The sequence below is a fragment of the Pantoea sp. Lij88 genome, from assembly GCF_030062155.1.
Classification (GTDB): Bacteria; Pseudomonadota; Gammaproteobacteria; order Enterobacterales; family Enterobacteriaceae; genus Pantoea.
In genome coordinates, this window is the sequence record NZ_CP118269.1 from 977,248 (window position 1) to 1,092,590 (window position 115,343).

The following is a 115,343-nucleotide window of genomic DNA, read 5'->3' on the forward strand; positions in this document are numbered from 1 at the left end:
CACGGCTGTAAGGAACATATTGAACCGCGTCGTTACGCAGGGTTGGCGGGTCGTTGTCCATGCTCAGATAAACAGGGCAATCAGCAGCGCCCACAGCACAGCTTTTACTGAAAATAGTGCGAGACGGCCAGCCTTTAGTGCCAATGTAGGCCGCGCCGGTTTCATCCAGGCAGTAGGTTTCCTCCCAAGCATAATTTTTGTTCTGGCCCGGCATGGTGCGGGTGGTGATGAGGCAGGTCAGGGCTTTAACAGGCTTTCCGTCGTAGCGAATAAAGTTCTGTTCAAGCGGTGAGGCGGCATACAGCAAAGGAGATATATTTGCCGCCGCAGCCTTACTTTGTGCCTCAGCGTTGAAACCCGCTTTATTGTTGAGTTTGACGCTGACGGCCTCATTGTTCATATAACGCAGCATTTCACCGCCGTTTTCCGTCAGAAAGAAGGTGTACCGCTCAGGGTGAATATGCCCCTGAATGGTGATGGCGGAGCTGAGTGCCGGGAACAAAAGAGCCGGGAGTAAAACCAGGCGTGAGAGTAATGTCGACATAAAGACATCCTTATTCATTACTGTTAACGATACGGGTGAACTTGTAGTGGGGGAGGGGATTAATGGCTAATGCAGCCTTCCCAGGTCAGGTCCTGCAATGCGTCATGCAGCCCAGCGGCTTTAAAGGGGTGAGATAAAGGTTTGTTCATCCGGGTGACTTCAATTCGACCATCATCATTTGTATTTTTAAGCGCCATAAAGGCCGCCTCGCCAGGCTGGTAATGGACGGAGTTGATATTCAGTCTCACTGTTTCCTGCCCTCCGTTGGGCGTTTCCGAATGAGCTGTATCTGCCGTGCTGTAACCTACGACTAGTTGGTTGTCTCTGCAGGTCAAAGTCAGGCGTTCGCCTGCGCTGTTGTCGGTGTTAAGTTCAAACTCCATCACATTGATAGTGCCAAACCAGCTCCCCCATTGTTGCTCCCGGCCTATGGCGTGCGAAGCGGCGCTGAACAGCGTGGCACTCAAGAGCAGTGCAGAGGTTATCTTCAACATAAAAAATCTTTACTGAGTGTTTTATAAGATAAAAATGGCCCCTGAGCTCTGTCTGAGGCCATCCAATCGTATGCATTTGGCAGGGGATGGGACAATCGTTAATACAGATCGGTTTGCTGAAATTGATCGCTTTTATCTATCATAAAAACGATCAATAACATTAAATTGATAGTTTTTGGCTATTATGGTTTGGGTATCGATCGGTGTCGCAGATCAACAAGATGCAGTCCGGAAATAGAGAGCAGTCCCGGTTCGTTTGAGTGATGTAGGCATGAAATTTTTTGCGATATTTTTTTAACGATACATTATTAATAACTCGCTTTGATGCAGGTTGTTATTAGTTTCTTCAGATGATTTAACTTCGGACCAAATAAGGACTATATTATGTAAGTTAATTGACGTTTTTAGATGTTTCCTTCTTCTATTGTAAACTTAACATGCAGAAGAATATCTGTGGCTGATTGGTATTATAATAATAAAGAAGTACTGTATTCAGTATTATAATAATCTATATCACACTCCCATCGCAATAATTCTTAATATATATAACTGTAATGCATTACATATCCAGTTCATCATATTGAGATGATTAATGCCAGAGGTTAAAAGTGAAAACATTCATCAGTCCTTTTGGACTAAGCAATCAGCATCATATGGATCGTATTCGTGAAACACTTGATAAGTCTTTACAGGAATACCCAAGGACGTTTGTGTTAAGTATCATACTAAGATTGCCTGACGAGAATTATGAAAATTACAAGGCAGACCCTAAATTAATAACCCGGTTTATTGAATCTTTGAAATCTCAGATTGAGCATACACAGAAACGTAAAGCCGCAGAGGGGAAACGTATTCGCACCTGTAATGTTCGTTATGCTTGGTCGAGAGAGTTTGGTGAAGAAAAGGGCAAAAAGCATTATCATGTGGCATTGATGCTGAATAACGATGTGTACTGTAATGCGGGTACCTATTATCCCATACAAGGTCTGTATATCCATAATCTGGCATTAATGATTATGAAAGCCTGGGTGAGAACGCTGGGTCTCAATGTCACGCCTGATTATCAAAAGTATTACCCGCTAGTGCATTTTGTTAAGGAAGGGGATTTCAGGCTGGATAGGAAGGGTAAAAACTTTGAGTACTATTACAGTCAACTTGACCGCAGTTTGTCCTATTTAACGAAGCTCGCCACGAAAGACAGTTCTGATGGCATGCGTAATTTTGGTTGCAGTCAGTCCTGATTATTTCTGGCATGGATAGGCTGTGATTTGAAAAGGCGTGTAGCAGCGTTGCAGCGGTTTCTGAGGCGGTCTATTGCTCTGTGCCGCAGTGCTGTAGCAATAGACCGGCTTTAAGAGAAGTTGATTGATTAATGAGCTTGCCAGGGGGTATTATGCGTACTTGTGGGCGTTAAGCTCGCTACGCCCGCTACAGGTAGCAATTGTAGCGGGGTAAATGAGATGTCTGCGTTAGTTTTAGAGACCCCGGGTGCTGAGATGTTACACACCGACGAGCCGGGACCAGAGTTAAAAGCCGGCAGGCTTTATAGGCTGGTAAGGTGGCAGGATAACAAATCTACCCAATGGCTGCATATCAGGTGGCGGAACAATAATACCCATAGCGTTCATGGTTGAAATATAAATTGGGTTGTTGGGGTGACTTTGAACGCTATATATCTGTCCTTTGATGGATAAATAATTAAGCAGCGAATTCAGCTTATCACTCTTACGCAAACGGTTAGGGCCGTATTTTAATGCGTAATTCTTTCTAATCGGTCTGCCGTAATTCTGATGAATTCTTTCGATGATCCATAAGCGCAGTTCCTCTGCATCCTGTTCGAGTTGGTACTCGGGTGTGAGTTTATAAAAAAGAGTAGCAGCATGGTCGAGATACCACTCCATTATACAGGCCGCACGTTCCATCGATTCGAGTGTAATAGTCTGACTGCCAAGGTGACTGAAGTAATGGAGCGCCCCGGCAATACGCAGTGTGTTTGTGTTTGCCTTTTGGACCATATCAGAAATGCATGACCATGGCTGATGAGGTATTGCCTTAGCGACCCATTGCTCGCGTTTAATCGCCCAAAAATTACTGGCCTGAGCATCTGGCATCAATTGCACTTTATTCATGTTACCTGAATCGATTTGAGCTTTCTGAGCTGCCAGCAGGGATTTTATTCTGTCATGAAATTCAGGCAGAGCATTTTCATTCTGAAGTTGAGGTGTTGTATTAAAACGATATCCAAAAGGAACGGTGTGGTTGAGGGGAGGCACACTGGCAAACAAAATACGGGATAAAAAGCCACTGGCTTTGGCTGTATCACCCTGCTTCTTCAGGTAATCTAAACAAATCGCTGGCTGTACCATAAGCAGAATGGTGAGCAGTGGTTTGATGCCAAAGCTTTCACGATTACCACGGTTATAATTATAAATGCCGCCATCCCAGGCCGTGTTAAGAAACCCAAGATGGTTTTTGAGGTCACTGTTAAAAAAAGTGATGGCTTCATCAGTGATAAGAGCTGCGCTGGAATAGCGGCGCAACCCCTCAATGAGGGCCGCAGGTGAAACATCGTTGTAAAGGATGTCAGGATTCACCGGCGCTTGCGGCGCGTTTGAAGAATGCAGAATCAGTTCGGCCTGCTCATCCGCGCCGTTATCCCCTTTTTTAATGGCTGCACGAAAACGACTTTTTAATGCCTGCCGCGCTGTGTTCCAGACATCAAGCTCATCCTCGTAGGCTGCAAGCTTGCATTTGTAATCCTGTTTGATTGCCACGGCAAAATTGTAAAACGGAGCCATGACCTGATTCTTAATGGTCGTTTTACCCATGCCTGATTCGGCCATCGTCATGAAATAAAGTGCACACGGCTCTGCTTTACCGGTATAGGGATTGATTACTTCAATCAGTGACTGGCAGGCGAGAGAGATGGATGTCAGCAGGATGTTCGCGATGAGTTCAGACGGGACGTTATTCCCATTCTGAAGCTGACGAAAAACATTTTGTATGTCTGATGAAAGAGCATTAACAGGGAAGGCTGAAGCTAAGGCTGCGGCTTCGGCAAGTGTAGTGGCTGGTTTATGAACCATGATATTCATCCTTTGATCAAGTAGCGGCATAACTGAAGTGCCTTACCCCGGCGGGTAAGGGCACTCAGTGTTGTTGCTTTTGGTATTTGGGTTTTCTTGTGAGCGATGACTGAAAAGAAAAGGTAGAACGGGATCAGCCAGCTTTGCGCAACAGAACCCATTCATCCAGCTCGGACTCGAGCCAGCCAACAGATTGCTTACCGAGGGGGTAAGGCTTCGGGAACGCCGGATCGTGGCGTGGGGATTTGGCGTTAAGCCAGTCGTAGATGGTGGAACGCGCGATGCCGAGTTTGGCCGCAACTGCTCGCATACGCAGGATTTTTACCGTCTGGGTGTAGGTGGTCATCTTTCTACCTCATTGAACTGTATGGATGTAAGTTATTTGTTTAATAACGGCTCTCCGTTATTCAATACCTGAGCCGACTGGCTGGTATACGATGGATGGTAATGAAGTCGAATAGTGTCTAAAATTGGCAATTACCACTTACTTTTTTTGACACTAACTTATGCCAGCCACAACATCCGTACACAAAGCAGCGTTTGATGCTATCGACAGTCTTCACTTCAGTCAGGTGATGATGAGTCACATATGCGCAGACCCCGTTGCAGAAGAGTGCTATCGACGTATTTTTTGTAGAATCAACAGCATACTTCAGAGGGAAGGGATAACCGGAAAACAGGCTCAGATAGCCAAGCATTATTTGCTGGGGGCTCTTGAAATCTACTTGTCGATTGATAGCAACTATTTTGCGGGCACAGTTGAGCATAATAAAGGTGTTGATGGTGGTGCACCTTATAACAGAGAACTTCTCGAGCAATTTGTTGAACACAACCAAAATTACAGTATCGCTTTACTTTGCAATATTGCTGATTTTAATGGCGTCGACAGAGAGTTCTTTTTTCAGGCAACGGAAGAGTTATTTAATGATAAGATGTTATCTCCCATGCCGCGTTTTATCAGATATCGTCTTACCGAATGTTGCTATGCGCTTGAATATCCTGATGCTCCTCTCTTTTTTTATCGGGAGTTGGTGAGTCTGGGTATTGTTTTGTGTGGGAAATACTCACATAATCGTGACCAGTTTTTGAAGAAGTCTGATTCAGAATTATCACTTTTGTTCATTCGTGCAGGCTTACTTTTTGAGTTTAAGATGCTGCAAAGAGCAGTGCAGGTGATAACCTCCCTCAATAAAAATGGTACTCTTTTTTTACCCGCTGCAGATCTCCGAATGTCCTTTACAGAGCGCAAGAACATTGCTGATTACTATAAAAGACTTGTTGATGTGTGGTTGCTGGAAGATAAGCCTGGTTCCTTTGTGGTTTTTAAGTGTAAAAGCGATGTTTCAGATTTAGATGTTAAAATACTTCTTAAAAATATGAACAAATTTTATTTTCATAAACGAATGTTTGATGGTACACAGGGAAGTTGGCTGGGAACACTGGGAGCATTTGATATTGAGGTTAGCCGTTGGATAGAACCAGAGTTGGCGATTTATTACGAGGGTAATAATAGTCTTACAATTTCAGAAAAAATTAGATCTAAGTTTATGGGGTTTGGTTTTAGTGTATCAGCTAGAAATTTGTATTTGAGGCATAAAGCGGTAAGAAAAAATAGTTACCCTAAAATTCGATATTATTATACCCATTTATTGAATCAGCCATGCATATTCCCCTGGTATCTTAATGACAATAGTTGTTACGACATGGCTCTGGAGTTTGATGGTTATCAAGACTTTGCTGGATAAATAAAATTTAAGGCGAGTCCACTGTAAAAGATTCTCGTTCAGGCGATACACAGGCCTTCAGGCATCCCCGTCTTCGTCATTTTGCTCGGCGCACGCATCATGGCCAAAGCCTCTGCAGCCTTACCGTCGTAGTCATGCAACATCAGTGTTCCGTCGAACAACTGTTTTATGTGTCTGCTGGTACTTATCAGCGCCTTCTGGCGCTGGGGTAGGATCACTCTCAGGAAGGATTTATATTTGAACATAGTTCTTAAACAAGTGGGTTTACGTCATTACGCGAATCTACAGGCCATGCCGATTGCTAACCCGATGCCCAAAAACACTGTGACATGAATCAGTTAGAGTATATTTAAGGATTGGTATTTTTTAGCGAAGCGGTAATATGACTTGCCGTGTCAATTCTTTCTAATTGTGCCTCAACAGCATCAAGGTGGAAGGACTCGAGCTTACGGCGTGGCGCTAAGCTGCTACAGGTTGGCGCATCCCTATACGGATTGAGAGGAGCCACAATGTCAGCAGCAGACGCCACTACATCATTATCTGGACAGATATCCCTTCGGTTTGTTGAGCTTTGCCAGTTCCGCCGACTTGGTAAGGTCCAGCTTGAGATTGATCCTAAGACTACTATTCTCGTCGGTGCTAATAATAGCGGCAAAACATCAATTCTGGCAGCGCTGCGCCACTTCCTCGCAGATGGCTCGTCATTTGGTGCTTTCGACATCAGTGTTTCTCAATGGCCAAAATTGCGGGAACTTGGAAGAGTTTGGGACGCATTAGAAGAAGACCCGTCTACGTCTGGCGCATCCGAAGATGAATGGGAAGAGCAACTTGGAACCTTAATTTCGGCGATGCCAACGCTAGATCTATGGTTCGATGCTAAGGCCGGCATGTTCCACTATGTCTCCCCGTTCTTGTCAAAATTCAGTTGGAAGGGGGGCGGGGTAGGTGTCCGATTGCGTCTGGAACCTGCTACGAACATTGAGGATCTGAAGCAGTTGGCTTGGAAGTATCACCTGACGAGAATACCTGTGAAGGATATGGGAAAGGATTCGCTTGCGTGGCCGATTGATCTTCTTGATTTTTGGCTGCGAGAACCTTCTCAACTCGGCCAAGTTCGGGCCTACAAGTTAGATGCCGATAACAACCCTTTGGACGGGATAAAGACCTACGTTAGCCAGGTACTGGATGCTGACTCAAGCCCAATTGATCGTAAGCATCTTCAGAAACTTATAAAAGTAGACTTTGTGGCTGCACAGCGTGGCCTTGGTAGTGAGGAAGCTGATTCCCGGTCTGCTTCTGGCACCCATCGCATAGGTTTATTCTCCAATCAGCTTCTCAAATTTGCTCGACAGCATCTAAATGTGGCAGCAACAGGTCATGGGCACCGAGCTGACCTCATAAAAGCTGTTGCTGATGCCCAGCAGGAACTAGATAAAAAGATTCATGAGGCTATTGGACCATCGGTAGAAGAGGTTAAAGAGCTTGGGTACCCCGGCTTGCATGACCCCCAAGAGATTCGTTTCCGCACGCGCATACAGACAGCCGAATTACTCGACCATGGGACAGCTGTTCAATACAGCATGCAGAAGGATTCACTAGAAGAGCTTCTCCCGGAATATTCCATTGGTCTCGGTTATCAGAATTTACAGTCCCTTAGTTACCAACTAGTTTCTTTCAAAGCTGCTCGCCTAAATCCTGAAAAGGGCGCTCCCGCACCTGTTCATCTGGTTATGATTGAGGAGCCCGAGGCTCATTTGCACGTACAGGTACAACGTATTTTCTCGGGTAAGGCACATAAGCTCATCAGTCCTAACGGTAGCGATGAGTCAGGTCTTAAAAGCCAACTGATTATCAGTACTCATTCTAGCCATTTAGCTCATGCTGAGAATTTTGACCGGCTACGATATGTTCGCCGCGTTGCCAAGAGTGAAGAACAAAACATGCCTACCACTGAGGTGGTTAATCTTGGGCAAGTTTTTGGTGATGATAAAACAACCCGTCAATTCGCTGAACGTTATTTTCGCGTTCAACACACAGATCTTTTATTTGCCAATGCTGCAATCTTTGTCGAGGGGGTTGCTGAACGAATGCTGTTACCTCTTTTCATTGAAAGAGATTTTGCAACACTCAACAGTCGCTATCTGTCCTTCCTTGATATTGGTGGCAGCCATGCTCATCGGCTAAGAGCTCTCGTTGAAAGACTCCGTATTCCAACTGTAATTATTACTGATATCGATCCAGTTGAAGAAAGACCAGGTAAGCCAAAAAAAAATGGGGATCCGACTACAACCTTAGTTGCTGTGGCTAATACAGGACAACCCGGACTGCAATGTGGGAACCCGACTCTTCGCGGATGGCACCCTAAGTTGCAACAGCTTGAGGATTTCAAGAACCCGAAAAATGAGCATCTTGTCTGGAAAGAAATTGCCGAGTGTTCTGTACGTTTTGCATGGCAGTTGCCTGTAGTCGAAGCTGATGGTCAATGGCCAAGTACTTTTGAAGACTCTCTAATTCTGAGAAATATCCCTTGGTTTAAGCAACTTATTGATGAAAAAGTCGATGGCGATGGGAAGCAAATCAAACCGCCGAAGGGAGCACTGGGCTCAGTAGCAAGACAGGTCGCTGAAAATGATAATATTCCAGAACTGCTCGCAGCTCTGCATAAATTAATGCATGGATCTTTTAATAAAGGAGACTTTGCCGCAAGTATCTTTGAAATGGTTGCTGCGGATGAGCCGATAGTCTGTCCTAAATATATCGAGGATGCATTGGAATGGCTCCAGACACAGCTTGAGCCAAGCAAGGAGGTGATGCCATGACTAACTCATCAGCCCTTGACGACAATGATCGCGATGCAGGGGTAGTTGAAGAGATTTGCGGCTACCTTACAGACATACCACCCCGTAACTACTTCCTTTTTGCAGGGGCTGGTTCTGGTAAAACACGAACTTTGGTAGAAGTTTTGCGTCGCCTTACTGGTGTGACTGAGCATGAGAAGGGGGGACAATTAGCACGGTCCCTGAAGATGTATGGGCGTTCGATTAGAGTTGTGACCTACACCAAGAATGCTGTCTCTGTAATCAACAGACGTCTTGGGGACAATAATTTAGTCAGTGTGTCTACCATCCATTCGTTTTGCTGGGAGTTAATTAATGGGTTCAACGATGACATTCGGGAGTCCCTTATAGCAGTAAAAGAAGCTCAACTCGCTAAAGAGACTGCAGAGGCACAAGCGAAACCGAGGGGTATTACTGCAGCAAAACAGCATGACCTTGACGAAATCACGAATGAAATCGAGGTTCTTCGGACAACTGAAGTATTCAAATACCATCCCGATCGCAATACATATGGACCTGGTGCACTACCACACAATTACGTACTCGATGCGACAGCTTGGTTGCTTCAAAATAAGCCAACACTCCAATCCATTCTCAAAGATCGACATCCAATCATACTGATTGATGAGTCGCAGGACACGATGAAAGGTGTACTGGACTCCTTGATGGTGCTTGCCAAAAAAAGTGAGAGAGATTTGACTCTTGGTCTGCTGGGAGATCATCGACAACGAATTTATATGGATGGTCATGCCGATCTTCCAAGCATTGTTCCGGAAAGCTGGGCAACGCCTGAGTTACAAATGAATCATCGCAGTCAACGGCGGATAGTCACACTGATTAATAAAATCTGGGAAACTGAATTTGAAGGCAGGACACAACCTACAAAGGGTTCAGCACAACATCCCCGAACGGAAAAAGCTGGTGGAACGGTTCGGCTCTTCTTGGGGGATACATCACGAAGTCCAGAAGATAAAGTGCTTAGTGAACGCTGGTGCGCTGAGCGAATGTTTGAAATTAGTGGTTTAGCAGATTGGAATCAAGGGCAATATCAGTTGCTTGCGCTTGAGCATAAGCTTGTCGCCACTCGTGGCTCGTTTCTTGATGTCTATGAGGCAATGGTTCTGTTAGATCCCAACGCTGCAGCACCATCTGGCAGTGGGGACAATAAGGGGCCTTCAACAGTACAAATTTTGCTTAATGAGCTGGCGCATTTAGAAGCCTGCGTCAGTGATGAAGGAATCGTTAATGAGTTTAAGGCCACCGAGGTTTTTCGACGTTATGGCGGTTTAGGCAATATGCCTGAGGACTCAGAAGCAAGAGTTGAACGTACTGATGAAATGCTCGAGGCGATAGCGATATTTGCAATGGCTTGCGCCAACTCTGAGTCAACGATCGCTGAGGTGTTAGCGCCAGTCTTGAGTGCAAACTTATTCGAGGTTGATCATCGACTCCTAGAGGCTTATGTCGACAAGTCACCAGCCCCGCAAGCTCCTGGACGTGGTGAGGATGAGTCAAAGCAAACCAGAATGCGCCGCGGATGGTGTGCACTGTTTGCTTCTCCATGGAAACAACTTAAGTGCTATCGGAATTACCTTGCTGGGATTTCAGAGCTCGCAACACATCAGGTAGTTAAAGGCTCTGAGTTCAATCACGTCATGGTTGTAATGGATGATGCTCTTGCTGGTGGGACTCTCATCAAGTACGACAAAGTTTTTGGTGGTACGCAGTTAAGTCCAACAGATAAAAAGAATGCAGAGGCTGGTAAGGAGACAACAATTGACCGGACTTTACGTTTGCTGTACGTGACTTGTAGCAGGGCGCAAGAATCGCTCGCCTTAGTGCTTTGGTCGTCCGATCCAGCTGCAGCAATGGCTCGAATCAAGGAGAGTCAATGGTTTGCTGAAGATGAAATACAAATAATCACATAATGCTTCAGACATATTTGATATTAGTTGGAAGATATCGCACTGAATCGCCACAGATCACCTATGCACTTAAAGAAACGAAAATGTAGCATATGCAGGAATGCTCATATCGGCTATAACCCCTCTCTCTGGAGGGGGGCTGTTCTCATTTTGTTCTTGCGCTTGTTTACAAATTCTGGGATCTTTATCGTTAATAAATTAGGAGTAAACACAGTGGCTTATCAATAGCTTGTGTTGTTACTGGAACGCTGAGTTGTAAACCTTAGTGGCGCGAGATTCATTCTCTCGTTGCACTTATTTGAATGTAGATGACGGTAAGGACATCGAAATAAATCGGACGGGATTTAGGAAATGGCCAAAGCAAGGATCAAGTACCATGCTAACGAGCATAGCATTTTGTATGGGGAAACAGGGGGATGTTGCCCGCTCTGTAGACTATCTATGATGTTTAAAAAGGCAAACTCTAAACATCCAACTATCGGTTATGAGATTGCTCACATTTATCCTTTAAACCCGAACCCTGCACAAGCAAAAGCTTTGGAACGATATTCAGCTCCAGATGATATTAATGCTCTTGATAACGTGATTCTACTGTGTCCAACTTGTCACACAAAGTATGACAAAGATTTTAAGATTGAAGAATACTCTAGGCTCCGTGATATTAAAGATGGCTTTCTTAGCGAGACGCAGGCAAGGCTTACCGCATCCCAGTATGTCCTTCAGGATGAGGTTAAAGAGATATTGGATCTTATAGCTACTGGTGATGAAAGTTATGGGGACCTGTCTGAAACTAAACTCGATGTTAGTTCACTAAATGAAAAGCTTAAGACCGGTATCAGTCCTTTACAAAAGAGAGAGATTCGGAAAAACGTTATCGATTTTTTCGTACCAATCAGAAACCATATTCGTCTAATCGAGCAGCGGGATCAGGCGGCGATAAGAATATTGCAGAATCAAATAAATTCATATTATCTAGTTATGGAAAGGCTGCATCCCGAAAACAAAGATCTTATTTTTAACTATATCTCAACATGGATATGTTCAAGAACAGGAAAATCTCTTTTAGCATCTCAAATCCTTGCTTCTTTTTTTGTTCAAAATTGTGAGGTATTCGATGCTAATTCCAACTAAGTTTACAACGCTTGAAGAGTCCACTATTTTCAAAATGCATGTAATTTTAGAGAATGAAGAAAAAAGCGAGATATTATCTAATTTGTTAGTTAGAACTGCGGGAAGGTTCCAGGATGTTTCAGAGTGTCTACATGCTTTAGACATCCTTTATGTTTTAGGTTTGATTGATTTTGATATCTCGACTGGAACGATAAATTATGCTGACTAAAATAATCTGTTCATTATTAAATCGTGGTGAAATATCTTTTCATGCTGGGTTGAATGTTATTCTTGGTGATGATGATGCCAAAAATTCCATTGGAAAATCTTCTGCATTAATGATAATTGATTTTGCTATGGGAGGAACGTCACTGCTGGAGGATAAGGCTGGTATTATCAAGTCAATGGGGCATCATGCCTATATTTTTGGATTTGATTTTAATGGGGTGAAGTCTTTTTTCAGTCGTTCAACTAATGAACCGAGTATTATCCTGGTTTGTACTAAGGACTATCAAGTTACAGGTAAGATAAGTATTGAGGAATACACGGCTAAACTTAAAAAGTTATATGATTTAGAATATTTAAGAAATAGCTTCCGCTCGCTGGTGAGTCCTTTTAGTCGAATCTGGAATAAAGGTGCTTTGGACCCAGAACAACCATTTTTCAGTGATGCTAGAGAGGCCGCAGGAGTTGCTATTGGACGACTTATCGATCTTTTTGAACGTTCAGATGATATAGCTGAAGAGAAATCTATTCTGGATGCACATAATGAAAGAAAAAAAATCATTTCTAAGTCGATGAGTGAGGAAATAATACCTAAGATTAATAAAACTCAATACAAGGCCAATCAAAGTATTATTACTAGTAAGATGAATACTATTGAAGCTTTAAAGCAGGGGTTTACAGGAGCTCTTAGTGCTTATGAAGCACTTTTCGATGAGAGCCTACGTAAACTGCAACAGCAGCAAAATCAACTGGCTAACCAACGAAACGAAATACTGACAAAAAAAGACCGTATCGAACGAGATCTCTTAGGGATAACACCGAAATTGAGTGCTAATATTGCTCTTGTTCAGGAGTTTTTCCCCAATGTTGATGCTAAACGACTTGAACTGGTTGAGTCTTTTCACCAAAATATTAGTAAAACGGTCCAGAAAGAGCTTAGGAAGGATCTTGCTTCATATTCTGAGCATATATCAAATCTCAATGTTGAAATTAGCGATTTAGAGGACAATATACGTACCAGTTTAGCTTCCAAAGGAACACCGGATGACTTGTTTGCTCGAGTTTTTGAGCTAAAAGAGTTTGTGGACAAAGCCTCTGAAGAGAACAAGTTTTATGATAAAAAAGAAGCTATTAAGAGAGATGTATCTTTATCAAAAAAACGTCTGGAAGATATCTACGACAGTATTTTTCTTGATATTGAGACTTCATTGAATAAAAAACTGAAAGGCTTCAATCAAGTTGTTTATGGGCCGAAGCGAAATGCGTCGCAACTTAGAATAAAAAGTGCAAGTTCATTCAGTTTTATCTCTCCTGAAGACACAGGTACCGGGAAGGCTTACGCTGGTTTAGTTGGCTTTGATCTCGCTATGCTTTCACTCACTCATCTACCATTCATCATCCATGACTCGGTGCTCTACAAGAATATTGAGGTGCCAGCGACAAGAAACATCATTCGAATATTAGCATCAGTGAAGCGTAAGCAGATATTCCTTGCGTTTGATGAAGCACCAAAATTTGGGGCGATGGCAGAGGGAATATTGCGTACTCACACTGTGCTTAAATTGAGCGATAATGAATTGTTATACAATAAGGACTGGAGAGAGCAGCAATAACTTGCTGCGTTATTAGCATTGTGTAAATGCTCTAAAAAGTTTTTGATGAAAGTTTGGTTAACACTGGCACCTTAAATCTGAGCTAATACGTCCAAGCTAATAGTTTTCTGTTTATTAGCGCAGATGTTGAAAAAAGCCTGAAACTTCCCAGGCCTGTTCATGAATGAAAGCAGATACCCGAGGTTAAGCGCCTGAAGTCGCTTGAGGAAGAGAACGCCAGACTCAAGAAGCTGCTTGCCGATGCTGGATAATGAGGCACTTCAGGTGGCTCTGGGGCGAAAGTACTGATGACAGACCAGAAGCGGGAAGCCGTTGAGTTTATGTGTGATGCGACCGGTCTGTCGCAACGTCGTGCCTGCAGGCTTACAGGTTTGTCCCTGTCGACCTGCCGCTATGAGGCTCAGCGTCCGGCGGCTGATGTGCATTTATCAGAGCGCATCACTAAGCTGGCACTGGAGCGCAGGTGTTTTGGCTACCGCCGTATCTGGCAGTTACTGTGCCGTGAAGGCCTTCATGTTAATCACAAGCGCGTGTATCCGGCGACGATAAGAACGGACCAGGGGCCGGAGTTCACCTGCCGCGCACTGGATCAGTGGGCCTTTGAGCATGGTGTTGAGTTACGCTTAATCCAGCCGGGCAAGCCAACGCAGAGCGGATTTATTGAGAGCTTTAACGACGATTTCGCGATGAATGTCTGAATGAGCACTGGTTCAGCGATATCGTTCACGGCAGGAAAATCATTAATGACTGGCGGCAGGATTATAACGAGTGTCGTCCACATTCAGCCCTGAATTATCAAACGTCATCAGAGTTTGCAGCACGGTGGTGAAATGAAAAATGTGAAGGTAAACAAACCGACATTACTAACTGACGGTTGTATCTAATACTGGTGGCAGGTCAACAGCCATACTCAAATCCACGCCGTTCAGCATCACTGAATCGATACAAGTTTAAACTCATCGAGGCAGTAACTGTCTCTTTGTGTCAAGAGTTGACGTTCACGAACGACCGGTTCTTACTGGAGCTATGGAGACACATTTTTAAGCGTCAGCAGTATCGGAAATATGGACGAAAACTATGCTGTTGCGTAAATTCCAGATTTGCGAGGCTGCCAAACACTGACACATTTTACGTAGTAACGTAAATTGCAAATCGGCGCATGCATTCTCACATTGGGGGAATCTAAAGCGGACGCTTATGAGGGTATCGGCCAGTTAATCTTTACAGTCTTGACTTCTAATAATTACATGCACTAGCTACCATGCAGGTGAGTGGTTACTATCGTGAAGCCGCACTTCCACCTGTCGTACCCAGCTTATCAGCGTTTAGCTGGCTGGTCCTAACTCGAGAGAGAGAAAGCATATGCAGTCAGATCTTATTAAAAAAAGAATCATTGGTAACCTAATCGGCGAGGTCGTCGAGCTGGATGCTTCTTCTCTCGAAATCGTTGGACATAGTCTCATTGAATTGCTCGAGGAAAATCGCCTAATCCATCACGGGCTCAATAAAGAATATAGGCCTGTTGGATACACTGTCGACACCTTTTCGCAAGGTTTCACGGTCGCCGGTGAATACAGCGCAGAGAAAGAGTACTTCCATGGCAAGGTTAGCAAAGCGTCAGCCGGGCAAGATACAGAGGGCGACAATCCCGAAGCCCCCGTTACGACTTACGCTAAGATCGAGAAAGATGTTCAGCATGTCCTTGACCATGCAGCAGGTAAGTTGCCCCAAAAAATCTATCTGATATGTAGCCAGGAGGAGCCAGAATCTTTTCGCGCGAAATTCAATTGCACGGCGATCGCTCAGGAGCATGGAGAGCGTCTTAACATTCTTGATGCACGCGAGTTGGCAAGGCTAATCTTCGAGTTCTCCACGCAGAATCACACGGCTGCTGCTTTCTATACCGGTTTTTTCCCTGGTTTTTCCCAAGACCTCGACAACTATGCCTATTATGGCAAGGCTCCTGCATCATGTGAAAATCACGTCTCCGATGCTGCTGTGGTGGTTGCAATACGCGACCACTTCGCTCAGGGAAACCGTGTTTGTCTACTAACCGGCATCAGCGGCTCTGGTAAGACGCAGGCGACTATCGACTACCTGCATCAGGAAGGTTCGCGTTACGAAAACTACTTATGGATCTCTGGGGGGGACTGGAAGCCGGACTCCTCGCTAAGTTCAGTTCAACGCGCTAGAGGTGGCGTCGCTGTTAATGTGGCGGGCATCTTCAATAACTATAAGACGTTGCTTGTTATCGACAGCTTGGAGCGTGAGTTAGTCGAGAACTCACTTGATGATCTCTCGAAGGGGTTCGAGCGAGGTGGTCATGTAATAGTAACTTCACAGCTCAATCCAGCGAGCAAATCAGTGCTTCATATGCCTACAGCCTCGGTGGAGGTGGCTGCCGCCATTTTGGGCGAGGACAGTAATAGGCTAAGTGCAACAGCAGCAAAATTTATCGAGGCTTGTAGATTCTCCCCCCTTATTCTCGCAACTGTTCGTAAGCTGGTCGAAGCCGAAAACGTACCGCGCGAAGAAGTCTATGAAGAAATACTCGCCGAACCGCAGGTCATTTCAGATAGTAATGGCGCAGCAATTATGGGCAATATCTTGCAGAGATTGGACTCAAGATATCTCCTTGGTCTGGAAAAGATTGCAAACTCTGGATCATTCTCGAATGACGCCAAGTTTCTCGGGCATTTCCTAGGGCACGCCGTAAAGTTTCACCTTCAGCGTCTGTCGATACTAAAACCTGCAGTCGCGCCAGGGCTTCTGTCTGTGCACGACCTCATCTGCCAAGCCGTTCGTGACAAACCAGATGTCGAACTCATTGCCACCGCCGTTTCGCAGTATGTTGAAAAGCACTCGGGGGAGATGCTCCCTAGTGTAATTCGACAGATTCACTTATGCACATCTCAGCTTACGGAAAGCTATAAGCGACGTCAGACCCAGCAGCCAGATTGGCTGACTTACGCTTTGTTGCAACTGGATAGTGGCCGTAATCTTGTAAAAGATCAGGAACTTCATCGCCGAAGTATTCACTGCGGAGCGCCATTGCAAGAGCTGCTTTGTGTCATCGATGCGCAAGAGGCATTTGCCTATTCACTGGATCATGACGCTCGACTTCAGTACTTCGGTGCTTGTGCAGAAGAATATGGCAAGGCTCAGCAAGGAGATCCAGCATCTGAAGAGAATCTCGAGCTTTTGCACCATCAGGGCAAGGCATTGCGCCGCTGCGGTAGATTTGAAGAGGCTCTGAGCTGCTTTCAAAAGCTTCTAGAGATTCGTCCCGAGTGGCATGCAACTTATCTGCAGATTGCGCATATGGGGACACAGAACAAGGCCGACGAATCAATTAAAATGGCGGGAGCGCATGCAATGCAAACTCTCGTCGAGCGAGTTATCGCAGCTCCGTGGGATGTTCCATTACGAGTCTCATTAGCATCCGTCGCGCGACTTCGCTCCTATTGGAAGGTTGCCAACGAGGCGGTGAGCAATACTGAGCAGGTGCAGTCTCTTGCAGATGTGATTGCTCTGTCGGCTTTAGAAGGACTAGACCAATTTTATGAGGCCTACCTGTCTTTCACCTCCATTTTTGCCTATCAGCATCCGGAGATTTGCGTGGCGCTGGCTGAGGGATTCCCAGAGATTCTCTCCATGCCACCCGAATTGGTTGATAAGAGCCAATGGATTAGTGCGTGCGAGTCGCTTGGTAATACTGCAGTAGCAGCAGGCGAAGCAGGAAAGACTGATTTACGCGATAGAATCACGGCGGCCGGAGTTGTATTTGCCACGGCACTAGGGAGTAAACCTGGATTCAGGAGTTATGACGCACGCGCAATCGCCAAAATGTACCTTTTAGCCGGAATGTCGGATGAGGCGTTGGATACAATCTTGAAGATTCCGCCTGAAGTCCTCAACATGGACCATTGGCTATTGTATCGCAAGGCAGAGGCAGAATTAGGAGTTGGCAAACTTGGCGATGGATTGAAGACCGCTGAACGTGCTCTTGTGCTTGCCAAAGACGATAAAAAAGGGCTTGAGCGCATCGCTAGTTATCATGAGTTGCTTAGTAAATGCCATGAAGCCTTGGGTGCAACAGAGGCTGCAATCGAGCAAGCGGAGGCCGCGCTGGAGGCGTGCCAGGCAGGGAAGTATAAAAATGCGTTGGTGGGGAGATTGGAAGAGCTGAAGCGGCGAGAAAGCACCCATTTACCGGGGGCTTAGGATTTTCCTGGTCCATTCTTGATCGGATGCAATTGGTCGTTTACAGCCTGTCAAGACAAGCAGAAAACTGCCATGTGTTTGCTGTCGTAACACACAGCAGTCACTCCCTAGCATCCCTAAGTTGATCCTAATATGTGTTAGACAGTCGATTAGATTCTACTGTCGCTGTATTCAAAATTGCTGATAAGTTCAGCATGATAATTACACGGAAATTTGATGAACATCTTTGATTTCGACCAAGGCAATGCTGGTGAGAATTTGGCTGCAAGTGTGTTATCTCTAATTTTCAATGGAGAAGCTCTACGTGAGACCATGCGTGGAGAAGGAATAGGGGCCCTTGATCTTCAGTTGAAGTATCCAGTCAATTTTCCCAGCCCAACCCACGCACAAGTAGCAGTGCAAGTTAAAACCGGATCAAGCTTCGGGCGGTGGACGCCGACAAAAAATCGATGGCGCTTACAGAATATTGATAAAGATCACTTGAGAAAGTGGAAAGCTACCAATCAACCCGTAATTTTAATTTGGGTACGCCTTGATCCAGAAACAAAGATTTACTGGAAGCTCATCGACAAAAAAACGCCAATTGAGACCTTATCAGTTTCTGAAAATCACATTCTGACACCAGCCTCCAGATTTGAAATCGAGCGACTTATACATAAACAGCGCGAACCTATACGTGGAATGGGAAGGTTTACCGTTCCAGTATTCACCACTACTGCTCAAGTACGAGAATGGTCTCGTCCTAGATTTTCTAAAATCCGAGGAATTGTATCCAGCTGCCTTGGAACGATATCCATCAGCAATTATGCATGGCGACATCTAACAAGAATAACACGAGCCCAATCGCATATTCGAGATAGCTTGACAGTCTTGCCATTTGCCAAACAAATACTCGGAAAAACTCCGCACCAGATCCAAACTCTGCCTGGAACAACAGTGCAGAATGGAAACAAGATCTTCGTAAACAGAAAAGTGCTGGCGGTGTATAGAAACGTGCATTTCTCAGATAAAGGCAACTGCGTAGTATATTTAAGACTAGATGAGCAAATCATCTATGAAGACAACTGGAAGGAAAGAGCTTTGATTAGGCAGAAAGTCTTTCAAGAGCTTAGGCTGGAAAGCATTTATAGGAAAACAACGAAGAATTAGGGCGCGTCCCCCCTCTTCACAATCCTGTCCTACTCGCAGACATAAATGCCTTTGAGATCAAACACATACCTGAGAAGCGCGTGTAGGTATGATCGCGCGCGAGAGCCGGGGAGCGCGCGATCAAATTACAGGATACACCGATTTTGTCAAGAGAAGGCTCTGGCTATACTTGCAAAGCGAAGAGACCTTTTGAGTCAAAGCTGACCACCCTGATTCGATTGTAATCTACCTACTAAATCGGTCAGGGCTAATGCTATTTTTTACAGGGAAACTAGTCATTCAAACCAGTCCAACTAGAAACTTAGCCAACGAGTTTAAACACCCTCTTCCCGTTTTCAACACTACTTCCGCTGTCGGCCTTGCTTACCAAATCAGCCCACCATTGCATCATCGGTCGCCGTTGCTCAAGATAATCACTACGGTTATAAGCGCGACGTACCTCATTTTTGTCTACATGAGCTAGTGCTGCCTCAATAACATCAGGAGGAAATCCTTCTTCATTGAGTGCCGTACTGGCGATAGAACGCAAACCGTGAGATACGAGTACGCCTCCTAAACCAGCGCGCTTGAGTGCCGCATTCACAGTCTGGCTGTTCATCGGCTGGGTTGGTTTGATGCGACTGGGAAAGATAAACTCTCGGCCACCACTGAGTGACTTCATCATTTCCAGAATAGAGAGAGCCTCATCGGATAGTGGAACCGTATGGTCCCGGTTCATCTTCATTCGAGCAGCAGGAATTTTCCATTCGTTAGCATCAAAATCGATCTCATCCCATCGAGCCTCCGCGGCTTCGGCAGGACGGGTAATGGTGAGAAGCTGCCACATGAACAGACACCGCGTGGACACACTGATACTTGCAGTACGCATGGTCTGCATTAGCTGCGGAAGTTGGTCCGGGCGGATGCTTGGCATGTTCTTCTTTTGCGGTTTCTCGAATGCTTTCCCGATGTTCACGCTGGGAACCGCATCAATCAGGCCTGTGTTCTGCGCATAAATCATGACTTCGTTAATACGCTGACAAAGGCGGCGAACAGTCTCTAATGCACCTCTGGCCTGAACCGGCTGAACAGCTTTAACCAGAGTATGAGCCTTAATCTCAGTGACGCTGATATCACCGATTGCTGGGAAAACATCTCTCTCAAGCGAACGCCAGATATCGTCGGCATAGTCCTCTGTTACGCTGGCTTTTTTCACATTCCACCAACGCTCGGCAACTAACAAGAAGGTGTTGATTTTGGCCTCTTGTGAATTCCTCACCTGTTCTTTCTGGTGTTCCTGAGGATCAATATCTTTTGCCAATAAAACTCGAGATTCGGCTCTGAGTTTACGCGCATCAGAAAGTGAGACAGCAGGGTAGGCACCGAAGCTCTGCTTGGTTCGCTGCTTTGTCAGAGGTCGATAGTAACGGAACTGCCAGAGCTTACTACCGCTGGACTTGATTAACAGAGTAAGCCCGTCACCATCATACAGCTGGTAATCGGCATCTTTAGGTTTGGCGGCTTTGATTTCCGTATCGGTTAACGGCTTGGTTTTTCTTGCCATGGGAGTCTCCATGCGTTTAGGCCCAACGAAAACAATAGAGCTTTTCGTTGGGCCTATCAATGGGCCTAAAAGGTTCGGATTTAATTAGTTCTCTTCGGACTTCGCGGGACAAATTGAGGGCACAAAAAAGCCCGCAGGGCTTGCGCCGTGCGGGCTCTTAGGACTTCATCGGATGACTCTGGTAATCACCGATGGAGAATTTTGGTGGAGCTGGCGGGAGTTGAACCCGCGTCCGAAATTACTACACCGTCGGCACTACATGCTTAGTCAGTTTTTACATTCGCCGGTTAGCTGCGAACAGACACGCCACTAACAGACTATCCTGATTGGATTTAACGCTTCAACCCCAGGCAAGGCATCCACGCGATCTCTTTTGGGTTTGACTTCTCTTGATCCCCGTCTTAAGAGCGGAAGCTAGGGAGAGAAGGCTAAGAGCAGGTTATTAAGCTGCTAAAGCGTAGTTTTCGTCGTTTGCGACTATTTTTTTGCGGCTTTTTACGAGGCAAACCGCCCCTCGGCATGCTCCTAAGGCTTCACAATCCCGTCGAGTCCAGAATCAGCCCCAGAACTTCAAATACTAGCAACAAAACAAATGAAAATCCAGTGCTTAACGCTTTGAATTCTTCATAATACGTGCTTTGTCTAACTGCCATTCGCGGTCTTTAATGTCTTCGCGCTTGTCGTGCTCTTTCTTACCGCGTGCAACACCAATCTTCAGTTTGCACCAGGCATTCTTCCAGTACAGCGACAGTGCCACGATGGTGTAACCTTCGCGGTTAACGCGGCCATACAGGGAGTCGAGTTCACGTTGCTTCAGCAGCAGCTTACGGCTGCGCGTCGGGTCACAGACCACGTGGCTGGAGGCAACGGCTAAGGGTTGAAAGGTTGAACCGAACAGAAAGGCTTCGCCATCGCGGAGCAGAATATAGCTGTCGCTGATGTTGGCTTTACCGGCACGAAGTGACTTAACTTCCCATCCTTGTAACGACAATCCCGCTTCATACTCCTCTTCAATGAAGTACTCGTGGCGGGCGCGTTTGTTCATGGCAACAGTGGCAGAACCGGGTTTGTGTGCTTTTTTCTTTGTCATAGTGCGGCGTATTTTACATCACTTAGTCGGTTATCGCATCCCCAGTCCAGCGGGGCAGCAGGAAACGGGATATTCTAGCACACCCTCACACGGGGACATTTTTGTTTAATCGCTGAAAATGCTATTATTCAGCGGTTTCGTGATGAACAGGAACCATTATGGCTCAGATTAGTCGTTCGGCGCTGGTCCCGTTTAGTGCCGGGCAGATGTACAAACTTGTAAATGATGTGGATGCCTATCCACAATTCCTGCCGGGTTGCACCGGAAGCCGCGTGCTGGATGCGTCTGATAATCAGATGACGGCGTCGGTGGATGTGTCGAAAGCGGGCATCAGCAAAACATTTACCACCCGCAACACCCTCACGGATAACCAGAGCATTCATATGCAACTGGTTGATGGGCCGTTCCGCAAGCTGACCGGCGGCTGGACGTTCGTCTCGCTGGGTGATGACGCCTGCAAGGTTGAGTTAAGCCTGGAGTTCGAATTCACCAACATGCTGGTAGAGATGGCCTTTGGACGTATCTTCAAAGAGCTGGCCAACAGCATGGTGCAGGCCTTCACTCAGCGCGCCAAAGAGGTCTACCGTGCCTGATATCTCCGTCGAGGTGGTCTATGCCTTGCCTGAAAAGCAGTATCAGCTTTATGTGAAAGTGGAGCAGGGCAGCACGGTAGAACAGGCCATCCTGAAGTCAGGATTGCTGGAACTGCGTCGGGAGATTGACCTCGCCAGTAATAAGGTTGGCATCTACAGTCGGCCAGTGAAACTGGATGATGAGGTTCATGAGGGCGATCGAATCGAGATCTATCGTCCGCTGATTGCCGATCCGAAAGAGCTGCGTCGTCAGCGCGCAGAGCGGGCGGCAGAAAGCAAAAAATAAGGCGTTATCACGCCAGATTCAGCGGATAACAGGCATAAAAAAGGCGCTCAGTGCGCCTTTTTTGCTGTCTGGACTTTCAAACGGTCTTTCGTTCAATCAGTCGTTGTTCGGTGACAGATTCTGCTTGTTGTCGATGTTAGTCAGAACACCGTTGCCATCGAAGTTCAGCGTCAGCGTCTGCTGCTTCACGCGCTCATGACCGGGCTCCTGACGGAAAACGTAATACCAGACGTTGCTGCCAAACGGGTCTTTCATCATCGGCGTACCGAGGGTGTAAGCCACCTGCTGCTGTGTCATACCGGTATGGATCTTGGCCACATCGTTGGCAACCAGATAGTTACCCTGGTTGATATCAGGACGATAGACCACGCGCTCTAAGGTGGAACATCCGGCGGTCATCATCAACATTACTACTGCCGCGGCAGTCAGCGTTTTACAGCGCATCTATACATTCCTTTTCCGGGGCCAAACGCCTTTTACAGGCGGCTTTCTTGCCATCAAAATCTGAACTCTGCCTGCGGCAGGCTTTATTACTTTGGCGACATAAGTGCCGATGATAATAAACCTTTTCGCTGTTGGAAACCTCTACAGAGCAAGCATATGACCACGGTGGGTTAAAAAAGTGCGCTGCTATGCGGCTAAAAGTTCTTTTGCGTTGGCCAGGGTATTGCGTGTGACCTCGCTGCCGCCCAGCAGTCGGGCCAGTTCCTGCAGACGCGCCCGCTTGTCCAGCGGCTGCATATGGGTTTCGGTCATCGCGCCATCTGTCTCTTTGCTGACATAGAAGTGCTGGTGACCGCAACCGGCAACCTGCGGCAGGTGGGTGACGCACATCACCTGGGTCGACTCGCCCAGCTGACGCAGCAGTTTACCGACGACGGCGGCGGTCGGGCCGCTGATTCCGACATCCACTTCATCGAAAATCATCGCCGGCGTTTCCATTTTCTTCGCGGTGATCACCTGAATCGCCAGCGCGATACGTGACAGTTCACCGCCCGAAGCGACTTTGCCCAGCGGCTGCAGTGGCTGACCTGGGTTGGTTGTTACCTGGAAATCGACGCGGCTCGCGCCGTCTGCCGTCAGCTGATCTGGATTAAAGGTCAGCGCGATTTTAAACTGGCCGTGCGGCATTGAGAGCAGATGCATACTCTGGGTAATCAGCTGCTGCAGCTCATCGGCATAGTGGCTGCGCTGCTGATGCAGCTGCTCAGCGCTTTGCAGCGCGGCCTGATAGTGTTCACCCACCAGTGATTGCAGGCTCTCCTGATCGCTCTCATGCTGCGACAGCAGCTCCGCTTCTGCCAGCAGTTGCTGATGCAGTTCAGGCAGTGCTTCTGGCGTGACGTGATGCTTACGCGCAAGGGCGATCTGGCGTGAAATGCGCTGTTCCAGTTCATACAGGCGGTTAGGGTCCAGATCCAGGCTGTCACAGTAGTGGCGCAGCTCATCGCTGGCTTCGGTCAGCTGAATCGCTGCCTCTTCCAGCAGGTTGTGAACGCCGTTCAGCTTTTCATCCAGCGAGGTCAGTTCTGAAATCATCTCACGCGCAGTGTAGAGCAGGCTGTTGAGATTGTTATCATCGCTGTCTGCTAACAGCTGCAATGCCTGCTGACTGGTGGATAGCAGTTGTCCGCTATTGGCCAGACGCTTGTACTCTTCGTCGATCTGCTCATATTCGCCCTGCTGCGGCGCGAAGTCGTTCAGCTCTTTAAGCTGATACTGCAACAGTTCGCGACGGGATTCGCGCTCCTGCGCCTGCTGCTGATGCAGCGCCAGGGTACGACAGCTCTGATGCCAGGTCTGATAGCTGGCGCGCATTTGCTGCAGCAGGTCGTCGTGACCGGCATAGGCATCCAGAAGATGTTTCTGGTGGTCGGGTTTGAGCAGAAGCTGATGGGCATGCTGACCGTGGATTTGGATCAGCAACTGGCCGAGATCGCGCAGCTGAGACAGCGGTACCGCTGTGCCATTGATAAAGCCGCGCGAACGTCCGTCAGCGCTAATCACCCGGCGCAGCAGACACTCGTTGCCATCATCCAGATGATTATCCGTCAGCCAGCGCTGGGCAGAAGGGGAGGACTTAAGCTGGAAGCGGGCGCAGAGGTCAGCCCGGCTGGCACCCTGACGCACCATGTCGGCATCAGCACGACCGCCCAGACATAATCCCAGCGCATCAATTGCGATAGACTTGCCGGCACCGGTCTCACCAGTGATTGCTGTCATGCCGCGTTGGAAATCAATGTCGAGCTCACGAACGATAGCGAAATTACTGATGGTCAGTTGGGCCAGCATAGGTTCACCTGTATGAATAAACACATATGGTTTTTCATACAGTATAAACTGGTTTTTTATCCAGTAAAGAGGCGCGGCGGGTTTTCAGAACAATTTTTTTGACCAGCCCAGTTTTGAACTCAGCGTATTGAAATAGCTGTAGTTTTTAGGGTGAATCAAATCAAGATGACCCGCACTGCGTCGAATCAGCACATCCTCGCCTTCCTGGATGGGCAGCGCAATCTGGCTGTCACAGCTGATTTCAAGGTCGCTGCGACGTGAAGAAAAGCGCAGACGAATGGTACTGCTGCTGTTGATCACCAGTGGCCGCGCCGACAGCGTATGCGGGAACATCGGCACCAGCACGATCGCTTCGAGGGACGGCGTCAGAATCGGGCCGCCCGCAGAGAGTGAGTAAGCCGTGGAGCCGGTGGGCGTCGAGATAATCAGTCCGTCAGAGCGCTGAGAAAAGGCGAACACTTCGTCGATGTAGACTTCGAATTCGATCATGTGCGCGACTTTTCCGGGATGCAGCACCACTTCGTTGATGGCGGAACCAATACGCGGCGAGCAGTCAGATTTGCACACCTGCGCTTCCAGCAGAAAGCGGCTCTCGACGAAATAGTTGCCCTGCAGCACCTCATCCAGCTGTTGCTGCGCATTGTCCGGGTCGAGGTCGGTGAGAAAACCGAGATTACCGCGGTTAATGCCAATGACTTTGATGTCATAACGCGCCAGCACGCGCGCTGCGCCCAGCATATTGCCGTCACCGCCCACCACGACCGCTAAATCAGCCTGCTGACCAATCTCCGCCAGCGTGCCTGTCTGTACGTCGTGAAGCGACAGCTCCTGCGCAATCTGCTTCTCAACGATCACTTGATAACCTTTGGCAGTCAGCCAGCGCCAGAGCATCTCATGCGTGGTTAACGCGGTGGGATGGCGCGGATGACCCACAATACCAATGCAGTTAAAGTGTTTGTTCATCTGGTCGGTGTTCCTTATAAGCCAAAACGGCAAGGCAATGTGATAGGTTCCCTTGAATCCGTCATACCAATCCCCATAATAAGCCAACCAGCGAAATGAATGTGCAAAACGCGGAGAAATTCATGAGTAGTAAAGAACAGAACACCCCAAACGAGCAAGTCTCAGACGAAATTCAGCAGGATCAGCAGCAACCTCAGGAAGCGGAGACAGCGGCAGAGGTGGATCCGCGTGATGAGCGTATCGCTCAGCTTGAAGCTGAATTAGCGCAGTCGCAGACCGGTGTGCGCGATGCACAGCTGCGTGCGCAGGCAGAGGTCGAGAACATTCGTCGTCGTGCCGAGATGGACGTTGAGAAGGCGCACAAATTTGCGCTGGAGAAGTTTGCCAACGAACTGCTGCCGGTGATCGATAGCCTGGAACGTGCGCTGGAAGTGGCAAACAAAGAAGATCCCCAGCTGTCATCAATGATTGAAGGGATTGAACTGACCCTGAAAGGCCTGCTGGGCGCCGTGCGTAAATTCGGTGTTGAAGTGGTCGGCGAAACCGGCGTGCCATTTAACCCGGAAGTGCATCAGGCGATGTCGATGATGGAGTCTGAAGAGTTTGAACCTAACCACGTCATGCTGGTAATGCAGCGTGGCTATACGCTGAATGGTCGCCTGCTGCGCCCGGCGATGGTTGCGGTGTCTAAAGCCAAAAGCTGATTCAACGCCTGAATCCCGTTACACGGCCGCGCACTGACGCGGCCGTGTGCTTTCTGCCGTTATGCCGGTAACACCGGTGTCCAGTCCACCGGTTTTTTACCGGCAGCGCTCAGCAGTTCATTGGTCGTCGAAAAGTGTTTGCTGCCGAAAAAGCCACGGTGCGCGGAGAGCGGCGAGGGATGCGGCGCCTGCAACACATGATGGCGCTGACGATCGATAATGCTGCCTTTTTTCTGCGCATGTGAACCCCACAGCAGAAAAATCACCCCTTCACAGTGCTGGTTAATCGCCGCAATCACATTATCCGTAAAGGTCTCCCAGCCGAATCGCGCATGGGAATGGGCTTTGCCCGCTTCAACTGTCAGCACCGTGTTCAGCAGCATCACTCCCTGCTTTGCCCAGCTCTCAAGAAAGCCGTGGTCAGGCTTCCGGAAGCCGGGAATATCCTGCATCAGCTCTTTGTAGATATTCTGCAGTGAGGGCGGCACCTGAACGCCGGGCAGCACTGAGAAGGCGAGTCCGTGCGCCTGATTTGGCCCGTGATAGGGATCCTGACCCAGGATGACAACGTTGACGTCACCCAGCTCCGTCAGGCGAAAGGCGTTGAACACATCTTTCTGCGGCGGATAGACCGTGACACCCTCGGCGCGCCGATCGGCGACCTGCTTCAGCGTCTCAATAAAATAGGGTTTCTCTTTCTCTTCAGCCAGCACGTCGTGCCAGGTCAGCTTTTCAGCCATGTTTAACTCCCATAACGTTAGTGCCGTAAGCTTAGCCGTTCCCGCCGCCGACCTGAAGGCCAAAATAATTTGAATAATGCAAATTGAGTTGAACTGACCGGGGTTTGGAGATCAACGGCTTAGCAGAAAAGCCGCCTGAACGTCTGATTAATATTGATACAGGTCAAAGCTGGCAGGAATGAAGGGTGGTATACCGGGGGCCTCAAATTTGATGTATTCACGTTTTATCCGGGAGACACAATCATGATCACTGGTATCCAGATCACTCAATCAAACAATTCACAGCTACTGAACTCCTTCTGGCTGCTGGATGAAGAGAAAGCCGAAGCGCGTTGCCTGTGTGCAAAAGCGGGCTACGAAGAAGATCAGGTTGTCGCCATCAGCGAACTGGGCGAATTTGCCTATCGTGAAGTACCGGTTGAAATCAAACCGCAGGTGCGTGTTGAAGGGGGGCAGCATCTGAACGTCAACGTGCTGCGTCGCGAAACGCTGGAAGATGCGGTTAAGCATCCGGAAAACTACCCGCAGCTGACCATTCGCGTTTCAGGCTATGCCGTGCGTTTTAATTCACTGACGCCTGAGCAGCAGCGCGACGTGATTACCCGTACCTTTACTGAAAGTCTTTAAGCAGCCTGAGTTAACAGGTGATGAAAATAAGCGCAAAGCGCACACAGCAATTTTTATCAATAGTATGAATGAGATAAACAGTTAACTGCCCGGCATTAACAGGCCAGTGTCACGAAGAAAGCGATCTGGTAGTAAAAATATTGTGAAAGGGCTGTTACTGATTATCAGATAAAAAAAATCGCCTCCTGTGAGGCGATTTTTTTATGCCTGCGATGATTTATTCCGCATTCTCGTTAGCTGGCGTACTGCCGCTTGCCTTGCGGCGTTTGCCGACATTTTTGGCATCACGATGGCGTTTTTTCACACGCGGTTTTTCAGTTTCGCTGGCTTTCTGCTCGGCACGCTTCGCCAGAACCTTTTTTGACGGTTTACCCGTGGTTTTGGCACTTGGCGCACGCGTCTCAGGACGCAGCTCATCAATCACACGCGCTTTGATCGGCTCGTTCACATAGCGGGTGATTTTACCCAGCAGCACGAAATCGTGTGCTTCAACCAGTGAGATGGCGATGCCTTTACGGCCCGCACGACCCGTACGACCGATGCGGTGCAGATAGGTATCCGCGGTACGCGTCATGTCATAGTTGAAGACGTGACTGACATCCTCAACATCGATGCCGCGCGCGGCGATATCCGTCGCAACCAGCACGTTAACGCGGCCTTCACTCAGACGCTTAATTGCTTCGTTACGCTTGGCCTGCACCATTTCGCCTTCAAGATAGCTGCTACGAATCCCCGCTTCGTGCAACCAGCTCACCAGCTCATGCAGACGTTCACGCTTACGCACAAACACGATGCTACGCGTCACATCCGGCTGTTTCAGCAGATGGATCAGTAATTTGGTCTTGTGCTGCAGATCATCAGCGCGGTAGTACCACTGCTGGATCTTTTTACGCTCACGACGGCTCGGGTCCGCTTCCAGCTCAACCGGATCGTTCAGCAGACGCTCGGCGAAGTCACGGATATTGTCGCCTTCCAGCGTGGCGGAGAACAGCAGGGTTTGCTTGCGCCAGCGCGTTTCAGCCGCGATGGTTTCGATATCCTGGGCAAAGCCCATATCGAGCATGCGGTCCGCTTCATCCAGCACCAGGGTTTCGACGGCGCGGCAGTCAAAGTTCTCTTCTTTGATGTACTGCAGCAGACGGCCGGTGGTCGCGACCACGATGTCCTGGTTTTCGCTGAACACTTCGGCATGGTTCATATAAGCCACGCCGCCGGTGATGGTGGCGATATCCAGATGGGTGTGTTTCGCCAGCTCACGCGCATGGTCGGCGACCTGCATCGCCAGCTCGCGGGTTGGGGTCACAATCAGGATGCGCGGTGGCCCGGATTTCTTACGCGGAAAATCAAGCAGGTGCTGCAACGCCGGTAACAGATACGCGGCGGTTTTCCCGGTCCCTGTAGGTGCCGAACCCAGAACGTCACGGCCCTCCAGCGCGGGCGGAATTGCAGCGGCCTGGATCACTGTTGGGCGCGTAAAGCCTTTTTCCTGCAACGCTTGTAGCAGGCTTTCGTCGAGTTCGAGTTCGGAAAATGTGGTTACTGTCATGGTCTACCTCAGTTTGGGGCGCTGATTATAGACAGATCAGACTGAATCTTCATCTGTTAATCCGTTTCGACTGCGCCTGGGGTTGTCTGCCGCGTGAATTCCCTCTGTCGTCACGTTACACTCATGCGCTGCCGTACGGCAGGAAAAAAACGATGGTAGTGACGAATGATGCAGGATAAGCCGCGTGAACGGCCACAGTTAAACAAGAACGGATTTACCTTTAAACAATTTTTTGTCGCGCACGATCGCTGTGCGATGAAAGTCGGCACCGATGCCATCCTGCTGGGGGCCTGGGCGCCGGTTGCCGGGGTAAGACGCATTCTGGATATTGGCAGCGGCAGCGGGCTGATCGCGCTGATGCTGGCACAGCGCACGCCGTCGCCGGTCGACATCGATGCGGTTGAGTTAGAACCGGAAGCGGCAGGGCAGGCGCTGGAAAATGCGCAGCAGTCGCCGTGGCCCGACCGCATTCAGGTGCATCAGCAGGATATCGCCGACTGGGCTGAGCAGTGCGATAAACGTTACTCGCTGATCGTCAGTAATCCCCCGTATTTCACGCCGGGTGTAGCCTGTTCTACTGCGGCTCGCGACAGCGCACGCGCAACGGCCTCGCTCGATCATCAGACGCTGTTACGCAGTGCCGCGTTGCTGATCGAAGAAGAGGGGATGTTCTGTGTGGTGCTGCCCACCGCCACCGGTCAGGAATTTATCGGGCTGGCGCAGGCGGATGGCTGGCATCTGCGTTTCCGGCTGGACGTGGCGGAATATGCCCATCGTCCGCCACACCGTGTCGTGCTTGGCCTGTCGCCGCAGGCCGGTGAGACGCTGCTGGAGCGCCTTGCTATCCGCGCGCCGGACACCCGTTATTCCGATGAGTGGTGCAGCCTGACGCGGGCGTTCTACCTCTTCATGTAGCCCGTCGGCGTCAGAATGGTCGGCAATGCCTCTGGCAATAAATCCGGATAGTCGCGGATATAGTGCAGGCCGCGACTCTCTTTCCGCTCCAGCGCACAGCGCACCATCAGGTCAGCGACCTGCACCAGATTGCGTAGCTCCAGCAGATTATTGGAGAGGCGGAAATGGTGATAATACTCATCGATCTCCTGCTGAAGCAGGTTGATTCGCCGCAACGCCCGTTCCAGCCGACGCGTGGTGCGTACGATGCCCATATAATCCCACATGAATAACCGCAGCTCGTGCCAGTTGTGCTGGATCACGACGCGCTCATCGGCGTCATCGACCTGACTTTCATCCCATGCAGGCAACGCAGTGACGGCTTCAATGGCGTGCAGGGTGCGGATCAGCTCCTCTGCCGCGGACCAGCCATAGACCAGACATTCCAGCAGTGAGTTGGATGCCATGCGGTTAGCGCCGTGCAGGCCGGTGTAACTCACCTCACCGATGGCATAGAGGCCACTGACGTCGGTCTGTCCATGCTGATCCACCACCACGCCACCACAGGTGTAATGTGCGGCAGGCACAATCGGGATCGGCTCTTTGGTGAGGTCAAAGCCAAAGGTCAGCAACTTCTCATAAATCATCGGGAAGTGCGCGCGAACAAACTCTTCAGGCTGGTGGCTGATATCCAGATACATACAGTCCACGCCCAGCCGTTTCATTTCATGATCGATGGCGCGGGCGACGATATCGCGCGGGGCCAGCTCGGCGCGCTCGTCAAAATCGGGCATGAAACGGCTGCCATCGGGACGCAATAGCCAGGCGCCTTCTCCGCGTAACGCTTCGGTTAACAGGAAATTCTGCGCCTGTGGATGAAACAGGCAGGTTGGGTGGAACTGATTAAATTCCAGATTGGCCACCCGGCAGCCCGCACGCCACGCCATCGCGATGCCGTCACCGGAGGCGATGTCGGGGTTGGTGGTATATTGATAGACTTTGGCGGCACCGCCGGTTGCGACGACGACGGCACGCGCCCGGCAGGTTTCAACCTGCTCGCGATTACGGTTCCAGATCCAGGCACCCACCACCCGGCGAGGACCAGGCAGGCCGATTTTATCTGAAAGGATCAGATCGACTGCGTTGGTGCGTTCCAGAATCCGGATGTTGGGATGGCTTAATGCCTGGCTCACCAGCGTGGTTTCTACCGCGTGGCCGGTGGCATCAGCGCTGTGCAGGATACGGCGATGACTGTGACCGCCTTCGCGGGTCAGGTGATAGCGCATATCGCCTGCCGCCTGCGGATCGAGATCAAAGGCGACGCCATTGTCGATCAGCCACTGCACGCAATGCCGGGCATTGCTGGCAATAAACGAGACCGCTTCACGGTCGCATAATCCCGCCCCGGCAATCAGCGTATCTTCGATGTGCGACTCAATGCTGTCTGTCTCATCAAATACCGCAGCAATACCGCCCTGCGCATACAGGGTTGAACCCTCATTGACCTGCGCTTTACTCAGAACGGTCACCTGATACTGTTTTGCCAGCCGTAACGCCAGCGACAGACCGGCGGCACCGCTGCCAACGATTAATACATCACACTCATAATCCGGGGTCACATTCATCATAATGTTTAATTTACTAAACAAGAATGCGTCTGAGCATAAGCGTAATGGGGGTTACTGTGAAGTATTTTAAACACCAGCCGCCGTTATTCGTCAGGGTATTTCTCAAAGTTACCTATAATCAGTGAGTTAAAATCCGGCCGCTTTGGGTGTGGTTTTTTATAGCAAACTTATTAAACCTAAAGGATTTAATGATGAAAAAGCTGTTGTCATAGGTTACTCTGCCTGCGATTTACGCTCCTTAAACTGAACGAAAACGAACAACCTGTGTAATGTCCATCGGAGCGGTAAATATCAGGGCGAGAAGTGAACTTCGCACCACATCACAACTCTAAGCGCATGCTTGCTCAGAACATGAGATGTGCTGGCAGTTACTTTTGCATATGAAAAATTTGGGGAGACATTACCTCGGATGAGCGAGCAGTTAACGGATCAGGTCCTTGTCGAGCGGGTTCAGAAGGGAGATCAAAAAGCGTTCAACTTACTGGTGATTCGTTACCAGCATAAAGTGGCGAGTTTGGTTTCACGCTATGTCCCCTCGGGCGACGTGCCTGATGTAGTACAGGAATCGTTTATTAAAGCGTATCGCGCACTGGACTCTTTCCGGGGCGATAGCGCGTTTTATACCTGGCTGTACCGCATTGCGGTAAACACAGCGAAAAATTACCTGGTTGCTCAGGGGCGTCGTCCGCCATCCAGCGATGTGGATGCGATTGATGCAGAAAATTTCGAAAGTGCGGGTGCATTAAAAGAAATTTCGAACCCTGAGAACTTAATGTTGTCTGACGAATTGAAACAAATTGTCTTTCGTACCATCGAGGCGCTACCTGAGGACTTGCGTATGGCAATCACCCTCAGGGAACTGGACGGTCTGAGTTATGAAGAGATCGCCGTCATTATGGATTGCCCGGTAGGCACTGTTCGATCACGTATCTTTCGTGCGCGAGAGGCCATTGATAACAAAGTTCAACCGCTTATCCAACGTTAGTGATAACGGCTACTGGAAGGGTACATAGGCATGCAGAAAGAAAAACTTTCCGCTTTAATGGATGGTGAGACCTTAGATAACGAGCTGTTTTCCGCCTTGTCTAAGGACGCAGAATTACAGAAAAGCTGGGCGAGCTATCATCTCATCCGCGACACCATGCGTGGTGATGTGGGCGATGTCCTGCATTTCGATATCTCTGCGCGCGTCGCTGCTGCCATCGAAAAAGAACCGCTGCGTACGGTCACCACGCTGATCCCTGAAGCTCAGCCAGAACCTTCCCGCTGGGAAAAAATGCCGTTCTGGAAAAAAGCGCGCCCATGGGCTGCGCAACTGACTCAGGTGGGTGTGGCTGCCTGTGTTTCACTGGCAGTGATCGTGGGCGTTCAGCACTACAATCAGCCTGCGGGCAGCGCCACACAGACCTCTGATTCGCCGGTGTTCAACACCATGCCGATGATGGGCAAAGCTTCTCCGGTAAGCCTGGGTGTGCCGTCTGATGCCTTTGACACTAACAGCTCTAATCAGCAGGTTCAGGACCAGCGTCGTCGCGTGAATGCCATGCTGCAGGACTATGAACTGCAACGTCGCCTGCATGCTGACCAGCTGCAGTTCGAAACCGACGCGCCAAAACAGGCGCAGGTTGATGTTCCCGGTAACCAGTCATTAGGACAGCAACAGCAGTAATGAAGCCGCTTTGGTATGCTGTTAGCCTGCTGACAGGCAGCCTGTTGTGGTCATCTGCCGCCCCGGCGCAAACTACTGCGTCCGGGGCGTTATTGCAGCAGATGGAGCAGGCAAGTCAGAATCTCAACTACGAATTCGCCTATATCAACGTCTCGCGCATCGGCATCGAATCGCTGCGTTATCGTCACGCGGTGATTGATAGCCGGATATTCGCGCAGTTGCTGCAGATGGACGGGCCACGCCGGGAAGTGATCCAGCGTGGCAACGATATCAGCTACTTCGAACCTGGCCTCGATCCTTTCTCGCTCCCTGGCAATCACATTATCGATGCCCTGCCGTCGGTGATTTTTGCCGACTTCACTAAGCTCGCCACCGCCTACGATTTTATTACCGTGGGCCGCTCGCGCATTGCCGATCAGATGTGCGATGTCTTGCGTATCGTTTCACGCGATGGCACGCGTTACAGCTATGTGGTCTGGCTGGATGTGGACACCAAGCTGCCGCTGCGCATCGACCTGCTCGATCGGGATGGCGAAACGCTGGAGCAGTTCCGCGTAATCAGCTTTGCGGTGGATGAAGGGGTGCGTAACCTGATGCAGGGGCTGGAGAAAGCGAATCTGCCGCCGTCGCTCTCCGTGCCGAAAGGTGATCCGGTCACGCTCACCTGGCAGCCTGGCTGGATCCCCGCCGGGATGTCGCTGGTGTCGCAGAACCGTCGCACGCTGCCGGGGCTGAACAAAAATATGGAGTCGAAGCTCTACAGCGATGGTCTGTTTAGTTTCGCGATCAACGTGACACCGGCCGATAAAACCAGCACAACGCAGACATTGCGCACTGGACGTCGTACGGTTCAGACCGTTGTGCGCAATAATAACGAAATTGCGGTGATCGGCGAGTTACCGCCTTCAACCGCAAAACGTATTGCGGACAGCATCGACCTGGGGTCACAAAAATGATGAGAGAATGGGCCACCGTGGTGGCATGGCAGGATGGCATCGCCACGCTGCACACCGAAGCAAAAACCTCCTGCAACAGCTGCCAGGCGCGTAAAGGCTGTGGCAGCCATATGCTGAATAAGCTCGGTCCGAAGAATGCCCACGTGATGCAGATCGCCAGCAGCAAGCCGCTGCAGCCGGGACAGCGCATCGAATTAGGCATCAAAGAGAGCAGCCTGCTCGGTTCGGCGCTGCTGGTCTACATGACGCCGCTGTCTGGCCTGTTCGTGGTCGCCGGTCTGTTTCAGTCGCTGTTCAATAGCGATCTGGCTGCGGCCTGCGGTGCGCTGCTGGGCGGCATCGGCGGGTTTATTGTCGCGAAAGGCGTTTCAATGAAATTCGGCGATCGCGAAGCTTTTCAGCCGGTCATTCTGAGCATTGCCTTGCCCCCTGATGCGCTGCGTGTTGAAAGCGAAGCGTAACGTACGTCCAGGCCGCGCATCCCGCGGCCTTTGTCCATTCTGCCTTGCGCAGATATCTGTTTCGCTTCCACCACGTTCCATTCTTTTATGCGCGGCGTTAACAGTGTAATATGCGTCGTCATTAATGAGGCTGACAGGATTGTGGGTAAAGAGCGATCTTCCTGAATGTGTCTGTGCTCAGGTTTTCAACTGAATTTTAAGCGAAGATATCCCAATAAATGAAGCACATAAGAAATTTCTCCATCATCGCTCATATCGACCATGGTAAATCTACGCTCTCTGACCGTCTGATTCAGATCTGTGGCGGCCTCACCGCTCGTGAAATGGCTGCACAGGTTCTTGACTCTATGGATCTGGAGCGCGAGCGTGGCATTACCATTAAAGCCCAGAGCGTGACACTCGATTACCACGCGAAAGACGGCCAAACTTACCAGCTCAATTTCATCGATACCCCAGGCCACGTAGACTTCTCTTATGAAGTTTCCCGCTCACTGGCCGCCTGTGAAGGCGCGCTGCTGGTGGTGGATGCCGGTCAGGGTGTTGAAGCGCAGACACTGGCGAACTGCTATACCGCGATGGAGATGGATCTGGAAGTGGTGCCGGTTCTGAACAAAATTGACCTGCCAGCTGCCGATCCCGATCGTGCCGCGCAGGAAATTGAAGATATCGTCGGCATTGATGCAACGGATGCTGTGCGCTGCTCAGCCAAAACTGGCGTCGGCGTACCGGAAGTTCTGGAGCGCTTAGTGCGCGACATTCCGCCGCCGGAAGGCGATCCGGAAGGCCCGCTGCAGGCTCTGATTATCGACTCCTGGTTTGATAACTACCTGGGCGTGGTTTCACTGGTGCGTGTGAAAAACGGCACCATGCGCAAAGGCGACAAGATCAAAGTCCTGAGCACCGGCCAGGTTTATAACGCTGACCGTCTGGGTATCTTCACCCCGAAACGTGTCGATCGTAATGAACTGAACTGCGGTGAAGTCGGCTGGCTGGTCTGCGCCATCAAAGATATTCTCGGCGCACCGGTAGGCGATACCCTGACAACCGCGCGTAACCCGGCAGACAAAGCGCTGCCAGGCTTCAAAAAAGTGAAGCCACAGGTTTACGCCGGTCTGTTCCCAATCAGCTCTGACGACTACGAAGCCTTCCGTGACGCGCTCGGCAAGCTGAGCCTGAACGATGCCTCGCTGTTCTATGAGCCAGAAAGCTCAACGGCGCTGGGCTTTGGTTTCCGCTGCGGCTTCCTCGGTCTGCTGCACATGGAGATCATCCAGGAGCGTCTGGAGCGCGAATACGATCTCGACCTGATCACCACCGCACCGACGGTAGTGTATGAAGTCGTGACCACCAGTGGCGATATCGTTCATGTCGACAGCCCATCCAAGCTGCCTGCGCTGAACAATATCGAAGAGCTGCGTGAACCGATTGCAGAATGTCATATGCTGCTGCCGCAGGAGTATCTGGGCAACGTCATCACGCTCTGTATTGAGAAGCGTGGCGTGCAGACCAACATGGTCTACCACGGCAATCAGGTTGCCCTGACTTACGAAATTCCGATGGCAGAAGTGGTCCTCGACTTCTTCGACCGTCTGAAATCAACCTCGCGCGGTTATGCCTCGCTGGATTACAACTTTAAGCGTTTCCAGCCTTCAGACATGGTGCGCGTTGACGTACTGATTAACTCTGAACGCGTGGATGCGCTGGCGCTGATTACCCACCGCGACAACGCGCCTTATCGCGGCCGCGATCTGGTTGAGAAAATGAAAGAGCTCATCCCGCGTCAGCAGTTTGATATTGCGATTCAGGCGGCCATCGGCAACCACATTATCGCGCGTTCAACGGTTAAACAGCTGCGTAAAAACGTCCTCGCCAAATGTTATGGCGGTGACGTCAGCCGTAAGAAGAAACTGTTGCAGAAACAGAAAGATGGTAAGAAGCGAATGAAGCAGGTTGGTAACGTTGAGCTGCCACAGGAAGCGTTCCTCGCCATTCTGCATGTCGGTAAGGACAGCAAATAAGGATTTCCAATGGCTAATATGTTCGCCCTGATTCTGGCGATAGCGACGCTGATTACTGGCATCGTATGGGTAATTGATCGTTTCAAATGGGCACCCGCGCGTCGCGCGAAACAGGCTGAGGTGCAGGCCCAGACCGGTAACTCACTCGACAGCAAAACGCTGGCGAAGGTCGCTGCAAAGCCAGGCTGGGTTGAGACCACCGCGTCTGTATTCCCGGTGCTGGCTGTGGTGTTCATCGTGCGTTCGTTTATCTACGAACCATTCCAGATTCCTTCTGGCTCGATGATGCCAACGCTGCTGATTGGTGACTTTATCCTGGTGGAGAAATTCGCTTACGGTATCAAAGACCCGATTACCCAGACGACGCTGATCCCAACCGGTCTGCCGAAGCGCGGCGACATTGCGGTATTTAAATACCCGAAAGATCCGAGTCTGGATTACATTAAGCGCGTTATTGGTCTGCCTGGCGACAAAGTCATCTATGATCCTTACAGCAAAACGCTGACGGTGAAGCCGACCTGTAGCGATGATAAAGCCTGTGACACAGCGTTAGCGGTGACCTACACCGACGTTGAGCCAAGCAACTTTATTCAGACCTTTAGCGGCTTTGATGGCAACGAAACCGGCAACGGTTTCTATCAGGTGCCACAGGGCGATACCCTACGCGGTGGTCTGCGCCTGGCGACCCGCAAAGAGACGATTGGTAACGTGACGCATGACATTCTGCTGGTAAACGAAGCGCAGAGTCAGGCAGGCATGTATTATCAGCAGCCGGGTCAGCCGCAGTCGAGCTGGGTCGTGCCGAAAGGGCAATACTTCATGATGGGCGATAACCGTGATAACAGCGCCGACAGCCGCTACTGGGGCTTTGTCCCGGAGCGTAATCTGGTCGGTAAAGCGGTCGCTATCTGGATGAGCTTTGAGAAACAAGAAGGTCAGTGGCCAACCGGCGTGCGATTCAGTCGCATCGGCGGTATCCACTAATAATATTGTCTGATTAACAGGCAAATCGGGTGGCCTCCTCAGGGAGGCCACTGCACACCAAACGGAACGTGTTGGATTGCCAGCCCCGTTTGGTATGCAGAGTCACAGACGCAACAAAGAACTGGAATCGCATGAACCCCATCCTGATTAACAAGCTTCAGCGCAAACTGGGCTACACTTTTACTCATTCGGAACTGTTACAGCAGGCACTGACTCACCGCAGCGCCAGCAGTAAGCACAACGAACGCCTGGAATTTCTTGGCGATTCAATTCTTAGCTATGTGATTGCGAATGCCCTTTATCACCGCTTCCCGCGGGTGGATGAAGGTGACATGAGCCGCATGCGCGCCACGCTGGTGCGCGGCAATACGCTGGCTGAAATGGCCCGCGAATTTGATATTGGCGAGTGTCTGCGCTTAGGGCCAGGCGAGCTGAAAAGCGGCGGTTTCCGTCGTGAATCGATTCTTGCAGATACGGTGGAAGCGCTGATTGGCGGTATCTTCCTCGACAGCGGTATTGAGCGGGTAGAGCAGCTGATTCTCGACTGGTATCAGAGCCGTCTGGACGAAATCAGTCCTGGCGACAAACAAAAAGATCCGAAAACGCGTCTGCAGGAGTATCTGCAGGGACGTCATCTGCCGCTGCCAAGTTATCTGGTAGTGCAGGTGCGTGGCGAAGCCCACGATCAGGAATTCACCATTCACTGTCAGGTGAGTGGTATGGCCGAGCCGGTCGTCGGCGTCGGCTCCAGCCGTCGTAAAGCTGAGCAGGCAGCGGCTGAGCAGGCGCTGATAAAATTAGGTCTCGAATAGATCTGTCGGGGTGACAGGTGCCGGACGGCGCTGAATCAATCACCCTCTGTCAGTTCTATCACGGCGTCAGAAGACGCTGAATGACACATGACTCAAATAGCACTCTTTCAGCGCCGCATCAGGCGCTGAACAATTCAGGACTCGAATGAGCGAAAACGTTACTTATTGCGGCTTTGTCGCGATTGTTGGCCGACCAAACGTCGGTAAATCCACCTTACTGAACCAGTTACTGGGGCAGAAGGTGTCGATCACCTCGCGTAAGCCGCAAACCACGCGCCACCGCATCATGGGCATTCACACCGAGGGCGAATATCAGGCGATCTACGTCGATACCCCGGGTCTGCACATGGAAGAGAAGCGTGCCATTAACCGTCTGATGAACCGCGCAGCCAGCAGTTCGATTGGCGACGTAGAACTCGTGATCTTCGTCGTTGAAGGCACCCGCTGGACGCCAGATGATGAGATGGTGTTGGGCAAACTGCGCGACAACAAAGTGCCGGTTGTGCTGGCGATCAATAAGGTCGACAACATTCAGGATAAAAGCATCCTGCTGCCGCATCTGCAGTTCCTGAGCCAGCAGATGAACTTCCTGGACATCGTGCCTATCTCTGCTGAGAGCGGCAAAAACGTGGATACCATCGCGGCGATTACCCGCAAGCACCTGCCGCAGGCCGATCATCACTTCCCGGAAGATTACATCACCGACCGCTCACAGCGTTTCATGGCATCAGAGATGATCCGTGAAAAACTGATGCGCTTCCTGGGAGCTGAACTGCCTTACTCCGTCACAGTTGAGATCGAGCGCTTCGTCACCAACGAACGCGGCGGTTACGACATCCATGGTCTGATCCTGGTTGAGCGTGAAGGGCAGAAGAAGATGGTGATTGGCAACAAAGGCGCCAAAATCAAAGTCATCGGAACAGAAGCGCGCAGGGACATGGAAGAGATGTTCGAAGCGAAAGTGCATCTCGAACTGTGGGTGAAAGTGAAATCCGGCTGGGCAGATGACGAACGTGCACTGCGCAGCCTGGGTTATACAGACGATCTCTGATTCAATGGAAGGCTGGCAACGCGCCTTTGTGCTGCATAGTCGTCCCTACAGCGAAACCAGTCTGTTGCTCGACCTGTTCAGTGAAAGCGAAGGGCGGGTGCGGGTACTGGCTAAGGGCGCACGTTCGCGGCGCTCGAACCTGAAAGGCGCATTACAGCCTTTTACCCCGCTGCTGGTTCGCTGGAGCGGGCGCGGGGAAGTCAAAACCCTGCGCAACGCCGAAGCGGTGTCGCTGGCTTTACCGCTCAGCGGCATCACGCTTTACTGCGGTCTCTACGTCAATGAACTGGTCTCACGCGTATTGCAGCAGGAATCTCCCTTCCCGGAACTCTTCTTCGACTATCTCAACTGTCTTCAGGCCTTAGCCTCAACGCACGGCAAGCCCGAACCGGCACTGCGACGCTTTGAACTGGCGCTGCTCGGTCACCTGGGTTACGGCGTCGACTTCCTGCACTGCGCCGGCAGCGGCGAGCCGGTCAGCGACGACATGACTTACAGCTATCGTGAAGAGCGGGGTTTTATCGCCAGTCTGGTGGTGAATAATCGCAGCTTTACCGGCCGCGAGTTGCAGGCCCTGTGCGAGCGAGAGTTTCCCGACGCCGATACCCTGCGTGCCGCAAAGCGCTTTACCCGCATCGCCCTGAAGCCGTATCTTGGCGGCAAGCCGCTGAAAAGTCAGGAGCTGTTCCGCCAGTTTATCCCGAAGAAAAAGCCCGAACAGGCAGAAGAATAGCGCTGGTCGTACCGCCTGTTTATATTTGCGCGGTACACTCAACATCACGATGGAAAAGAAGTGAGGATGGTCATGGCTGAGTTGCTGTTAGGCGTCAATATCGATCACATTGCCACGGTGCGAAACGCGCGTGGGACAAACTATCCCGATCCGGTGCAGGCAGCGTTTATCGCCGAGCAGGCGGGCGCTGACGGTATTACCGTGCACCTGCGCGAAGATCGCCGTCACATCACCGATCGCGACGTGCGTATTCTGCGTGACACGATCCAGACGCGCATGAATCTGGAGATGGCGGTCACCGATGAGATGATCGGCATCGCCTGTGATATCCAGCCCCATTTCTGCTGCCTGGTGCCGGAAAAGCGTCAGGAAGTGACGACGGAAGGCGGACTGGATGTGGCGGGTCAGCAGGAGAAGATGAACGCGGCCGTGCGACTGCTGAAAGATGCCGGCATTCTGGTTTCGCTGTTTATCGATGCCGATCACCGCCAGATCGAAGCGGCCGTTGCCACCGGTGCGCCTTATATCGAAATCCACACCGGCGCGTATGCCGAGGCACCAGAAGGTCTGGCGCGTGACGCTGAGCTGGCGCGCATTCGCCATGCCGCGACCTTTGCCGCCAGCCTGGGGCTGAAGGTCAATGCCGGTCACGGTCTGACCTACCACAACGTGCTGCCGATTGCGGCGCTGCCGGAAATGCATGAGCTGAATATCGGCCATGCGATTATCGGTCGTGCGGTGATGAGTGGCCTGCCGGATGCGGTCAGAGAGATGAAACAGCTGATGCGTGAAGCCCGCCGCTGATGGCTATTCTCGGACTGGGGACGGACATCGTTGAGATTGAACGCATCGCCGGGGTGATAGAGCGCTCCGGCGATCGGCTGGCGCGTCGGGTACTGAGCGAAGCCGAATGGCAGCAGTATCAGGCGCACAAGCAGCCGGTGCGCTTTCTTTCCAAACGCTTTGCGGTGAAAGAGGCGGCAGCAAAAGCCTTTGGCACCGGCATTCGCGGTGGCCTGGCGTTCAATCAGTTTGAAGTTTACAACGATGCGCTGGGGAAACCGGGGTTACGCTTCTTTCAGCATGCCGCCGACGTGGCGGAAAAGCTGGGCGTTAAGCATGTCCACGTGACGCTGGCCGATGAGCGTCACTACGCCTGCGCCACGGTGATCATTGAAAGCTAGCCGTGCAGCAGCACGAACTTCTCCCACAGCGCATCGCGTGATTCGGTGTGCTGTGGGTCAATGATGATGGTGTTGTCGATGGGGCAGACCCGCTGACAGGTTGGCACTTCATAATGCCCGACGCATTCCGTGCAGCGGCTGACATCAATCTCATAGATCGCATCGCCCAGTGAAATCGCCTGGTTCGGGCACTCCGGTTCACACATATCGCAGTTAATGCATCTGGACGTAATCAACAGCGCCATTTTACCCACCTGATAACAACAGAAAAAGCGCGGGTATTATACGCGCTGCCGCTGATCAGACCAGCTTTTTCACCAGCGCTTCGCTGTGACGAATGTGGCTCGACGCACGCTCCGGATCGTGTTGCACCAGCGCCATAAACAGCAGATCGGTCAGTGCCAGCTGTGCCGTCGTTGAGGAGATCGCCGCGCTGCGGGTACTCTGCTCTTCGGCTACCGTATAAAGACAGTAACTGGCGCTCTGCTGCAGCGTATTCGGCGTAAAGCCGGTAAACGCCACCACATCTGCGCCCACCTGTACCGCTTCCTGCGCCGCCAGATTGATCTCCCGCCGCTCCCCGGTGTAAGAGATGGCGAGCAGCACATCGCCTGGCCCCATCGCCTGCACGCTGGCCAGCAGGGCATGCATATCCTGTTCTGCCACCGCATTAATGCCGATCTTCATCAGCTTCCAGGAGAAATCTTTCGCCACCAGGCCTGATGCGCCGATGCCCACCAGTAAAATGCGCCGGGCATTTTTCAGCAGCTGTAACACGTCGTTGAGCTTCTCTTCGCTATTAATGTCCAGCGTGGCGCGGATCGCCGAGAGCTTTTCTGTCAGCAGCTTTTCGCCCACCATCTTAAGCGGGTCGTCACTGAGAATATGGTTATGCACGGTAATGGCATCCTTGTCCGCCAGTGACTCACTCAGGGCCAGCTTAAGCGCCGGAAATCCTTTGTATCCCAGCTTCTGAGCAAACTTCACCACGCTCGACTGGCTGACGCCAGACTCTTCCGCCAGTTTCTGTGAACTCAGATGACGCGCCCGATCGGGTTGCGACAGTAAAAAATCCGCCAGCCGACGCTCGTTCAATGCCAGACGTGGATAAAGCTGGCGAATGCGCAGCAATGAACTCATGCCCAATCCTCGTAATTCAGGGATAATCAGTGAAGAATAAACTATTCATCAGGCATTGTAGTCATCGGAATTAAAAATGACAGTCATCGCCGTACCGCCTGATGATGGCTACACTACTCTTTATCATCCCAGAATCAGCCGTAAAGGAGAGTTGTTTGACCAGGGGAACACAACGTCGCATCGTATTTTTTGACCTGGATGGCACTTTGCACCAGCAGGACATGTTCGGCACCTTTATGCGCTATCTGCTGCGTCGCCGGCCGCTGAATCTGCTGCTGGTGGTGCCACTCTTGCCAGTGGTCGGCATTGGCCTGCTGTTTAAAGGCCGGGCGGCACGCTGGCCCATGAGTCTGCTGCTCTGGTCCATCACCTTTGGCCGCTCTGAGCGGACACTGCTGCGCCTCGAAGCGGAGTTTGCGGAGTGGTTCCGCCTGCGCGTCAAAGCGTTTCCGGTGGTGCAGCAGCGCCTGACCGATTACCTCGGCAGTGATGACGCTGACGTGTGGTTGATCACCGGATCGCCACAGTCGCTGGTGGAGCAGGTCTATCATGACTCCGCCTTTCTGCCGCGCGTGAAGCTGATAGCCAGCCAGATGCAGCGCGGCTGGGGCGGACGGGTGCTGGCGATGCGCTGCCTCGGCCATGAGAAAGTCGCGCAGCTGGAAGAGAAAATCGGCACGCCATTACAGCTTTACAGCGGCTACAGCGACAGCAAACAGGACAACCCGCTGCTGTTCTTCTGTCAGCATCGCTGGCGCGTGACCCCGGCGGGTGAGCTGCAACAGCTGGAATAAGTTTTTAAAGGCTCGGTGAGACCGCTATAATGCGCCGCTTTTCAGTCGCCCGGAGTGGTCAGCGTGAAACAACAAGATGAATACTGGATGCGCCATGCGCTTGGCCTGGCGCGCCGGGCCTGGGAGCAGGGCGAAGTGCCGGTGGGTGCGGTGCTGGTTCAGAACGACCGGGTGATTGGCGAAGGCTGGAACCGGCCCATCGGCCAGCACGATCCGACGGCGCATGCCGAGATCATGGCCCTGCGCCAGGGCGGTAAAGTGCTGGAAAATTATCGCCTGCTGGATACCACGCTTTATGTGACGCTGGAGCCGTGCGTGATGTGCGCCGGAGCTATGGTGCACAGCCGCATCACGCGACTGGTCTATGGTGCGCACGACATCAAAAGTGGGGCGGCGGGATCGCTGCTGGATGTGCTGGGCCATCCCGGCATGAATCATCAGGTTGAACTGCATAGCGGCGTGCTGGCTGAAGAGTGTGCCGCCATGCTGAGCGACTTCTTCCGTATGCGTCGCGAGCAGAAAAAAGCGCTGCGTCAGGCGCAGCGCCAGAGTTAGTTCATCGCAATCTTCGGCTCAACGGCCGGATAGCCCTTCGCCAGTTCGGCCTGGGCTTCCGCCTGCTGCGTCAGACGCTTCTCCTGCTCCTGCAGATAGCCCACCAGGCTTATCTGATACTTGCGGATATTCTCCACGTAGTTATAGGCTTCATGCCCACGAGCGTAGCCATACGTCGTCTGGGTGTAGTAACGCTTCTGACTCAGCATCGGCAGACGCAGCTTCACATCCGCCCAGCTGTCTGGGTCACCGCCCTGGCGCGCCGTCAGCTTGCGGACGTCGAGCATATGGGCATAACCCATGTTATACGCCGCCAGCGCAAACCAGATGCGCTCATCTTCCGGGATGCTCTGCGGCACCTTCGCCATCATATCCTGCAGATACTGACTGCCGCCGCGAATGCTCTGTTCGGGATCGGTCCGGTCACCCACATCCAGACTCTCAGCTGTGTTACGCGTCAGCATCATCATGCCGCGCACGCCAGTAGGGGAGGTGGCCTGCGGATTCCAGTGCGACTCCTGATAGGAGATCGCGGCCAGCAGTCGCCAGTCAATGCTGGTGGCGTACTTCTCAAACAGCGGCTTGATGTCAGGCAGCGTGCTGTCGATGGCGCGCAGGAAAGTGCGGGTATCGACATAATCAAAGGTGCCGACGTGGCCGAGATATTTCTCCTCCAGCCGCGCCATCGCGCCTTCTTCACCCATCCCATTAAAGAAGTCGAGCATCGCCGCATTCAGGCTGTCATCATCGCTGTGGCGCACATACCAGGTCACCGGCTCTTCATCGGTGACGTCGAACGCGACCGCCAGCTGTGGATAGACGCGCTGCAACAGGGCGATGGTGACGGAGTCGCCAATGGTGTAATCGAGCTTACCGTCGGCTACCGCTTCCAGCAGGGCTTTCGGACTCTGATCGGTGGAGATCGCCCAGTCCAGATCGGGAAACTGACTGGAACGCGCGCTCTTCAGCGTTGAGAGGTAAGCCGATCCCGACGCAACCGTCAGCCGCCCCTTTAAGTCACCGAGGTTTTTAGGGCGCGGTTTATCCACGCGATAGACCAGCTGCTGCGAAACATTGTAGTAACCTGGCCCGGTCTGATAGCGCGTCAGGCGTTCATTGTTGTAGTTCAGGCCAGCGGCCAGCAAATCGGCTTTGCCATCGTCAAGGTCATCAAACAGATCGCTCAGGTTAGGACGCACCGTCACCTTCAGTTTGACGCCCAGATAATCGGCGAAGCGTTTTGCCAGCTCATAATCCATCCCGGCCGGTAACTGGTTCACTGTGTAGTAAGTCAATGGGGAGTTGATGGTACTGACACGCAGCACTCCCCGCGATTTGATCTGTGAAATCTGGTCCTGCCCACCCCCATACCAGGGAATGGATGGCCACAGCGCTAACGCTAACAGCACGGCAACCAGACCGATAAACAGATAATTAAATTTTAGGCGTTTCAAATAGTTATCTCTCGCTGGCTCTAAGGCCTCTGTCTTTTAAAGGCAGTATTTATCTTCTTTGAACTCCCAGAGCGAGGGGCATTTTGCGCAACTAAATCACGCTGAGCAACTTTTATAGCAGCTTTTGCGCAAATTTCAGGCAAATCCGGGTCGCCAAAAATTGTGCGCAAACGGTTTCGTCGCGAGGTCGCTTTCTCTATAATACGCCCCGTTTTCCCTGTTGCGCCCAATTTGCGTCGCCCGGCGCCCTGACGAGAGACTTATTAATGGAAATTCTGCGTGGTTCGCCCGCCCTGTCGGCATTTCGTGTAAACAAACTGCTGACCCGCTTTCAGGACGCTCATCTGCCGGTGAGTGATATTTACGCTGAGTACATCCATTTTGCTGATGTCAGCGCGCCCTTAAGCGCTGACGAACAGAGCCGTCTGCAACGCCTGCTGAAATATGGTCCCTCTCTCGCTGAACATGCCCCACAGGGTCGTCTGCTGCTGGTGACGCCACGTCCCGGCACTATTTCGCCCTGGTCATCCAAAGCCACCGACATTGCCCACAACTGCGGTTTGCCGCAGGTGCGTCGTCTGGAACGCGGTCTGGCCTTCTATGTCCAGGCTCCCCAGCTGACCGAAGCCCAGTGGCAAACGCTGGGCACATTGCTGCACGATCGCATGATGGAAACGGTCTACAGCGATCTGGCGCAGGCTGAGCAGCTGTTCGCGCACTACACGCCGCAGCCGGTGAAAAGTGTCGATCTGCTGGGTGAGGGCCGTCAGGCGCTGGTTCAGGCGAATATCTCCCTGGGTCTGGCGCTGGCAGACGATGAAATTGACTACCTGGTGGCGGCGTTTACCGCACTGGGTCGTAACCCTAACGACATTGAGCTCTATATGTTTGCGCAGGCGAACTCTGAGCACTGTCGCCACAAGATTTTCAACGCCGACTGGATTATCGACGGCGAGAAACAGCCGAAATCGCTGTTTAAGATGATCAAAAACACCATGGAGCAGACGCCGGACTACGTGCTCTCTGCTTATAAAGACAACGCCGCCGTCATGGAAGGGTCAGAGGTGGGTCGCTTCTTTGCTGACGCCGGAGAGAGCGAATACCGCTGGCATCAGGAAGCGGCGCACATCCTGATGAAGGTGGAAACCCACAACCACCCAACAGCGATCTCGCCGTGGCCAGGTGCCGCGACCGGTTCCGGTGGTGAAATCCGTGATGAAGGCGCAACCGGACGCGGCTCCAAGCCTAAAGCGGGCCTGGTTGGATTCTCGGTTTCGAACCTGCGTATCCCGGGCTTTGAACAGCCGTGGGAAGAGGACTTCGGCAAACCGGCCCGCATCGTCAGCGCGCTGGAGATCATGACCGACGGACCGCTGGGCGGCGCCGCGTTTAACAATGAATTTGGTCGTCCGGCACTGAATGGCTACTTCCGTACCTATGAAGAGCAGGTCACCAGCCACAACGGCACCGAGCTGCGCGGCTACCACAAGCCAATCATGCTGGCGGGCGGCATCGGTAACATCCGTGCCGACCACGTGCAGAAAGGCGAAATCACCGTCGGCGCTAAACTGGTGGTGCTGGGCGGTCCGGCCATGAACATCGGCCTGGGCGGCGGCGCGGCCTCATCCATGGCGTCGGGTCAGTCGGATGCTGATCTCGACTTCGCCTCGGTACAGCGTGATAACCCGGAAATGGAACGCCGTTGCCAGGAAGTGATCGACCGCTGCTGGCAGCTGGGCGATGAGAACCCGATCCTGTTTATCCACGACGTGGGCGCAGGGGGGCTCTCCAATGCCATGCCGGAGCTGGTCAGCGATGGCGGCCGTGGCGGCCGGTTTAACCTGCGTGACATCCTGAGTGATGAACCCGGCATGAGTCCGCTGGAAGTCTGGTGTAACGAATCACAGGAACGTTATGTGATGGCCGTGGCACCTGACCAGCTGGCGCAGTTCGAGGCGATTTGCCAGCGCGAACGTGCACCGTTTGCGGTGATTGGTGAAGCGACAGAAGAGCTGCACCTGAGCCTGGAAGACAGCCATTTTGACAATAAGCCGATCGACATGCCGCTTGATGTCCTGCTGGGCAAAACGCCGAAGATGACGCGGGATGTGGTGACGCAGCAGGCGCAGGGCACGGCCCTCCAGCGCGACGGCATTACGCTGGTCGACGCGGTGAATCGCGTACTGCATCTGCCTGCCGTGGCGGAAAAAACCTTCCTGATCACCATCGGTGACCGCAGCGTGACCGGCATGGTCGCGCGCGACCAGATGGTAGGACCGTGGCAGATCCCGGTTGCCAACTGTGCGGTGACCACCGCCAGCCTCGACAGCTATCACGGTGAAGCTTTTGCCCTGGGCGAACGTTCACCGGTTGCGCTGCTGGACTTCGCCGCGTCGGGCCGTCTGGCTGTCGGTGAAGCACTGACTAACCTGGCGGCAACGCAGATTGGTTCGCTGAAGCGCGTGAAACTCTCGGCAAACTGGATGTCTGCAGCCGGTCATCCGGGTGAAGATGCCGGTTTATATGCGGCGGTGAAAGCGGTCGGCGAAGAGCTGTGTCCGGCGCTGGGGATCACCATCCCGGTCGGCAAAGATTCGATGTCGATGAAAACCCGCTGGCAGGAAGGCACCGAGCAGCGTGAGATGACCTCACCGCTGTCGCTGGTGATTACCGCCTTTGCCCGCGTCGAAGATGTTCGTCGCACCGTGACGCCACAGCTGCAGGCCGAGCAGGACAACCTGCTGCTGCTGATCGATCTGGGCAACGGCGCGAATACGCTGGGCGCAACCGCGCTGTCGCAGGTCTATCGTCAGCTCGGTGACAAACCTGCCGACGTGCGTGATGCCACACAGCTGGCTGGCTTCTTCAATGCGATTCAGGCGCTGGTGGCTGAGCAGAAACTGCTGGCTTACCACGATCGTTCCGATGGCGGTCTGCTGGTGACGCTGGCCGAGATGGCCTTTGCCGGTCACTGCGGCATCGACGTTGACATCGCCTCGCTGGGTAACGATGCGCTGGGCGCCCTGTTTACCGAAGAGCTGGGCGCGGTGATTCAGATCAACGCCGCCGATCGCGGCGCGGTTGAGCAGATCCTGGCGGATCACGGCCTGGCCGCCGCCACGCATCTGCTGGGCAGTGCGCAACCGGGCGATCGCTTTGTGATCCGTTCCGGTGACAGCGCGGTTTACAGTGAAAGCCGTAACACGCTGCGCACCTGGTGGGCAGAAACCACCTGGCAGATGCAGCGCCTGCGTGATAACCCGGCGTGTGCCGATCAGGAGCATGAAGCGAAGAAGAACGACAGCGATCCTGGCCTGAACGTGAATCTGACCTTTAATCCACAGGAAGATGTGGCGGCGCCAATGATCGCTACCGGCGCGCGTCCGCGCGTCGCCGTGCTGCGTGAGCAGGGCGTCAACTCCCATGTGGAGATGGCCGCCGCCTTTGATCGGGCTGGTTTTACCGCCATTGACGTTCACATGAGCGATCTGCTGGCCGGTCGTCGCGGTCTGGAAGAGTTCCAGGCGCTGGTGGCCTGTGGCGGCTTCTCTTATGGTGATGTGCTGGGGGCCGGTGAGGGCTGGGCGAAGTCGATTCTGTTCAACCCACGCGTGCGTGACGAGTTCGAAACCTTCTTCCACCGTCCGCAGACCCTGGCGCTGGGCGTCTGCAACGGTTGCCAGATGATGTCGAATCTGCGTGAACTGATCCCAGGCAGCGATCTCTGGCCGCGCTTTGTGCGTAACCAGTCTGAGCGCTTTGAAGCACGTTTCAGCCTGGTCGAAGTGGCCGCCAGTCCATCACTGCTGCTGGACGGTATGGCCGGTTCGCATATGCCTATCGCGGTTTCGCACGGTGAAGGCTTTGTTGAAGTGCGTGATGCGACGCATCTGGCGGCGCTGGAGTCGAAAGGTCTGGTGGCACTGCGCTTCGTCGATAACTTCGGCAAGGTGACAGAAACCTATCCGGCCAACCCGAATGGTTCTCCGAACGGCATTACCGCCGTGACCAACGAAAGTGGTCGCGTCACCATCATGATGCCGCATCCGGAGCGTGTGTTCCGCACCGTCAGCAACTCCTGGCATCCGGCAGAGTGGGGCGAAGACAGCCCGTGGATGCGTATTTTCCGCAATGCGCGCAGACAGCTGGGTTAATTTAATCCGCTGAAATGAACAGGAGGCCAGTGTGCCTCCTGTTCTTTTTTACGCCGCTGTTGGGAAATGACGACAATAGGGATATCGCGCTGTCTCTGTATGGCGACATCTATCCCGTTGATTTTTAAATGCGCGTGCATCGGGCGTGAATTGCTGTCGCCGTGCGGAGACAGTTTGTCCCTGTTTACATCGGAATTTTCGCAAGAGTGATCGGGCAGGCTGATTCAATCTGCTGAAAAATATAATGATTTATTTCCTGGCATGGAACTTGCTATACTCCTGCAGCTGCTCACTCACCTGTTTATGATTGCCCCGCTTAGCGGAAAAGAGCTCATAAAGCCCGAATGACGCACCAAACGGAGCCTGCCGTCCACCTGACCGATAATCGCTTGCGTTATCAAACACCGGACGTAACGTTGAGTAAGGCTCCACCCATTCTTACGCGATGCATGACGCGTCGTGCCAGCGGCAGGCCATTGAGCCTGCCGTTTTCTTTTGTTCCCTTTCTTCTGCCGACACCTTTCTTCCGCTGAAATAGTCCGCTAGCATCCAGACAGCAAATCTTAAGGAAGCGGCTGCGTGAAAAAATGGCGTTTATTTCCCCGTTCTCTGCGTCAGCTGGTGCTGATGGCGTTTGTACTGGTGCTGCTGCCCTTGCTGGTGCTGGCCTGGCAGGCGTGGGAGAGTCTCTCTGCATTAAGCGAACAGGCCGCGGACACTAACCGCAATACCTTCACCGACGTGCGCAGAAGTGAGGCGATGGCGCGAACGGCGGTTGAGCTGGAGCGCAGCTATCGCCAGTACTGCGTGCTGGATGATGCCTCGCTGGCGCGCCTCTATCAGACTCAGCACACCCGCTACAGTCAGATGCTGAGCTCACACAGCGCCAGCCTGCCCGAACTGCCCGCCTTCCAGACCTTACAGGCGACGCTGCCGCTGCTGACGCCCCTGAAATGCGATAACGGCAACCCGGTTCCGGCTGCCGCAGAGGCGCTGGATCGTTTTTCTGCCACAAACGCACAGATGGTGCAGGACACGCGCGAAGTGGTCTTTTCGCGCGGCTTACAGCTGCAACGTGAGATTGCCGATCGCGGCCAGTTTTTTGGCTGGCAGGCGCTGATTCTGTTTATCATCAGTCTGGCGCTGATGACGCTGTTTACCGGCATGATTATCGGCCCGGTCAAGCGCATCGAGCGGATGATCAACCGGCTTGGCGAAGGGCGGGAACTGGGTAACAGCGTGATCTTTCGCGGCCCGCGCGAGTTACGCTCGCTGGGACAGCGCATCGTCTGGCTCAGCGAACGGCTTGCCTGGCTGGAATCACAGCGTCATGAATTTCTGCGCCATCTCTCTCACGAACTGAAAACGCCGCTGGCCAGCCTGCGTGAAGGCACCGAACTGCTGGCGGACGAAGTCGCCGGATCGCTGAATGCCGATCAAAAAGAGGTGGTGACGATCCTTGACGGCAGCAGTCGTCATCTGCAGCGGCTGATTGAACAGCTGCTCGATTACAACCGTAAACTGGCGGATGGCCCGATTGAGCTCAAGCCGGTCAGCGTAGCGGAGATCGTGGAGGGCGTGGTGAATGCACATGCGCTGTCGGCGCGTGCCAAACTGATGCAGACGGTGGTCAGTCTTGAGGTCAGCCACTGCCTTGCCGAACCGACGTTACTGATGCGGGTCATCGATAACCTCTATTCGAACGCCGTGAACTACGGCAGCGAATCCGGTACCATCTGGCTTCGCAGTCAGCAGCAGGGCGATCGGATCTGGATTGAGGTCGCGAATAGCGGCACGCCGATTCCGCCGGAAGAGCAGGCAATGATTTTCGAACCGTTCTTCCAGGGCAGCCAGCAGCGTAAAGGGCCGGTAAAAGGCAGCGGGCTGGGACTGAGTATTGCCAAAGATTGCCTGCGCCGGATGCACGGCGACCTGACGCTGGTCCCCTGCGAGCAGGCTGACGTCTGTTTTCGAATTGAACTGAACACCACAGCCGGGAAAGTCTGACCGATGAAATATTTACCCGCTTTGCTGTTGAGCACGCTCACTACGCTGCTCCTCAGCGGATGTACGACCTCCCCGGCCACCTCCTCTTTGCCGTCAGGCCATCAGGTGGCGGAACCCGAGGTCAGAATTGCTGATTATCTGGCGACACCCTGTAGTGACCTGTGGACGATGGAGAACAGTGCGGCGCTGGGGAATACCCTTTACTGGATGCGGGCGATCGACTGTGCTGAACGTCTTTCACCCGCCGGGGCCCGTGCCGAAGCCCATCGCTGGCCGGCAGAGAACTGGTCGCGCGCCTTTAAACAGGGCGTGCTGATGTCCAACGGCAACGTGACGCCGGTGGAGCGTCGTCGCTATGTGGAAACCCTGGATCGCTACAGCAGCGATTTCCCGCAGTCTGTGCGCCCGCTGATTCAGCTGTGGCGCAGCAATCAGACTGCGCAGCTTGACCTCAGTGAAGCGCGCACCCGTTATGTTCATCTGCAGCAGAGCAGCGATACGCAGCTGGAGGCGATGCGCCTGCAGATGGTGAAACAGCAGCAACAGCTCAGCGATACGCAGCATAAGCTGGAGCGGCTGACTGACATCGAGCGCCAGCTTTCATCACGCAAAGCCCCGGATGTGTCCGACAGCAGTCATGGCACGGCGCTGCCGCAGGATGAGGAGCAATAATGGTGAGACAAGCGGCAAAATTGCTGCTGGTGGATGACGATCCCAGCCTGCTGAAGCTGCTGGGCATGCGCCTTCGCAGCGAAGGGTATCAGGTCACCACGGCAGGCAGCGGACCTGAAGCGTTGCGTCTGCTGCAGAAAGAGAAGATCGAGCTGGTGATCAGCGATCTTCGGATGGATGAGATGGATGGTCTGGCGCTGTTTGGCGAGATCCAGAAGCGCCATACCAACTTGCCGGTGATTATCCTGACGGCGCATGGCTCCATCCCGGACGCCGTTTCCGCCACGCAGCAGGGCGTCTTCAGCTTCCTGACCAAGCCGGTGGATAAAGATGCGCTTTATAAAGCCATCGATGAGGCGCTGGCACAGCAGGCGCCGGTCAGTGATGACCGCTGGCGTGAGGCGATTGTTACCCGCAGCCCGCTGATGTTACGGCTGCTGGAGCAGGCGCACATGGTGGCGCAGTCTGACGTCAGCGTGCTGATTAACGGTCAGAGCGGCACCGGTAAGGAGATGCTGGCGCAGGCGATTCACGCAGCCAGTCCGCGTAACGGCAAACCTTTTGTCGCCATTAACTGTGGCGCACTGCCGGAGCAGCTGCTGGAGTCAGAGCTGTTCGGCCATGCCAAAGGGGCGTTCACCGGTGCGGTCAGTGCCCGTGACGGTCTGTTTAAGACCGCTGGCGGCGGCACGCTGTTCCTGGATGAGATTGGCGATATGCCGCAACCGCTGCAGGTTAAGTTACTGCGGGTGCTGCAGGAGCGTAAGGTCAGGCCGCTGGGCAGCGATCATGATATTGAGATCGACGTGCGGATCATTTCCGCCACCCATCGCGATCTGCCCAAAGCGATGGAGAAAAAGGAATTTCGCGAGGATCTCTTCTATCGTCTGAATGTGGTGAATCTGAAGATTCCGGCACTGCATCAGCGCACCGAAGATATCCCGCTGCTGGCGAATCATCTGTTACGGCAGGCGGCGGAACGGCATAAGCCGCAGATTCGCAGTTTTTCGGTCGATGCGATGAAGCGTCTGATGGCCGCCAGCTGGCCGGGCAACGTGCGTCAGCTGGTTAACGTGATTGAGCAGTGTGTCGCGCTGAGTTCATCGCCGGTGATCAGTGATGCGCTGGTGGAGCAGGCGTTAAGCGGCGAAAACAGCGCGTTGCCGACCTTTGCGGAGGCGCGCAATCAGTTTGAGCTGAACTATCTGCGTAAGCTGCTGCAGATGACTAAAGGCAATGTGACCAACGCCGCACGTCTGGCTGGGCGCAACCGCACGGAGTTCTATAAGCTGTTGTCTCGTCATGAACTGGACGCCAGTGATTTCAAAGAGTAGCGGAGGCTGCGAAGTGATACCGGCAGGTTGCCTGCTCAGGCCCGAATCAGACAGGGTGCGGTCAGCATGATGTGACAGCGCTTGCGGCAGCCTGAAGAATCCCGGATATTACCGCCCGACAGCGCCAGCAACATTTATACTTGATAAACCCTCTGACCATGGAGGGAGTGAAAAAGGGTCTGACATGAAAAAGATTGATGCGATTATCAAACCATTCAAACTCGATGATGTCCGTGAAGCTCTGGCGGAAGTCGGCATCACCGGGATGACCGTGAGTGAAGTGAAGGGCTTTGGTCGCCAGAAAGGGCACACCGAGCTGTACCGCGGCGCAGAGTATATGGTCGATTTTTTACCTAAAGTGAAAATCGAGATGGTGGTGGGCGACGATATCGTTGATACCTGCGTTGAGACCATTATGCGCACCGCGCAGACCGGCAAAATCGGTGACGGTAAGATCTTCGTCTTCGACGTGGCGCGCGTAGTGCGTATCCGTACTGGCGAAGAGGATGAAGAGGCGATCTGATCGTCTTTTTATCCGCTCTTTATGAGCATAAAGAAGCCCGCGCTGCGGGCTTTTTTTATGCCTGGTGGTCGGATATTTTCAGCGGTGAAATCGAGCTAGCTAAGGGAACACGGTCAGATCGGAAAGGCGCAAAACCCGCCGTCCATGGCACGCTCGGCCCGCGCGATTACGCACCTCATCCCTGAGGTGCGCCCGTAAACGGGCCAACGCTTTGCGTTGTTCAAAAACGCTCCCGGCGTTTTTGTCCATGTCGCGGGACGCTTTCCTCTTCTGCCCATGTTCCCTTCGCTTTTAGCTTATGCGTAGCTGCCGGTTCACATCGGAGTGCCGGTTATCTAAGCCTGTAGCGCGGGCTATTTTATCGCTCAATCACATGCCTTTATGCGGGCCAAACAGTTCGTAATGAATGCGTGCATCTGCCACACCGGCATCACGCAGCTGCGACACCACATGCTGCATAAAGGGCAGCGGGCCGCAGAGGCAGAAGTGAGTGTCGGGTGAGGCGAGACGTGCGTAGATCGCGCTGATATCCATCAGACCCCGCGCGTCATAGTGACCGGCATCTTCAACGGCGGGTTCGCGATACCAGACATGACTGACGAAATCGGCGAGCTGTGCGCCAGTGGCACGAACTTCCTCGTCAAACGCGTGCTGTTTGCCGTTCTCTGTGGCGTGCAGCCAGCTGACCGGCGCGCGGTGCTGACGGGCCGCCAGCGCATGCAGCATCGCCAGCATCGGCGTCTGACCTACGCCTGCGGAGATAAGCGCTACCGGTGTGCCAGGATCGACCTCCAGGAAGAAGTCGCCGTGCGGCGCGGCAAGCATCAGCTCATCACCCACTTTGCCATTCTGATGCAGCCAGCCGGAGACGGTGCCCTGCGCTTCACGTTTGACCGCAATCCGGTACGCTTTGCCGTTGCTCAGATGAGTCAGCGAATACTGACGAATCTGGTGATGTTCGAAGCTGGCAGGCTGAAGGTGTACTGTCAGATACTGACCGGGCTTAAAGGCGGCGACCGGGCCGCCATCCACGGGACTGAAGGTAAAGCTTTTAATCACCTCGCTCTGCTGCTCAATTGCGCTGATACGAAACGCACGGGTGCCACGCCAGCCGCCGGTTTGCTGTTCGGTCTCCTGATAAATTTCCTCTTCGCGATTGATGAAGACATTTGCCAGGACGCCATAGGCCCGGCCCCAGGCAGCCAGTGCCTCTTCGCCCGGATTCAGCAGTTCTTTGATTGTTGCCAGCAGATTTTCACCCACGATGGCGTACTGCGCAGGCTGAATATTCAGGCTGGTATGTTTCTGCGCAATCTTTTCCACCGCAGGCAGCAGCACGGCCAGATTCTCCAGATTCGCGCCGTAAGCGCAGATGGCATTAAACAGAGCTTCGCGCTGATCGCCGTTGCGCTGGTTATTCATGTTGAAGACGTTTTTCAGTTCCGGATGCTGCGACAGCATGCGGTCATAAAAGTGGGCGGTCAGCTTTGGACCGCAGGCGGCGAGGGCAGGCAGGGTCGATTTAACGGTGGCGATAGTGTGTGCATCAAGCATATCAGTGGCCTCTTTATAAACATGTATTTTAAATGCATCTTATAGCCGCTTCGCCTGTGGTGTAAATAACCCGGTAAACTTTCTGGTTGTCCAGGTGGCAAGTTTCAGGTGCATGATCACAAGCCGCCGTCACATCCTGGAGAAAAAATGGGGCGCCTGAACAGGGGAAAAAGGTGTAAAAAAGCGCTGCCAGTAGCCAGCCAATCGTTTGCGTAAAAAGAGGCGGTTCACCCTACCTTCACCTGTTAAAACGGTTTACACTGTGGGCCTTCGCCCCTGAAGGGGGGTAAATACCGTCAGAAAGTTAGCTGAGTCAGGAGATCCGGATGTTAAAGCGTGATATGAACATTGCCGATTACGATGCCGAGTTGTGGCAGGCGATGGAGCAGGAGACAGTGCGTCAGGAAGAGCACATTGAACTGATTGCTTCTGAAAACTACACCAGCCCGCGTGTTATGCAGGCACAGGGTTCTCAGCTCACCAATAAATACGCTGAAGGTTATCCGGGCAAACGCTACTACGGCGGCTGTGAGTACGTTGATATCGTTGAGCAACTGGCCATTGACCGTGCAAAAGCGCTGTTTGGTGCCGATTACGCTAACGTGCAGCCGCACTCAGGTTCACAGGCTAACTTCGCGGTATACACGGCGCTGCTGCAGCCGGGCGATACCATCCTCGGCATGAACCTGGCGCACGGTGGACACCTGACTCACGGCTCACCGGTTAACCTGTCGGGCAAACTCTATAATGTGGTTGCTTACGGTATCGATGAGACCGGCAAAATCGACTACGATGAACTGGCTGAACTGGCGAAAACCCACAAGCCAAAAATGATCGTTGGCGGATTCTCAGCGTATTCCGGCGTCTGCGACTGGGCGAAAATGCGCGAAATCGCGGATAGCGTGGGTGCATGGCTGTTTGTGGATATGGCGCACGTTGCTGGCCTGGTTGCCGCAGACGTCTATCCAAGTCCGATCCCGCATGCGCACATCGTGACATCGACCACCCACAAAACGCTGGCGGGTCCGCGTGGTGGTATCATTCTGGCGAAAAACGGCGACGAAGATTTCTACAAGAAGCTGAACTCTGCTGTCTTCCCTGGCGGTCAGGGCGGTCCTCTGATGCACGTTATCGCCGGTAAAGCGGTTGCCTTTAAAGAGGCGATGGAGCCGGAATTCAAAACCTACCAGCAGCAGGTGGCAAAAAACGCCAAAGCGATGGTTGAGGTGCTGATTGAGCGTGGCTATGACATCGTTTCTGGCGGCACCCATAACCATCTGTTCCTGATCGATCTGGTGAGCAAAAACCTGACCGGTAAAGAAGCGGATGCGGCGCTGGGCCGTGCCAACATCACCGTTAACAAGAACAGCGTGCCAAACGATCCGAAAAGCCCCTTTGTGACGTCCGGTATCCGTATCGGTACGCCATCCGTTACCCGTCGTGGCTTTAACGAAGCGGACGTGCGCGAGCTGGCTGGCTGGATCGCCGATGTGCTGGATAACGTCAATGACGAAGCGACCATTGAGCGCACCAAGAAGAAAGTGCTGGATATCTGCAGCCGTCTGCCGGTCTACGCTTAATCGTTAACCTGTTGTGAGGCAGCATAAAAAGGATGGCATCTGCCATCCTTTTTTATTGCCTGTCCCGCAGGGCTCTGCCAGAGTAGCGCCCACTTATGCTGCCAGGCAGCAAACCTGCTGGAGGGAATATGGCAATCGGCTCCGCCAGATGGCTCGGATTGGGCTACTTCACTTACTTCTTCTGTTACGGCATCTATCTGCCATTCTGGGGCGTGTGGCTGAAAGGCACCGGCCTGGATGCTGAAAAGATTGGCCTCCTGCTCGGCTGTGGCATGGTGGCGCGCTTTGTCGGCAGTCTGCTTATCGCTTCTCAGGTCAAAAATCCTTCAAAATTAATTACGGCGCTGCGTCTGCTGGCGCTGATGACCTGCCTGTTCGCCGCCGGTTTCTGGGTGGGTGAGCAGTGGATGTGGCTGCTGACGGTGATGATCGGCTTTAACCTCTTTTTCTCGCCGCTGGTCCCGCTCAGCGATGCGCTGGCCGCTACCTGGACCCGGCAGATTGGGCTGGCCTACGGACCGGTCAGGCTGTGGGGATCGCTGGCTTTTGTCATCAGCTCGGCGTTAACCGGCGTGCTGGTCAGTGCTTACTCCTCTAATGCCATTCTGCTGCTGCTCTCCGTCGGTGTGATTTCTATGCTGGCGGGCATGATGCTGACACCCGTTACTCAGCCGCAGGGCAATGAGCGGCAGGGCGCGGCGGGCGGCGGCTGGCAGGTGTGGCGTGCGTTGCTGCGTGAGAATGCAGTCTGGCGATTCATGCTCTGCGTGACGCTGCTGCAGGGCGCGCATGCCGCCTATTACGGCTTCAGTGCTATCTGGTGGCAGGAGAGCGGCTATTCCGCCTCGACGGTGGGTTATCTCTGGTCGCTGGGCGTGGTGGCGGAGATTGTGGTGTTTGCCCTGAGCAACCGGCTGTTCCGCCGCTGGAGCGCGCGCGATCTGCTGCTGCTTTCGGGCATCTGCGCGCTGATCCGCTGGAGTCTGATGGGAGCCACGACCGCGCTGCCGCTGCTGATTGTGGCGCAAATCCTTCACTGTGGCAGCTTCACCGTCTGTCATCTGGCGGCGATGCGCTTTATCGCGGCGCGTCAGGGCGCAGAAGTGATCCGCCTGCAGTCGCTCTATTCCGCGCTGGCGATGGGCGGGGGTATAGCGGTGATGACGATGATCTGCGGCGTGCTGTTTACCCATCTGCAGGGACATCTGTTCTGGGTAATGGCGCTGGTGGCGCTGCCCGCGCTGTTCCTGCGTCCGGGCTACGACTCCAGTAAATAACGAATGCGCTGCTGATGGTGTAACGTCAGCGGCAGTTCGGCATGCACCAGCGGCGGAGAGAACAAGGGCAGCGAAGTCGGGTAGGGCGAGATGATGATATCGACATCCCGCGGCGCGCCATCCCGCTGAAACTGTTTTATGTCCTGATAGGTAATATTGACAGGCAGAAGGGTGATCTCCCGGATCTGCTGCTCCACATCCTGCTCCAGATCGGCGTCGTCGCCGGTCAGGATCAGCACCTGCTTTTCCTGCAGCGCACTCTCCTGCATCAGCCAGGCACCAAAAATAATAGTGACTAAGCTCACCTCTTCCGGCGTAAAAGTGATGTTGTAATGCTGCTCAAAAGCCTGCAGAGCCTCATGCGTCGTGCGCAGCAGGCGAGGATAGAGGCGGCTGACATCCAGTGCCACGCTATTGTCGATACCGATATTGAAGTGAGTGCGATCCAGCGCCTGCGCCAGATGAGGATAGAGCTGGTTTAGCAGTTCGTCGCGGTCCGCGAAGGTAATCCCGGCACAGGCTTCAAAGTCATTGATCAGCTGCTGAGTGGCGTTCATTAACTGCTGCTCAGCAGGATGGGCAATGGCGTCAACGACGGGCGTATGGATCTGGCTGAACAGCAGCGTCCAGAAGTCGGCTTCGCTGACGGGCGGGGCAATGTGGCAGCGTTTGCGCCAGTGGTAAATCACATCCTCGGCGGCCTGCCGCTCAGGCTTCTGCTGCAGCCACAGGCACTGCGCCTCACTGAACAGCACCGGCTGACGCTGGCACAACCCGTACTTCATGAATATCTGCAGAAACAGCCGGTCGCGTTCGCTGAAGTCGCGCTTCAGACGCAGGCTGCAGTGCTGAATCAGTGCCTGTAAATTGGTCTCATCCCACAGCGCCTTTTCAATCTTCATCACCTTCAGGCGCTGACGCAGAGGAGCGGCAAAATGCGCGCAGACGAACGCCTGCGACAGACGCAGACTGCGTCGCAGGTTGTGCAACAGACAGAGGCGCCGATCCAACTCTGTTCCATGAAGACGAAAGCTGCCATCCACCATCTGATGCAGTTCCAGCTGGTGATATCGCTGTATCTCAAGGCCCACATCCGCGATATCCTGTCGGGCAACGGCAGGATCGACGCCATTCAGCTGGCAGACTTTTTCAAGCGTAAGCAAAGGTGTCGGCAGAAACAGCAGCAATAAAAGATGGCACTGACGCTGTGAACGGGAGAAGAGTGGTGCCAAAGGGGTAGCAGAACTCATCAATCAGATTTCCAGCAGGCTATTTTGAGCTAAGAATAGTCAACCCGGTCAGCGCCTGCGCGCTTTACGCGGTTTATTTGCCGGAGGTTTAAGGCGGGTCACATAATTTTGTTACTTATAGATCCTTTTCATCGGAAACGTTACTTTATAACATTATGAAACGCGCACTCTTTGCTTTGCTGATGGTATTAAGTCCGGCTGTGCTGGCACATCCGCACAGCTTCATCGATATGAAAACGGAACTGGTGGTGCAGGGCGATACCTTTACCGGATTAAAGATGACCTGGACCATGGATGAGATTACCTCCGCCGATCTGCTGTATGACGCGGGCGACGCAAAACCAGGCAGCGTGGTGTGGAAAAAGCTGGCGGCGGGCGTGATGGCGAACGTGCTGGGCCAGCACTACTTTTCTGAAATCTGGCACAACCAACAGCGGGTAAAGTTTTTGAATCTGCCAACGGAATACAATCTGTCGCGTAACGGCCATAAAGCCGTGCTGGAATTTATTCTGCCGCTGGCTGAACCCCCGAAGCTGACCGGCCAGCGCTTTGAAATCCTGACCTTTGATCCCACCTATTTTGTCGATATGTTCTACGACAAACCTGGCGCGTTAACGCTGCCACCGGCGCTGCAGACGCGCTGCCAGTTTGCGCTGAATACGCCAAAGCCCAATGACTCCCTGAAGCAATATGCCCTGTCGCTGGATAAAGCGGATGCCCCGGCCGAAGAGATGGATCTGGGTCGCCAGTTCGCGCAGACGGTGGTACTGACATGTCAGTGATCTCCACACCGTTACGGGCCACCCGACTCTGGCCACTCTGGCTGATGGCAGGACTCTTCCTGGGTTGTGGGCTACTGGTCTGGCTTTACTGGTCGCAGATTCTGCTGCAGAGCGTGCTGTGGCAGAAAGATCTGCACCGGCAGATGACTCAGCTATTACAACAGGTGGCGGAGCAGCCCCAGCAGGCTGGCATGTCGCTGGTGATCTTCAGCCTGCTGTATGGCGTGCTGCACGCGCTGGGTCCGGGCCACGGCAAAGTGGTGATCGCGACCTTTCTGGCGACCCATCCGAGCCGCGTCAGAACCAGTATCAGGCTGACGCTGCTTGCCTCACTGCTTCAGGGATCGGTCGCGATTGTGCTGGTAACGGTGATGCTGGTGGTGCTGAAAACCTCGTCGCGCCAGCTGCATCTCAGCAGTTTCTGGCTGGAGAAGGGCAGTTATCTGCTGGTAATCGGGCTGGGTGTGATGATCGGCTATCGGGCGCTGCGTTCGCTGTGGCGGGCATTGCATCCCCGGCCCGCTCCGGTATTTCGTGCTTTCCAGCCTCAGCCTCAACCTCATCATCAGCATGATGAGCTGTGCGGCTGTGGGCATGCGCATCTGCCGACGCCGCAGCAGATAAACGGCAACGTCAGCTGGAAAACCCAGTTGCTGGTGGTGGTGTCGATGGGATTACGTCCCTGTTCCGGCGCGATTATGATGCTGCTGTTTGCCAAAGTAATCGGTGTTTATGGCTGGGGCATTCTCTCTGCTGCGGTGATGGCGGTCGGTACGGCACTGACCATTTCAGCGATTGGCCTGCTGGTGCAGCAGGCGCGTTCGGTGGCGCAACGGCTGGCCCGGCCTGGTGCTGCCACCGGCATAACGCGACTGCTGATCCCCGTGATGGCCCTGGTCGGCAGCCTGATTTTAATCGTGGCGGGTATCGCATTATGGCAGTCAGCCCAGCTGACACTGGGCGGCGGCATTCGACCTTTCTGACTAAAAACGCAGCGGAAATAAAGTTTCCGCTGCGCTCTTCTCCTCGTTAATTATCTTTAAATTCACCCCGTTAATTATTTCTCTGCCTGCTTTAGTGGTGAAATAAGAATTCCCTGTCTACGCTGTTAATACCAAAACGGCATTCCGCCGTCGGGATGATAAAAGATCAAGACAGCTTTCTGTTTATTGCGAGGAGTATATTTCATGGCTGATACCCGTATTAATAATGGCTACACCGAAACGCTGGCGACCGGGCCCGCTGGATTACCGCTGAAGCGTATTTCCTGGAGCGCCGTGTTTGCCGGTGTCATTTGTGCGTTAATCGTTCACATCATTCTGACGCTGCTGGGAACCGCCATTGGTGCTACCACCATTGATCCGATGAAAGAACAGAATCCTCTTGATGGCCTTGGCACTGGCGCACTGGTCTGGACGGCCATTGAAATGCTGGTCGCGATGGCGGCAGGTAGTTATGTTGCCGGTCGACTGGCGCAGCGCGAAGGCGCACTGCACGGTTTACTGATGTTTGGCCTTAGCACAATTTTCACTATTTACCTGGCTATTACACTGGCGACCAGTGTATTAGGTGGTGCGATGAATATTGTGGGTTCAGGTTTCCAGGCGCTGGGAAGTGGTATTTCCGCTGCTGCGCCTTCGGTTACTCAAATGGCTAAAGAAAAGCTGCAGGAGAATAATATTAATTTAGATAACCTGCAGAACGAACTGGAAACAACATTACGCCAGACCGGTAAGCCGGAATTACAGCCAGAGAATCTGAAGCAGGATGCAAATAAAGAAGCGCAGAATGCAGAAAACCAGGCTAACAACACCGCGAACCATCCGCAGACAGCGGATACCGATCTGACTAACTGGGTAAAAGGTGTGATGGATCGTCATTCAGATACCCTGCAGGCCGCCGACCGCGATGCGCTGAAAAATATTATCAAAGCGCGTACCGGTAAAAGCGATCAGGAAGTGGATCAGATTGTCGCCAAAACTGAGCAGAGCTATCAGCAGGCCGTTCAGAAGTATCAGGAACTGAAACAGCAGGCCGAACAGAAAGCGCGTGAAGCCGGTGAGAAAGCCGCTGCTGCCACCGCTAAAGCAAGCTGGTATGCCCTGATTCTGCTGATCATCGAAGCCGTACTGGCTGGTGTGATGGGTAGGGTAGGTCGTCGTACTCAGCCCCGTCAGGTGCTGGCACACGAACGTCGTTAATCATCACTGAATAACAGGCAATAAAAAAGGCGGCTGAGAGGCCGCCTTTTTCTGTACTGAAACTTAGCGTTTTAACGCTTCACTCAGCTCATCACGCATGTTCGACAGCATCGATTTCACTACGCGTGGGTTACCCGCGACCAGGTTACCTGACAGCAGATAGCCGTGGTTACCGGTGAAGTCAGTGACCAGACCGCCCGCTTCGCGAACCAGCAGTTCACCCGCCGCAAAATCCCATGGCTTCAGGCCAATTTCAAAATAGCCATCAACGCGACCCGCAGCCACATAGGCCAGATCCAGCGCAGCAGAACCGGTGCGACGAAAATCAGCGCACTGGGTAAAGAGTTTGGTCATGATGTTCATGTAAGCAGGCGCGTGCTGCTTCATTTTGAACGGGAAACCGGTCGCCAGAATGGTGCCATCCAGATCGCGGGCTGTGCTGCCACGCAGACGATAGCCATTCAGCTGAGCGCCCTGACCACGTGAAGAGGTAAACAGCTCATTGCGCATTGGATCGTAAACAACGGCGACTTCAGTGCGGCCTTTAATGCGCACAGCGATAGAAACAGCAAAGTGAGGTAAACGTTTGATGAAGTTGGACGTGCCATCCAGCGGATCGATAACCCATTGAACGTCCTGATCTTCGCCCGCCAGCTCACCGCTTTCTTCAGTGATGATGGTGTGTTTCGGGTAAGATTTATGAATGATTTCGATAATCAGGCGTTCTGCTTCGCGGTCAACATTGGTTACGAAGTCGTTGCTGCCTTTCTGGCTGGCTTCGACGGCGTCCGGGGTTTCGTAATATTTGGCAATTAAATTTCCGGCCTTGCGCGCTGCGCGCACGGCAATGTTGAGCATTGGATGCATCGGTATCTCTCGCTGGATGTTAAAGAACGGGGAAAACGGCGCGGAGTATAGCAGCGTGTTCGGTAAATGTCCTGCTTTATGTTAGGATTCTCTCTACTGATTTTACTGACCCGTTTCTGAGTATCCCTAATCATGTTGCAAAATATTCGTATCGTGCTGGTCGAGACTTCTCATACCGGTAACATGGGCTCCGTTGCGCGCGCCATGAAAACCATGGGCTTAACCAACCTCTATCTGGTGAATCCGCTGGTCAAACCTGACTCCCAGGCGATCTCCCTGGCCGCCGGGGCCAGCGACGTTATCGGCGATGCAAAAATCGTCGACTCACTGGATGAGGCGATCGCCGGATGCAGCCTGGTGGTGGGCACCAGCGCACGTTCCCGTTCGCTGCCCTGGCCGATGCTGGATGCGCGTGAATGCGGCGTGAAAAGCGTGGAAGAGGGGCAGCAGGCACCGGTCGCGCTGGTCTTCGGTCGTGAACGCGTCGGCCTGACGAATGAAGAGTTGCAGAAGTGTCATTATCACGTCGCGATTCAGGCTAACCCGGAATACAGCTCGCTGAACCTGGCGATGGCGGTTCAGATTATCGCCTATGAAGTGCGCATGGCGTGGCTACAGTCGCAGGAACAGGCCAGCCCGGCACCGACGTTTGAAGAGTCACCTTATCCGCTGGTGGATGACCTTGAGCGCTTCTATCAGCATATGGAACAGATGATGCTGAACAGCGGCTTTATCCGCGAAGCGAATCCAGGCCAGGTGATGAGCAAACTGCGTCGTCTTTACACCCGCGCGCGCCCGGAACGTGATGAACTGAACATCCTGCGCGGCATGCTTTCCTCGTTTGAAAAGCGTAAAAACGAGAAAAAAGAAGCAGATAATAGTTGAGTAAATTACCAGGTTAAATACCTGACTAATTTACCAGGTTAAATAGTTGACCAAATTACTCGGGAATGGCAGACTTCATGGCATCTGTTGCTAATCCTCCGATAACCGGACGCTATTGAGGTCGTACGCTATGAGACTGACATCCAAAGGACGTTATGCCGTTACTGCAATGCTGGACGTTGCCCTTCACTCCCATGAAGGTCCGGTCCCGCTGGCGGATATTTCCGAGCGTCAGGGCATCTCGCTCTCCTATCTGGAGCAGTTATTCTCCCGACTGCGTAAAAATGGTCTGGTTTCCAGCGTACGTGGCCCGGGCGGCGGTTATCTGTTGGGTAAAGAGTCCAGTACCATCTCTGTCGGTAAAGTGATCACCGCCGTGGATGAGTCTGTTGATGCGACGAAATGCCAGGGTAAAGAAGGCTGCCAGGGCGGCGAACGTTGCCTGACTCACGTGCTGTGGCGCGATCTGAGCGTGCGTATCAGTGACTTCCTGAACAATATTACGCTGGCTGAGCTGGTGAATAATCAGGAGATCCTGGACGTGGCCGATCGTCAGAATGCGATCGATAATCGTCGCTTCCAGAGCCCGCGTTCGCAGGAAATTAACGTCAACCAACGCGCCTCGTAATCCCCGCTGTTCCGGCCCTTACTGCTAACGCGGTCAGGGCCGAATCTGCTATAAAGACGTATGATTTTCTATACGGAGCTGTAGCGCAATGAAATTACCGATTTACCTGGATTACGCCGCCACCACGCCGGCCGATCCGCGTGTGGCCAGCAAAATGATGCAGTTTCTGACGCTGGATGGCACGTTCGGTAATCCGGCCTCGCGATCGCACCGTTTTGGCTGGCAGTCTGAAGAAGCGGTTGATGTTGCCCGCAACCAGATCGCCGAACTGGTCAACGCCGATCCGCGCGAAATCGTCTTTACCTCTGGCGCCACCGAATCCGATAACCTCGCGATCAAAGGTGCAGCTGACGCCCATCAGGCGCGCGGCAAACATATCATCACCAGCCAGACAGAACACAAAGCGGTGCTCGACAGCTGTCAGCAGCTGGAGCGCGAAGGCTTTGAGGTCACGTATCTGAAGCCAGCGGCTAACGGCATTATCTCACCTGAGCAGCTGCGTGCGGCGCTGCGCGACGACACGATTCTGGTTACCCTGATGCACGTGAATAATGAAACCGGGGTGATTCAGGATATCGCCGCCTTTGGTGAAATTTGCCGCGAACGTGAGATTCTGTTCCATGTCGATGCCACCCAGAGTGTCGGCAAATTACCTATCGATCTCAGCCAGTTACCCGTCGATCTGATGTCCTTTTCTGCCCACAAACTTTATGGCCCGAAAGGCATCGGCGCGCTCTATGTCCGGCGTAAACCGCGCGTGCAGATTGCCGCGCAGATCCACGGCGGCGGACATGAACGCGGGATGCGCTCCGGCACCTTGCCGGTGCATCAGATTGTCGGCATGGGCGAAGCCTATCGCATCGCAGCCGAAGAGCGCGAAACTGAGATGGCACGTCTGCAGGCGCTGAGCGATCGTCTGTGGCAGGGCATCAGCACACTGCCGGGCGTGACGCTTAATGGCGATCAACACCTGCGCGCGCCAAACATTCTTAACCTCAGTTTCGCTGACGTTGAGGGTGAATCACTGATCATGGCGCTGAAAGATCTGGCGCTCTCTTCCGGCTCGGCCTGTACGTCTGCCAGCCTGGAGCCTTCCTATGTTCTGCGCGCGCTGGGCCTGAGTGAAGAGCTGGCGCACAGTTCGCTGCGCTTCTCGCTGGGACGCTTCACGACCCAAGAAGAGATCGACTACGCCATTGCGCTGGTACAGAAATCAGTGACCCGTCTGCGGGACTTAATGAAATCCTGATACCCGGCTTAAGTCCGGAAACTGCGCCAATATGGGCACTTCGCTGGCAACGCCCGGCGGAATCTGTTATCAGGTCTCTCTGCGATTTACATTTAACATCTTATTAAAGCCGTTATAACAATCAGGCTGGATGAAACAGATAACGATTACGGAGCTTTTGATGACCACACAACCCATGACTATTACGCTTAGCAGCCAGCCCGCCGATGCGCGCTGGGGCGAGAAAGCGATTCTCAGCAGCAACGACAGCGGCATGACACTGCACCTGACCGGCGCGGATGCGCTGAATACCATTCAGCGTGCGGCGCACAAAATTGATGGCCAGGGTATCCGCCATGTGGCGCTGACCGGCGAAGGCTGGCACCTTGAGCAGTGCTGGGCATTCTGGCAGGGCTTCCGTGGCCCGAAAGGCCAGCGTCAGGTTGAATGGCCCGAACTGGGCGAACATGAGCAGGCGGAGTTTGATCGCCGTCTGAAAATTATCGACTGGGTTCGCAACGTCATTAACCTGCCTGCAGAAGATCTGGGGCCGGAGCAGCTGGCGCACACTGCCGTCGATCTGATCAGTGAAGTGGGCGGTGACGCCGTCAGCTATCGCATTACCAAAGGCGACGAACTGCGGGTGCAGGGTTACATGGGCCTGCACACGGTGGGACGCGGTTCAAATCGTCCGCCGGTCTATCTGGCGCTCGACTACAACCCGACCGGCGACGAGAATGCGCCGGTTTACGCCTGCCTGGTGGGTAAAGGCATCACCTTTGATACCGGCGGCTACAGCCTGAAGCAGAGCAGCTTCATGGACTCGATGAAGTCTGACATGGGCGGCGCAGCGACCGTTACTGGCGCACTGGCCATGGCGATTTCGCGTGGACTTAACAAGCGCGTCAAACTCTACCTCTGCTGTGCCGATAACATGGTCAGCAGCAACGCCTTCAAGCTGGGCGACATCATTCGCTATCGCAACGGCAAGTCGGTGGAAGTGATGAACACCGACGCGGAAGGTCGCCTGGTCCTGGCTGACGGTTTGATCGACGCCAGCGAGCAGAATCCGACGATGATCATCGACGCCGCAACGCTGACCGGCGCGGCTAAGACGGCGCTGGGCAACGATTACCATGCGCTGTTCACCTTTGATGATGTGATGGCGCAGTCGCTGATGGGCAGCGCGGTAAGTGAGAACGAACCTTTCTGGCGTCTGCCGCTGGCCGAATTCCATCGCAGCCATCTGCCGTCTAACTTTGCCGATCTTAATAACATCGCCAGTCCGTCTCATGCGGCGGGTGCCAGCAGCGCGGCGGCGTTCCTGTCACACTTCGTCAGCAACTACCAGCAGGGCTGGCTGCACATCGACTGCTCCGCGACCTATCGTAAAGGCGCCGTTGATCAGTGGGCGGCAGGTGCAACGGGTCTTGGTGTGCGTACCCTCGCCAATCTGTTACTGAAATAAGCCGATCTCAGCGGTGGCTGAGGCTGCCGCTGTTCAGAGGGAAACTATGAACCGTCTTGAAGAGGTGCTGAAGCTGGCGGCCACTGAGCCTGCCCATCGGCCCGAGTTTTTCCAACTGCTGCTGGAATCTGACGCCTTTGTGCCAGGCGAAAGCACCTCGCAACAGCTTGATGCCAGCACGCCCGTTGATCTGCAGCACTGGGAAAAAGAGGATGGCAGCAGCATCATTCCTTTTTTCACCTCGGAAGAGGCGATGAGTGAAGCGGTGAGCGGTGAGCAGTCCTGGCTGCGTCTGCCGGTACGGACGCTGTTTGAGATTACGCGCGGCGAGACGCTGTTTCTCAATCCCAAACTGCCTTCCGGCAAAGAGTTTACTGCGGCTGAGATCACCCATCTGCTGGCCGAAGAGGGCAGTGCGCTAAGCCAGCAAACCGTGCTGGAAGGCGGACAGTCACTGCTGCTCTCTGAGGTGGCGGAACCGCCAGCACAGATGATCGACTCGCTGACCCAGTTGTTCGCTAAGCATAAGCAGGTGCGCCGGGCCTTTATCGCCAGCATTCGTGAGCGGGCCGACGAAGCGCCCAATCTGCTGATTGGTATTGAAGCGGACAGCAACATCGAGGCAATCATTCAGGCGGCGGGCAGTGTGGCAACGGATACGCTGCCGGACGATGCGCCGGTGGATATCTGTGAAGTGACGCTCAACGATCGCGGCATCAGCCACTTCTTTACCGCCCACATCACCCCCTTCTACGAACGTCGCTGGGGCAGTTTCCTGCGTGACTTCAAGGGCAGTGAGCGGATTATCTGACGCACTTAAAAATCAGGCGGCTCATAGGCCGCCTCAGACAGTTGATAATCCCGAATCAGGGTGAATCTGGCCGCAACGAATAAGCTTAACGCGCAGGGAACAGGGTCAGAAGAGGAAAGCGTCCCGCGCCATGGACGGCGCGGGCCGAGCGGCCAGGGATTGGCTTAAGCGACTTTCCGATCTGACCCTGTTTCCTGTGCAGCGTCGGTATTACCGCTGAACGAACTAGGCATTATCAACAAACAGGCGGCTCATAGGCCGCCTGTTTTTATTTCGCTATCGGTAAGTCGTCGCGACTACCCCATTCGCCCCAGGAGCCGTCATACAGCGTGGCATCCCGTGCGCCCAGCGCGGTCAGCGCCAGAATCAACACTACCGCCGTCACGCCTGAGCCACAGCTGGCGACCACCGGCTGGCTAATATCGACGCCCGCATCGGCAAACAGTCTGCGCAGCTCTGCTTCCGGCTTGAGTTTTCCCTGTTCAACCAGCGTATTCCACGGCACGTTCAGGCTGTTGGGAATATGCCCGCGATGCAGGCCGGGACGCGGCTCGTCCACTTCGGCGTTAAAGCGATTGGCAGCACGCGCATCGACAATCTGTGCGCCGCCTTCATGGCTGATCAGCAGCACATCCGTCAGGCGTTTCACCCGGCTCTCATCCGCGTGGGCCTCAAACTCACCTTCCGGTAGGGTCACTTCGCCGGTTGCCAGCGCAAAACCGGCCTCTTTCCAGCCCTGCAAACCGCCCGCCAGAATCGACACCTGCGCCACACCAAAGGTCTTCAGCATCCACCAGGCGCGCGGCGCGGAAAAGAGATTGCCCTCGTCATACACCACCAGATGCTTATCACTGCTGACGCCCAGCTCGCGCATTGCGACGGCAAAAGTCTCGGCGCGCGGCAGCATATGCGGATAGGGGCTGGTATGATCGGAAAGCGCTTCAATATCAAAGTAGGGGGCGTCGGGTAAATGACCCGCCAGATATTCAGCCTGGACATCGCGAACCGCTTCCATTCCGGGTGGCAACAAACGTGCATCCAGCACCTGAAGCCGCTCATCGTTGTAGTGCTCTTGTAACCAGTCGGCGGACACAAACAGTGGCGTCGTCATAACAACCTCATCTCAGCAATCTGTCATACCAGTGTCAGGGAATGTGCGCACCATCTCAAGAGAAGCGTTGATTAAATGCGAGCATTGAGATGAAATTGCGCGGCGTAATCAAACGACACTCCCTGCGTCCCGGTGAAGGAACTACCATGAAGAAACGCACGACCCGGCTGCTGCTCAGCATGCTGATCGGTGGCTCGCTGCTGTTAGCGACCCTGTTACCTGTTTTGCCTCTTCAGGCGGCAGAGGCTCCCGCAACCGCTCAGGTCAGCAAACCGCTGACGATTATCGATCTCTCGGAACTGCAGATCGACGGTGCCGCTGCGCTGGTCTTAACCTTCAGTCAGCCGCTGGATGATAAACAGGATATCGCGCAAAAAGTCAGGCTGACCGACGATAAACAGGGCCGGGTGGATGGCGGCTGGGAGCTTTCCGCTAACCGCAAAACGTTGCGCTTCCGTCACCCCGAGCCGTCCCGTCATTTCACCGTTACGGTCGATGCAGGACTGCGCGCGGCCAGCGGTGAGACGCTCGCCGACAATTACAGCCAGAAAATTGCCACCAGTGATATCCAGCCGATGGTCGGGTTTGCCAGTCGCGGATCGCTGCTGCCGCTGCGTATCACCCAGGGACTGCCGGTGCTGGCGCTGAATGTTAACCAGGTTGATGTCGATTTCTTCCGCATTAAGAATGCCGGCCTGGCAGAGTTTCTCTCCCAGTGGAATTACGGCAATAACCTCTCCAGCTGGCAGTCACAGGATCTGCTGAAAAGCAGCCAGCTGGTCTATTCCGGGCGCTTTGAGCTCAACCCGGCGCGTAACACCCGTGAAAAACTGCAGCTGCCGATGAGTGACATTGCCGCTCTGCAGGAGCCGGGCGTCTATCTGGCGGTGATGAAGCAGGCCGGGACTTACCGCTACAGCCAGCCCGCCACGCTGTTCACCCTGAGTGACATTGGCCTCTCTCTGCATCGCTTCCCGACACAGTTCGAACTGTTCGCCCAGAGCCTGGCAAACGGCCTGCCACTTTCCGGCGTCAGCGTCAGGTTACTGGATGCGAAAGGGCAGGTGCTGCAGAGTGGGACCAGTGACAACACCGGCCATCTGCGCCTCAAGGCGGATGAAAAAGGCAGGATCCTGCTGGCCGTACAGGGTGAGCAGACCTCGATGATCGACCTGGCGCGTCCGGCGCTGGATCTCGCTGAGTTTCCGGTTGCCGGACCGCAGGGTTATGACAAACAGCTGTTTGTCTTCGGGCCGCGTGATATCTACCGTCCGGGCGAAATCGTCATCGTGAATGCGCTGCTTCGCGATGCCGATGGGCATCCGTTGCCCGCTCAGCCAATAAAAGCGGAGCTGGTGCAGCCCGATGGCCAGGTGATGCGAACCTTTGTCTGGCAGCCTGACGCGGGACTCTACCAGCAGCGACTGGCGCTGCCTGAGTCCGCCATGACCGGCGACTGGATGCTTCGACTCAATACCGGCGATAACCTCAAGCGCGAATGGAAATTTCACGTCGAGGACTTTCTGCCGGAGCGCATGGCCTTAACCCTGAAAAACGATCCGCAACCGCAGCCTGCTGATGCCAGCGTTGAGTTCGGTATTGAGGGGCGCTACCTCTATGGCGCACCGGCGGCGGGTAACACGCTACAGGGACAACTCTATCTGCGACCGGCTCGCGAAGCCGTGGCTGCACTACCGGGCTACCAGTTTGGTGACATCACCGAAGAAGGTTTAAAACGCACGCTGGATGAGGTGGATCTCAAGCTTGATGCCAGCGGTAAAGCGCAGCTGTCGGTAGAGAGTCAGTGGGATCAGCTGCACTCGCCGCTCAACCTGATCCTGCAGGCCAGCCTGCTGGAGACCGGCGGACGTCCCGTTACCCGTCGCGCGACGCAGGCCATCTGGCCCGCTGAAGCCCTGCCGGGTATCCGGCCGCTGTTCGGGAACAAGGCGGTGTATGACTACCGCAGTGACAGCTATCACGATGAGCCTACCGTGCCGGAAGAGAGCCTGGCCGAATTCGACATTGTCTATGCCAACAGTCAGGGCAAGAAACTGGCGGCAGACAAGCTGGATGTGCGCCTGATCCGTGAGCGCCGTGATTACTACTGGAGCTTCTCGGACAGCGAAGGCTGGCAGTCGCAGTATGGCGACAAGGATTTGCAGGAAGATGAACGTGCCATCTCTGTCCCGGCTGACGGCAGCACCAAAGTCAGCTTCCCGGTCGAGTGGGGCCACTACCGGCTTGAAGTGCAGGACGGCGAAAAGATCGTCAGCAGCGTGCGTTTCCAGGCTGGTTATGACTGGCAGGACAATACCAACGGCACGGGCGCATTGCGTCCGGATCAGGTCAGGCTGAAGCTGGATAAAGCGGCTTACCAGCCGGGCGATACCGTGCATCTGCAGGTTGAGTCCCCGGCTGCCGGTAAAGGCTACCTGATGGTGGAGTCGAGCAGTGGCACGCTCTGGTGGCAGCCACTGACCGTACCAAAGGGCGGCACAACGGTGGATGTCCCTGTGGCTGAGAGCTGGCGGCGTCACGATCTCTACTTCAGCGCCATCGTGGTTCGTGACGGCGATAAGGTCAGTGGCGCCACGCCAAAACGCGCGGTGGGGCTGTTGCATCTGCCGATGGCGACAGAGGCGCGCCGCTTAAATCTGACGCTGGATGCACCCGATAAAATCCGTCCTGAGCAACTCCTGACGGTCAAGGTTCATGCCAGTCGTGACGGCGGTCCGTTGCCGGAAAAAGTCAATGTGCTGCTGTCAGCCGTGGATAGCGGCGTACTGAGCGTGACAGATTTTAAAACGCCCGATCCGTGGCAGGCTTTCTTTGGCCGTAAACGCTACAACGTCGATCAGTACGACGTCTTTGGTCAGTTGATCGAAGGCGGTGGCCGTCTGGCGGCGCTGCGTTTTGGTGGTGATGGCGAAGATGAATCGATGACGCGCGGCGGTAAAAAACCGGTGACGCACGTCAATATCGTGGCGCAGCAGTTACAGGCGGTGACGCTGGATAAAGAGGGCAACGGATCGATTACGCTGCCGATCCCGGCGTTTAACGGCGAACTGCGGCTGATGACTCAGGCCTGGAGCGACGACAGCTTTGGCGCGGCCGAACGCAAGCTGGTGGTCGCGGCGCCGCTGATCAGCGAACTGGCTACGCCGCGCTTCCTGGCCAGCGGTGATTCGGCCTCCCTGGCGCTGGATCTCACTAACCTCACCGATCTGCCGCAAACTCTGAAAGTGGATGTGACCCGCAGTGGTTTAGTGGATCTGGCAGGTTTGGCCAGCCAGAGCGTGACGCTGGCCAAAGGCGCACGCACCACACTGCAGATTCCGGTCACGGCGAAAACCGGCTTTGGCGATGGCGAGATCGCGGTGCAGATTTCCGGTCTTAACCTGCCGGGCGAACAGGTGAAGCCCGGCAAACAGCAGTGGAAAATCGGCGTCCGGCCCCCTTATCCGGCGCTGACGCTGAACTTTGATGCCGTTATCAATCCCGATCAGCCCTGGCAGGTCGCGGCCGCGGCACTGACGGGTCTGGATGCGCAGACGCTGAGTGGACAGCTGACGCTGAGCAATCGCCCGCCGCTGAACATCGCCAGCTATATCAGTGCGCTTTATGCCTATCCTTACGGCTGTCTGGAACAGACCACCAGCGGGCTCTGGCCTTCGCTCTACACCAGTCATGCAGAGCTGACCGCCATGGGCATTAAAACCAGCAGCGATGAGGCACGTCGGGCCGCCGTCGACACCGGCATCGCCCGTCTGGCGGGCATGCAGCGCGCCAACGGCAGCTTTGGACTGTGGGATAAACAGAGCGAAGAGGAGTTCTGGCTGACACCTTACGTGACGGACTTCCTGCTGCGTGCCAGCGAGGCGGGCTATGCGCTGCCGGATAATGTGGTCGATCGCGCGAACGCACGACTGCTGCGCTATCTGCAGGATCCGACACAGATCAGCGGCGGCGGCAGTGACGACAATGCTGCGCTGCAGTTCAGCGTGCAGGCTTACGCCGGACTGGTGCTGGCGCGTCAGCAGCGCGCGCCACTGGGTGCGCTGCGTGCACTGTATGAAAAACGAGAGAAAGCCCGCTCCGGCCTGGCGCTGATGCAGCTTGGCGTCGCGCTGAAGCTGATGGGTGACGGGCAGCGCGCATCGCTTGCGATCATGCAGGGTGCCACGCTGACGCGTTCGGACAAAGAGTGGTACGGCGACTATGGCAGCACGGTGCGCGATGAAGGCATGATGATTGCGTTGCTGGCAGAGAATAAGCTGCAGCCTGATCTGCAGAATAGTCTGCTGCTGTCGCTGTCCAGAGAGGTCACTGGCAAACGCTGGTTCTCGACCCAGGAAAATAACGCGCTTTATCTGGCTGCGCATACTCTGCAGCGTGCGCAGGGCGGAAGCTGGCAGGCGCTGCTGTCGGGCAATTCACAGCCTCTGCAGGGCGATGCACCGCTGAATAAAGGGCTGGGGGCTGAGCGACTGTTGCAGGGCTTAACCATCCGTAACCCTGGCAGTGCGCCGCTGTATGGCCGTCTGGACGTCACCGGTTATCCGCTGGCCGCGCCTCAGCCGGAGAGCAATGTGCTCGGGATAAAACGTGAATACTTCACCCTGGATGGCAAAGCTGCCGATCTCAGTAATCTGCGCAGCGGTGAGTTACTGGTTGTGCGTCTGACCGTTTCGTCGAAACGCAGCATCAGCGATGCGCTGGTGGTGGATCTGCTGCCTGCCGGTCTGGAGCTGGAAAACCAGAATCTGGCCGACAGCAGCGCCAGCCTCGGCGACAGTGCGGATGCGCTGAAGGAGAGCATGGGCGACATGCAGCAGGCTGACATTAAGCACATTGAGTTCCGTGACGATCGCTTTGTCGCGGCACTGGCGGTGGATACCTATCGTCCCACAACGCTGGTCTACCTGGCTCGGGCGGTGACACCGGGTCGCTATCTGATGCCGCCGCCGCAGGTGGAGTCGATGTATGTGCCGGAGTGGCGCGCTACCGGCAGTACGCCGCCGCAGCTGCATATCCAGTAAGGGATGCAGGGCGTGATCAACATCAGCGCCATTAAAAAGCGGTGGCTCGCGCTGCCGCTTTTTTTTCTGGCGTTATGGCTGGCGACGTGGGGACTGGATCGGCTGTTCCCGCTGCCGCTTAAACAGGTGCAGCCTGCGCGGGTGATTGTCGCCAGCGACGGCACGCCGCTCTGGCGCTTTGCTGACAGCAAGGGTATCTGGCGCTATCCCGTCACGCCAGAGGAGGTGGCTCCGGCTTACCTGCAGGCGCTGCTCACCTATGAAGATCGCTGGTTCTGGTATCACCCCGGCATCAATCCCCTGGCGCTGGTGCGTGCGGCCTGGCAGGATTTGCGCCATCAAAGCGTCATTTCCGGCGGCAGCACGCTGACCATGCAGGTGGCTCGCCTTATCGATCCGCAACCCCGCACGCTGCGGGGCAAGCTGATTCAGGCGTGGCGGGCGCTGCAACTGGAGTGGCATCTTTCCAAGCGTGACATCCTGACGCTCTACCTTAACCGTGCGCCCTTTGGCGGCACGCTGGAAGGGGTGGGCGCGGCAAGCTGGAGCTGGCTGGGGAAATCTCCGTCACAGCTGACGCCGGGCGAGGCGGCGCTGCTGGCGGTTTTGCCGCAGGCACCCAGTCGTTTGCGGCCCGATCGCTGGCCGGAGCGGGCAGAAGCCGCACGCAATAAAGTGCTGGATCGGCTGGCGGAGTACCGCATCTGGTCTGCTGAACAGGTGGCGGAAATCCGTCAGGAGCCGGTCTGGCTGCCGCCACGGCAGATGCCGCAGATGGCGCCGCTGCTGGCCCGGCGTCTGCTGTCGATCAGCGCCAGCGACAAGATTGTCTCCACGCTCGATCCTTCACTGCAGCGCGAACTGGAAAGCCTGGCGCTGAACGTTAAAAACCAGCTTCCGCCTCGCACTTCGCTGGCGATGCTGGTGGTGGATCACACCACTATGGCGGTTCGCGGCTACGTCGGCTCGGCTGACTTTACCGATGACAGCCGTTTTGGGCATGTGGATATGATCGCCAGCGTGCGCTCGCCCGGTTCGGTGTTAAAACCTTTTATTTACGGCATGGCGCTGGACGAGGGGCTGATTCATGCCGAATCGCTGCTGCAGGATGTGCCGCGTCGCTTTGGCGATTACCGGCCAGGCAACTTTGACACCGGCTTTCACGGGCCGGTCAGTGCCAGCGATGCACTGGTGCGATCCCTGAATCTGCCTGCCGTGCAGGTGCTGGAGGCGCTGGGACCGAAAAACGTTGCGGCGCGTCTGCGCAATGTGGGTCTGAATTTACGTTTCCCGCCCGGCGCTGAACCCAATCTTTCACTGATTCTTGGCGGCACCGGGGCGCGCATGGATGAGATCGTCGCGGCCTACAGCGCCTTTGCCCGTCACGGCAATGCCGCTCAGCTGCGCTGGACGCCCGATCAACCATTGCAGCAGCGACCGCTGCTATCAAAGGAATCGGCGTGGATCATCCGGCGTATTCTCGCAGGCGAAGCGCAGCCTGCCGGTAATGGCAGCGTACCCGACGTGGTGCCGCTGGCCTGGAAGACCGGCACCAGTTACGGCTACCGTGACGCCTGGTCGGTGGGGATTAATCCGCGTTATCTGATTGGCGTCTGGGTCGGGCGACCGGATGCGACGCCGGTTGCCGGGCAGTTTGGTTTCGCCTCTGCCGTGCCGATTATGAATCAGATTAACAGCGTGCTGATGAGCCGCCTGGGCAGACGCGACGTGCCGGTCGATCCACGCCCGGCTTCGGTGACGGTCGCGACCATCTGCTGGCCAGGCGGTCAGCCGCTGCCTGCCGGAGATGAAAACTGTCGCCAGCGGCGGCAAAGCTGGGTCGCCTCGGATACGCTGCCGCCAACCCTGCTGGCACCGGGTCAGGAGAGCCTCAGTGGATTACGCCTGGGCTACTGGCAGAATGCGCAGGGACTGCGCGTCGCAGCAGATTGCCCCGGCGCGACCCGTCACGAACGGCTGGTCTGGCCGCTGCCGCTGGAAGCCTGGCTGCCGCCTCAGGAGCGACGGGCGCAGCGCTTACCGCATGCGGATCCCCATTGCCCGCCGTTACAGCAGGGCAATAGCGCACCGCTGATCGTCACCGGCGTCATTGAAGGACAAATCGTTAAACCGCTGCCGGGCAATAGCGTGCTGATGATTCCGGTCGCGGTGCAGGGAGGGAAGGGCACGCAGCGCTGGTGGTTCCTGAATGGTGAACCGCTGATGACGCAACATGCGGCGGACAGCCTCTCGCTCCGCCTTGATCATCCGGGCGAGTATCAGCTGGTGGTGATGGATGAAGAGGGGCAGCTTGTCTCGGTCACGTTCAGTCGGGGCTGACGCTTTTCTGCGCTAAATCATAACCGTTGCGCGTCTGCTTCGACTCAGATCAAGAATTTTCAACAAATCAGGGATCTCTGGTAGGCAATGCCGGACTCAGCCCCTATAATCGGCGCCGTTTCTTAACCGGGGCGGACGCCACCGGTTTCTTCAGAACGTCAAGACAGAGGTCATCATGGCAATCGAACGTACTTTTTCTATCATCAAGCCAAACGCCGTCGCTAAAAATGTGATTGGTGCTATCTACAACCGTTTTGAAAGCGCTGGCTTCAAAATCGTTGGCGCAAAAATGCTGCAGCTGAGCAAAGAGCAGGCTGAAGGTTTTTATGCTGAGCACCAGGGCAAGCCATTCTTCGATGGTCTGGTTGAATTCATGACCTCTGGCCCGGTTGTTGTTTCCGTGCTGGAAGGTGAAAATGCCGTTCAGCGTCACCGTGACCTGATGGGTGCAACTAACCCGGCTAACGCACTGGCTGGCACACTGCGTGCTGACTACGCAGACAGCTTCACCGAAAACGCGACCCACGGTTCAGACTCTGCTGAGTCTGCTGCCCGCGAAATCGCCTATTTCTTCGGCGAAAACGAAATCTGCCCACGTACCCGTTAATCGCCTCGCGATAAACGTTACATCGGCTTTACAAAAATCTGCGCAGGGGAGGTCACTCCCGCCTGTTATCAGGCCGCAGATGTTGTACAATATTGCGCCTTCATTGACATCGCTTAATGAAGGCGCAATTTTTTCACCTATCCCTGAACAGCGCCATAACGTGTAACAACGAGGCCAGAGAATATTATGTCCGAACAGATTGAGACGTCCGCGTCCGCATCCCCCATTGTCGTTTCCCCGAAAAGCCAGAAAATAAACCTGCTGGATCTTAACCGTCAGCAGATGCGCGAATTCTTCCTGTCGCTGGGCGAAAAGCCGTTCCGCGCCGATCAGGTCATGAAGTGGATTTATCACTACTGCTGCGATGACTTCGAGCAGATGACCGACATCAACAAAAAGCTGCGTAACCGGCTGATGGAGCTGACGGAAATCCGCGCGCCAGAAGTGGCGGAAGAGCTGCGCTCCACCGACGGCACCATTAAATGGGCTATTCGCGTGGGCGACCAGCTGGTGGAAACGGTCTATATCCCGGAAGGGGACCGCGCTACGCTCTGTGTCTCTTCACAGGTGGGTTGTGCGCTGGAGTGTAAATTCTGTTCGACCGCACAGCAGGGCTTTAACCGTAACCTGCGGGTGTCAGAAATTATTGGTCAGGTGTGGCGTGCGGCGAAAATTGTCGGCGCAGCAAAAATCACCGGCCAGCGTCCTATCACCAACGTGGTGATGATGGGCATGGGCGAGCCGCTGCTCAACCTCAATAACGTGGTGCCGGCGATGGAAATCATGCTGGATGACTTCGGTTTTGGTCTGTCAAAGCGTCGCGTAACCCTGTCCACTTCAGGTGTGGTGCCTGCGCTGGATAAACTGGGCGATATGATCGACGTTGCGCTGGCGATCTCCCTGCATGCGCCTAACGATAAGCTGCGTGATGACATCGTGCCGATCAACAAAAAGTACAACATCGAAACCTTCCTGGCGGCGGTAAAACGCTACATTGGTAAATCCAATGCCAATCAGGGACGTGTGACGATTGAGTACGTGTTGCTGGATCACGTGAATGACAGCACCGATGATGCGCATGAACTTGCCGCATTGCTGAAAGAAACACCGTGTAAAATCAACCTGATTCCGTGGAACCCCTTCCCGGGTGCGCCGTATGGCCGCAGCTCAAACAGCCGCATCGATCGTTTCTCCAAGGTGCTGATGGACTATGGTTTTACCACCATCGTGCGTAAAACCCGTGGCGACGACATTGATGCCGCCTGTGGTCAGTTAGCCGGAGAAGTGATTGACCGTACCAAGCGTACGATGCGCCTTAAAATGGCGGGTGAAGCCATATCTGTGAAGCCTCTCTAGAAGGCTGACACAGATCGTTTCCTGATGTGATGACGCGTGGCAGGCTGCAGCCAGTCAACGTCAACCGGATGGAAACGATAATGCGTAACGGAATACCTGCCTTTTTACTGGCGCTGTTTGTTGTAAGCGGTTGTGTCAGCCAGCCACGCGAACCTGGGGCAGAAGAGGTGCGTCTGCAGTTAGGGATGCACTATCTGGCGGGGGGTGACTATGCCGCAGCTGAGCGAAACTTTCTGCGGGCACAGGCCGCCGCGCCAGACGATTACCGGGTCTCGCTTGCGCTGGCACGACTGGCGCAGAAGCAGGGCAATCAGACAGCCGCGCAGGCACGGTTTATACTGGCACAGCAGCAGGCCCCGGATAATGGTTTTGTTGCTAACAATTACGGTGCGTTTCTCTGCGCTTTAAGGCAGTATGACGAAGCGCATCAACAGTTTAGTCTGGCAGGCGCAGCACAGCAGTTTGATGCACGCAATGACGCGCTTGAACTGGCAGGATTTTGTTATCTGCAGGCTGGCGATGTGGCTGCTGCTGGCAGAACGTTACGTCAGGCCATTGAGGCTGACAGGCGCAAAGCTGACTCGCTGCTGTCGGAAGCTGAAAAGCAGATGGCAGATAACCATCTGGCGAAGGCGCAGGTTTTGCTCGACGTTTACCAGCAACAGCTGCCCGAAACGGCACGAAGTCTGGCGTTACACTTACGTTTCGCCGCGCTACAGGGAAATGCCGCTGACGTTTCACGTTATGGCGACCGGTTAGCGCGACGTTTTCCGCAATCGATACAGTACCAGCGTTATTTAGCTAATGAATACTGAAGCCACTCAAGAAAACTCTGCATTACAATCAACAGGTGAACGCCTGCGTCTGGCCCGTGAGCAGATGGGGCTGACGCAGCAGAACGTCGCTGAACGCCTGTGCCTGAAACTCTCAACCGTGCGTGATATCGAGGAAGATAAATCGCCCGCCGATTTAGCGACCACGTTCCTGCGCGGATATATTCGCTCTTACGCGCGTCTGGTGCACATTCCTGAAGAGGAACTGCTGCCGATGATGGCGAAACAGACACCGATTCGTTCTTCGAAGATCGAGCCGATGCAAAGTTTCTCTCTGGGCAAACGCCGCAAGAAACGCGACGGCTGGTTGATGATTTTCACCTGGCTGGTGGTGTTTGTGGTGGTGGGGCTGACCGGCGCCTGGTGGTGGCAGAATCATAAAGCGTCGCAGGATGATCTGGTGCCGATGACCGATCAGAGCAGCAGCGGCGGTGATAACGGACAGTCGATTCCGCTGGGTGAATCCAGCGGTGACAGCGCGGCACCTGCCGCGCCTGACGAAAGCACCACCCCGGCCAGCGGTAATAACGCGGCCAGCGCGCCAGCGAGTGCGGCTCCGGCCGCCAGCGCCAGCAATAACGCGACCACGGCGCAGCCGGATTCCACCAGCAATGCCGTGGTGTCGCCGAGCCAGGCGCCCGTGGACAACTCAGCGGCTGCACCTGCAGCCACAAATTCCAGTACCAGCACGGCACCTCAGATGCCAGTGGGAGCCGCCGCGGTCAGTGAACCGGCGGCTGACCCTAACGCAGTGGTCATGACCTTCAACGCCGACTGCTGGCTGGAAGTGAGTGACGCGACCGGCAAAAAACTGTTCAGCGGCATCCAGCGCAGTGGTGGTAAACTCAGCCTCGCAGGAACGCCTCCGTATCGTCTGAAAATTGGCGCGCCTTCCGCTGTTCAGGTGCAATATCAGAATCAGCCCGTTGATTTAAGTCGTTTTATCCGTAATAACCAGGTTGCTCGCCTGACATTGGGTGCGCAATAACAGCGTATCGTGTACCGGGCAATTGTGGAGAAGAAATAATATGCATAACGAAGCACCCATTATCCGCCGTAAATCCAAACGTATTTACGTCGGCAAGGTGCCGGTCGGTGACGGCGCGCCAATCGCTGTTCAGTCGATGACCAACACCCGCACCACTGACGTGGAAGCGACGGTAAATCAGATCAGAGCCCTTGAGCGCGTCGGTGTCGACATCGTGCGTATCTCAGTGCCTACCATGGATGCCGCAGAAGCATTCAGACTGATCAAACAGCAGGTGAACGTACCGCTGGTTGCAGATATTCATTTTGACTACCGCATCGCCCTGAAAGTCGCCGAGTATGGCGTCGACTGCCTGCGCATCAACCCCGGTAATATCGGGAACAATGAGCGCATCCGCATGGTGGTTGACTGCGCACGCGACAACAATATTCCCATTCGAATTGGCGTGAACGCCGGTTCGCTGGAAAAAGATCTGCAGGAAAAGTATGGCGAGCCAACGCCGCAGGCGTTGCTGGAATCTGCCATGCGCCATGTCGATCATCTCGACCGTCTTAACTTCGATCAATTCAAAGTCAGCGTAAAAGCCTCCGACGTCTTCCTCGCCGTTGAATCTTATCGCCTGCTGGCGAAACAGATCGAACAGCCTCTGCATCTCGGCATCACCGAAGCGGGTGGCGCGCGCGCAGGCGCAGTAAAATCAGCGATTGGACTGGGTCTGCTGCTGTCAGAAGGGATCGGCGATACGCTGCGTATCTCGCTGGCGGCCGATCCGGTTGAAGAAGTTAAAGTCGGTTTCGATATCCTGAAATCACTTCGCATTCGCTCTCGTGGCATTAACTTCATCGCCTGTCCGACCTGTTCACGTCAGGAGTTTGACGTTATCGGTACGGTCAACGCGCTGGAGCAGCGTCTGGAAGACCTGATCACCCCGATGGATGTCTCCATTATCGGCTGTGTGGTCAACGGACCGGGTGAAGCGACCCTCTCTACGCTGGGCGTAACCGGCGGCAGCAAGAAGAGTGGTTTCTACGAGGATGGTGTGCGTCAGCGCGATCGTCTCGACAACAATGACATGATCGATCAGCTGGAAGCGCGCATTCGTGCTAAAGCGTCGATGCTGGATGCCAGCCGCCGTATTGATGTGCAGCATCTGGAAAAATAATGGCGTGCGCGGTCTGCGCGCGTGACTTTTTTGACTGAACCTGTGCGGTTTCATCCTCATAAGGTATGATGCCGGACAGGTTTTTTTGCATTAAGAGATTTTAACGTGGCGAAGAATATTCAGGCGATTCGCGGGATGAACGACTACCTGCCTGCCGATACTGCCCTCTGGCAACGGATTGAAGGCGTTCTCAAGCAGACGCTGGCGAGCTACGGTTACAGCGAAATTCGCTTACCGCTGGTAGAGCAAACCCCACTGTTTAAACGCGCCATCGGTGAAGTCACCGACGTGGTTGAAAAAGAGATGTATACCTTCGATGACCGCAACGGTGAAAGCCTGACGCTGCGTCCGGAAGGCACGGCAGGCTGCGTGCGCGCCGGTATCGAACACGGTTTACTCTACAACCAGGAACAGCGCCTGTGGTACATGGGACCGATGTTCCGCTATGAGCGTCCGCAGAAAGGCCGCTATCGTCAGTTCTATCAGATTGGCGTGGAAGTGTTTGGTCTGCAGGGACCGGACATCGATGCTGAACTGATCATGCTGAATGCCCGCTGGTGGAAAGCCCTGGGTATCTCTGAACACGTTCGTCTGGAACTCAACTCTATCGGTTCGCTGGAAGCACGTGCTCACTACCGTGACGCGCTGGTTGCCTTCCTTGAGCAGCACAAAGAGGTGCTGGATGAGGATTGCAAACGCCGTATGTACAGCAACCCGATGCGCGTTCTCGACAGTAAAAATCCCGATGTTCAGCAGCTGCTGAATGATGCGCCACAGCTTGGCGACTATCTGGATGACGAATCACGCGAACATTTCAGCGGCCTGTGTGCCCTGCTGGATGATGCCGGAATCAGCTACACCGTCAATCAGCGTCTGGTGCGCGGTCTGGATTACTACAATCGCACCGTGATTGAGTGGGTCACCGATAGCCTGGGTTCACAGGGCACGGTATGCGGCGGCGGTCGCTACGATGGCCTGGTTGAGCAGCTCGGTGGTCGTGCAACTCCAGCCGTTGGCTTTGCCATGGGTATGGAGCGTCTGGTACTGCTGGTTCAGGCGGTTAATCCTGAATTTGAACCGACGAGCAATGTGGATGTCTATGTTATCGCTTCAGGTCAGGGCGTGCAGTCTGCTGCGATGCAGCTGGCTGAGAAATTGCGTGACGAAGCACCAGAACTGAGGCTGATGACCAACTTTGGCGGCGGCAACTTCAAGAAGCAATTTGCCCGTGCTGACAAATGGGGCGCGCGTGTTGCCCTGGTGTTAGGCGAGGATGAAGTCAAAGCCGGTCAGGTCGTGATTAAAGATCTGCGCCGTGGCGAGCAGCAAACGCTGGATCAGGCAGAGGCTGCTGCTGTATTGCGTACGCTGTTACAGTAAGCGTGACACAGCACCAACCATAGAAAGGAGAGGGATTGCGTGGAAGTGTATAGCAATGAGAACGAGCAGACCGACGCGCTGCGCAACTTTTTTGCCAACAATGGCAAAGCGTTAGCCATTGGCGTAGTGATCGGCATTGCTGCGCTGGGTGGCTGGCGTTACTGGAGCAGTCATCAGGACGATACGGCGAAGTCAGTTTCTGCGCAGTATCAGCAACTGACCAGCGCCATGCAGGCGGGTAAACCGGAGACGCTGGAAGCGGTAAACCGTTTTGCCAGTGAAAACAGCAATACCTACGGTGCGCTGGCGGCGATGGATCTGGCGAAGCAGTATGTTGATGCTGGCCAGCTCGATAAGGCGGCGACGCTGCTGCAAAACGGACTGAAAGATACCAAAGATGCCAATCTGCAGGCGGTGATTAACCTGCGTCTGGCACGCATTCAACTGCAACAGAATCAAGCGGATGCGGCGCTTAAAACCCTTGACGGTGTGAAGGGTGATGGCTGGACAGCCATTGTGGCCGATATTCGCGGCGAAGCGCTGCTGACCAAAGGCGACAAGCAGGGCGCGCGCGATGCCTGGAGTAAAGGGGTTGAATCTGACGCCTCTCCGGCATTGAAGCAAATGATGCAGATGAAGATGAATAACTTAAGCTAAGCCAGTCAAGAGAGAGCGCATGGAATTACGTAAATACCTGCTGCCGGGACTGATTTCAGTCACTTTGCTCAGCGGTTGTTCGCTGTTTAGCGGCGAAGAAGATGTAGTAAAAATGGCCCCGTTGCCGAAGGTGGAAAATCAGTTCACGCCACAGAAAGTGTGGAACACCTCGGTAGGCGATGGCGTCGGTGATTTCTACTCAAATCTGCATCCTGCCTGGCAGGATAATACGGTTTACGCTGCCGACCGCTTTGGTATCGTCAAAGCGCTGGATGCCGCAGACGGTAAAGAAAAATGGAAAGTCGATCTCTCCGAGAAAACCGGCTTCTTCTCGAAAAACATCTCAGCCCTGTTATCAGGCGGCCTGACGGCGGATGGCGATCGCATTTATGTTGGCAGCGAACGCGGCCAGGTTTATGCCCTGAACAGCAGTGATGGTAGCCTGGCCTGGCAGACGAAAGTCGCCGGTGAAGCGCTGTCCCGTCCGGTAGTCAGTGATGGTCTGGTGCTGATTCATACCAGCAACGGCATGTTGCAGGGCCTGGATCAGAGCAGCGGTGCGGTGAAGTGGAGCGTCAACCTGGATATGCCAGCGTTGTCACTGCGCGGTGAATCTGCGCCGGCTGTCGCCTTTGGCGGCGCCATTGTCGGCGGCGACAACGGCCGTGTCAGTGCCGTGGTGATGAACCAGGGACAGCTGATCTGGCAGCAGCGTATTTCTCAGGTCAGCGGTGCGACTGAGATCGATCGTCTTAACGATGTCGATACCACACCGGTTATCGTTAACGGCGTCGTCTATGCCCTGGCTTACAACGGCAATCTGTCTGCGCTGGACCTGCGTTCAGGTCAGATTTTGTGGAAACGCGAAATCGGCGGTGTGAAAGATCTGATTGTTGATGCGGGTCGTATCTATCTGGTCGATCAGGACGATCGTGTGATTGCGCTGAACGCTGACGGTGGTGTTGCCATCTGGCGTCAGAGCGATCTGCTGCATCGCAACCTGACGTCACCGGTGCTCTACAACGGCTATCTGGTTGTCGGCGACAGCGAAGGCTATCTGCACTGGATGAACACCACTGATGGTCGTTTTGTCGCGCAGCAGGAACTGGATAGCTCAGGCTTCCAGACCGAGCCGGTGGTTGCCAGCGATAAGCTGCTGATCCAGTCGAAAGATGGTGAGGTTTATGCGATTACCCGTTAACGGGTAAACGTCTGGCAGGTGAAATCCTCCGTTCCGACGGCTCCTGATTTAATCAGGGGCCGTTTCGTTTTTAGTCAGGCATGGTATTCTTTGCGCCTTAAGCCTGAACTTAACGGCCAGAGCCGTTATAATCACGCCATTCGGGCGATTAATTATTTATTGAGGCATTTTGTTATGGTACCTGTGGTCGCGCTGGTTGGGCGTCCCAATGTGGGAAAATCTACGCTATTCAACCGTTTAACACGCACACGTGATGCGCTGGTAGCGGATTTTCCTGGACTGACTCGCGATCGCAAATATGGTCGCGCCGAAGTGGAAGGGCGCGAATTTATTGTTATTGATACCGGTGGTATCGACGGCACCGAAGAGGGTGTTGAAACGCGGATGGCCGAGCAGTCACTGCTGGCGATTGAAGAAGCCGATGTTGTGCTGTTTATGGTCGATGCACGTGCGGGCCTGATGGCCGCCGATCTGCAAATCGCTAAGCATCTCCGTTCCCGTCAGAAAGCGACCTTCCTGGTGGCGAACAAAACTGACGGCATGGATCCGGATCAGGCGGTGGTCGACTTCTATTCACTGGGCCTGGGCGAGATCCACGCCATCGCGGCATCGCATGGTCGTGGTGTGAGCAGTCTGATCGAAGAGGCACTGCTGCCGTGGATGGACAAAGTTGAGTCGGTCGAGCTGACTGAAGAAGAAGAGAACCAGGCGTACTGGGCTGCGCTTGAAGCTGATGAGATTGCTGAGCAGGAAGCCGCAGAGGAAGAAGAGAACTTCGACCCGACGGGCCTGCCGATCAAACTGGCGATCGTTGGCCGTCCTAACGTAGGTAAGTCAACGCTTACCAACCGCATCCTCGGTGAAGACCGCGTAGTGGTCTACGATATGCCGGGCACCACCCGTGACAGTATTTACATTCCGATGGAACGTGATGGACGTGAATACGTTCTGATCGACACTGCCGGTGTGCGTAAGCGTGCCAAAATCTCTGACACCGTCGAGAAATTCTCGGTGATCAAGACGCTGCAGGCGATTGAAGATGCCAACGTGGTGATGCTGGTGATTGATGCCCACGCCGGCATTTCCGATCAGGATCTTTCGCTGCTTGGCTTCATTCTCAACAGTGGTCGTTCGCTGGTGATTGTGGTCAACAAGTGGGATGGCCTGTCGCAGGAAGTGCGTGATGAAGTGAAAGAGACGCTGGACTACCGTCTGGGCTTTATCGACTTCGCCCGCATCCACTTTATCTCTGCACTGCACGGCAGCGGCGTCGGTAACCTGTTTGAATCGATCACTGAAGCCTATGACTGTTCGACGAAGCGCGTAAACACCTCGCTGCTGACCCGCATCATGAACATGGCAGCAGACGATCACCAGCCACCGCTGGTGCGCAGTCGTCGCGTTAAGCTTAAATACGCGCATGCTGGTGGTTATAACCCACCTATCGTGGTGATCCACGGTAATCAGGTTAAGGATCTGCCCGATTCTTACAAACGCTACCTGATGAACTATTTCCGTAAATCACTCAACGTGATGGGAACGCCAATCCGCATTCAGTTCAAAGAGGGTGATAACCCTTATGAAGGCAAACGTAACCTGCTGACACCCACGCAGCAGCGTAAACGTAAGCGTCTGCTGGCGCATATGAAAAAGAATAAGCGTTAAGAAAATGAGGGCCATCCGGCCCTCTTTTTTTTGCTCTGAATTCAGCAGGGCAGGGCAGGGAGAAAATAATGAGTGTGATGTGTGAAAAATGTCAGCATCCGCTGTCGCTCAGCGACGGTGAATTGAACTGCAGTGCCTGTGGTGCGCACTATCCCGCGCAACCCTGCTGTCCCGCGTGTCGCCAGCCGCTGGAAGTGCTGAAAGCCTGCGGCGCAGTGGACTATTTTTGCCGTAACGGACATGGGCTGATTTCCCGCAGGCGCGTACTTTTCCAGCCGCCAGGTCACTGACGCCGCTTTCAGCTACGCTTAATCTGTCTGAGAATCCATAGCGACGCCCGGCCCTTTTTGTAGCAAAAATGCTATTGAGCCGTAACAAACCGGTTGGATATGTTCACTCTGTAACGTACCAGGTGGTACAATCCTGCCGCGTCGTGGGAGGGGTCTGCCACATCTGTGCTCTTCCGGCCCACAGATTCTCACGGACGCGGGTCTGTTTATATTCGATTTGAAACCGAGCGATGCTCTGCGCGCACCTGTTAACGCGCCGGAGTCCGGACAGCACCTGTCCGGACGCTCTGTTTATTCAGGAGAGTAAGTGTTATGGCTGAAACATCCTCCCGTTCCGGAAAGGGGCTGGGAATAGCATCCGTGCTGCTCGGACTGGTGCTGCTTGCCACCGGTCTGTTTTTTGCAATTGGCGGCGGTAAACTGGTTGCCCTGGGCGGCAGCGCGTACTTTTTAATTGCGGGTATCGTGACTGTCCTCTCCGCCATTCAGTTCTTCCGTCGCAAATCATCGGCAGTGGTTCTGTTCCTGCTGGTCTTTATCGGCACCCTGATCTGGTCGCTGTTCGACGCGGGTCTGGAGTTCTGGCCGCTGGTATCGCGCCTGATGGTGCCAGCCGGACTGATGGTGCTGGCCTTCCTGATCTGGCCTTCACTGCGTAAGCACGAAGGTAAGCACTCACTGGCAAAACCGTCCTACGTCTTCTCTGCGCTGCTGGCGGCAGGCATGGTGGTCACCATGGTGCAGATGTTTCAGCCACATCCTACCGTTGCAGCCACAGGCGAAGAGCTGCCACTGATTCCGGTTGATAAAGCGAAACAGCAGAAAGACTGGGATAACTACGGTAACACGCCGCAGGGCAGCCGCTTTGTGGCGCTGGATCAGATCACCCGCGACAACGTGAAAGATCTGCAGGTCGCCTGGACCTTCCGCACCGGTGATACGCCTGTCAGCCCGACCGGTAACGGCGCAGAAGATCAGCAGACGCCGTTGCAGATTGGCAACACACTTTATCTCTGTACGCCGCACAACAACGTCATTGCCGTTGAAGCCAACACGGGTAAGCAGATCTGGAAACGTGAAATCAACGCCCAGGCTGAAGTCTGGCCGCGCTGCCGTGGTCTGGCTTACTTTGACGCCACCAAACCTGTGCAACAGCCGGACAAGCCGGGTTCAGTCCCGGTGACGGCGGCTGTGCTGCCAGCCGGTGACAGCTGTCAGCGCCGTATTCTGATGAACACCATCGACGCGCGTCTGATTGCGATCAACGCCGACAACGGTGAGTTCTGTGAAGACTTTGGCGATCACGGCATTGTTGATCTTAAAGCCGGTATGGGTAAGGCACCGGATCCGCAATATCAGCTGACTTCTGCGCCAACGCTGGCCGGCACCACCGTCGTAGTGGGTGGTCGTGTCGCGGATAACGTGCAGACCGATATGCCTGGCGGCGTGTTGCGTGGCTTTGACGTTATCACCGGCAAAATGCGCTGGGCGTTTGACCCAGGCAATGTTGACCCGAATGCGATTCTGATGCCGGGTAAAGATTACACCCGCAGTACGCCGAACTCCTGGGCACCGATGTCCTACGACCCGTCAATGAACACCGTGTTCATTCCGATGGGCAGTTCGTCAGTGGACCTGTGGGGCGCGAACCGTACCGAACTGGATCACAAATATGGTGCTTCAGTGCTGGCGCTGGATGCTACGACCGGTAAAGAGAAGTGGGTCTATCAGACCGTGCATAACGATCTGTGGGACTTTGACCTGCCGATGCAGCCAAGCCTGATCGACTTCCCGCAAAAAGATGGCAGCACCACGCCAGCGGTCGTGATTGGCGGCAAAACCGGTATGATCTTCGTGCTTGACCGTATGACCGGCAAGCCGCTGACTAAAGTCGAAGAACTGCCGATGCCGCAGGGTCATATCCCGAACGAGCAGTACACCAAAACGCAGCCACACTCGACCGGTATGCCGCAGATTGGCAACCAGACGCTGAAAGAGTCTGACATGTGGGGTGCAACGCCGTTTGATCAGCTGGCCTGCCGCATTGGCTTTAAATCAATGCGCTATAACGGTCTGTTCACCGTGCCGGATACCGATAAGTCTCTGAGCTTCCCGGGTTCACTGGGCGGTATGAACTGGGGCAGCATGTCGATCGATCCGAACAACCACCTGTTGTTCGTCAATGACATGCGTCTGGGCCTGTGGGTTCAGATGATCCCGGCGGATACCGATAAAACGGCGCGTGGCAGTAATGGCGGCGAAGCGATAAACACCGGTATGGGTGCGGTTCCGCTGAAAGGCACGCCATATGCGGTGAATAAAAACCGCTTTATGTCACCACTGGGCATCCCTTGTCAGAAGCCACCGTTTGGTACGCTGTCGGCGATTGACATGAAAACGCAGAAAATCGTCTGGCAGGTGCCGGTCGGTACTGTGCAGGACACCGGTCCGTTCGGCATCAAGATGCGCATGAAAATGCCAATTGGTATGCCAACGCTGGGCGGTACGCTGGCAACGCAGGGTGGCCTGGTGTTCATCGCCGGAACACAGGATTACTACCTGCGCGCCTTTGACTCTTCAACCGGTAAAGAGGTGTGGAAAGCACGTCTGCCGGTGGGCAGTCAGGGCGGCCCGATGAGCTACGTCTCACCGAAAGATGGTAAGCAGTACATCCTGATTTCGGCAGGTGGCGCACGTCAGTCACCGGACCGTGGTGATTACGTGATTGCTTACGCGCTGCCCGACAGCAAGTAACCACGCTTAAGGAAAAGGGCCGACATTGTCGGCCCTTTTTTTTTGCTTATTTCCCGTCGCGCCACAGCGCCTGCAACTCTGGTGGCGCCACCTGTTCCGGAATCAGCAGCACAATCGTGCCCACCTCGCGGCGGGTAGCATACTGAATCTGGATGCGGAAATAGCGCTGGTCGCCACTGCCCACCTGCGCGGCCTTCTCCTCGGGTTCACCCAGCGGCATCGCCTGCTCCAGCGCATGACAGACGCGCTGCTTTTCAGGAGGCGGCAGCTCGCCCAGCATAAAGCGACGTTCGGCGCGCAGCCCCGGAATAAAGGCCATGCCGCCTTCACGCGCGACGATGATGGTGGCATCATCGGTGAGTTCGGGCAGTTCACTCATAGCACGCCAACCTCCTTCCACGCCTGTTCAATGGCACTGCTGACCGAGTCGTTGAACCGCTTTTTACCATGCTGAACGGTGAAGCGGGCAAAGGTTTTAAAGTCCGCATTCTGCGGGAGTTCGTCGTCACACACGGTGTCGTACCAGGCATATCCCGCCTGTTCCCACGCATGACCGCCCAGCGCGGTAGCCGCCAGATAAAAGGCTCGGTTAGGAATGCCGGAGTTAATATGAACCCCGCCGTTATCTTCCCGGGTCTTCACGTAGTGATCCATGTGTGCCGGCTGCGGATCTTTGCCCAGCATTGGATCATCGTAGGCGGTGCCGGGTTCACACATCGATCGCAGACCACGCCCGTTAATCCCCTTCGCCAGCAGGCCTTCACCGATGAGCCAGTCAGCCTCATCGGCGCGCTGTTTTTTGCTGAACTGTTTGACCAGCGAGCCAAAAACGTCCGACAGCGACTCATTCAGCGCACCAGCCTGTTCAAAGTAGATCAGCCCGGCTTCATTTTCTGTGACGCCATGCGCCAGTTCGTGCGCCACAACGTCAATCGCAATGGTGAAGCGGTTAAAGATTTCGCCGTCGCCGTCTCCAAATACCATCTGTTGACCGTTCCAGAAGGCATTCTGGTATTTCTCGCCGTAATGCACGGTACCCAGTAATTTCAGCCCCTGATTATCCAGTGAGTTTCGCTGATAAGCCTGCCAGAAGAAATCATAGGTCACGCCCAGATAATCCCAGGCTTCCTCAGCCGCCACATCATCATTACCGGGCTGGCCCTCCTGGCGAATCAGCTTACCCGGCAGAGTTTCCTGACTTTGCGCATCATAAATTTCACGATCCACATGACCGCCTGCCGCCGTTTTGACGCCGGTCGGCTTTTGCCAGTGCTCCGCCATCAGGTGCTGAACGTGTGTCAGGGTGCGACGCGCCTGCTCCTGCTGGTGGCCGGAACCGTGCGCGATGATTTTGCGAAGGATGTAGGGAGGAATAACGCAGTAAGCCATCTGAAACTCCTTGGCACTATGAATGTGTCAAAAAGTATAGACCCGCCAGGCTGGTTAGACCTCATTCATGAGGCCAGCGGTGAGTGGAAAAGTGTGAGCAGAAGGGCAGAGCCAGCGTCAGGAAGCGGTCTTGCGGCGGCGCTTTTTCTCAGGCAACAACTGTGTCACCTGGCTTTCAACCCAGCCGTCATCAAGGCGGGTGCGCAGCAGATCGCCGCTCTGAAGCTGTGCGGTTTTCTTCACCACCTGTCCGGCGGTGTCAGTGGTCACGCTAAAACCACGCGCCAGCGTCGCCAGCGGGCTGACGCCTTCCAGCTGTGCCACCAACTGACCAAACGTCTGTTTACTGCTGCTGAGCTGTTTCGTCATGCTCTGCTGCAGGCGATAGTGCCAGCTTTGCAGCTGCTTTTGCGCCTCAAACAGGCGCTGCTGCGGCTGCTGAGTGTTAAGCCGGTGCGACAGGCGATCCTGCTGACGTGTGGCCTGACGCAGGCGGGTTTCCATCGCTTCACCCAGACGCTGCTGCAGACGGAACAGCGCGGTCTGCTGACGGGCCAGACGCAGCTGTGGATGCTGCTGCTGCAGACGATGCTCAAGACGGGTGTAAAGCCGCTGCTGGCGCGCCAGGTAATAATCCATCGCCATCTCCAGCCGCTGCTGCTGTGACTGCAACTGACGCAGCAGCTCAAGCTGGTTACGGCTGACAATTTCAGCCGCGGCGGAAGGGGTGGGTGCGCGTAAATCGGCGACGAAGTCAGCAATGGTGACGTCGGTTTCATGCCCGACCGCGCTGACGATGGGAATGCGGCTGGCAAAAATAGCGCGCGCCACACGTTCGTCGTTAAAGCTCCATAAATCTTCCAGCGAGCCACCGCCGCGCCCGACGATTAAGACGTCGCACTCGTTGCGCAGGTTAGCCATTTCAATCGCGCGGACGATAGCCGCTGGCGCATCGACGCCCTGAACCACGGTCGGATAAATCACGACGGGCAGGGAGGGATCGCGGCGATGCAGCACGCGTAACACATCGTGCAGCGCCGCGCCGGTGGAGGAGGTGATGACCCCGACCTGACGCGCCGGTTCCGGCAGCGGTTGCTTATGCTGCGGATCGAACAGTCCTTCGGTCGCCAGCTTTGCCTTCAGCAGTTCAAACTGCTGCTGCAGCAAGCCTTCACCCGCCGGATGCATACTTTCGGCAATCAGCTGATAGTCACCGCGGGGTTCATAGAGCGTGATATTGGCGCGAACCAGCACCTGCTGACCATGCTGCGGTCGGAAAGTGACGCGCCGGTTGCTGTTGCGGAACATGGCGCAGCGAACCTGAGCGCCATCATCTTTCAGCGTGAAGTACCAGTGACCGGAAGCCGGTTGGGTGAAGTTGGAGATCTCGGCGCTGATCCAGACCAGGCCCATCTCTTTCTCCAGCAGCTGACGCACTGTCGTATTGAGACGGCTGACGGTAAAAATATTGGCGATGGGTGGCAGCGACATGTGACGAAGATCAAATTCCAAATCAGCAGGTTAATTCATCGATACTACATTGCTGCCGGTGTGGATCAAGAGTTTTTCGTAAATAATGCTGGAGGCAATCGATTACGGCCTGTATAATGCCGCGGCAATATTTTATCTATTCTCAATCACCCGAGGTGGAGTATTGCCATGTTAAGAATCGCTAAAGAAGCACTCACTTTTGACGACGTTCTGCTCGTCCCTGCACACTCCACCGTCCTGCCTAATACGGCCGATCTCAGCACTCAGCTGACCAAAAATATCCGTTTAAATATTCCTATGCTCTCCGCTGCCATGGACACCGTGACCGAAGCGGGCCTGGCGATTGCGCTGGCACAGGAAGGCGGCCTTGGCTTCATCCATAAAAACATGTCGATTGAACGCCAGGCGGACGAAGTGCGCAAGGTGAAGAAACATGAAAGCGGCGTGGTCACTGAACCCCAGACCGTCCTGCCAACCACGCCACTGGCTGACGTTAAAGTGCTGACCGAGCGCAACGGCTTTGCAGGCTACCCGGTCGTCAACCGCGACAACGAACTGGTGGGTATCATCACCGGTCGTGACGTCCGCTTTGTCACCGACCTTTCTCAGCCTGTCTCTGCGGTCATGACCCCGAAAGATCGTCTGGTGACGGTGAAAGAGGGCGAAGCCCGTGATGTCGTGCTGCACAAAATGCACGAAAAGCGTGTTGAAAAAGCGCTGGTGGTGGATGACAGCTTCCATCTGCTGGGCATGATTACCGTTAAAGACTTCCAGAAAGCCGAACGTAAACCTAACGCCTGTAAAGATGCGCAGGGTCGTCTGCGTGTTGGTGCCGCGGTTGGTGCCGGTGCCGGTAACGAAGAGCGTATTGATGCGCTGGTCGCTGCGGGCGTTGACGTGCTGCTGATTGACTCTTCACACGGCCACTCTGAAGGCGTGCTGTCACGCATCCGTGAAACCCGCGCTAAATATCCGGACCTGGAAATTGTTGGCGGTAACGTGGCTACTGGTGCAGGCGCTCTGGCGCTGGTCGCGGCAGGCGTCAGCGCTGTTAAAGTGGGTATCGGTCCTGGCTCTATCTGTACGACCCGTATCGTGACCGGCGTGGGCGTTCCGCAGATCACGGCTGTCTCTGATGCCGTGACCGCGCTGGAAGGCACCGGTATTCCTGTTATCGCCGATGGCGGTATCCGCTTCTCTGGTGACATCGCGAAAGCGATCGCCGCCGGTGCGTCCTGTGTGATGGTGGGTTCAATGCTGGCGGGGACCGAAGAGTCACCGGGCGAGATCGAACTCTATCAGGGCCGTTCATTCAAATCCTATCGCGGTATGGGTTCACTGGGCGCGATGTCCAAAGGCTCTTCTGACCGTTACTTCCAGACCGATAACGCCGCTGACAAACTGGTGCCGGAAGGGATCGAAGGTCGCGTGGCCTATAAAGGCCGTCTGAAAGAGATCGTGCATCAGCAGATGGGCGGCCTGCGTTCGTGCATGGGCCTGACCGGTTGCCCGACTATTGACGACCTGCGCACCAAAGCGGAATTTGTCCGCATCAGCGGCGCGGGCATCAATGAGAGCCACGTGCATGACGTGACCATCACCAAAGAGTCACCGAACTACCGCATGGGTTCATAATCCCGATTTCCCGCCCGGCTCAAGCCGGGCGCTTTTATTGATCAAGTCACCGTTCTGGAAACCCCTCAATGACGACGGAAAATATCCATAAGCATCGCATTCTGATTCTCGATTTCGGCTCACAATATACTCAGCTGGTTGCACGCCGCGTGCGCGAACTGGGCGTTTACTGTGAACTCTGGGCATGGGATGTCACCGAAGAGCAGATTCGCCAGTTCAATCCAAGCGGCATCATCCTTTCCGGTGGCCCGGAAAGCACCACCGAACTGAACAGCCCGCGTGCCCCTGAATATGTCTTCAACGCTGGCGTGCCGGTGCTGGGCGTCTGCTACGGAATGCAGACCATGGCGATGCAGCTGGGCGGCACCGTTGCGGGCTCAAACGAGCGTGAGTTCGGTTATGCGCAGGTCGAAGTCACCACGCCAAGCGCGCTGGTTCGCGATATCGAAGATGCGATCAGCGCCGCCGGTAAACCTCTGCTGGATGTCTGGATGAGCCACGGTGACAAAGTCACGGCGATCCCGGCTGACTTCGTGACCGTTGCCAGCACAGAAACCTGTCCGTTCGCCATCATGGCCAACGAAGAGAAGCGTTTTTACGGCGTGCAGTTCCATCCGGAAGTGACCCATACCCGTCAGGGTCTGCGGATGCTCGAGCGCTTCATCATCGACATCTGTGAATGTGAAGCCCTGTGGACGCCAGCCAAAATCATTGAAGATGCCGTTGAGCGCCTGCGTGAGCAGGTGGGTAACGACAAGGTGATCCTTGGCCTGTCTGGTGGCGTGGACTCCTCTGTGACCGCAATGCTGCTGCATCGCGCCATCGGCGACCGTCTGACCTGCGTCTTCGTGGACAACGGCCTGCTGCGTCTGAACGAAGCAGAGCAGGTGATGGATATGTTTGGTGACCACTTCGGTCTCAACATCATCCATGTACCGGCTGAGATGCGCTTCCTGGATGCGCTGGCGGGTATTGATGAACCTGAAGCCAAACGTAAAACCATCGGCCGCGTCTTTGTGGAAGTGTTCGACGAAGAAGCACTGAAGCTGCAGGACGTTAAGTGGCTGGCGCAGGGCACCATCTATCCGGACGTGATTGAATCGGCGGCGTCTGCCACCGGTAAAGCACACGTCATTAAGTCGCACCACAACGTGGGTGGCCTGCCGAAAGAGATGAAGATGGGCCTGGTTGAGCCGCTGAAAGAGCTGTTCAAAGACGAAGTACGTAAGATTGGTCTGGAGCTGGGCCTGCCGTACGATATGCTGTTCCGCCATCCATTCCCGGGTCCGGGTCTGGGCGTGCGTGTGTTGGGCGAAGTGAAGAAAGAGTATTGCGACCTGCTGCGTCGTGCCGATGCCATCTTCATCGAAGAGCTGCACAAAGCGGATCTCTACAACAAAGTCAGCCAGGCGTTCACCGTCTTCCTGCCGGTTCGTTCGGTCGGCGTAATGGGTGATGGCCGTAAATATGACTGGGTTGTCTCGCTGCGTGCGGTGGAAACCATCGACTTTATGACCGCACACTGGGCGCACCTGCCATATGATTTCCTGGGCCGCGTCTCTAACCGCATCATCAATGAAGTCGATGGCATTTCCCGCGTGGTGTATGACATCAGCGGTAAGCCACCGGCGACGATTGAGTGGGAATAAACCGGCCTCAGCCGGTTAATCTCTGACTCTGAAGCCCGCCTCCCGGCGGGCTTTTTTATTACTTCAACCTCTCGCAGCTTCACCGTTTTAACCTTTCACCACATCCGCTGACGCGGCTGGCGGTTTTCTGTTCACATTGCCGGGAATTACGCTATCCTCCATGCAGTAAAAGCCTGCACTTCACTTCAGCTGTGTCCTGCTTTCACCGATCTATCCCAACGCCGCCGCTTACTGAAACCGCCTTCTTCTCAGGCGTTTCGTGATTCTTACGTCATCAGGAATGTAGTCATGCTCTCACTCAAAGTGTTCAGCCTGTTTTTTGTGGCCGTGCTGCTGCTGTCGCTGGGGGCCAGCATCGCGCAGGCGACGCGTCACAGCGAAACCGCACAGCCTGGCGGCTGGGCGACCGCCCGGCGTGATTCGTCCGGGTTAGCGCCCGATCCGCGCGCCTTATATAACCTGGCTATCGTGCAGGTCTATGCCGCGCCGACTTACGGCTGGAAAGGGCGAGTAGCGGTGCATCCGTGGATTATCTTCAAACGTGCCGGTGAAACACGCTACACGCGCTATGAAGTGATCAGCTGGGGCAGTGGCGATAAAGTTCGTCGCAACACTAACCTGCCGGATGGCTACTGGTATGGCGCAAAACCCCGGCTGCTGGTGGAGCATCGCGGACCGGAAGCCGAAGCGATGATTCCGCAGATAGAGGCCGCCATTAAATCCTATCCCTGGCCGACAACTTACCGCGCCTGGCCCGGACCGAACAGCAACACCTTCCTGGCGCACATTGGCCGCGAAGTGCCGGCTTTAAGGCTGGATCTGCCCGCTAATGCGCTGGGCAAAGATTACCGGCCATTGTGGCGCCCAATCGGGCTGCCGCCATCCGGACGGGGTGTGCAGGTGTCGATTCTGGGTGTGGCGGGCGTAACGCTGGGTGCAGAAGAGGGCGTGGAAGTGAACCTGCTGGGTCTGAACATGGGACTCGATTTTTCGCCGTTCCGGCTGCGTCTGCCGTTTATCGGCGGCCTGGGCAATGACAATCTTCAGCAGGACAAGCCCTGATCGATTGGCCCCGCAAGCGGGGCCGTTTCACTTCAGCACACGCCAAAGTCACCCTCTTCGTGATAGAGGTTGACGCTCTCTGCCTTCACTTCGATCTCTTTCTTCGCCGCATCATCAACGCGTGCGCACCACAGGGTGTCGCCTTCGACGCGCAGCACCTGCATTTTAGGGCCGCCGGTTTTCGACTGAACAAAATCCTCTGCTTTAAACATATTGCCTCCATTAATTATCGTTACTGCTGCCGATCGTTTTTTGCGTGACGTTTTCCAGTTTATACCCTGACTGTTTTACTGCGAGAAAAAGTCTCCGCATGCTGAACCATATTAAGAAATATTCATTGAGTTGTCAGTTGACAACTCATTCATTCGGCGTCAGCATAGGGGCACATATGGCAAGGAAGCGGCATCCCAGTAAAGAGATAGAGATGGCGTTACGTTACGCCGAATCCCACGGCTGGCTGGTGGTTACCGGAGGCCATCACGCCTGGGGCAAAATGTACTGCCCGAAAAATCTGTTGATGTGCCGATGCGGGGAGTTTTGTCTGACCTGCATCTGGAGCACACCGAAAAATGCACATCAGCATGCCCGTGCCCTGCGGCGCGTGGTTGATAACTGTCACTATCTGAAGTCCTGATGCAGTACAAGGAGAGGCATATGGAATATTCTTTTACACTGCGGTTCAGCCTGCCAGAAGGGCATGCGCCGGTTGATGAGATGCTGGAAACGCTGGCAGCAGCAGGCTGTGATGATGCTTTGATTGGCATGGGGATGCCGGGGCGCATTGCACTGGAATTTACCCGGGAGGCTGACTCTGCAACGAATGTCCTGATGCAGGCGGAACAGGATGTGCTGCGCGCGATACCGGGTGCCACGCTGGTGGAAGCGGCACCCGATTTTGTGGGATTGACGGATGTAGCGGAGATCATCGGCATGACGCGTCAGAATATGCGTAAGCTAATGCTCAGCCACCGCCCGCCGTTTCCGCTGCCGGTACATGACGGTAAAACCGCTATCTGGCACTTAGCGGATGTGCTGGAGTGGCTGAGCCAGCGTGGCAACTATACGCTGCCTGCGGCGACCCGTGAGCTGGCTCAGGTAACGCGGCAACGCAATCTTAACGGGTCGCTGCAACGTTACGGCCTGCATGCCTGATCAGTGTGGCAGCAGGAAGATCGTCGCCAGTCCCAGGAAGATAAAGAAGCCGCCGGTATCGGTCAGTGCGGTGATCAGGACGCTGGAGCCGACGGCCGGATCGCGCTTCATTTTGGTCATGACCAGCGGCACCAGCACGCCCATCAGCGCGGCCAGCAGCAGGTTCAGCGCCATCGCCAGCATCATGACCCCGCCCAGCGCCATATTGTCATACATGAGCCAGGTAATGCCGCCCATGATGCCTCCCCAGAACAGGCCGTTTATCAGCGCCACGCCAAGTTCACGGACAATCAGAAACGAGAAGTTACCCGGTTCAACCTGATGTAAGGCCAGCGCCCGCACAATCATGGTGATGGTCTGATTGCCGGTATTACCGCCGATACCCGCGACGATCGGCATCAGGGTCGCGAGGGCCACGATTTGCGAAATGGTTCCCTCAAACAGACCGATAACCCGCGAGGCGACAAAGGCGGTGCAGAGATTTATCGCCAGCCAGGCCCAGCGTTTACGCACCGATTTACGCACCGGCGCGAAGACATCCTCTTCCTGACTGATACCGCCCATTTTACGAATGTTACTTTCGTTTTCGGCATTCACCAGGTCGATAATGTCTTCAATGGTCACACGGCCAATCAGTTTGCCCTTCGCGTCGGTGACGGCGGCAGAGATGAGGTTATAACGCTCAAAGGCGCTGGCGGCGTCTTCGGCCTTATCGTTGAGCTGGAAGGTAGTAGGACGCGCGTTCATGACGTCGCTGACCAGCGTTTTGGGTTTGTTAAGCAGGATATCCGTCAGCAGCAGCTCGCCCAGCAGCTGATTCTCTTTATTGGTGATAAACAGCTTATCGGTACCGCCCGGCATGCTTTTGCGCTTGCGCAGAAAACGCTGCACCGTCGCCAGGGTGACATCGTCGCGCACCGTCAGGATATTAAAATCCATCACCCGGCCCACGCGGTCACGGTCGAGCTGCACCATATCGAGCATGCGGGCGCGCAGGGCTGGTTCTACGGTCGCCAGCAGGCGTCCGGTCAGGTCACGCGGCAGATAACGCGCCAGCCAGACCTGGTCGTCAATATCCAGCGGCTGAATAGCACGCAGGATATCGCGGTCGCTCATCTCTTCGGTGAGGCTGGCCCAGACCGTTTCAGAGGCTTCAACCAGCACATGGCCGCGCCGCTCGTTCGGTACCAGTCGCCACAGCGCCTGACGTTCTTCTTCGGGCAGGGCTTCGAGAATATCCGCGAGGTCAGCGGCATGCAGTTGCAGAATGTCCTGTTCCAGCGCATCACGCTGGGCCGCATTTTCACGTTGCTGTTCAGGATTGAGATCGCCGGATTTCTCCAGCAGAGCATCAACCAGATCGTGCTCGTTGAGCAGCAGCGTCAGAATGCGATGACGTATTTCACTTAAACGTTGAGATTGAGAAGCAGACACATTGGATCCCTTAGTCTGAAAGCACCAGCACGAAGTGTAGCGTTTCGCCTGAAAAAGGGATGCAAAAAAGAGTCCAGTTATCTGGATATCATTTACGTTTCAGGCGAAAAGTCAGTATTCGTTAACGCGTATCACCTGATGTAACGGTGACCGGTCCAGGAATAGCTTTCTGTTGCTGATGATGCTCGAAGGCAGCAGGCAGGATAAAAATCAGGCGACTAAAGAGAATGATAAAACTAATCAGCAGCACAATGCGGGTCATGGTGCCGGTTTTTTGACGTCTTCGGGGAGAAATAGCGCTGTTCACGCGGGGTGGTTCCTGTAATGAGCCCATCTTGGGCGACTGCAATATTTAGTCACAGTCCCCAGATGAAATCAATCGCTGTTGAAAAAAACAGCAGATAAAGATCAGTAACTCGCTTTTTGCGCCAGCAGCGTAGCAAAGCGGCAGGTAATGCGATTGCCATTTTCATCTTTACGATGCAGCTGACCAGGATGCTCGTTGTACTTCACGATGTGCCAGTTGCGGTAGTAGTGACTTAATTCGCCTGACCTGAAAGCAAAAGAAAAATCAGCCGGGCAGGGCATATCGTCCGTGTTCATCGCTGCCACAATCAGGTTAAAACCATCCCTGACCGTACAGGCCTGCATGTCGGCAATCAGCTGCGGGATGGTCTGCGGCTGCAGAAACATCATTACCACGGTCGACAGCACAAAGTTAAAGCCGCCATTGAAGCGCGTGTTGTTCAGGTCGCGCTGCTCGGTGTGAATCCCGCTGAGATTTTCCTGCGCAATAATGTCCTGCAGGCGCGCCAGGCTTTGCGGATTATGATCCCACGCCGTGACGTCAAAACCGTGCTGATTCAGAAACAGCGTATTGCGTCCCACGCCACAGCCAAGGTCAAGCGCCTTGCCGACGTTGAGCTGGGGCAGAGCCGCAACCACTTCGGAGTGGGGCGGCGTTAAACCATAGGTTTCGGCAAAATAGTTTTCGCCTGAAAGTGGTGCGGTTGGTTGTGTCATATTCATCATTTCAGTTAAACGGGCGCCAGGCGCCCGTATTGTCAGACTTCCTCTTCGAGGATCAGTTTCCATCCCGTGACGTCGTCCCAGTAAACCTGCTCGCGTTCAAGATCGAGCTGAACCAGGTTGTTCTGCGCAAAGTAGCCCGCCGGGAAAATCAGCGTCCAGTGGCCGTCATCGCATTTCAGGGTTAATGCATCCGGACGCGTGGTAGCCTGGCGCTGATTATTCAGCAGGGTACCCAGGCGCAGCAGGAAAATCAGCGGCACAAACTGCTTTTTCTTGAACAGCGTGACCCGTGGCAACTCATCCAGCTTCACCGCTTTACGATGGAATCTGACCAGCGCCGCCAGCAGCATCTGCTGATCCTGATTGAAGCCCGGCAGGTTGGTATTTTGCAGAATGTAGGCGGAATGGCGCTGCAGACCGCTGTGATTGATGGTCAGGCCCACTTCGTGCAGCATCGCCGCCCATTTCAGCAGTGCCGCCAGCTGCGGATTCGCGAGTTTTGGGTTCTGCTCGCTCCACTGCAGATAGAGCTGCTCGGTGGTTTCCAGCACGCGTCGCGCCTGATCGCTGTCGATGGCGTAATGGTTCGCCAGACTTTGCGCCGTACGGCTGCGAATATCCTGATGACGGAAACGGCCCTCCATCTCATAGAGCACGCCTTCACGCAGCGCACCGTCGGAAAGACGCAGCTCGCGAATCGCCAGCGCATCAAAGACGCCGCAGAGAATCGCCAGTCCTGGCACAAACACGCCTTTGCGCTCTTCTGACAGGCCCGGCAGGCTCAGGGCAGAGAAGGATTTGTGTTTCATCACTTCGTCATAGAGCTTTTCGAGACGCTCAGGGGTAATCAGCTTTTCTTTCTCATCCATCGCCTGCAGCACTTCGCAGGCGGCTTTGATGGTACCGGAGGCGCCCAGCGCATACTGCCAGCCATGCAGACGATATTGCCACGCCAGCGTCTCCAGCTTCTGCGCAGCCGCTAAACGGGCGCGACGGAAGTTTTCACGGCTGATTTCGCCTTTCGGGAAATAGAGCTGGGCGAAACTGACGCAACCCATGCGCCGGCTCTCGACCAGTTGCGGTTCAAAATCCTCACCAATCACCAGTTCGGTAGAGCCGCCGCCGATGTCGATCACCAGCTTGCGACCTTTCTCCGGCTGCGTGTGTTCAACGCCCATGAAGATCAGACGGGCCTCTTCATGGCCCGAAATCACCTCGATCGGGTAGGGGATCACCTCGGCAGCGCGCTGCAGGAAAGTTTCGGCGTTAATCGCCTCGCGCAGCGTATGGGTGCCGACAATCGTCACGTTGCTGGGACTGAACCCCTGGAGACGCTCGGCGAACAGGGCCAGACAGGCTAAGCCCCGCTCCATCGCTTCTTCGCTGAGGTTATGTTGAGCATCCAGCCCGTCAGCCAGATGGACGCGCTGCTTAAGGCGGCCCAGTACCTGCATCGCACCATCGACAACCCGCGCAATCACCATATGGAAACTGTTCGAGCCCAGGTCAATCGCCGCAAACTCCTGGGGTTTTGGCGTACTTTTATGAGAAATTGGCATAGGATTTATTCAGGTTGTTCCAGGTTCTTGATGTAATCATAAATGGCCAGCTGCGAGCGCACTTTACGGCGATTGCCACGCTGGACGTAATGGTTACTCAACTCTTTATCGACGATGCGGGCTTTCACCGTATCACTCAACTGAATAGCAATAATGTCGAGTATGCGCTGCCGGATGTGGGGATCGAGGATCGCCACTGCCACTTCGATGCGGTAATCGATATTACGTGTCATCCAGTCAGCGGAGGAGAGGAACACCTTTTTATCGCCGCCATTCTCAAAAATATAGACGCGATCGTGTTCCAGATAACGGTCAACAATACTGATGACACGAATATTTTCACTGATCCCAGGCAAATCAGGGATCAATGAACACATTCCGCGCACCAGAAGATTAACCTTCACCCCTACGCTGGAGGCTGTATAAAGCCGATCAACCAGACCTTTGTCCACCAGATTGTTGATTTTCAGAGTAATGCCGCAGGGCTTATTCTGCTGGGCGTTGGCGATTTCGGTATCGATCAGTTCATACAGCATCCGGCGCGAGTTCTGCGGCGACACCATCAGGTGATCGAACGTCACAGGCCGGTAAGGATTCTCAATAAAGTTGAACACCCGGCGCACTTCATTGGTGATGCGCGCATCCGCGGTCAGCAGTGAGTAGTCGGTATAGAGGCGCGCGGTTTTCTCGTTAAAGTTGCCGGTACCGATATGCGCATAACGGACAATCTCTTCGCCTTCGCGGCGTGAAATCAGGAACAGCTTGGCGTGGATTTTCAGGCCCGGCGCAGAGAAAATCACATGCACGCCCGCTTCGGTCAGGCGTTTCGCCCAGTAGATGTTGGCTTCTTCATCAAAGCGCGCCTGCAACTCCACCACCACCGTGACTTTTTTACCGTTATAGGCGGCATGGATCATCGCATCCATGATGCGGGAGTGTTTCGCAACGCGGTAAATGTTGATTTTGATCGCCAGCACGCTCGGGTCAAACGACGCCTGACGCAGCAACTCCAGCACATGCTCAAAGGTGTGGTACGGATAGTAGAGCAGCACATCGCGATCGCGAATCGCATCGAAGCCGTTGCGGAAGCCATCAAACCCAATGTGGCGAATCTGCGGCAGCGGGCGGTTCACAAGGTTATTTTTGCCGACGTTCGGGAAGCCGATAAAGTCTTTGAAGTTGTGGTAGCGGCCGCCTGGCAGGATGGAGTCCAGGTTAGAGATAGAAAGCTTGTGGCACAGCAGCGACACCATCGTGTCGGGCATATCGCGCTGATAGACAAAACGCACCGGTTCCGCCGTCAGTCGCTGCTTCAGGCTGGAGGACATCAGCTCCAGCAGGCTCGATTCCATCTCCGTGACCAGGTCGTACTCGGCGTCACGCGTCATTTTCATTGAATAGGCGTTGAGCGCGTCGTAGTCGTAGAAGCCTTTAAAAATGTCATCCAGGCAGTAACGTAAAATGTTGTCCAGCAGGATCATCGGCTTACGGCGGCGCGGCGGCTCTGCCGGTAAATTGATGAAACGCGGTACTTTGTCGGATGGGATCTCCAGCAGCGCATACTGAATATTGTCACCGCGAATAATCTCAACCGCCAGATAGGTGTAGTCATCTTTAAGGAATTCGGTCAGATCCGTTTCCTGGGTGATCAGGATCGGCGAGATATGCTGGCGCAGTTCATGTTTGAAATAGTGGCGCAGCCACGCCTGCTGATTGGCTGAGAGCTGACGTTCATTGATCAGGAAGATCTGATTGCGTGCCATCTCCAGCAGCAGATCGTTATAAAGCGCATCAAACTCCAGATCGGACTTCATCACCCGCTGCTGAATTTTCTTAAACAGATGGCGTGGCGTACTGGCAGAACCCTGCTCTTCACCAATCAGAATGCGGCGTTTGAGGTCGGCGAAACGCACTTTATAGAATTCGTCGAGGTTGTTGGAGTAGATCCCCAGAAAGCGCATCCGCTCAATCAGTGGATTGCTTTTGTCTGCTGCTTCCTGCAAAACCCGTTCATTAAAGGATAACCAGCTTAATTCTTTTTCAATATAAAGCTTTACCTGACCCATTCTCACTCCATTTAGCGGTTGCAGGACTGAAGATCCAGTATCCACCAACATTATGGCGAGAGTATGGCAGCGTTGTCCAACGCCAGGAGTTGTCTTATCAATCGGCTACGGGCAACATAGCGGCTTATTTCAGGCTGCCACCGGAACCGCATGAGCGCAAACCACATTCCTGTCCAATTCAGCGATCGCAAGCGTCGTGCCGTTGACCGTCTGACGCGGCGGCTGGTCACCTGTTGTGGCGTGGCGATCCTGCTGTTGATGCTGCTGCTGTTCTGCTGGCTGATTGGCGTGGTGTTACCGCTGTTTAATGCGCCAGGCCTGCAAGTGGCGGCCAGTCAGCAACTCTGGGATCGTGCGCCAGCCTTAGCGATTGGTAATCAGGGCAATGTTGGCTGGCGTATCAGCGCGCGCGGTGCGGCCCGTTTTATTCCGCTGGATGGTCAGCCTGCAGAACCGGCGCTGGCCCTGACCCCTGCACCCGATGACGCCGTGCAGAGTGCCGATGGGCAGACGCTGCTGCTGAATATGCAGGGCGCGCTGACGCTGATGCAGCCCACAACCGACCATCAGTGGCGTTTCCCGCTGGGCGACAAACCTTTTCATCTGCCCGATGGCGCGGTGACGAAGATGGCGCTGGCGACGCGCCATGCAGGTCAGTGGCGCATTGCCGCACTCACCGAGGCGGGACTTCGGGTGCTGACGCTGGGCACCGATCGCCAGGCCTCGATTATTCCGCTGCCACAACGTCAGCTGGATTTGCTGGCGCTCTCGCCATCCGGCGATCTGCTCTATACCACCGAAGGCACTCTGCTGCGGGTCTGGCAACTTGATGATGACCGGGCAGTGTTGCGCGAAACCCACACTCTGCCGGCGCGTCCGACCAGTCTGCATCTGCTGGTGGGTGGCCGAAGCCTGCTGATTCAGGATCACAGCGGCGTCACGCAGTGGTTCGCGATTGCCAGCGATCAGGGGCCACGCCTGCAGCGTATCCGGACCTTTGCCGACAGCGATGGCGAGACGATTCTGGTGACGGAATCACGACGGCGTGTGTTTGCGACGCTCAGTAAACAGGGGATGCTGCGCCTGTTCGCCAGCAAGCAGAATGGCCCGATACTGCAGCGTCAGCTGGAGCCTGGCATTGTGCAGGCGCAGTTTTCTCCCCGTGGCGACAGCCTGCTGATTGAGCGGCCGGGAAGCTGGCAGACGCTGCGACTCGACAATCCGTGGCCGGACGTCACCTGGCGCAATTTCTGGCAAAAAATCTGGTATGAAAACTACCCCGGCCCCGACTGGGTCTGGCAATCGACCGCGGCCGGTGACAGCTATCAGGCTAAGTTCAGCCTGATGCCGATGGTGATGGGGACGCTGAAAGCGGCCAGTCTTGCGCTACTGTTTGCTACGCCGCTGGCGCTGGCTGCGGCAATGTACACCGCGTGGTTTATGGCACCAGGCCTGCGACGCTGGGTTAAACCGGCAATCGAGATGATGGGCGCGCTGCCGAGCGTCGTGGTGGGGCTGATTGCCGGGATCTGGCTCGCGCCGCATATTGGTCAGGCACTGGTGGGCGTGCTGCTGCTGCCGCTGACGCTGGCGGGTTCGCTGCTGCTGTGCGGCGTGTTCAGCGCACGTTTGCCGCCGCGCTGGCGTCAGCCCGGCCGTGAGGTGCTGCTTCTGCTGCCGCTGTTGCTGCTGGTCACGTTGCTGACGCTGTGGCTGCCCACGTTGGTGATACCGGATGCGGGCGACTGGCTGCCGCATTACGAGCAGCGCAATCTGCTGGTGGCGGCGCTGGCGATGGGCTTTGCGCTGGTGCCGTTGATTTTCACCCTCTCTGAAGATGCGCTGTTCAGCGTGCCCGCGGCGCTGGGGCAGGGCTCGCTGGCACTGGGCGCGACGCCATGGCAGACCCTGACCCGCGTCGTGCTGCCTGGTGCGTCCGCCGGTATTTTTGCCGCCCTGATGATTGGTCTGGGACGGGCCGTAGGAGAAACCATGATTTTGCTGATGGCGACCGGCAACACACCGCAAAGTGAAGGTGGCCTGTTCAGCGGGCTGCGCGCGCTCTCCGCCAATATTGCCATTGAGATGCCGGAAGCGGCAGCGGGCAGTGCCCACTATCGCGTGCTGTTTCTCAGCGCCCTGATGCTGCTGCTGTTTACGCTGGTGATTAACACGGTTGCCGAGCTGATCCGTCAGCGACTGCGTCAGCGCTACAGCCAGCACGAGGAGCAGGCATGAAGGCGATGCGACAGAATGACCGCTGGCGCTGGTTAACCGCCGGTGCCGTCGCCGTCTGCCTGCTGGCCTTTACGCTGCTGATCGGGCTGCTGGCCTGGCAGGGCGTGCGCGCTTTCTGGCCGCAGCGCGTGGACCTTTATACGTTCAGTCAGCCTGAAGGTGGCGAAACACGCCTGCTGGGCGAAACCCTGGAACATCAGCGACGCTTTCCGGCTCCGGCCGATGAGCAGGGTAACAGCGGCGGCCTGGTGAACCGTTATCTGATCAAAACCGGTAACCGTGACTGGGACGCACCCGATTTCCGCGTCGTCTACAGCCGCGCGGCTGCGAATGTCAGCCAGCCAGCGGATGTCATGGTGCTGCAACGCCGCAGCCACGGTGAGGCCTATGGCTGGTTTGTCGGCCTGCGTGAAGATAATGAAGAGTTAACTGCGCAGGATCCCGATGCGCTGCTGCATCAGCGGCTCGCACAGGTGCAGATGCTGGTGCGGCAGGCTAATCAGATTCGCCGCGTTGATATGGCGCGCATCAATAGCCAGCGTGAGCAGCTGGATGAGCAGGCGGCCACCAACCGTGCTGCCGGGCGCTTTGATCTGCAGGCAGAATCGGAATATCAGGCCAATCAGGCCGCGTTGCAGCGCCGCTTTAATCAGCTGAGTGAGACCCTGGCTTCTCTGCAACTGCAGAGTCAGCGTGACATGTTAATTCTGCGGGATGTGCAGGGCACCGAACATGCGCTCCCGCTGACCGAAATTGTCGACAGCTGGAAGCCGAACGCGATGACGCTGACCGGCAAAACCGGGCATTTTCTGCATCAGCTGTGGCGGTTTGTCAGTGACTCACCTGCCGAGGGCGAAAGTGAATCCGGGGCGTTTCCGGCGATCTTTGGCACCGTGCTGATGGTGCTGCTGATGTCGGTCGTGGTGATGCCGCTGGGCGTCATCGCCGCCATCTGGCTGCACGAATATGCCGGACGCAATGCGCTGACCAGACTGGTACGCATCGCGGTGGTCAATCTGGCGGGCGTCCCCTCAATTGTTTATGGCGTGTTTGGTCTGGGCTTCTTTGTCTGGCTGGTGGGCGGCACCATTGATCAGCTCTTCTTCGCCAGCGCGCTGCCCAATCCCACTTTTGGCACGCCGGGCTTGCTGTGGGCGTCACTGACCCTGGCGTTACTCACGCTGCCGGTGGTGATTGTGGCGACCGAAGAGGGCTTATCGCGCATCCCCAACAGCCTGCGGCAGGGCTCGCTGGCGCTGGGGGCGACCCAGGCAGAAACGCTGTGGAACGTGGTGCTGCCGATGGCGGTGCCGGCCATGCTGACCGGCCTGATTCTGGCAGTGGCGCGTGCCGCCGGTGAAACCGCGCCCCTGATGCTGGTTGGCGTAGTAAAAATGGTGCCGGAACTGCCGGTCGATGCGGTGTTTCCTTATCTGCATCTGGATCGCAAGTTTATGCATCTGGGCTTCCAGATTTACGATCTGGCGTTTCAGAGTCCGAATATTGAAGCTGACCGGCCGCTGGTGTTCGCCACCGCGCTGCTGCTGGTGCTGATTATTCTGTCGCTTAATATGCTGGCGATGGGCCTGCGTCACCGTCTGCGTGAACGCTATCGCCTTATGACTCAATAACAGGCTATGACTATGACGTCCGACACGGATATCGCGCTGACCGTTAACCATCTGTCGCTGTGGTATGGCGAGCGCCAGGCGCTGCAGGATATTTCTTTGCAGGTGCCAAAAAACAGGATTACCGCGCTGATTGGCCCGTCGGGCTGTGGCAAATCGACGCTGCTGCGCTGCTTTAATCGCATGAATGACGTGATTGATCACTGTCGGGTAGAGGGGGATGTGCTGCTGGGGTCGCAGCCGATCCTGCGGCCGGAGCAGGATCTCTCCGCGCTGCGCCGTCGGGTCGGCATGGTGTTCCAGCGGCCCAATCCGTTTCCAAAATCGATCTATGAAAATGTGGTTTACGGGCTGCGTTTGCAGGGTGTACGCGATCGGCGTGTGCTTAACGAAGCCTGTGAACGTGCGCTGCGTGCAGCCGCGCTGTGGAGTGAGGTCAAAGATCAGCTGTCACAGAATGCGCTGACGCTCTCAACCGGACAGCAGCAGCGGCTGGTGATTGCCCGCGCGATTGCGATTGAGCCGGAAGTGCTGCTGCTGGATGAGCCGACCTCCGCGCTGGACCCCATCTCCACGCTGGTGATTGAAGAGTTAATGACCACGCTGAAGCAGCACTTCACGCTGGTGCTGGTGACGCACAACATGCAGCAGGCCTCGCGCGTGTCAGATTACACCGCGTTTATGCATCAGGGCGCGTTAGTGGAGTTTGATGAGACCGACCGGATTTTCACCGCGCCGAAGCAGCGACGGACTGAAGATTACATTACGGGGCGTTACGGCTGAGCCAGCAACGGGAGCAAAACAGGTTTTTGTGTCAGACGGCTCATATGCTTAAAGCGATGGGAGCCTATGCCCGTAGTAAAGCATCGCGGGCCATGGACAAAAACGCCGGGAGCGTTTTTGAACAACGCAACGCGTTGGCCCGGCAACGGGCGCACTTCAGGGATGAGGTGCGTAATCGCCCGCGCTGAGCTGCCATGGATGGCATTTTTTGCGTCTTTACGGAGGGCATAGGCTCCCTGAGCCTTTACTCTGCCAGTACTTCATAAGAAGCCCTGGCTTCCGGTGCGTCAATCGTTAGCATAGCCCTGCGGCGGCAGCGGTTCGCCATCCAGCCAGGCTTTGCCGTCACGCATCGCCAGACGACCCTCGACAAACCAGCCGATCACCAGCGGATAGATCGCGTGCTCCTGATGCTGCACCCGCTCGGTAATCTCCGCTTCACTGTCGCCAGGAAAGACCGGAACTTTGGCCTGCAGGATCACCGGACCGCCATCCAGTTCGTCCGTCACGAAATGCACGGACGTGCCATGTTCGCTGTCGCCATTTTCCAGCGCCTGACGATGGGTATGCAGACCCGGATATTTCGGTAACAGGGAAGGGTGGATATTCAGCAGGCGATCGTGAAAATGCGCCACGAAAGCGCTGCTGAGAATGCGCATATAACCGGCCAGCACAATCAGATCCGGACGGTAGGCTTCGATTTCAGCAATGAGCTGACGATCAAAGGCTTCGCGGTCAGCGAAGTCGCTGGCGGTAAGCGCGTGGGCGGGAATCCCCGCCTCCTGCGCCCGCGTCAGGCCATAAGCGGCGGCACGGTTGCTGAACACGGCAACGACGCTGCCGTGAATCCGCCCGCTTTCACAGGCGTCAAGGATGGACTGAAGGTTACTTCCGTTGCCGGAAATCAGTACAACCAGCTTCTTCATCCGTTGATGACCACACGCTCTTCGGCATCAGACGCTTTAATCACGCCGAGCTTCCAGGCTTTCTCGCCTGCGGCCTGCATCAGCGCAATTGCTTTGTCCGCATCAGCCGGGCTGAGGGCAATGATCATGCCGACGCCACAGTTAAAGGTACGGTACATCTCGAAACGGCTGACGTTGCCCGCCTGCTGTAACCAGCTGAAGACCGCCGGCCACTGCCAGCTCTTCTCGTCGATGACGGCCTGGGTATTGTCAGGCAGCACGCGCGGAATATTCTCCCAGAAGCCGCCGCCGGTCAGGTGTGCGATAGCGTGCACATCGACCTGCTCAATCAGGCTCAGGATATTTTTCACGTAGATGCGGGTCGGTTCCAGCAGATGATCGGCCAGCGGTTTGCCTTCCAGCTGTTCCGCCAGCGGATCGGTGTTGCTGACTTCCAGAATCTTGCGCACCAGCGAATAGCCGTTGGAGTGCGGGCCGCTTGAGCCGAGGGCGATCAGTACGTCGCCATCCTGCACCTTGCTGCCATCAATAATTTCTGACTTTTCCACCACGCCGACACAGAAACCGGCCACGTCGTAATCTTCGCCATGATACATGCCTGGCATCTCAGCGGTTTCACCGCCTACCAGCGCACAACCCGACTGCAGACAACCTTCGGCGATGCCGGTGATCACCGCAGAGGCGGTATCCACATCCAGTTTGCCGGTGGCGTAGTAGTCGAGGAAGAAGAGCGGCTCAGCGCCCTGAACCACCAGGTCGTTAACGCACATCGCGACCAGGTCAACGCCAATGGCATCGTGACGTTTGAGATCCATCGCCAGACGCAGCTTGGTGCCAACGCCATCGGTGCCGGAGACCAGCACAGGTTCACGGTATTTTTGCGGCAGCGCGCAAAGCGCACCAAAACCGCCCAGTCCACCCATCACTTCCGGGCGACGCGTCTTTTTCACTACGCCTTTAATACGGTCAACCAGAGCGTTACCAGCATCAATATCCACACCGGCGTCTTTGTAACTGAGAGAGGTTTTGTCGGTCACTGCGAGGTCCCCACGCGAATTGCGGTTGGTGGTTTAAAATAAAGCGCGGCAATTCTATCAGTGCAGGCAAACGTTTGCGAGTCCGGGATTGCGCATCAGGCGATTTTCATTAATCCTCTCTTTGTCCTGGTAAATCCCGCGGCTTTGCGCAAGAGCAGGTGGCGCAGAGCGCAAAAGGCGGTATAATCCCGCGATTTTTTTTAGCTCAACTCATTCCGGGAGAACACCAATGAAGATCGTGGAAGTCAGACACCCGCTGGTCAAACATAAACTGGGCCTGATGCGTGAGCATGATATCAGTACAAAGCGTTTTCGCGAGCTGGCCTCTGAAGTGGGCAGCCTGCTGACCTACGAAGCGACCGCCGATCTGGAAACAGAGCGCGTCACCATTGAGGGCTGGAACGGCCCGGTAGAGATCGATCAGATCAAAGGCAAAAAAATCACGGTGGTCCCGATCCTGCGTGCCGGCCTGGGCATGATGGAAGGGGTGCTGGAGCACGTTCCCAGCGCACGTATCAGCGTGGTCGGTGTTTACCGTGATGAAGAGACTCTGGAGCCGGTTCCCTATTTCCAGAAGCTGGTCTCTAACATCGAAGAGCGCCTGGCGCTGGTGGTCGACCCGATGCTGGCGACCGGTGGCTCCATGATTGCCACTATCGACCTGCTGAAGAAAGCGGGCTGCACCAGCATCAAAGTGCTGGTTCTGGTTGCCGCACCAGAAGGGATTGCCGCGCTGGAGAAAGCGCACCCTGACGTCGAGCTTTACACTGCGTCAGTGGATCAGGGACTGAACGAAAAGGGTTACATCATTCCCGGGCTCGGCGATGCCGGGGACAAGATTTTCGGAACCAAATAAATCGCACAGCCGACCAGAGAGTCGGCTTTTTTTTGGCAAAAAAAACGCCCCGAAAGGATTCGGTCTGCCGCAAGGCGCACCGGCTTCACTGCTGCTGTGCCAGAGGCGCGAATCTCCGGGGATAAAAAAACATAAGGGGATAAATGATGACTCGTCGCGCCATTGGCGTCAGTGAACGACCGCCGTTACTGCAAACCATTCCACTCAGCCTGCAACACCTGTTCGCCATGTTTGGTGCCACGGTACTGGTTCCGATTCTGTTCCACATCAACCCGGCGACGGTGCTGTTATTCAACGGCGTCGGCACACTGATTTATCTCTTTATCTGTAAAGGCAAAATTCCCGCCTACCTCGGTTCAAGCTTTGCCTTTATCTCGCCGGTGCTGCTGTTGCTGCCGCTGGGTTATGAGGTGGCGCTGGGCGGATTTATCCTGTGCGGCGTGCTGTTCTGTATCGTGGCGCTGATTGTGAAACGCGCCGGCACCGGCTGGCTCGACGTGATGTTTCCGCCTGCGGCGATGGGCGCGATTGTCGCCGTCATCGGTCTGGAACTGGCGGGTGTGGCGGCGAATATGGCCGGCCTGCTGCCCGCAGAAGGCAGCGCGCCCGACAGTAAAACCGTGCTGATTTCGCTGGTCACGCTGGGCGTCACGGTCTTCGGTTCCGTGCTGTTCCGTGGCTTCCTGGCGATCATCCCGATTCTGGTGGGCGTAGTAGCGGGGTATCTGCTCTCTGCGTTTATGGGCATCGTTGACTGGAGCGGCGTGGTCAAAGCCCCGTGGTTTGCGCTACCCACCTTCTATACGCCGCGCTTTGAGTGGGTGGCGATGCTGACGATTCTGCCTGCGGCGCTGGTGGTCATCGCCGAGCATATCGGTCATCTGGTGGTCACTGCCAACATCGTGAAAAAAGATCTGATTCGCGACCCTGGCCTGCATCGTTCGATGTTCGCCAACGGCTTGTCGACCGTGATCTCCGGCTTCTTTGGCTCCACGCCGAATACGACCTACGGTGAAAACATCGGTGTGATGGCGATTACCCGCGTCTACAGTACCTGGGTGATTGGTGGCGCGGCGATTCTGGCGATCCTGCTCTCCTGCGTCGGCAAACTGGCGGCGGTGATCCAGGCGATCCCGGTTCCGGTCATGGGCGGCGTGTCGCTGCTGCTGTATGGCGTGATTGGCGCATCCGGTATCCGCGTGTTGATCGAATCCAAAGTGGATTACAACAAAGCGCAGAACCTGATCCTCACCTCGGTGATCCTGATCATTGGCGTCAGCGGTGCGAAGGTGCATATCGGCGCGGCAGAGCTGAAAGGCATGGCGCTGGCGACGATCGTGGGTGTCGGCCTTGCGCTGATCTTCCGGGTGATCTCGTGGCTACGTCCGGAAGAAGTAGTGCTGGAGGCTGAGGAACCGCGCGAGCATTGATCGCAGTGAGCCTGACAGGATCCGGGGCAGGGACGCCCCATTCATCTCTTTCTGAAAACTGTGTTAGACTTCCCCCGATTTTTTGCTTGTTCTCTTGCTGAGGTGCTTCTGAACACGCCGGCACAATTGTCATTGCCACTCTATTTACCTGACGATGAAACCTTCTCCAGCTTCTGGCCGGGGGAAAACCCGTCGCTGATTGCCGCCCTGAAAGGCGCTCTCAATCAACAACATGGCAGCTATCTCTACTTCTGGTCACGCGAAGGCGGTGGGCGGAGCCATCTGCTGCACGCCGCGTGCGCCGAAATGTCAGCGCGCAGCGAAGCGGTCGGTTACGTTCCGCTGGATAAACGCACCTGGTTTGTACCGGAAGTGCTGGAAGGGATGGAGCAGCTGTCGCTGGTCTGCATCGATAACATCGAATGCATTGCAGGCGAGCCGGAGTGGGAAATGGCGATCTTCGATCTCTATAACCGTATTCTGGAAACCGGCAATACGCGCCTGTTTATTACCGGCGATCGTCCGCCACGCCAGCTGAATCTGCAGCTGCCCGATCTCGCTTCACGGCTGGACTGGGGACAGATCTATCGACTGCAGCCGCTCTCTGATGAAGACAAACTGCAGGCGCTGCAACTGCGTGCCGGATTACGCGGATTTGAGCTGCCGGAAGATGTGGGTCGCTTCCTGCTGAAGCGACTGGATCGTGAAATGCGCACGCTGTTTGATACGCTGGATCGGCTTGATCGCGCCTCGATCAGCGCGCAGCGTAAACTCACCATTCCCTTTGTTAAAGAGACGCTCGGCCTTTAAAGAATGTCGAGCACCGCTTCCGGCGGACGTCCGATCCGCGCCCTGTCGCCATTGATCACAATCGGTCTTTCAATCAGCACCGGATTTTCAACCAGCGCATCCAGCAGCGCACTTTCGCCTTTGTCGCCGAGCGCCAGCTCGCTGTAGATTGCCTCTTTCGTCCGCATTAACTCTCGTGCGCTCTGCATCCCCAGTTTCTGTAACAGGATTTGCACTGTTTCGCGATCGGGCGGCGTCTGCAGATAGAGCACCACTTCCGGCTCAATGCCGCGGGCGTTCAGCAGCGCCAGCGTTTCGCGGCTCTTGCTGCAGCGCGGGTTGTGATAAATCGTCACCATCTCAGACTCTCCTTTTATTCTCTCTTCACGCCGCGCTGGCAGCGTGAGGGCTTAGCCTTTCTGATACTGCTTAAAGCGCTGTTGTAACTGGCGCAGCTGATCGATACGGGCATCGTAGCGCGCCTGCTTCAGGCTGCCGAGCGGCACCTGTGCGCTGGCGCTGCTCAGAGTTGTGATCGCCTGATCAAGCTGGCCATTCAGCGCCAGACTCTCTGCCCGCGCCGATAACTCTTCATCATGCAGTCCCTGCTGCGCAGAGGCCTGAGCCAGGAGATCCCAGCCGTTGGGATCGTCTTTATTGTCCCAGGTATAGCGGTTCAGAATACGGCTGGCACTGGCATACTGTTTCGCTTCCACATAGGCATTCGCCAGGTTGAGCTGCACCACCGGGCTGTTTCTGGCACCGGTGGCGGCGGTGAGCAGGGCGATGGCCTGTTGTGGCTGATTCAGGCCGATGTCGATGTCCGACATGATGTCCAGGAACCAGACATTACTGGGCTGCTTTGCCAGCAGCGGCGTGATGATTCGCTTCGCATCGGCATAACTCTTCGC

Annotated in this window: 98 protein-coding genes, 1 other RNA gene and 1 pseudogene (2 of these 100 only partly in view); 67 read left to right on the forward strand and 33 right to left on the reverse strand. The window is 54.7% G+C overall.

Annotation, left to right across the window (positions count from 1 at the left end):
* Together PU624_RS08485 and PU624_RS08490 are read right to left on the reverse strand one after the other, a co-directional pair.
* Positions 1-544 carry the 5' portion of a hypothetical protein gene (locus PU624_RS08485; RefSeq protein ID WP_283547271.1) on the reverse strand. 296 nt of this gene lie to the left of the window's left edge, so the window shows 544 of its 840 coding nt (coding positions 1-544); the start codon lies at positions 542-544; its stop codon lies off the left edge, out of view.
* Positions 545-603: 59 nt separating this feature from the next.
* The gene (locus PU624_RS08490) at positions 604-1,038 is read right to left on the reverse strand and encodes a hypothetical protein (protein WP_283547272.1); all 435 of its coding nucleotides are present in this window, start codon (positions 1,036-1,038) and stop codon (positions 604-606) included.
* A gap of 608 nt (positions 1,039-1,646) precedes the next feature.
* Between PU624_RS08490 and PU624_RS08495 the strand changes: the two genes are divergently transcribed.
* Positions 1,647-2,279, forward strand: coding sequence for an inovirus Gp2 family protein (locus PU624_RS08495; protein ID WP_283547273.1), 633 nt, complete (start codon positions 1,647-1,649; stop codon positions 2,277-2,279).
* A 285-nt stretch (positions 2,280-2,564) separates the two neighbouring features.
* Here PU624_RS08495 and PU624_RS08500 read toward each other — a convergent pair whose 3' ends face one another.
* Positions 2,565-4,124 carry a YfjI family protein gene (locus PU624_RS08500; protein WP_283547274.1) on the reverse strand — a complete coding sequence of 520 codons (1,560 nt, stop codon included), beginning with the start codon at positions 4,122-4,124 and terminating at the stop codon, positions 2,565-2,567.
* A 133-nt stretch (positions 4,125-4,257) separates the two neighbouring features.
* Positions 4,258-4,470, reverse strand: a complete 213-nt coding sequence (locus PU624_RS08505; RefSeq protein ID WP_149617814.1) for an AlpA family phage regulatory protein — start codon at positions 4,468-4,470, stop codon at positions 4,258-4,260.
* Between the two features lie 160 nt (positions 4,471-4,630).
* On the opposite strand from PU624_RS08505, the gene PU624_RS08510 reads away from it, so the two are divergent.
* The 9 genes and pseudogenes from PU624_RS08510 to PU624_RS08545 all read left to right on the forward strand — a co-directional run bounded on the left by PU624_RS08510 (position 4,631) and on the right by PU624_RS08545 (position 18,952).
* Positions 4,631-5,869 (forward strand): hypothetical protein, encoded by a 1,239-nt coding sequence (locus PU624_RS08510; protein ID WP_283547275.1) that lies wholly within the window; start codon positions 4,631-4,633, stop codon positions 5,867-5,869.
* A 509-nt stretch (positions 5,870-6,378) separates the two neighbouring features.
* Complete coding sequence (locus PU624_RS08515; RefSeq protein ID WP_283547276.1) at positions 6,379-8,688, forward strand: AAA family ATPase; 2,310 nt, start codon at positions 6,379-6,381, stop codon at positions 8,686-8,688.
* Entirely contained in the window at positions 8,685-10,634 is a 1,950-nt protein-coding gene (locus tag PU624_RS08520; RefSeq protein WP_283547277.1) for a UvrD-helicase domain-containing protein, read from the forward strand. Before PU624_RS08515 ends, PU624_RS08520 begins: the two co-directional genes overlap by 4 nt.
* A 348-nt stretch (positions 10,635-10,982) precedes the next feature.
* Positions 10,983-11,762 carry an ABC-three component system protein gene (locus PU624_RS08525; protein WP_086527710.1) on the forward strand — a complete coding sequence of 260 codons (780 nt, stop codon included), beginning with the start codon at positions 10,983-10,985 and terminating at the stop codon, positions 11,760-11,762.
* Positions 11,763-11,796: 34 nt separating this feature from the next.
* A complete protein-coding gene (locus PU624_RS22230) occupies positions 11,797-11,970 on the forward strand; it encodes an ABC-three component system middle component 7 (RefSeq protein ID WP_349372162.1) in 174 nt (57 codons plus the stop codon).
* Positions 11,960-13,579 carry a DUF2326 domain-containing protein gene (locus PU624_RS08530; RefSeq protein WP_283547278.1) on the forward strand — a complete coding sequence of 540 codons (1,620 nt, stop codon included), beginning with the start codon at positions 11,960-11,962 and terminating at the stop codon, positions 13,577-13,579. Before PU624_RS22230 ends, PU624_RS08530 begins: the two co-directional genes overlap by 11 nt.
* Positions 13,580-13,749: 170 nt before the next feature.
* Positions 13,750-14,408, forward strand: a pseudogene (locus PU624_RS08535) (integrase core domain-containing protein); the annotation flags it as partial.
* Between the two features lie 533 nt (positions 14,409-14,941).
* On the forward strand, positions 14,942-17,803 hold the full coding sequence (locus PU624_RS08540; RefSeq protein WP_283547279.1) for a tetratricopeptide repeat protein: 2,862 nt from the start codon (positions 14,942-14,944) through the stop codon (positions 17,801-17,803).
* Positions 17,804-18,019: 216 nt separating this feature from the next.
* Positions 18,020-18,952, forward strand: coding sequence for a DUF4365 domain-containing protein (locus PU624_RS08545; RefSeq protein ID WP_283547280.1), 933 nt, complete (start codon positions 18,020-18,022; stop codon positions 18,950-18,952).
* A gap of 301 nt (positions 18,953-19,253) precedes the next feature.
* Here the strand turns inward: PU624_RS08545 and PU624_RS08550 are convergent, their stop codons facing one another.
* From PU624_RS08550 to smpB, 3 genes are all read right to left on the reverse strand, one after another.
* Positions 19,254-20,495 (reverse strand): integrase, encoded by a 1,242-nt coding sequence (locus PU624_RS08550; protein WP_137469059.1) that lies wholly within the window; start codon positions 20,493-20,495, stop codon positions 19,254-19,256.
* 202 nt (positions 20,496-20,697) lie between these two features.
* Positions 20,698-21,059: a transfer-messenger RNA gene (gene ssrA, locus PU624_RS08555) on the reverse strand.
* A gap of 43 nt (positions 21,060-21,102) precedes the next feature.
* A complete protein-coding gene (gene smpB / locus PU624_RS08560; RefSeq protein WP_283547281.1) occupies positions 21,103-21,585 on the reverse strand; it encodes an SsrA-binding protein SmpB in 483 nt (160 codons plus the stop codon).
* Between the two features lie 158 nt (positions 21,586-21,743).
* Between smpB and PU624_RS08565 the strand changes: the two genes are divergently transcribed.
* Positions 21,744-22,178, forward strand: a complete 435-nt coding sequence (locus PU624_RS08565) for a type II toxin-antitoxin system RatA family toxin (protein WP_090958545.1) — start codon at positions 21,744-21,746, stop codon at positions 22,176-22,178.
* A complete protein-coding gene (locus PU624_RS08570) occupies positions 22,171-22,464 on the forward strand; it encodes an RnfH family protein (protein WP_283547282.1) in 294 nt (97 codons plus the stop codon). The genes PU624_RS08565 and PU624_RS08570 overlap by 8 nt, the downstream gene beginning before the upstream one ends.
* 96 nt (positions 22,465-22,560) lie before the next feature.
* Here the strand turns inward: PU624_RS08570 and bamE are convergent, their stop codons facing one another.
* The 3 genes from bamE to nadK form a co-directional block, all read right to left on the reverse strand.
* Positions 22,561-22,908, reverse strand: coding sequence for an outer membrane protein assembly factor BamE (gene bamE / locus PU624_RS08575; RefSeq protein WP_090958551.1), 348 nt, complete (start codon positions 22,906-22,908; stop codon positions 22,561-22,563).
* A gap of 186 nt (positions 22,909-23,094) precedes the next feature.
* A complete protein-coding gene (recN, locus tag PU624_RS08580; protein WP_283547283.1) occupies positions 23,095-24,756 on the reverse strand; it encodes a DNA repair protein RecN in 1,662 nt (553 codons plus the stop codon).
* Positions 24,757-24,840: 84 nt separating this feature from the next.
* Positions 24,841-25,719 carry an NAD(+) kinase gene (gene nadK, locus PU624_RS08585; protein WP_003848582.1) on the reverse strand — a complete coding sequence of 293 codons (879 nt, stop codon included), beginning with the start codon at positions 25,717-25,719 and terminating at the stop codon, positions 24,841-24,843.
* A gap of 122 nt (positions 25,720-25,841) precedes the next feature.
* Here nadK and grpE point away from each other — a divergent pair, with 122 nt between their 5' ends.
* Complete coding sequence (gene grpE, locus PU624_RS08590) at positions 25,842-26,423, forward strand: nucleotide exchange factor GrpE (RefSeq protein ID WP_283547284.1); 582 nt, start codon at positions 25,842-25,844, stop codon at positions 26,421-26,423.
* Positions 26,424-26,482: 59 nt separating this feature from the next.
* Here the strand turns inward: grpE and ung are convergent, their stop codons facing one another.
* Positions 26,483-27,163 carry a uracil-DNA glycosylase gene (ung, locus tag PU624_RS08595; RefSeq protein WP_283547285.1) on the reverse strand — a complete coding sequence of 227 codons (681 nt, stop codon included), beginning with the start codon at positions 27,161-27,163 and terminating at the stop codon, positions 26,483-26,485.
* Positions 27,164-27,406: 243 nt separating this feature from the next.
* Between ung and grcA the strand changes: the two genes are divergently transcribed.
* Positions 27,407-27,790, forward strand: coding sequence for an autonomous glycyl radical cofactor GrcA (grcA, locus tag PU624_RS08600; RefSeq protein WP_010672180.1), 384 nt, complete (start codon positions 27,407-27,409; stop codon positions 27,788-27,790).
* Between the two features lie 217 nt (positions 27,791-28,007).
* Here grcA and srmB read toward each other — a convergent pair whose 3' ends face one another.
* Complete coding sequence (gene srmB / locus PU624_RS08605; RefSeq protein ID WP_010257676.1) at positions 28,008-29,336, reverse strand: ATP-dependent RNA helicase SrmB; 1,329 nt, start codon at positions 29,334-29,336, stop codon at positions 28,008-28,010.
* A 165-nt stretch (positions 29,337-29,501) separates the two neighbouring features.
* On the opposite strand from srmB, the gene trmN reads away from it, so the two are divergent.
* Positions 29,502-30,251, forward strand: coding sequence for a tRNA(1)(Val) (adenine(37)-N(6))-methyltransferase TrmN (trmN, locus tag PU624_RS08610; protein ID WP_283547286.1), 750 nt, complete (start codon positions 29,502-29,504; stop codon positions 30,249-30,251).
* Here trmN and nadB read toward each other — a convergent pair.
* Positions 30,236-31,855, reverse strand: coding sequence for an L-aspartate oxidase (nadB, locus tag PU624_RS08615; protein ID WP_283547956.1), 1,620 nt, complete (start codon positions 31,853-31,855; stop codon positions 30,236-30,238). The genes trmN and nadB overlap by 16 nt on opposite strands.
* 412 nt (positions 31,856-32,267) lie before the next feature.
* On the opposite strand from nadB, the gene rpoE reads away from it, so the two are divergent.
* The 11 genes from rpoE (at position 32,268) to acpS (ending at position 41,726) form a co-directional block, all read left to right on the forward strand.
* Positions 32,268-32,843, forward strand: coding sequence for an RNA polymerase sigma factor RpoE (gene rpoE, locus PU624_RS08620; protein WP_013358764.1), 576 nt, complete (start codon positions 32,268-32,270; stop codon positions 32,841-32,843).
* Positions 32,844-32,873: 30 nt separating this feature from the next.
* On the forward strand, positions 32,874-33,527 hold the full coding sequence (gene rseA, locus PU624_RS08625; RefSeq protein WP_136197280.1) for an anti-sigma-E factor RseA: 654 nt from the start codon (positions 32,874-32,876) through the stop codon (positions 33,525-33,527).
* Positions 33,527-34,483, forward strand: coding sequence for a sigma-E factor regulatory protein RseB (gene rseB / locus PU624_RS08630; protein ID WP_283547287.1), 957 nt, complete (start codon positions 33,527-33,529; stop codon positions 34,481-34,483). Before rseA ends, rseB begins: the two co-directional genes overlap by 1 nt.
* Entirely contained in the window at positions 34,480-34,944 is a 465-nt protein-coding gene (gene rseC / locus PU624_RS08635; RefSeq protein WP_283547288.1) for a SoxR-reducing system protein RseC, read from the forward strand. Before rseB ends, rseC begins: the two co-directional genes overlap by 4 nt.
* Before the next feature lie 218 nt (positions 34,945-35,162).
* On the forward strand, positions 35,163-36,962 hold the full coding sequence (gene lepA, locus PU624_RS08640; protein WP_090958574.1) for a translation elongation factor 4: 1,800 nt from the start codon (positions 35,163-35,165) through the stop codon (positions 36,960-36,962).
* A 9-nt stretch (positions 36,963-36,971) separates the two neighbouring features.
* The gene (gene lepB / locus PU624_RS08645) at positions 36,972-37,946 is read left to right on the forward strand and encodes a signal peptidase I (protein WP_283547289.1); all 975 of its coding nucleotides are present in this window, start codon (positions 36,972-36,974) and stop codon (positions 37,944-37,946) included.
* 131 nt (positions 37,947-38,077) lie between these two features.
* Positions 38,078-38,758 (forward strand): ribonuclease III, encoded by a 681-nt coding sequence (gene rnc / locus PU624_RS08650; protein WP_090958580.1) that lies wholly within the window; start codon positions 38,078-38,080, stop codon positions 38,756-38,758.
* Positions 38,759-38,903: 145 nt separating this feature from the next.
* Positions 38,904-39,809: a GTPase Era gene (gene era, locus PU624_RS08655; RefSeq protein ID WP_010257653.1), complete on the forward strand. Its 906-nt coding sequence runs from the start codon at positions 38,904-38,906 to the stop codon at positions 39,807-39,809.
* 4 nt (positions 39,810-39,813) lie between these two features.
* Entirely contained in the window at positions 39,814-40,542 is a 729-nt protein-coding gene (recO, locus tag PU624_RS08660) for a DNA repair protein RecO (protein WP_283547290.1), read from the forward strand.
* Between the two features lie 72 nt (positions 40,543-40,614).
* Positions 40,615-41,346, forward strand: coding sequence for a pyridoxine 5'-phosphate synthase (gene pdxJ / locus PU624_RS08665; protein WP_283547291.1), 732 nt, complete (start codon positions 40,615-40,617; stop codon positions 41,344-41,346).
* Positions 41,346-41,726, forward strand: coding sequence for a holo-ACP synthase (acpS, locus tag PU624_RS08670; protein WP_090958586.1), 381 nt, complete (start codon positions 41,346-41,348; stop codon positions 41,724-41,726). The genes pdxJ and acpS overlap by 1 nt, the downstream gene beginning before the upstream one ends.
* Here the strand turns inward: acpS and PU624_RS08675 are convergent.
* Positions 41,723-41,971 (reverse strand): YfhL family 4Fe-4S dicluster ferredoxin, encoded by a 249-nt coding sequence (locus PU624_RS08675; RefSeq protein WP_090958589.1) that lies wholly within the window; start codon positions 41,969-41,971, stop codon positions 41,723-41,725. The two genes, acpS and PU624_RS08675, sit on opposite strands and share 4 nt — an antisense overlap.
* 55 nt (positions 41,972-42,026) lie before the next feature.
* A complete protein-coding gene (locus PU624_RS08680) occupies positions 42,027-42,866 on the reverse strand; it encodes a MurR/RpiR family transcriptional regulator (protein WP_283547292.1) in 840 nt (279 codons plus the stop codon).
* A gap of 155 nt (positions 42,867-43,021) precedes the next feature.
* Between PU624_RS08680 and yfhb the strand changes: the two genes are divergently transcribed.
* Together yfhb and tadA are read left to right on the forward strand one after the other, a co-directional pair.
* Positions 43,022-43,660 (forward strand): phosphatidylglycerophosphatase C, encoded by a 639-nt coding sequence (gene yfhb / locus PU624_RS08685; RefSeq protein WP_283547293.1) that lies wholly within the window; start codon positions 43,022-43,024, stop codon positions 43,658-43,660.
* An 87-nt stretch (positions 43,661-43,747) separates the two neighbouring features.
* The gene (gene tadA / locus PU624_RS08690; RefSeq protein ID WP_283547957.1) at positions 43,748-44,215 is read left to right on the forward strand and encodes a tRNA adenosine(34) deaminase TadA; all 468 of its coding nucleotides are present in this window, start codon (positions 43,748-43,750) and stop codon (positions 44,213-44,215) included.
* Here the strand turns inward: tadA and mltF are convergent.
* Positions 44,212-45,669 (reverse strand): membrane-bound lytic murein transglycosylase MltF, encoded by a 1,458-nt coding sequence (gene mltF, locus PU624_RS08695; protein WP_283547294.1) that lies wholly within the window; start codon positions 45,667-45,669, stop codon positions 44,212-44,214. The genes tadA and mltF overlap by 4 nt on opposite strands.
* A gap of 266 nt (positions 45,670-45,935) precedes the next feature.
* Here mltF and purL point away from each other — a divergent pair, with 266 nt between their 5' ends.
* From purL to glnB, 5 genes are all read left to right on the forward strand, one after another.
* Positions 45,936-49,823 carry a phosphoribosylformylglycinamidine synthase gene (gene purL / locus PU624_RS08700; protein ID WP_283547295.1) on the forward strand — a complete coding sequence of 1,296 codons (3,888 nt, stop codon included), beginning with the start codon at positions 45,936-45,938 and terminating at the stop codon, positions 49,821-49,823.
* A 579-nt stretch (positions 49,824-50,402) separates the two neighbouring features.
* A complete protein-coding gene (locus PU624_RS08705) occupies positions 50,403-51,830 on the forward strand; it encodes a sensor histidine kinase (RefSeq protein ID WP_283547296.1) in 1,428 nt (475 codons plus the stop codon).
* A gap of 3 nt (positions 51,831-51,833) precedes the next feature.
* Positions 51,834-52,502, forward strand: a complete 669-nt coding sequence (qseG, locus tag PU624_RS08710) for a two-component system QseEF-associated lipoprotein QseG (RefSeq protein WP_283547297.1) — start codon at positions 51,834-51,836, stop codon at positions 52,500-52,502.
* Positions 52,502-53,836 carry a two-component system response regulator GlrR gene (gene glrR, locus PU624_RS08715; RefSeq protein ID WP_502921577.1) on the forward strand — a complete coding sequence of 445 codons (1,335 nt, stop codon included), beginning with the start codon at positions 52,502-52,504 and terminating at the stop codon, positions 53,834-53,836. The genes qseG and glrR overlap by 1 nt, the downstream gene beginning before the upstream one ends.
* A gap of 184 nt (positions 53,837-54,020) precedes the next feature.
* The gene (gene glnB / locus PU624_RS08720; RefSeq protein WP_003848647.1) at positions 54,021-54,359 is read left to right on the forward strand and encodes a nitrogen regulatory protein P-II; all 339 of its coding nucleotides are present in this window, start codon (positions 54,021-54,023) and stop codon (positions 54,357-54,359) included.
* Positions 54,360-54,728: 369 nt separating this feature from the next.
* On the opposite strand, the gene hmpA is transcribed toward glnB, so the two are convergent.
* Positions 54,729-55,913, reverse strand: a complete 1,185-nt coding sequence (gene hmpA / locus PU624_RS08725; RefSeq protein WP_283547298.1) for an NO-inducible flavohemoprotein — start codon at positions 55,911-55,913, stop codon at positions 54,729-54,731.
* A gap of 326 nt (positions 55,914-56,239) precedes the next feature.
* On the opposite strand from hmpA, the gene glyA reads away from it, so the two are divergent.
* Together glyA and PU624_RS08735 are read left to right on the forward strand one after the other, a co-directional pair.
* The gene (gene glyA / locus PU624_RS08730) at positions 56,240-57,493 is read left to right on the forward strand and encodes a serine hydroxymethyltransferase (protein ID WP_283547299.1); all 1,254 of its coding nucleotides are present in this window, start codon (positions 56,240-56,242) and stop codon (positions 57,491-57,493) included.
* Positions 57,494-57,621: 128 nt separating this feature from the next.
* Entirely contained in the window at positions 57,622-58,770 is a 1,149-nt protein-coding gene (locus PU624_RS08735) for a 3-phenylpropionate MFS transporter (RefSeq protein WP_283547300.1), read from the forward strand.
* On the opposite strand, the gene csiE is transcribed toward PU624_RS08735, so the two are convergent.
* Positions 58,752-60,020, reverse strand: a complete 1,269-nt coding sequence (csiE, locus tag PU624_RS08740) for a stationary phase inducible protein CsiE (RefSeq protein WP_283547301.1) — start codon at positions 60,018-60,020, stop codon at positions 58,752-58,754. The genes PU624_RS08735 and csiE overlap by 19 nt on opposite strands.
* Before the next feature lie 155 nt (positions 60,021-60,175).
* On the opposite strand from csiE, the gene PU624_RS08745 reads away from it, so the two are divergent.
* The 3 genes from PU624_RS08745 (at position 60,176) to PU624_RS08755 (ending at position 63,003) form a co-directional block, all read left to right on the forward strand.
* The gene (locus PU624_RS08745) at positions 60,176-60,802 is read left to right on the forward strand and encodes a DUF1007 family protein (RefSeq protein ID WP_283547302.1); all 627 of its coding nucleotides are present in this window, start codon (positions 60,176-60,178) and stop codon (positions 60,800-60,802) included.
* The gene (locus tag PU624_RS08750; RefSeq protein WP_283547303.1) at positions 60,793-61,785 is read left to right on the forward strand and encodes a nickel/cobalt transporter; all 993 of its coding nucleotides are present in this window, start codon (positions 60,793-60,795) and stop codon (positions 61,783-61,785) included. Before PU624_RS08745 ends, PU624_RS08750 begins: the two co-directional genes overlap by 10 nt.
* A gap of 204 nt (positions 61,786-61,989) precedes the next feature.
* A complete protein-coding gene (locus PU624_RS08755; protein ID WP_283547304.1) occupies positions 61,990-63,003 on the forward strand; it encodes a TIGR04086 family membrane protein in 1,014 nt (337 codons plus the stop codon).
* Between the two features lie 63 nt (positions 63,004-63,066).
* On the opposite strand, the gene suhB is transcribed toward PU624_RS08755, so the two are convergent.
* Entirely contained in the window at positions 63,067-63,870 is an 804-nt protein-coding gene (gene suhB, locus PU624_RS08760; RefSeq protein WP_283547305.1) for an inositol-1-monophosphatase, read from the reverse strand.
* A gap of 132 nt (positions 63,871-64,002) precedes the next feature.
* On the opposite strand from suhB, the gene trmJ reads away from it, so the two are divergent.
* From trmJ to sseB, 5 genes are all read left to right on the forward strand, one after another.
* Positions 64,003-64,755 carry a tRNA (cytosine(32)/uridine(32)-2'-O)-methyltransferase TrmJ gene (gene trmJ / locus PU624_RS08765; protein WP_283547306.1) on the forward strand — a complete coding sequence of 251 codons (753 nt, stop codon included), beginning with the start codon at positions 64,003-64,005 and terminating at the stop codon, positions 64,753-64,755.
* 130 nt (positions 64,756-64,885) lie between these two features.
* Entirely contained in the window at positions 64,886-65,383 is a 498-nt protein-coding gene (iscR, locus tag PU624_RS08770; protein ID WP_283547307.1) for a Fe-S cluster assembly transcriptional regulator IscR, read from the forward strand.
* An 88-nt stretch (positions 65,384-65,471) separates the two neighbouring features.
* Positions 65,472-66,632 (forward strand): IscS subfamily cysteine desulfurase, encoded by a 1,161-nt coding sequence (locus PU624_RS08775; protein ID WP_283547308.1) that lies wholly within the window; start codon positions 65,472-65,474, stop codon positions 66,630-66,632.
* Positions 66,633-66,792: 160 nt separating this feature from the next.
* The gene (gene pepB / locus PU624_RS08780) at positions 66,793-68,079 is read left to right on the forward strand and encodes an aminopeptidase PepB (protein WP_283547309.1); all 1,287 of its coding nucleotides are present in this window, start codon (positions 66,793-66,795) and stop codon (positions 68,077-68,079) included.
* 46 nt (positions 68,080-68,125) lie between these two features.
* Entirely contained in the window at positions 68,126-68,890 is a 765-nt protein-coding gene (gene sseB / locus PU624_RS08785; protein WP_283547310.1) for an enhanced serine sensitivity protein SseB, read from the forward strand.
* A 268-nt stretch (positions 68,891-69,158) separates the two neighbouring features.
* Here the strand turns inward: sseB and sseA are convergent, their stop codons facing one another.
* Positions 69,159-70,001 (reverse strand): 3-mercaptopyruvate sulfurtransferase, encoded by an 843-nt coding sequence (gene sseA / locus PU624_RS08790; protein ID WP_283547311.1) that lies wholly within the window; start codon positions 69,999-70,001, stop codon positions 69,159-69,161.
* Positions 70,002-70,147: 146 nt separating this feature from the next.
* Here sseA and PU624_RS08795 point away from each other — a divergent pair, with 146 nt between their 5' ends.
* The 13 genes from PU624_RS08795 to PU624_RS08855 all read left to right on the forward strand — a co-directional run bounded on the left by PU624_RS08795 (position 70,148) and on the right by PU624_RS08855 (position 90,276).
* Entirely contained in the window at positions 70,148-75,043 is a 4,896-nt protein-coding gene (locus PU624_RS08795) for an alpha-2-macroglobulin family protein (protein ID WP_283547312.1), read from the forward strand.
* Between the two features lie 3 nt (positions 75,044-75,046).
* Entirely contained in the window at positions 75,047-77,383 is a 2,337-nt protein-coding gene (gene pbpC, locus PU624_RS08800) for a peptidoglycan glycosyltransferase PbpC (protein ID WP_283547313.1), read from the forward strand.
* Between the two features lie 175 nt (positions 77,384-77,558).
* Complete coding sequence (gene ndk, locus PU624_RS08805; protein ID WP_003848684.1) at positions 77,559-77,990, forward strand: nucleoside-diphosphate kinase; 432 nt, start codon at positions 77,559-77,561, stop codon at positions 77,988-77,990.
* A 186-nt stretch (positions 77,991-78,176) separates the two neighbouring features.
* A complete protein-coding gene (gene rlmN, locus PU624_RS08810) occupies positions 78,177-79,346 on the forward strand; it encodes a dual-specificity RNA methyltransferase RlmN (protein ID WP_283547314.1) in 1,170 nt (389 codons plus the stop codon).
* Positions 79,347-79,426: 80 nt separating this feature from the next.
* Complete coding sequence (gene pilW, locus PU624_RS08815; protein ID WP_283547315.1) at positions 79,427-80,161, forward strand: type IV pilus biogenesis/stability protein PilW; 735 nt, start codon at positions 79,427-79,429, stop codon at positions 80,159-80,161.
* The gene (gene rodZ / locus PU624_RS08820) at positions 80,151-81,167 is read left to right on the forward strand and encodes a cytoskeleton protein RodZ (protein WP_283547316.1); all 1,017 of its coding nucleotides are present in this window, start codon (positions 80,151-80,153) and stop codon (positions 81,165-81,167) included. Before pilW ends, rodZ begins: the two co-directional genes overlap by 11 nt.
* A gap of 40 nt (positions 81,168-81,207) precedes the next feature.
* Positions 81,208-82,329, forward strand: coding sequence for a flavodoxin-dependent (E)-4-hydroxy-3-methylbut-2-enyl-diphosphate synthase (gene ispG, locus PU624_RS08825; RefSeq protein WP_090958667.1), 1,122 nt, complete (start codon positions 81,208-81,210; stop codon positions 82,327-82,329).
* 105 nt (positions 82,330-82,434) lie between these two features.
* On the forward strand, positions 82,435-83,709 hold the full coding sequence (hisS, locus tag PU624_RS08830) for a histidine--tRNA ligase (RefSeq protein WP_003848694.1): 1,275 nt from the start codon (positions 82,435-82,437) through the stop codon (positions 83,707-83,709).
* Between the two features lie 39 nt (positions 83,710-83,748).
* Positions 83,749-84,366, forward strand: a complete 618-nt coding sequence (locus PU624_RS08835) for a YfgM family protein (protein ID WP_136196758.1) — start codon at positions 83,749-83,751, stop codon at positions 84,364-84,366.
* Positions 84,367-84,385: 19 nt separating this feature from the next.
* Positions 84,386-85,567 carry an outer membrane protein assembly factor BamB gene (gene bamB, locus PU624_RS08840; RefSeq protein WP_283547317.1) on the forward strand — a complete coding sequence of 394 codons (1,182 nt, stop codon included), beginning with the start codon at positions 84,386-84,388 and terminating at the stop codon, positions 85,565-85,567.
* A 174-nt stretch (positions 85,568-85,741) separates the two neighbouring features.
* A complete protein-coding gene (der, locus tag PU624_RS08845) occupies positions 85,742-87,232 on the forward strand; it encodes a ribosome biogenesis GTPase Der (RefSeq protein WP_283547318.1) in 1,491 nt (496 codons plus the stop codon).
* A gap of 68 nt (positions 87,233-87,300) precedes the next feature.
* Positions 87,301-87,522: a zinc ribbon domain-containing protein gene (locus PU624_RS08850; protein ID WP_283547319.1), complete on the forward strand. Its 222-nt coding sequence runs from the start codon at positions 87,301-87,303 to the stop codon at positions 87,520-87,522.
* 312 nt (positions 87,523-87,834) lie between these two features.
* A complete protein-coding gene (locus tag PU624_RS08855; RefSeq protein WP_283547320.1) occupies positions 87,835-90,276 on the forward strand; it encodes a glucose/quinate/shikimate family membrane-bound PQQ-dependent dehydrogenase in 2,442 nt (813 codons plus the stop codon).
* Between the two features lie 46 nt (positions 90,277-90,322).
* Here PU624_RS08855 and PU624_RS08860 read toward each other — a convergent pair whose 3' ends face one another.
* From PU624_RS08860 to xseA, 3 genes are all read right to left on the reverse strand, one after another.
* Positions 90,323-90,655, reverse strand: coding sequence for a protealysin inhibitor emfourin (locus PU624_RS08860; protein ID WP_283547321.1), 333 nt, complete (start codon positions 90,653-90,655; stop codon positions 90,323-90,325).
* Complete coding sequence (locus tag PU624_RS08865) at positions 90,652-91,665, reverse strand: M4 family metallopeptidase (RefSeq protein ID WP_283547322.1); 1,014 nt, start codon at positions 91,663-91,665, stop codon at positions 90,652-90,654. The genes PU624_RS08860 and PU624_RS08865 overlap by 4 nt, the downstream gene beginning before the upstream one ends.
* A gap of 117 nt (positions 91,666-91,782) precedes the next feature.
* Entirely contained in the window at positions 91,783-93,156 is a 1,374-nt protein-coding gene (xseA, locus tag PU624_RS08870; RefSeq protein ID WP_283547959.1) for an exodeoxyribonuclease VII large subunit, read from the reverse strand.
* A gap of 168 nt (positions 93,157-93,324) precedes the next feature.
* Here xseA and guaB point away from each other — a divergent pair, with 168 nt between their 5' ends.
* From guaB to PU624_RS08885, 3 genes are all read left to right on the forward strand, one after another.
* Positions 93,325-94,791, forward strand: a complete 1,467-nt coding sequence (gene guaB / locus PU624_RS08875; RefSeq protein ID WP_161734332.1) for an IMP dehydrogenase — start codon at positions 93,325-93,327, stop codon at positions 94,789-94,791.
* A gap of 68 nt (positions 94,792-94,859) precedes the next feature.
* A complete protein-coding gene (guaA, locus tag PU624_RS08880; protein WP_090958702.1) occupies positions 94,860-96,440 on the forward strand; it encodes a glutamine-hydrolyzing GMP synthase in 1,581 nt (526 codons plus the stop codon).
* Positions 96,441-96,728: 288 nt separating this feature from the next.
* Positions 96,729-97,502 carry a DUF3750 domain-containing protein gene (locus tag PU624_RS08885; RefSeq protein WP_283547323.1) on the forward strand — a complete coding sequence of 258 codons (774 nt, stop codon included), beginning with the start codon at positions 96,729-96,731 and terminating at the stop codon, positions 97,500-97,502.
* Between the two features lie 32 nt (positions 97,503-97,534).
* Here the strand turns inward: PU624_RS08885 and PU624_RS08890 are convergent, their stop codons facing one another.
* Positions 97,535-97,714: a GDFGVC terminal motif YodC-like protein gene (locus PU624_RS08890; RefSeq protein WP_022624131.1), complete on the reverse strand. Its 180-nt coding sequence runs from the start codon at positions 97,712-97,714 to the stop codon at positions 97,535-97,537.
* Between the two features lie 176 nt (positions 97,715-97,890).
* Here PU624_RS08890 and PU624_RS08895 point away from each other — a divergent pair, with 176 nt between their 5' ends.
* Together PU624_RS08895 and PU624_RS08900 are read left to right on the forward strand one after the other, a co-directional pair.
* Positions 97,891-98,136 carry a hypothetical protein gene (locus tag PU624_RS08895; protein WP_283547324.1) on the forward strand — a complete coding sequence of 82 codons (246 nt, stop codon included), beginning with the start codon at positions 97,891-97,893 and terminating at the stop codon, positions 98,134-98,136.
* 20 nt (positions 98,137-98,156) lie between these two features.
* Positions 98,157-98,654 carry a helix-turn-helix transcriptional regulator gene (locus PU624_RS08900; RefSeq protein ID WP_283547325.1) on the forward strand — a complete coding sequence of 166 codons (498 nt, stop codon included), beginning with the start codon at positions 98,157-98,159 and terminating at the stop codon, positions 98,652-98,654.
* Here the strand turns inward: PU624_RS08900 and mgtE are convergent, their stop codons facing one another.
* From mgtE to ppk1, 5 genes are all read right to left on the reverse strand, one after another.
* Complete coding sequence (gene mgtE, locus PU624_RS08905) at positions 98,655-100,088, reverse strand: magnesium transporter (protein ID WP_283547326.1); 1,434 nt, start codon at positions 100,086-100,088, stop codon at positions 98,655-98,657. It abuts the gene before it with no gap.
* A 121-nt stretch (positions 100,089-100,209) separates the two neighbouring features.
* Positions 100,210-100,395 (reverse strand): YfgG family protein, encoded by a 186-nt coding sequence (locus PU624_RS08910; RefSeq protein ID WP_283547327.1) that lies wholly within the window; start codon positions 100,393-100,395, stop codon positions 100,210-100,212.
* A gap of 101 nt (positions 100,396-100,496) precedes the next feature.
* Positions 100,497-101,111, reverse strand: coding sequence for a tellurite resistance methyltransferase TehB (tehB, locus tag PU624_RS08915; protein ID WP_283547328.1), 615 nt, complete (start codon positions 101,109-101,111; stop codon positions 100,497-100,499).
* Positions 101,112-101,152: 41 nt separating this feature from the next.
* A complete protein-coding gene (gene ppx / locus PU624_RS08920) occupies positions 101,153-102,679 on the reverse strand; it encodes an exopolyphosphatase (RefSeq protein WP_283547329.1) in 1,527 nt (508 codons plus the stop codon).
* A 5-nt stretch (positions 102,680-102,684) separates the two neighbouring features.
* Positions 102,685-104,745: a polyphosphate kinase 1 gene (gene ppk1, locus PU624_RS08925; RefSeq protein WP_283547330.1), complete on the reverse strand. Its 2,061-nt coding sequence runs from the start codon at positions 104,743-104,745 to the stop codon at positions 102,685-102,687.
* A 150-nt stretch (positions 104,746-104,895) separates the two neighbouring features.
* Between ppk1 and PU624_RS08930 the strand changes: the two genes are divergently transcribed.
* Genes PU624_RS08930 through pstB form a run of 3 tightly spaced genes read left to right on the forward strand, consistent with a single transcriptional unit; the run spans position 104,896 to position 109,394 of the window.
* Positions 104,896-106,983 (forward strand): ABC transporter permease subunit, encoded by a 2,088-nt coding sequence (locus PU624_RS08930; RefSeq protein WP_283547331.1) that lies wholly within the window; start codon positions 104,896-104,898, stop codon positions 106,981-106,983.
* Complete coding sequence (pstA, locus tag PU624_RS08935; RefSeq protein ID WP_283547332.1) at positions 106,980-108,614, forward strand: phosphate ABC transporter permease PstA; 1,635 nt, start codon at positions 106,980-106,982, stop codon at positions 108,612-108,614. The genes PU624_RS08930 and pstA overlap by 4 nt, the downstream gene beginning before the upstream one ends.
* 12 nt (positions 108,615-108,626) lie before the next feature.
* Complete coding sequence (pstB, locus tag PU624_RS08940; protein ID WP_502921578.1) at positions 108,627-109,394, forward strand: phosphate ABC transporter ATP-binding protein PstB; 768 nt, start codon at positions 108,627-108,629, stop codon at positions 109,392-109,394.
* Between the two features lie 287 nt (positions 109,395-109,681).
* Here pstB and purN read toward each other — a convergent pair whose 3' ends face one another.
* Both purN and purM read right to left on the reverse strand, forming a co-directional pair.
* Positions 109,682-110,320 carry a phosphoribosylglycinamide formyltransferase gene (gene purN, locus PU624_RS08945; protein ID WP_283547334.1) on the reverse strand — a complete coding sequence of 213 codons (639 nt, stop codon included), beginning with the start codon at positions 110,318-110,320 and terminating at the stop codon, positions 109,682-109,684.
* Positions 110,317-111,357: a phosphoribosylformylglycinamidine cyclo-ligase gene (gene purM / locus PU624_RS08950; RefSeq protein ID WP_033783865.1), complete on the reverse strand. Its 1,041-nt coding sequence runs from the start codon at positions 111,355-111,357 to the stop codon at positions 110,317-110,319. Before purM ends, purN begins: the two co-directional genes overlap by 4 nt.
* A gap of 229 nt (positions 111,358-111,586) precedes the next feature.
* On the opposite strand from purM, the gene upp reads away from it, so the two are divergent.
* From upp to hda, 3 genes are all read left to right on the forward strand, one after another.
* Entirely contained in the window at positions 111,587-112,213 is a 627-nt protein-coding gene (gene upp / locus PU624_RS08955) for a uracil phosphoribosyltransferase (protein ID WP_009088774.1), read from the forward strand.
* 146 nt (positions 112,214-112,359) lie between these two features.
* On the forward strand, positions 112,360-113,643 hold the full coding sequence (uraA, locus tag PU624_RS08960; RefSeq protein WP_179897003.1) for a uracil permease: 1,284 nt from the start codon (positions 112,360-112,362) through the stop codon (positions 113,641-113,643).
* Between the two features lie 108 nt (positions 113,644-113,751).
* Positions 113,752-114,453 carry a DnaA inactivator Hda gene (gene hda, locus PU624_RS08965; protein WP_195719715.1) on the forward strand — a complete coding sequence of 234 codons (702 nt, stop codon included), beginning with the start codon at positions 113,752-113,754 and terminating at the stop codon, positions 114,451-114,453.
* On the opposite strand, the gene arsC is transcribed toward hda, so the two are convergent.
* Together arsC and bepA are read right to left on the reverse strand one after the other, a co-directional pair.
* Complete coding sequence (gene arsC / locus PU624_RS08970; protein WP_283547335.1) at positions 114,450-114,791, reverse strand: arsenate reductase (glutaredoxin); 342 nt, start codon at positions 114,789-114,791, stop codon at positions 114,450-114,452. The genes hda and arsC overlap by 4 nt on opposite strands.
* Before the next feature lie 51 nt (positions 114,792-114,842).
* On the reverse strand, positions 114,843-115,343 hold the 3' end of the coding sequence (gene bepA, locus PU624_RS08975; protein WP_283547336.1) for a beta-barrel assembly-enhancing protease. 963 nt of this gene lie beyond the right edge of the window; 501 of the gene's 1,464 nt are visible here — the last part of the coding sequence; its start codon lies off the right edge, out of view; its stop codon occupies positions 114,843-114,845.

Bases quoted from the DNA above. Each gene is read 5' to 3' on its own strand.
- PU624_RS22230 (WP_349372162.1), top strand. From the start codon at position 11,797: ATGCATGTAATTTTAGAGAATGAAGAAAAAAGCGAGATATTATCTAAT.
- PU624_RS08530 (WP_283547278.1), top strand. From the start codon at position 11,960: ATGCTGACTAAAATAATCTGTTCATTATTAAATCGTGGTGAAATATCT.
- ispG (WP_090958667.1), top strand. From the start codon at position 81,208: ATGCATAACGAAGCACCCATTATCCGCCGTAAATCCAAACGTATTTAC.
- PU624_RS08890 (WP_022624131.1), bottom strand. From the start codon at position 97,714: ATGTTTAAAGCAGAGGATTTTGTTCAGTCGAAAACCGGCGGCCCTAAA.
- pbpC (WP_283547313.1), top strand. From the start codon at position 75,047: ATGCAGGGCGTGATCAACATCAGCGCCATTAAAAAGCGGTGGCTCGCG.
- PU624_RS08755 (WP_283547304.1), top strand. From the start codon at position 61,990: ATGGCTGATACCCGTATTAATAATGGCTACACCGAAACGCTGGCGACC.
- PU624_RS08775 (WP_283547308.1), top strand. From the start codon at position 65,472: ATGAAATTACCGATTTACCTGGATTACGCCGCCACCACGCCGGCCGAT.
- rseB (WP_283547287.1), top strand. From the start codon at position 33,527: ATGAAGCCGCTTTGGTATGCTGTTAGCCTGCTGACAGGCAGCCTGTTG.
- lepB (WP_283547289.1), top strand. From the start codon at position 36,972: ATGGCTAATATGTTCGCCCTGATTCTGGCGATAGCGACGCTGATTACT.
- era (WP_010257653.1), top strand. From the start codon at position 38,904: ATGAGCGAAAACGTTACTTATTGCGGCTTTGTCGCGATTGTTGGCCGA.
- sseB (WP_283547310.1), top strand. From the start codon at position 68,126: ATGAACCGTCTTGAAGAGGTGCTGAAGCTGGCGGCCACTGAGCCTGCC.
- rseC (WP_283547288.1), top strand. From the start codon at position 34,480: ATGATGAGAGAATGGGCCACCGTGGTGGCATGGCAGGATGGCATCGCC.
- PU624_RS08680 (WP_283547292.1), bottom strand. From the start codon at position 42,866: ATGAGTTCATTGCTGCGCATTCGCCAGCTTTATCCACGTCTGGCATTG.
- PU624_RS08500 (WP_283547274.1), bottom strand. From the start codon at position 4,124: ATGGTTCATAAACCAGCCACTACACTTGCCGAAGCCGCAGCCTTAGCT.
- rpoE (WP_013358764.1), top strand. From the start codon at position 32,268: ATGAGCGAGCAGTTAACGGATCAGGTCCTTGTCGAGCGGGTTCAGAAG.
- recN (WP_283547283.1), bottom strand. From the start codon at position 24,756: ATGCTGGCCCAACTGACCATCAGTAATTTCGCTATCGTTCGTGAGCTC.
- PU624_RS08515 (WP_283547276.1), top strand. From the start codon at position 6,379: ATGTCAGCAGCAGACGCCACTACATCATTATCTGGACAGATATCCCTT.
- suhB (WP_283547305.1), bottom strand. From the start codon at position 63,870: ATGCATCCAATGCTCAACATTGCCGTGCGCGCAGCGCGCAAGGCCGGA.
- bamB (WP_283547317.1), top strand. From the start codon at position 84,386: ATGGAATTACGTAAATACCTGCTGCCGGGACTGATTTCAGTCACTTTG.
- upp (WP_009088774.1), top strand. From the start codon at position 111,587: ATGAAGATCGTGGAAGTCAGACACCCGCTGGTCAAACATAAACTGGGC.
- qseG (WP_283547297.1), top strand. From the start codon at position 51,834: ATGAAATATTTACCCGCTTTGCTGTTGAGCACGCTCACTACGCTGCTC.
- uraA (WP_179897003.1), top strand. From the start codon at position 112,360: ATGACTCGTCGCGCCATTGGCGTCAGTGAACGACCGCCGTTACTGCAA.
- ndk (WP_003848684.1), top strand. From the start codon at position 77,559: ATGGCAATCGAACGTACTTTTTCTATCATCAAGCCAAACGCCGTCGCT.
- srmB (WP_010257676.1), bottom strand. From the start codon at position 29,336: ATGACAGTAACCACATTTTCCGAACTCGAACTCGACGAAAGCCTGCTA.
- PU624_RS08900 (WP_283547325.1), top strand. From the start codon at position 98,157: ATGGAATATTCTTTTACACTGCGGTTCAGCCTGCCAGAAGGGCATGCG.
- pstA (WP_283547332.1), top strand. From the start codon at position 106,980: ATGAAGGCGATGCGACAGAATGACCGCTGGCGCTGGTTAACCGCCGGT.
- PU624_RS08860 (WP_283547321.1), bottom strand. From the start codon at position 90,655: ATGAGTGAACTGCCCGAACTCACCGATGATGCCACCATCATCGTCGCG.
- PU624_RS08895 (WP_283547324.1), top strand. From the start codon at position 97,891: ATGGCAAGGAAGCGGCATCCCAGTAAAGAGATAGAGATGGCGTTACGT.
- PU624_RS08865 (WP_283547322.1), bottom strand. From the start codon at position 91,665: ATGGCTTACTGCGTTATTCCTCCCTACATCCTTCGCAAAATCATCGCG.
- PU624_RS08545 (WP_283547280.1), top strand. From the start codon at position 18,020: ATGAACATCTTTGATTTCGACCAAGGCAATGCTGGTGAGAATTTGGCT.
- grcA (WP_010672180.1), top strand. From the start codon at position 27,407: ATGATCACTGGTATCCAGATCACTCAATCAAACAATTCACAGCTACTG.
- trmJ (WP_283547306.1), top strand. From the start codon at position 64,003: ATGTTGCAAAATATTCGTATCGTGCTGGTCGAGACTTCTCATACCGGT.
- PU624_RS08565 (WP_090958545.1), top strand. From the start codon at position 21,744: ATGGCTCAGATTAGTCGTTCGGCGCTGGTCCCGTTTAGTGCCGGGCAG.
- PU624_RS08885 (WP_283547323.1), top strand. From the start codon at position 96,729: ATGCTCTCACTCAAAGTGTTCAGCCTGTTTTTTGTGGCCGTGCTGCTG.
- lepA (WP_090958574.1), top strand. From the start codon at position 35,163: ATGAAGCACATAAGAAATTTCTCCATCATCGCTCATATCGACCATGGT.
- PU624_RS08745 (WP_283547302.1), top strand. From the start codon at position 60,176: ATGAAACGCGCACTCTTTGCTTTGCTGATGGTATTAAGTCCGGCTGTG.
- rlmN (WP_283547314.1), top strand. From the start codon at position 78,177: ATGTCCGAACAGATTGAGACGTCCGCGTCCGCATCCCCCATTGTCGTT.
- PU624_RS08855 (WP_283547320.1), top strand. From the start codon at position 87,835: ATGGCTGAAACATCCTCCCGTTCCGGAAAGGGGCTGGGAATAGCATCC.
- acpS (WP_090958586.1), top strand. From the start codon at position 41,346: ATGGCTATTCTCGGACTGGGGACGGACATCGTTGAGATTGAACGCATC.
- ppk1 (WP_283547330.1), bottom strand. From the start codon at position 104,745: ATGGGTCAGGTAAAGCTTTATATTGAAAAAGAATTAAGCTGGTTATCC.
- PU624_RS08550 (WP_137469059.1), bottom strand. From the start codon at position 20,495: ATGGCAAGAAAAACCAAGCCGTTAACCGATACGGAAATCAAAGCCGCC.
- PU624_RS08850 (WP_283547319.1), top strand. From the start codon at position 87,301: ATGAGTGTGATGTGTGAAAAATGTCAGCATCCGCTGTCGCTCAGCGAC.
- PU624_RS08490 (WP_283547272.1), bottom strand. From the start codon at position 1,038: ATGTTGAAGATAACCTCTGCACTGCTCTTGAGTGCCACGCTGTTCAGC.
- purL (WP_283547295.1), top strand. From the start codon at position 45,936: ATGGAAATTCTGCGTGGTTCGCCCGCCCTGTCGGCATTTCGTGTAAAC.
- xseA (WP_283547959.1), bottom strand. From the start codon at position 93,156: ATGTCGCTGCCACCCATCGCCAATATTTTTACCGTCAGCCGTCTCAAT.
- ung (WP_283547285.1), bottom strand. From the start codon at position 27,163: ATGGCTGAAAAGCTGACCTGGCACGACGTGCTGGCTGAAGAGAAAGAG.
- ppx (WP_283547329.1), bottom strand. From the start codon at position 102,679: ATGCCAATTTCTCATAAAAGTACGCCAAAACCCCAGGAGTTTGCGGCG.
- PU624_RS08675 (WP_090958589.1), bottom strand. From the start codon at position 41,971: ATGGCGCTGTTGATTACGTCCAGATGCATTAACTGCGATATGTGTGAA.
- tadA (WP_283547957.1), top strand. From the start codon at position 43,748: ATGCGCCATGCGCTTGGCCTGGCGCGCCGGGCCTGGGAGCAGGGCGAA.
- guaB (WP_161734332.1), top strand. From the start codon at position 93,325: ATGTTAAGAATCGCTAAAGAAGCACTCACTTTTGACGACGTTCTGCTC.
- PU624_RS08735 (WP_283547300.1), top strand. From the start codon at position 57,622: ATGGCAATCGGCTCCGCCAGATGGCTCGGATTGGGCTACTTCACTTAC.
- nadB (WP_283547956.1), bottom strand. From the start codon at position 31,855: ATGAATGTGACCCCGGATTATGAGTGTGATGTATTAATCGTTGGCAGC.
- PU624_RS08505 (WP_149617814.1), bottom strand. From the start codon at position 4,470: ATGACCACCTACACCCAGACGGTAAAAATCCTGCGTATGCGAGCAGTT.
- pepB (WP_283547309.1), top strand. From the start codon at position 66,793: ATGACCACACAACCCATGACTATTACGCTTAGCAGCCAGCCCGCCGAT.
- PU624_RS08525 (WP_086527710.1), top strand. From the start codon at position 10,983: ATGGCCAAAGCAAGGATCAAGTACCATGCTAACGAGCATAGCATTTTG.
- PU624_RS08930 (WP_283547331.1), top strand. From the start codon at position 104,896: ATGAGCGCAAACCACATTCCTGTCCAATTCAGCGATCGCAAGCGTCGT.
- nadK (WP_003848582.1), bottom strand. From the start codon at position 25,719: ATGAACAAACACTTTAACTGCATTGGTATTGTGGGTCATCCGCGCCAT.
- rnc (WP_090958580.1), top strand. From the start codon at position 38,078: ATGAACCCCATCCTGATTAACAAGCTTCAGCGCAAACTGGGCTACACT.
- rseA (WP_136197280.1), top strand. From the start codon at position 32,874: ATGCAGAAAGAAAAACTTTCCGCTTTAATGGATGGTGAGACCTTAGAT.
- pstB (WP_502921578.1), top strand. From the start codon at position 108,627: ATGACGTCCGACACGGATATCGCGCTGACCGTTAACCATCTGTCGCTG.
- glnB (WP_003848647.1), top strand. From the start codon at position 54,021: ATGAAAAAGATTGATGCGATTATCAAACCATTCAAACTCGATGATGTC.
- csiE (WP_283547301.1), bottom strand. From the start codon at position 60,020: ATGAGTTCTGCTACCCCTTTGGCACCACTCTTCTCCCGTTCACAGCGT.
- pdxJ (WP_283547291.1), top strand. From the start codon at position 40,615: ATGGCTGAGTTGCTGTTAGGCGTCAATATCGATCACATTGCCACGGTG.
- iscR (WP_283547307.1), top strand. From the start codon at position 64,886: ATGAGACTGACATCCAAAGGACGTTATGCCGTTACTGCAATGCTGGAC.
- tehB (WP_283547328.1), bottom strand. From the start codon at position 101,111: ATGACACAACCAACCGCACCACTTTCAGGCGAAAACTATTTTGCCGAA.
- glyA (WP_283547299.1), top strand. From the start codon at position 56,240: ATGTTAAAGCGTGATATGAACATTGCCGATTACGATGCCGAGTTGTGG.
- grpE (WP_283547284.1), top strand. From the start codon at position 25,842: ATGAGTAGTAAAGAACAGAACACCCCAAACGAGCAAGTCTCAGACGAA.
- sseA (WP_283547311.1), bottom strand. From the start codon at position 70,001: ATGACGACGCCACTGTTTGTGTCCGCCGACTGGTTACAAGAGCACTAC.
- PU624_RS08540 (WP_283547279.1), top strand. From the start codon at position 14,942: ATGCAGTCAGATCTTATTAAAAAAAGAATCATTGGTAACCTAATCGGC.
- bamE (WP_090958551.1), bottom strand. From the start codon at position 22,908: ATGCGCTGTAAAACGCTGACTGCCGCGGCAGTAGTAATGTTGATGATG.
- recO (WP_283547290.1), top strand. From the start codon at position 39,814: ATGGAAGGCTGGCAACGCGCCTTTGTGCTGCATAGTCGTCCCTACAGC.
- PU624_RS08750 (WP_283547303.1), top strand. From the start codon at position 60,793: ATGTCAGTGATCTCCACACCGTTACGGGCCACCCGACTCTGGCCACTC.
- hmpA (WP_283547298.1), bottom strand. From the start codon at position 55,913: ATGCTTGATGCACACACTATCGCCACCGTTAAATCGACCCTGCCTGCC.
- pilW (WP_283547315.1), top strand. From the start codon at position 79,427: ATGCGTAACGGAATACCTGCCTTTTTACTGGCGCTGTTTGTTGTAAGC.
- rodZ (WP_283547316.1), top strand. From the start codon at position 80,151: ATGAATACTGAAGCCACTCAAGAAAACTCTGCATTACAATCAACAGGT.
- glrR (WP_502921577.1), top strand. From the start codon at position 52,502: ATGGTGAGACAAGCGGCAAAATTGCTGCTGGTGGATGACGATCCCAGC.
- trmN (WP_283547286.1), top strand. From the start codon at position 29,502: ATGATGCAGGATAAGCCGCGTGAACGGCCACAGTTAAACAAGAACGGA.
- guaA (WP_090958702.1), top strand. From the start codon at position 94,860: ATGACGACGGAAAATATCCATAAGCATCGCATTCTGATTCTCGATTTC.
- arsC (WP_283547335.1), bottom strand. From the start codon at position 114,791: ATGGTGACGATTTATCACAACCCGCGCTGCAGCAAGAGCCGCGAAACG.
- PU624_RS08795 (WP_283547312.1), top strand. From the start codon at position 70,148: ATGAAGAAACGCACGACCCGGCTGCTGCTCAGCATGCTGATCGGTGGC.
- PU624_RS08520 (WP_283547277.1), top strand. From the start codon at position 8,685: ATGACTAACTCATCAGCCCTTGACGACAATGATCGCGATGCAGGGGTA.
- purN (WP_283547334.1), bottom strand. From the start codon at position 110,320: ATGAAGAAGCTGGTTGTACTGATTTCCGGCAACGGAAGTAACCTTCAG.
- smpB (WP_283547281.1), bottom strand. From the start codon at position 21,585: ATGACAAAGAAAAAAGCACACAAACCCGGTTCTGCCACTGTTGCCATG.
- der (WP_283547318.1), top strand. From the start codon at position 85,742: ATGGTACCTGTGGTCGCGCTGGTTGGGCGTCCCAATGTGGGAAAATCT.
- PU624_RS08510 (WP_283547275.1), top strand. From the start codon at position 4,631: ATGCCAGCCACAACATCCGTACACAAAGCAGCGTTTGATGCTATCGAC.